General features: G+C 73.8%; 103 protein-coding genes, 1 other RNA gene and 1 riboswitch (2 of these 105 running past the window's edge). Of the genes, 52 read left to right on the forward strand and 52 right to left on the reverse strand.

The window, feature by feature from the left end; all coding sequences use genetic code 11:
• The 6 genes from BOQ63_RS30460 to BOQ63_RS30485 all read left to right on the forward strand — a co-directional run.
• Nucleotides 1-282, forward strand: partial view of a TetR family transcriptional regulator gene (locus BOQ63_RS30460; RefSeq protein ID WP_030288724.1) — the final stretch only. 351 nt of this gene lie to the left of the window's left edge; only the last 282 of its 633 coding nucleotides appear in the window; its start codon lies beyond the left edge, outside the window; its stop codon occupies nt 280-282.
• Nucleotides 283-411: 129 nt separating this feature from the next.
• Nucleotides 412-1,299: a S1 family peptidase gene (locus BOQ63_RS30465; protein ID WP_030555535.1), complete on the forward strand. Its 888-nt coding sequence runs from the start codon at nt 412-414 to the stop codon at nt 1,297-1,299.
• A 327-nt stretch (nt 1,300-1,626) separates the two neighbouring features.
• A complete protein-coding gene (locus tag BOQ63_RS30470; protein WP_046386698.1) occupies nt 1,627-3,129 on the forward strand; it encodes a S28 family serine protease in 1,503 nt (500 codons plus the stop codon).
• A 129-nt stretch (nt 3,130-3,258) separates the two neighbouring features.
• Nucleotides 3,259-3,945, forward strand: coding sequence for a TetR/AcrR family transcriptional regulator (locus tag BOQ63_RS30475; RefSeq protein WP_150476176.1), 687 nt, complete (start codon nt 3,259-3,261; stop codon nt 3,943-3,945).
• Nucleotides 3,929-5,563: an acyl-CoA dehydrogenase family protein gene (locus BOQ63_RS30480; protein ID WP_030288716.1), complete on the forward strand. Its 1,635-nt coding sequence runs from the start codon at nt 3,929-3,931 to the stop codon at nt 5,561-5,563. Before BOQ63_RS30475 ends, BOQ63_RS30480 begins: the two co-directional genes overlap by 17 nt.
• Before the next feature lie 68 nt (nt 5,564-5,631).
• Nucleotides 5,632-6,513, forward strand: a complete 882-nt coding sequence (locus BOQ63_RS30485; RefSeq protein ID WP_197697998.1) for an amidohydrolase family protein — start codon at nt 5,632-5,634, stop codon at nt 6,511-6,513.
• Here the strand turns inward: BOQ63_RS30485 and BOQ63_RS30490 are convergent.
• Nucleotides 6,506-7,354: an inositol monophosphatase family protein gene (locus BOQ63_RS30490; RefSeq protein WP_223886079.1), complete on the reverse strand. Its 849-nt coding sequence runs from the start codon at nt 7,352-7,354 to the stop codon at nt 6,506-6,508. The two genes, BOQ63_RS30485 and BOQ63_RS30490, sit on opposite strands and share 8 nt — an antisense overlap.
• A gap of 132 nt (nt 7,355-7,486) precedes the next feature.
• On the opposite strand from BOQ63_RS30490, the gene BOQ63_RS30495 reads away from it, so the two are divergent.
• Complete coding sequence (locus tag BOQ63_RS30495; protein ID WP_030288709.1) at nt 7,487-8,476, forward strand: Lrp/AsnC family transcriptional regulator; 990 nt, start codon at nt 7,487-7,489, stop codon at nt 8,474-8,476.
• A 100-nt stretch (nt 8,477-8,576) separates the two neighbouring features.
• On the opposite strand, the gene BOQ63_RS30500 is transcribed toward BOQ63_RS30495, so the two are convergent.
• The 4 genes from BOQ63_RS30500 to BOQ63_RS30515 form a co-directional block, all read right to left on the reverse strand.
• Nucleotides 8,577-9,401, reverse strand: coding sequence for a helix-turn-helix domain-containing protein (locus BOQ63_RS30500; RefSeq protein WP_072655275.1), 825 nt, complete (start codon nt 9,399-9,401; stop codon nt 8,577-8,579).
• A gap of 64 nt (nt 9,402-9,465) precedes the next feature.
• Nucleotides 9,466-9,948, reverse strand: coding sequence for a DUF2269 family protein (locus BOQ63_RS30505; protein WP_030288699.1), 483 nt, complete (start codon nt 9,946-9,948; stop codon nt 9,466-9,468).
• A 202-nt stretch (nt 9,949-10,150) separates the two neighbouring features.
• Entirely contained in the window at nt 10,151-10,858 is a 708-nt protein-coding gene (locus BOQ63_RS30510; protein WP_030555551.1) for a 4'-phosphopantetheinyl transferase family protein, read from the reverse strand.
• 70 nt (nt 10,859-10,928) lie between these two features.
• Nucleotides 10,929-11,558: a TetR/AcrR family transcriptional regulator gene (locus tag BOQ63_RS30515; RefSeq protein WP_030555553.1), complete on the reverse strand. Its 630-nt coding sequence runs from the start codon at nt 11,556-11,558 to the stop codon at nt 10,929-10,931.
• 76 nt (nt 11,559-11,634) lie between these two features.
• Here BOQ63_RS30515 and BOQ63_RS30520 point away from each other — a divergent pair, with 76 nt between their 5' ends.
• Nucleotides 11,635-12,585: a hypothetical protein gene (locus tag BOQ63_RS30520; protein WP_030288694.1), complete on the forward strand. Its 951-nt coding sequence runs from the start codon at nt 11,635-11,637 to the stop codon at nt 12,583-12,585.
• Here the strand turns inward: BOQ63_RS30520 and BOQ63_RS30525 are convergent.
• From BOQ63_RS30525 to BOQ63_RS30535, 3 genes are all read right to left on the reverse strand, one after another.
• On the reverse strand, nt 12,582-13,085 hold the full coding sequence (locus BOQ63_RS30525) for a F0F1 ATP synthase subunit B (RefSeq protein WP_223886080.1): 504 nt from the start codon (nt 13,083-13,085) through the stop codon (nt 12,582-12,584). The two genes, BOQ63_RS30520 and BOQ63_RS30525, sit on opposite strands and share 4 nt — an antisense overlap.
• A 183-nt stretch (nt 13,086-13,268) precedes the next feature.
• A complete protein-coding gene (gene kynU, locus BOQ63_RS30530; RefSeq protein ID WP_030288691.1) occupies nt 13,269-14,495 on the reverse strand; it encodes a kynureninase in 1,227 nt (408 codons plus the stop codon).
• Between the two features lie 29 nt (nt 14,496-14,524).
• The gene (locus tag BOQ63_RS30535) at nt 14,525-15,355 is read right to left on the reverse strand and encodes a tryptophan 2,3-dioxygenase (RefSeq protein ID WP_030288690.1); all 831 of its coding nucleotides are present in this window, start codon (nt 15,353-15,355) and stop codon (nt 14,525-14,527) included.
• 220 nt (nt 15,356-15,575) lie between these two features.
• On the opposite strand from BOQ63_RS30535, the gene BOQ63_RS30540 reads away from it, so the two are divergent.
• Nucleotides 15,576-16,010, forward strand: coding sequence for an Lrp/AsnC family transcriptional regulator (locus BOQ63_RS30540; protein ID WP_030288688.1), 435 nt, complete (start codon nt 15,576-15,578; stop codon nt 16,008-16,010).
• A gap of 74 nt (nt 16,011-16,084) precedes the next feature.
• A complete protein-coding gene (locus BOQ63_RS30545) occupies nt 16,085-16,624 on the forward strand; it encodes an NADPH-dependent FMN reductase (RefSeq protein ID WP_030288685.1) in 540 nt (179 codons plus the stop codon).
• Nucleotides 16,625-16,680: 56 nt separating this feature from the next.
• On the opposite strand, the gene BOQ63_RS30550 is transcribed toward BOQ63_RS30545, so the two are convergent.
• Nucleotides 16,681-17,313, reverse strand: a complete 633-nt coding sequence (locus tag BOQ63_RS30550) for a MarC family protein (protein ID WP_030288683.1) — start codon at nt 17,311-17,313, stop codon at nt 16,681-16,683.
• 217 nt (nt 17,314-17,530) lie between these two features.
• On the opposite strand from BOQ63_RS30550, the gene BOQ63_RS30555 reads away from it, so the two are divergent.
• From BOQ63_RS30555 to BOQ63_RS30565, 3 genes are all read left to right on the forward strand, one after another.
• Complete coding sequence (locus tag BOQ63_RS30555) at nt 17,531-18,091, forward strand: DoxX family protein (RefSeq protein ID WP_030288681.1); 561 nt, start codon at nt 17,531-17,533, stop codon at nt 18,089-18,091.
• 120 nt (nt 18,092-18,211) lie between these two features.
• A complete protein-coding gene (locus tag BOQ63_RS30560) occupies nt 18,212-18,808 on the forward strand; it encodes an FxLYD domain-containing protein (protein WP_050366808.1) in 597 nt (198 codons plus the stop codon).
• Nucleotides 18,809-19,132: 324 nt separating this feature from the next.
• Nucleotides 19,133-20,926, forward strand: coding sequence for a glycosyl hydrolase family 18 protein (locus BOQ63_RS30565; protein WP_078867573.1), 1,794 nt, complete (start codon nt 19,133-19,135; stop codon nt 20,924-20,926).
• A 132-nt stretch (nt 20,927-21,058) separates the two neighbouring features.
• On the opposite strand, the gene BOQ63_RS30570 is transcribed toward BOQ63_RS30565, so the two are convergent.
• Nucleotides 21,059-21,643 (reverse strand): MarR family winged helix-turn-helix transcriptional regulator, encoded by a 585-nt coding sequence (locus tag BOQ63_RS30570; protein WP_078867576.1) that lies wholly within the window; start codon nt 21,641-21,643, stop codon nt 21,059-21,061.
• A 143-nt stretch (nt 21,644-21,786) separates the two neighbouring features.
• On the opposite strand from BOQ63_RS30570, the gene BOQ63_RS30575 reads away from it, so the two are divergent.
• The 3 genes from BOQ63_RS30575 (at nt 21,787) to BOQ63_RS30585 (ending at nt 25,758) form a co-directional block, all read left to right on the forward strand.
• Nucleotides 21,787-23,094 (forward strand): MFS transporter, encoded by a 1,308-nt coding sequence (locus tag BOQ63_RS30575; RefSeq protein WP_223886081.1) that lies wholly within the window; start codon nt 21,787-21,789, stop codon nt 23,092-23,094.
• 186 nt (nt 23,095-23,280) lie between these two features.
• The gene (locus BOQ63_RS30580) at nt 23,281-24,909 is read left to right on the forward strand and encodes a dolichyl-phosphate-mannose--protein mannosyltransferase (protein WP_079183816.1); all 1,629 of its coding nucleotides are present in this window, start codon (nt 23,281-23,283) and stop codon (nt 24,907-24,909) included.
• 264 nt (nt 24,910-25,173) lie between these two features.
• Complete coding sequence (locus tag BOQ63_RS30585) at nt 25,174-25,758, forward strand: TMEM165/GDT1 family protein (protein WP_030288669.1); 585 nt, start codon at nt 25,174-25,176, stop codon at nt 25,756-25,758.
• 30 nt (nt 25,759-25,788) lie between these two features.
• Here BOQ63_RS30585 and BOQ63_RS30590 read toward each other — a convergent pair whose 3' ends face one another.
• Nucleotides 25,789-26,901 carry a peptidoglycan-binding protein gene (locus tag BOQ63_RS30590; RefSeq protein WP_150476178.1) on the reverse strand — a complete coding sequence of 371 codons (1,113 nt, stop codon included), beginning with the start codon at nt 26,899-26,901 and terminating at the stop codon, nt 25,789-25,791.
• A 298-nt stretch (nt 26,902-27,199) separates the two neighbouring features.
• On the opposite strand from BOQ63_RS30590, the gene BOQ63_RS30595 reads away from it, so the two are divergent.
• Nucleotides 27,200-29,302: an MDR family MFS transporter gene (locus BOQ63_RS30595; RefSeq protein ID WP_046387168.1), complete on the forward strand. Its 2,103-nt coding sequence runs from the start codon at nt 27,200-27,202 to the stop codon at nt 29,300-29,302.
• A 19-nt stretch (nt 29,303-29,321) separates the two neighbouring features.
• Here BOQ63_RS30595 and BOQ63_RS30600 read toward each other — a convergent pair whose 3' ends face one another.
• Nucleotides 29,322-29,798: a MarR family winged helix-turn-helix transcriptional regulator gene (locus BOQ63_RS30600; RefSeq protein ID WP_030282309.1), complete on the reverse strand. Its 477-nt coding sequence runs from the start codon at nt 29,796-29,798 to the stop codon at nt 29,322-29,324.
• Nucleotides 29,799-29,860: 62 nt separating this feature from the next.
• Between BOQ63_RS30600 and BOQ63_RS30605 the strand changes: the two genes are divergently transcribed.
• Nucleotides 29,861-30,271: a cupin domain-containing protein gene (locus tag BOQ63_RS30605; protein ID WP_030549892.1), complete on the forward strand. Its 411-nt coding sequence runs from the start codon at nt 29,861-29,863 to the stop codon at nt 30,269-30,271.
• A gap of 99 nt (nt 30,272-30,370) precedes the next feature.
• Nucleotides 30,371-30,697 carry an antibiotic biosynthesis monooxygenase family protein gene (locus tag BOQ63_RS30610; protein ID WP_030282314.1) on the forward strand — a complete coding sequence of 109 codons (327 nt, stop codon included), beginning with the start codon at nt 30,371-30,373 and terminating at the stop codon, nt 30,695-30,697.
• A 67-nt stretch (nt 30,698-30,764) separates the two neighbouring features.
• Here the strand turns inward: BOQ63_RS30610 and BOQ63_RS30615 are convergent, their stop codons facing one another.
• The 8 genes from BOQ63_RS30615 to BOQ63_RS30650 all read right to left on the reverse strand — a co-directional run bounded on the left by BOQ63_RS30615 (nt 30,765) and on the right by BOQ63_RS30650 (nt 41,530).
• Nucleotides 30,765-31,634 (reverse strand): LysR family transcriptional regulator, encoded by an 870-nt coding sequence (locus tag BOQ63_RS30615; RefSeq protein ID WP_072655277.1) that lies wholly within the window; start codon nt 31,632-31,634, stop codon nt 30,765-30,767.
• 269 nt (nt 31,635-31,903) lie between these two features.
• Nucleotides 31,904-34,774 (reverse strand): glycoside hydrolase family 3 C-terminal domain-containing protein, encoded by a 2,871-nt coding sequence (locus BOQ63_RS30620; protein WP_150476179.1) that lies wholly within the window; start codon nt 34,772-34,774, stop codon nt 31,904-31,906.
• Nucleotides 34,775-35,014: 240 nt separating this feature from the next.
• Nucleotides 35,015-35,854 (reverse strand): ECF transporter S component, encoded by an 840-nt coding sequence (locus tag BOQ63_RS30625; protein ID WP_030282320.1) that lies wholly within the window; start codon nt 35,852-35,854, stop codon nt 35,015-35,017.
• A 73-nt stretch (nt 35,855-35,927) separates the two neighbouring features.
• Complete coding sequence (locus BOQ63_RS30630) at nt 35,928-37,529, reverse strand: ABC transporter ATP-binding protein (RefSeq protein ID WP_150476180.1); 1,602 nt, start codon at nt 37,527-37,529, stop codon at nt 35,928-35,930.
• On the reverse strand, nt 37,526-38,662 hold the full coding sequence (locus BOQ63_RS30635; protein WP_150476181.1) for an energy-coupling factor transporter transmembrane component T: 1,137 nt from the start codon (nt 38,660-38,662) through the stop codon (nt 37,526-37,528). The genes BOQ63_RS30630 and BOQ63_RS30635 overlap by 4 nt, the downstream gene beginning before the upstream one ends.
• Before the next feature lie 13 nt (nt 38,663-38,675).
• The gene (locus tag BOQ63_RS30640) at nt 38,676-39,368 is read right to left on the reverse strand and encodes an SCO2322 family protein (RefSeq protein WP_030282326.1); all 693 of its coding nucleotides are present in this window, start codon (nt 39,366-39,368) and stop codon (nt 38,676-38,678) included.
• Nucleotides 39,368-40,627 (reverse strand): SCO2321 family membrane protein, encoded by a 1,260-nt coding sequence (locus BOQ63_RS30645; RefSeq protein ID WP_030282329.1) that lies wholly within the window; start codon nt 40,625-40,627, stop codon nt 39,368-39,370. The genes BOQ63_RS30640 and BOQ63_RS30645 overlap by 1 nt, the downstream gene beginning before the upstream one ends.
• A 106-nt stretch (nt 40,628-40,733) precedes the next feature.
• Nucleotides 40,734-40,807, reverse strand: a riboswitch (cobalamin riboswitch).
• A gap of 102 nt (nt 40,808-40,909) precedes the next feature.
• Entirely contained in the window at nt 40,910-41,530 is a 621-nt protein-coding gene (locus BOQ63_RS30650) for a TetR family transcriptional regulator (RefSeq protein ID WP_191093601.1), read from the reverse strand.
• A 261-nt stretch (nt 41,531-41,791) separates the two neighbouring features.
• Between BOQ63_RS30650 and BOQ63_RS30655 the strand changes: the two genes are divergently transcribed.
• The 3 genes from BOQ63_RS30655 (at nt 41,792) to BOQ63_RS30665 (ending at nt 45,063) form a co-directional block, all read left to right on the forward strand.
• Entirely contained in the window at nt 41,792-43,102 is a 1,311-nt protein-coding gene (locus tag BOQ63_RS30655; protein WP_072655284.1) for a glycosyltransferase family 4 protein, read from the forward strand.
• Nucleotides 43,103-43,255: 153 nt separating this feature from the next.
• Nucleotides 43,256-44,005 carry a class I SAM-dependent methyltransferase gene (locus tag BOQ63_RS30660; RefSeq protein ID WP_030282337.1) on the forward strand — a complete coding sequence of 250 codons (750 nt, stop codon included), beginning with the start codon at nt 43,256-43,258 and terminating at the stop codon, nt 44,003-44,005.
• The gene (locus tag BOQ63_RS30665; RefSeq protein WP_072655285.1) at nt 44,002-45,063 is read left to right on the forward strand and encodes a prenyltransferase/squalene oxidase repeat-containing protein; all 1,062 of its coding nucleotides are present in this window, start codon (nt 44,002-44,004) and stop codon (nt 45,061-45,063) included. The genes BOQ63_RS30660 and BOQ63_RS30665 overlap by 4 nt, the downstream gene beginning before the upstream one ends.
• A gap of 83 nt (nt 45,064-45,146) precedes the next feature.
• On the opposite strand, the gene BOQ63_RS30670 is transcribed toward BOQ63_RS30665, so the two are convergent.
• The 4 genes from BOQ63_RS30670 to BOQ63_RS30685 form a co-directional block, all read right to left on the reverse strand.
• Nucleotides 45,147-46,055, reverse strand: a complete 909-nt coding sequence (locus BOQ63_RS30670) for a hypothetical protein (protein WP_030282342.1) — start codon at nt 46,053-46,055, stop codon at nt 45,147-45,149.
• A gap of 209 nt (nt 46,056-46,264) precedes the next feature.
• Nucleotides 46,265-47,263 carry an N-acetylmuramoyl-L-alanine amidase gene (locus BOQ63_RS30675; protein WP_030282344.1) on the reverse strand — a complete coding sequence of 333 codons (999 nt, stop codon included), beginning with the start codon at nt 47,261-47,263 and terminating at the stop codon, nt 46,265-46,267.
• Between the two features lie 7 nt (nt 47,264-47,270).
• Complete coding sequence (locus BOQ63_RS30680; RefSeq protein ID WP_150476182.1) at nt 47,271-48,542, reverse strand: hypothetical protein; 1,272 nt, start codon at nt 48,540-48,542, stop codon at nt 47,271-47,273.
• 225 nt (nt 48,543-48,767) lie between these two features.
• Complete coding sequence (locus tag BOQ63_RS30685; protein ID WP_030282348.1) at nt 48,768-49,421, reverse strand: class I SAM-dependent methyltransferase; 654 nt, start codon at nt 49,419-49,421, stop codon at nt 48,768-48,770.
• A 172-nt stretch (nt 49,422-49,593) separates the two neighbouring features.
• Here BOQ63_RS30685 and BOQ63_RS30690 point away from each other — a divergent pair, with 172 nt between their 5' ends.
• Nucleotides 49,594-50,676, forward strand: a complete 1,083-nt coding sequence (locus BOQ63_RS30690) for a Zn-dependent alcohol dehydrogenase (protein ID WP_030549916.1) — start codon at nt 49,594-49,596, stop codon at nt 50,674-50,676.
• 105 nt (nt 50,677-50,781) lie between these two features.
• On the opposite strand, the gene BOQ63_RS30695 is transcribed toward BOQ63_RS30690, so the two are convergent.
• Both BOQ63_RS30695 and BOQ63_RS30700 read right to left on the reverse strand, forming a co-directional pair.
• Complete coding sequence (locus BOQ63_RS30695) at nt 50,782-50,955, reverse strand: hypothetical protein (RefSeq protein ID WP_157846531.1); 174 nt, start codon at nt 50,953-50,955, stop codon at nt 50,782-50,784.
• Between the two features lie 204 nt (nt 50,956-51,159).
• A complete protein-coding gene (locus tag BOQ63_RS30700; RefSeq protein ID WP_050366812.1) occupies nt 51,160-53,151 on the reverse strand; it encodes an alpha/beta hydrolase family protein in 1,992 nt (663 codons plus the stop codon).
• Between the two features lie 436 nt (nt 53,152-53,587).
• On the opposite strand from BOQ63_RS30700, the gene BOQ63_RS30705 reads away from it, so the two are divergent.
• Genes BOQ63_RS30705 through BOQ63_RS30715 form a run of 3 tightly spaced genes read left to right on the forward strand, consistent with a single transcriptional unit; the run spans nt 53,588 to nt 56,347 of the window.
• Entirely contained in the window at nt 53,588-54,424 is an 837-nt protein-coding gene (locus BOQ63_RS30705; protein ID WP_030282356.1) for a Nif3-like dinuclear metal center hexameric protein, read from the forward strand.
• 23 nt (nt 54,425-54,447) lie between these two features.
• Nucleotides 54,448-55,191 carry a zinc ribbon domain-containing protein gene (locus BOQ63_RS30710; RefSeq protein ID WP_030282358.1) on the forward strand — a complete coding sequence of 248 codons (744 nt, stop codon included), beginning with the start codon at nt 54,448-54,450 and terminating at the stop codon, nt 55,189-55,191.
• 4 nt (nt 55,192-55,195) lie between these two features.
• Entirely contained in the window at nt 55,196-56,347 is a 1,152-nt protein-coding gene (locus tag BOQ63_RS30715) for a bifunctional RNase H/acid phosphatase (protein WP_072655291.1), read from the forward strand.
• A gap of 30 nt (nt 56,348-56,377) precedes the next feature.
• Here BOQ63_RS30715 and yaaA read toward each other — a convergent pair whose 3' ends face one another.
• A complete protein-coding gene (gene yaaA / locus BOQ63_RS30720; protein ID WP_030282362.1) occupies nt 56,378-57,163 on the reverse strand; it encodes a peroxide stress protein YaaA in 786 nt (261 codons plus the stop codon).
• A gap of 10 nt (nt 57,164-57,173) precedes the next feature.
• Nucleotides 57,174-57,626, reverse strand: a complete 453-nt coding sequence (locus tag BOQ63_RS30725) for a DUF3995 domain-containing protein (protein ID WP_150476183.1) — start codon at nt 57,624-57,626, stop codon at nt 57,174-57,176.
• Between the two features lie 259 nt (nt 57,627-57,885).
• Between BOQ63_RS30725 and BOQ63_RS30730 the strand changes: the two genes are divergently transcribed.
• The 3 genes from BOQ63_RS30730 (at nt 57,886) to rnpB (ending at nt 61,440) form a co-directional block, all read left to right on the forward strand.
• Nucleotides 57,886-59,364: an RNB domain-containing ribonuclease gene (locus BOQ63_RS30730; RefSeq protein ID WP_150476184.1), complete on the forward strand. Its 1,479-nt coding sequence runs from the start codon at nt 57,886-57,888 to the stop codon at nt 59,362-59,364.
• A gap of 150 nt (nt 59,365-59,514) precedes the next feature.
• The gene (locus BOQ63_RS30735; RefSeq protein ID WP_191093602.1) at nt 59,515-61,029 is read left to right on the forward strand and encodes an MFS transporter; all 1,515 of its coding nucleotides are present in this window, start codon (nt 59,515-59,517) and stop codon (nt 61,027-61,029) included.
• A gap of 13 nt (nt 61,030-61,042) precedes the next feature.
• An RNA gene (rnpB, locus tag BOQ63_RS30740) (RNase P RNA component class A) lies at nt 61,043-61,440 on the forward strand.
• Between the two features lie 109 nt (nt 61,441-61,549).
• Here the strand turns inward: rnpB and BOQ63_RS30745 are convergent.
• Together BOQ63_RS30745 and BOQ63_RS30750 are read right to left on the reverse strand one after the other, a co-directional pair.
• Entirely contained in the window at nt 61,550-61,807 is a 258-nt protein-coding gene (locus BOQ63_RS30745) for a metallothionein (protein WP_030282521.1), read from the reverse strand.
• A 137-nt stretch (nt 61,808-61,944) separates the two neighbouring features.
• Nucleotides 61,945-62,343 (reverse strand): ACT domain-containing protein, encoded by a 399-nt coding sequence (locus tag BOQ63_RS30750; protein ID WP_030282523.1) that lies wholly within the window; start codon nt 62,341-62,343, stop codon nt 61,945-61,947.
• 174 nt (nt 62,344-62,517) lie between these two features.
• Here BOQ63_RS30750 and BOQ63_RS30755 point away from each other — a divergent pair, with 174 nt between their 5' ends.
• Nucleotides 62,518-63,183, forward strand: coding sequence for a PadR family transcriptional regulator (locus BOQ63_RS30755; RefSeq protein ID WP_030282525.1), 666 nt, complete (start codon nt 62,518-62,520; stop codon nt 63,181-63,183).
• 56 nt (nt 63,184-63,239) lie between these two features.
• Here BOQ63_RS30755 and BOQ63_RS30760 read toward each other — a convergent pair whose 3' ends face one another.
• Both BOQ63_RS30760 and BOQ63_RS30765 read right to left on the reverse strand, forming a co-directional pair.
• Nucleotides 63,240-63,449 (reverse strand): hypothetical protein, encoded by a 210-nt coding sequence (locus BOQ63_RS30760; RefSeq protein WP_030282527.1) that lies wholly within the window; start codon nt 63,447-63,449, stop codon nt 63,240-63,242.
• A gap of 63 nt (nt 63,450-63,512) precedes the next feature.
• On the reverse strand, nt 63,513-63,731 hold the full coding sequence (locus BOQ63_RS30765; RefSeq protein WP_033348211.1) for a DUF8847 domain-containing protein: 219 nt from the start codon (nt 63,729-63,731) through the stop codon (nt 63,513-63,515).
• 429 nt (nt 63,732-64,160) lie between these two features.
• Here BOQ63_RS30765 and BOQ63_RS30770 point away from each other — a divergent pair, with 429 nt between their 5' ends.
• Entirely contained in the window at nt 64,161-64,859 is a 699-nt protein-coding gene (locus tag BOQ63_RS30770) for a bifunctional DNA primase/polymerase (protein ID WP_030282531.1), read from the forward strand.
• An 88-nt stretch (nt 64,860-64,947) separates the two neighbouring features.
• Here BOQ63_RS30770 and map read toward each other — a convergent pair whose 3' ends face one another.
• Complete coding sequence (gene map / locus BOQ63_RS30775) at nt 64,948-65,793, reverse strand: type I methionyl aminopeptidase (RefSeq protein WP_030282535.1); 846 nt, start codon at nt 65,791-65,793, stop codon at nt 64,948-64,950.
• Between the two features lie 105 nt (nt 65,794-65,898).
• Between map and BOQ63_RS30780 the strand changes: the two genes are divergently transcribed.
• Complete coding sequence (locus BOQ63_RS30780; RefSeq protein ID WP_030282538.1) at nt 65,899-66,129, forward strand: hypothetical protein; 231 nt, start codon at nt 65,899-65,901, stop codon at nt 66,127-66,129.
• Between the two features lie 43 nt (nt 66,130-66,172).
• Here the strand turns inward: BOQ63_RS30780 and BOQ63_RS30785 are convergent, their stop codons facing one another.
• Entirely contained in the window at nt 66,173-67,501 is a 1,329-nt protein-coding gene (locus tag BOQ63_RS30785; protein ID WP_046386432.1) for an MFS transporter, read from the reverse strand.
• A 46-nt stretch (nt 67,502-67,547) separates the two neighbouring features.
• Nucleotides 67,548-68,207: a hypothetical protein gene (locus BOQ63_RS30790; RefSeq protein WP_030549926.1), complete on the reverse strand. Its 660-nt coding sequence runs from the start codon at nt 68,205-68,207 to the stop codon at nt 67,548-67,550.
• Between the two features lie 47 nt (nt 68,208-68,254).
• Between BOQ63_RS30790 and npdG the strand changes: the two genes are divergently transcribed.
• Together npdG and BOQ63_RS30800 are read left to right on the forward strand one after the other, a co-directional pair.
• Nucleotides 68,255-68,947 (forward strand): NADPH-dependent F420 reductase, encoded by a 693-nt coding sequence (gene npdG / locus BOQ63_RS30795; RefSeq protein ID WP_030282546.1) that lies wholly within the window; start codon nt 68,255-68,257, stop codon nt 68,945-68,947.
• Between the two features lie 113 nt (nt 68,948-69,060).
• The gene (locus tag BOQ63_RS30800; RefSeq protein ID WP_072655296.1) at nt 69,061-69,243 is read left to right on the forward strand and encodes a hypothetical protein; all 183 of its coding nucleotides are present in this window, start codon (nt 69,061-69,063) and stop codon (nt 69,241-69,243) included.
• 7 nt (nt 69,244-69,250) lie between these two features.
• Here BOQ63_RS30800 and BOQ63_RS30805 read toward each other — a convergent pair whose 3' ends face one another.
• Nucleotides 69,251-70,066: a site-2 protease family protein gene (locus BOQ63_RS30805; protein ID WP_072655297.1), complete on the reverse strand. Its 816-nt coding sequence runs from the start codon at nt 70,064-70,066 to the stop codon at nt 69,251-69,253.
• 218 nt (nt 70,067-70,284) lie between these two features.
• Between BOQ63_RS30805 and BOQ63_RS30810 the strand changes: the two genes are divergently transcribed.
• On the forward strand, nt 70,285-73,686 hold the full coding sequence (locus tag BOQ63_RS30810) for an AfsR/SARP family transcriptional regulator (protein ID WP_072655298.1): 3,402 nt from the start codon (nt 70,285-70,287) through the stop codon (nt 73,684-73,686).
• A 189-nt stretch (nt 73,687-73,875) separates the two neighbouring features.
• On the opposite strand, the gene BOQ63_RS30815 is transcribed toward BOQ63_RS30810, so the two are convergent.
• From BOQ63_RS30815 to panB, 3 genes are all read right to left on the reverse strand, one after another.
• The gene (locus tag BOQ63_RS30815) at nt 73,876-74,700 is read right to left on the reverse strand and encodes an ABC transporter permease (protein ID WP_030282557.1); all 825 of its coding nucleotides are present in this window, start codon (nt 74,698-74,700) and stop codon (nt 73,876-73,878) included.
• Entirely contained in the window at nt 74,697-75,722 is a 1,026-nt protein-coding gene (locus BOQ63_RS30820; protein ID WP_046385708.1) for an ATP-binding cassette domain-containing protein, read from the reverse strand. Before BOQ63_RS30820 ends, BOQ63_RS30815 begins: the two co-directional genes overlap by 4 nt.
• Nucleotides 75,723-75,888: 166 nt before the next feature.
• The gene (panB, locus tag BOQ63_RS30825) at nt 75,889-76,758 is read right to left on the reverse strand and encodes a 3-methyl-2-oxobutanoate hydroxymethyltransferase (RefSeq protein ID WP_030282559.1); all 870 of its coding nucleotides are present in this window, start codon (nt 76,756-76,758) and stop codon (nt 75,889-75,891) included.
• A 278-nt stretch (nt 76,759-77,036) separates the two neighbouring features.
• Between panB and BOQ63_RS30830 the strand changes: the two genes are divergently transcribed.
• From BOQ63_RS30830 to BOQ63_RS30845, 4 genes are all read left to right on the forward strand, one after another.
• Nucleotides 77,037-78,656, forward strand: coding sequence for a DHA2 family efflux MFS transporter permease subunit (locus BOQ63_RS30830; protein WP_030282560.1), 1,620 nt, complete (start codon nt 77,037-77,039; stop codon nt 78,654-78,656).
• 222 nt (nt 78,657-78,878) lie between these two features.
• Nucleotides 78,879-79,508 (forward strand): TetR/AcrR family transcriptional regulator, encoded by a 630-nt coding sequence (locus tag BOQ63_RS30835; RefSeq protein WP_072655299.1) that lies wholly within the window; start codon nt 78,879-78,881, stop codon nt 79,506-79,508.
• Between the two features lie 225 nt (nt 79,509-79,733).
• Nucleotides 79,734-80,777: an endonuclease/exonuclease/phosphatase family protein gene (locus BOQ63_RS30840; RefSeq protein ID WP_030549933.1), complete on the forward strand. Its 1,044-nt coding sequence runs from the start codon at nt 79,734-79,736 to the stop codon at nt 80,775-80,777.
• A 203-nt stretch (nt 80,778-80,980) separates the two neighbouring features.
• Complete coding sequence (locus BOQ63_RS30845; protein ID WP_223886083.1) at nt 80,981-81,244, forward strand: DUF6059 family protein; 264 nt, start codon at nt 80,981-80,983, stop codon at nt 81,242-81,244.
• A gap of 36 nt (nt 81,245-81,280) precedes the next feature.
• On the opposite strand, the gene BOQ63_RS30850 is transcribed toward BOQ63_RS30845, so the two are convergent.
• Both BOQ63_RS30850 and BOQ63_RS30855 read right to left on the reverse strand, forming a co-directional pair.
• Nucleotides 81,281-82,603 (reverse strand): cation:proton antiporter, encoded by a 1,323-nt coding sequence (locus BOQ63_RS30850; RefSeq protein ID WP_030282566.1) that lies wholly within the window; start codon nt 82,601-82,603, stop codon nt 81,281-81,283.
• Nucleotides 82,600-83,844, reverse strand: coding sequence for an FAD-dependent monooxygenase (locus tag BOQ63_RS30855; RefSeq protein WP_150476185.1), 1,245 nt, complete (start codon nt 83,842-83,844; stop codon nt 82,600-82,602). Before BOQ63_RS30855 ends, BOQ63_RS30850 begins: the two co-directional genes overlap by 4 nt.
• A gap of 282 nt (nt 83,845-84,126) precedes the next feature.
• Between BOQ63_RS30855 and BOQ63_RS30860 the strand changes: the two genes are divergently transcribed.
• From BOQ63_RS30860 to asnB, 4 genes are all read left to right on the forward strand, one after another.
• On the forward strand, nt 84,127-85,407 hold the full coding sequence (locus tag BOQ63_RS30860; protein ID WP_078867236.1) for a beta-ketoacyl-[acyl-carrier-protein] synthase family protein: 1,281 nt from the start codon (nt 84,127-84,129) through the stop codon (nt 85,405-85,407).
• Complete coding sequence (locus BOQ63_RS30865; protein ID WP_150476186.1) at nt 85,404-86,609, forward strand: ketosynthase chain-length factor; 1,206 nt, start codon at nt 85,404-85,406, stop codon at nt 86,607-86,609. Before BOQ63_RS30860 ends, BOQ63_RS30865 begins: the two co-directional genes overlap by 4 nt.
• A 69-nt stretch (nt 86,610-86,678) precedes the next feature.
• Nucleotides 86,679-86,933, forward strand: coding sequence for an acyl carrier protein (locus BOQ63_RS30870; protein WP_072655301.1), 255 nt, complete (start codon nt 86,679-86,681; stop codon nt 86,931-86,933).
• Nucleotides 86,934-86,935: 2 nt separating this feature from the next.
• Nucleotides 86,936-88,765: an asparagine synthase (glutamine-hydrolyzing) gene (gene asnB / locus BOQ63_RS30875; RefSeq protein WP_030549942.1), complete on the forward strand. Its 1,830-nt coding sequence runs from the start codon at nt 86,936-86,938 to the stop codon at nt 88,763-88,765.
• Here asnB and BOQ63_RS30880 read toward each other — a convergent pair.
• Complete coding sequence (locus tag BOQ63_RS30880) at nt 88,749-89,246, reverse strand: MarR family winged helix-turn-helix transcriptional regulator (protein ID WP_046385709.1); 498 nt, start codon at nt 89,244-89,246, stop codon at nt 88,749-88,751. The two genes, asnB and BOQ63_RS30880, sit on opposite strands and share 17 nt — an antisense overlap.
• A gap of 141 nt (nt 89,247-89,387) precedes the next feature.
• Here BOQ63_RS30880 and tcr3 point away from each other — a divergent pair, with 141 nt between their 5' ends.
• On the forward strand, nt 89,388-90,920 hold the full coding sequence (gene tcr3, locus BOQ63_RS30885; protein ID WP_030282584.1) for a tetracycline efflux MFS transporter Tcr3: 1,533 nt from the start codon (nt 89,388-89,390) through the stop codon (nt 90,918-90,920).
• Nucleotides 90,921-91,125: 205 nt separating this feature from the next.
• Nucleotides 91,126-91,701, forward strand: coding sequence for a flavin reductase CtcQ (ctcQ, locus tag BOQ63_RS30890; RefSeq protein WP_030282588.1), 576 nt, complete (start codon nt 91,126-91,128; stop codon nt 91,699-91,701).
• 80 nt (nt 91,702-91,781) lie between these two features.
• Here the strand turns inward: ctcQ and BOQ63_RS30895 are convergent, their stop codons facing one another.
• The 3 genes from BOQ63_RS30895 to BOQ63_RS30905 are packed head-to-tail and all read right to left on the reverse strand — an operon-like array spanning nt 91,782 to nt 96,002.
• Entirely contained in the window at nt 91,782-93,449 is a 1,668-nt protein-coding gene (locus BOQ63_RS30895) for an NAD(P)/FAD-dependent oxidoreductase (RefSeq protein WP_030282590.1), read from the reverse strand.
• Between the two features lie 17 nt (nt 93,450-93,466).
• Complete coding sequence (locus tag BOQ63_RS30900; protein WP_046385710.1) at nt 93,467-94,501, reverse strand: methyltransferase; 1,035 nt, start codon at nt 94,499-94,501, stop codon at nt 93,467-93,469.
• Between the two features lie 28 nt (nt 94,502-94,529).
• The gene (locus tag BOQ63_RS30905) at nt 94,530-96,002 is read right to left on the reverse strand and encodes an FAD-dependent monooxygenase (protein WP_037829093.1); all 1,473 of its coding nucleotides are present in this window, start codon (nt 96,000-96,002) and stop codon (nt 94,530-94,532) included.
• Nucleotides 96,003-96,166: 164 nt separating this feature from the next.
• Between BOQ63_RS30905 and BOQ63_RS30910 the strand changes: the two genes are divergently transcribed.
• Together BOQ63_RS30910 and dapC are read left to right on the forward strand one after the other, a co-directional pair.
• Complete coding sequence (locus BOQ63_RS30910; RefSeq protein WP_030597156.1) at nt 96,167-96,589, forward strand: PPOX class F420-dependent oxidoreductase; 423 nt, start codon at nt 96,167-96,169, stop codon at nt 96,587-96,589.
• Nucleotides 96,586-97,677, forward strand: coding sequence for a succinyldiaminopimelate transaminase (gene dapC, locus BOQ63_RS30915; protein ID WP_318299383.1), 1,092 nt, complete (start codon nt 96,586-96,588; stop codon nt 97,675-97,677). The genes BOQ63_RS30910 and dapC overlap by 4 nt, the downstream gene beginning before the upstream one ends.
• A 149-nt stretch (nt 97,678-97,826) precedes the next feature.
• On the opposite strand, the gene BOQ63_RS30920 is transcribed toward dapC, so the two are convergent.
• Genes BOQ63_RS30920 through BOQ63_RS30935 form a run of 4 tightly spaced genes read right to left on the reverse strand, consistent with a single transcriptional unit; the run spans nt 97,827 to nt 101,194 of the window.
• Nucleotides 97,827-98,864 carry a methyltransferase gene (locus tag BOQ63_RS30920; protein WP_030282601.1) on the reverse strand — a complete coding sequence of 346 codons (1,038 nt, stop codon included), beginning with the start codon at nt 98,862-98,864 and terminating at the stop codon, nt 97,827-97,829.
• A gap of 13 nt (nt 98,865-98,877) precedes the next feature.
• Nucleotides 98,878-99,168 (reverse strand): antibiotic biosynthesis monooxygenase family protein, encoded by a 291-nt coding sequence (locus tag BOQ63_RS30925; RefSeq protein WP_030282603.1) that lies wholly within the window; start codon nt 99,166-99,168, stop codon nt 98,878-98,880.
• Nucleotides 99,169-99,211: 43 nt separating this feature from the next.
• Complete coding sequence (locus BOQ63_RS30930) at nt 99,212-100,765, reverse strand: class I adenylate-forming enzyme family protein (protein ID WP_079183827.1); 1,554 nt, start codon at nt 100,763-100,765, stop codon at nt 99,212-99,214.
• 12 nt (nt 100,766-100,777) lie between these two features.
• Nucleotides 100,778-101,194: a nuclear transport factor 2 family protein gene (locus BOQ63_RS30935; protein WP_030282608.1), complete on the reverse strand. Its 417-nt coding sequence runs from the start codon at nt 101,192-101,194 to the stop codon at nt 100,778-100,780.
• A 234-nt stretch (nt 101,195-101,428) separates the two neighbouring features.
• Between BOQ63_RS30935 and BOQ63_RS30940 the strand changes: the two genes are divergently transcribed.
• From BOQ63_RS30940 to BOQ63_RS30955, 4 genes are read left to right on the forward strand one after another with little or no spacing between them, the layout of a single operon-like run.
• A complete protein-coding gene (locus tag BOQ63_RS30940) occupies nt 101,429-102,217 on the forward strand; it encodes an SDR family NAD(P)-dependent oxidoreductase (protein WP_072655303.1) in 789 nt (262 codons plus the stop codon).
• A 60-nt stretch (nt 102,218-102,277) separates the two neighbouring features.
• Nucleotides 102,278-103,216, forward strand: a complete 939-nt coding sequence (locus BOQ63_RS30945) for an aromatase/cyclase (protein ID WP_030282611.1) — start codon at nt 102,278-102,280, stop codon at nt 103,214-103,216.
• Complete coding sequence (locus BOQ63_RS30950) at nt 103,209-104,834, forward strand: FAD-dependent oxidoreductase (RefSeq protein ID WP_072655304.1); 1,626 nt, start codon at nt 103,209-103,211, stop codon at nt 104,832-104,834. The genes BOQ63_RS30945 and BOQ63_RS30950 overlap by 8 nt, the downstream gene beginning before the upstream one ends.
• The gene (locus BOQ63_RS30955; protein WP_030282616.1) at nt 104,821-105,591 is read left to right on the forward strand and encodes a cyclase family protein; all 771 of its coding nucleotides are present in this window, start codon (nt 104,821-104,823) and stop codon (nt 105,589-105,591) included. The genes BOQ63_RS30950 and BOQ63_RS30955 overlap by 14 nt, the downstream gene beginning before the upstream one ends.
• 73 nt (nt 105,592-105,664) lie before the next feature.
• Here BOQ63_RS30955 and BOQ63_RS30960 read toward each other — a convergent pair whose 3' ends face one another.
• Nucleotides 105,665-107,647, reverse strand: a complete 1,983-nt coding sequence (locus BOQ63_RS30960) for an elongation factor G (RefSeq protein WP_072655305.1) — start codon at nt 107,645-107,647, stop codon at nt 105,665-105,667.
• Between the two features lie 348 nt (nt 107,648-107,995).
• On the opposite strand from BOQ63_RS30960, the gene BOQ63_RS30965 reads away from it, so the two are divergent.
• Entirely contained in the window at nt 107,996-108,808 is an 813-nt protein-coding gene (locus tag BOQ63_RS30965) for an AfsR/SARP family transcriptional regulator (RefSeq protein ID WP_046385711.1), read from the forward strand.
• A 112-nt stretch (nt 108,809-108,920) separates the two neighbouring features.
• Here the strand turns inward: BOQ63_RS30965 and BOQ63_RS30970 are convergent, their stop codons facing one another.
• Both BOQ63_RS30970 and BOQ63_RS30975 read right to left on the reverse strand, forming a co-directional pair.
• Nucleotides 108,921-109,568 (reverse strand): response regulator transcription factor, encoded by a 648-nt coding sequence (locus tag BOQ63_RS30970; protein WP_033348105.1) that lies wholly within the window; start codon nt 109,566-109,568, stop codon nt 108,921-108,923.
• A gap of 957 nt (nt 109,569-110,525) precedes the next feature.
• A protein-coding gene (locus tag BOQ63_RS30975) for an NAD+ synthase (protein WP_072655306.1) crosses the window boundary here: on the reverse strand, nt 110,526-110,860 show its end. 1,420 nt of this gene lie beyond the right edge of the window; only the last 335 of its 1,755 coding nucleotides appear in the window; its start codon lies off the right edge, out of view; the stop codon is at nt 110,526-110,528.

Consider the following 110,860-nt stretch of genomic DNA (forward strand, 5'->3'; position numbering starts at 1 on the left):
GGCGGGGTCCGGCGGGTGCGTGAGGCGATCGACGCCGAGCTGGGCCGCTTCGCCGCCGAGGTCGGCTCCGCCCTGGCGCTCCAGCCGGTCTCGCAGGGCTGGAGCGAGCAGGACCTGCGGATGCTCGCCGAGTTGTACGTGGACCACATGGTGTCGACGGCCTCCGCCTTCCTGGAGGCCCAGGAGGAGGTGGATCCGGCCCGCGAGCGGCGGATCGCCGCCACTGCCCGACTGCAGCTGCGCCTGATCAGCCTCGGTCGGCGTCACTGGCAGGGGAGTTGAGCGCCCCGGGCCACTGAGGGGCTTCCCGGTCCGCGCGGTCGGGGGGTGCTTTCTTGTTCTGGTTTTGACCCTTGACAGTAAGTCATGTCCGCGACAGCTTTGGGGGACCCCCACACCGAGAGGTCTCTCATGAAGAAGCCGCTCATAGGCATGCTCGCCACGCTCCTGGCCGCCGGCACCTCCGCCCTCGTCGGTGCCGCGCCGGCCCAGGCCGCCGCGCCGGCCCAGGTCTCCGCCCCGGCCCAGGCTTCCGCTCAGGCCGCCACCCCGGCGGCCAAGGCGGTCACCGTCAACTTCGCCGGGACGGTCGCGCTCAGCAACTGCTCCGGCTCGCTGGTGCGGATGCCGAACTCGGCCGCGACCGACCCGGCCCTGGTGCTCTCCAACGGCCACTGCCTGGAGTCCGGCATGCCCGGCCCCGGCGAAGTGGTGCTCGACCAGCCCTCCAGCCGGACCTTCACCCTGCTCAACCCCACCGGTGGCCGCCTCGCGACCCTCCGGGCGACCAAGGTGGTCTACGGCGCCATGACCGACACCGACGTGTCGATCTACCAGCTGAACACCAACTACGCCTCGATCAAGTCGAAGTACGGGATCTCGCCGCTGACCATCGCCGACACCCACCCCACCCAGGGTGCGGACATCCGGGTCGTCTCCGGCTACTGGAAGAAGATCTACTCCTGCTCGATCGACGGCTTCGCCTACCAGTTGAACGAGGCCGACTGGACCTTCAAGGACTCGGTCCGCTACACCTCCGGCTGCAACGTGATCGGCGGCACCTCCGGCTCGCCGGTGGTCGACACCTCGACCGGTCGGCTCGTCGCGGTGAACAACACGATCAACGAGAACGGCGAGTCCTGCACTCTCGACAACCCGTGCGAGGTCGACGAGAACGGCGGGGTCACGGTCCACCAGGGCATCGGCTACGCCCAGGAGACCTACGGCATCCCCGCCTGCTTCGGCCCCGGCAACCGCCTCGACCTCACCCTCGCGGGCTGCACCCTGCCCCGCCCGTAAGGCCGCGGACCGTAAGGCCGCGGACCGTAGGACCGTCGCCCGTGAGGCCACCGACGTCCGCGCCGGATTCGGACGCCACGATCGACCCGGTCCGACCCGACCCGACCCGCCCCACCCGACCGCCCGCGCCGCACCCCTTCAGCGGGCGGTCACCCAGCAGCCGACGGAACCGAGGCAAACCCCCCTGACCAGCACCTTCCCCCGATGGGCCACCCGCCACCAGGCGGGTGGCCCATTCGGCCGTCCCCGGGCGGCCGGCGCACCACCCGCACCGCAGTGTGATGCCGACGAGGCAGCTGTCATGTCCTTTGATCAGATGGAGAGTTGATGACGACCAAGCTGAAGAGGCTGTTGGTCTCCGTCCTGCTGATACCGATGTTCGCGATCACCGGCCTGGCCACCCCGGCCGCGGCCGCGACCGCAGGCCAGGGGAGCGAGGCGGCCGCGGCCGCGCACGGCCGGAGCCCCGCCGACGACCCGAACGCCGACATCAAGGACCGGCTGGCGGCGATCCCCGGGGTGACCATCACCGGGGAGCAGCCCACCACCACCGGCCACCGCTACTTCCTGGCCACCTACACCCAGCCGATCGACCACTTCCGCCCCTGGCTGGGCACCTTCCAGCAGCGCTTCAGCGTGCTGCACCGCGGTTACGACCGCCCGACCGTCTTCTACACCAACGGCTACACGTTGGGCACCACCCCGTCCCGCACCGAGCCGACCCGGCTGGTGGACGGCAACCAGGTCTCCATCGAGTACCGCTTCTTCACGCCCTCGCGCCCCGATCCGGCCGACTGGTCCAAGGCTGGCATCCGCCAGCAGGCCGCCGACTCGCACAAGCTGGTGACCGCGCTCAAGCGGATCTACCAGCAGGAGTGGCTCTCCACCGGGGCCAGCAAGGGCGGCATGTCCTCCACCTTCTACCGCCGGTTCTACCCGGACGACGTGGCGGGCACGATCGCCTACGTCGCGCCGAACAACACCGACGTCAACGACTACTCGGCCTACACCGACTTCTTCCGCAACGTCGGCACCCCCGAGTGCCGCGCCAAGCTGAACGCCGCCCAGCGCGAGCTGCTGGTGCGCCGCGACCGCCTGGAGCCCCGCTACATCGCCGACAACAAGGCGGCGGGCTCGACCTTCAACACCCTCGGCACTCCGGACCGCGCCTACGAGGCCGGCGTGCTCGACGTGGTCTGGGCGTTCTGGCAGTACAGCCTGGAGGCGGACTGCGCGAAGGTCCCGGTGGCCGCCACCGCGACCGACGACGAGCTGTACGCCTGGTACGACGCGCAGTCGGGCATCACCGGCAACAGCGACCAGTCGCTGGCGAAGTACACCGCGTACTACTACCAGGCCGCGACCGAGCTGGGTGCGCCGTTCTTCGACGTCTCGTACCTGAAGGACCAGTTGCACTACGACTACAAGGAGCTCTACTCGGCCCGCTCCTACGTGCCGAAGGAGATCCCGACCGTCTTCAACCCGTACGCGATGCCCGACATCGACCGCTGGGTGAAGCGCGAGGGCGAGCGGATCATGTTCGTCTACGGCGGCAACGACCCCTGGGGTGCCAAGCCGTTCCGCCTCGGCCGGGGCAGCGACGACAGCTACGTCTACGTCGTGCCCGGCGGCAACCACGGCTCCAACATCGGCAAGCTGCCGGCCGAGCAGTCGGCGGAGGCGACCGCCAAGGTGCTGGAGTGGGCCGGTCTGGACGACCAGGCCGCCGCGGCTGCCCGCTCGCTCGCCAAGTCGCCGCAGGTGGGAGCGCCGTTCGGTCCGCTCGACGTCGAGGGCCAGCGGCTGGAGCAGGAGCGCCGCCCGCTGTAACCCCGGTAGCAGTTCCGCAGCACCGGGAGGCCGCCCCGCCACGGGGCGGCCTCCCGCCGTTCGGGTGGGGCGACGGCCACTCGCATCCACCCTCTCCCCGAAGCAGTGAATCAGTGCTTCAATGCTTCCATGGCCTACCGACGCACCCCCGCCGTCCAAGCCCGCCTGGACGCCCAGCGCGAGGCGGTACTGCAGTCGGCGGTCGGCCTGCTCGCCGAGCGCGGCTACGGCGGCTGCACCATGGCCGCCGTGGCGGACCGTGCCGGGATCGCCACCGGCAGCCTCTACCAGCACTTCGCCAACAAGGCCGAGCTGTCGGTGGAGCTGTTCCGCCGGGTGGTCACCGGCGAGATCGCCGCCGTGAACGCCGCCGTCGCCCGCCGGGACGCCCCGCAGCAGCGGATCGCCGCCGTGGTCGAGACCTTCGCCGCCCGCGCCCTGCGCGCCCCCCGGCTGGCCTACGCTCTGCTGGTCGAGCCCGCCGACGCGGTGGTGGACGGTGAGCGCCTGGTCTTCCGGCGGGCGTTCCGGGACGTGATCGCCACCGAGATCGCCGCCGCCGTGGCGGCCGGCGAACTCCCCGAGCAGGATCCGGTGCTGACCGCCGCCGCCCTGGTCGGCGCGGTCGGCGAGGCACTGGCCGGTCCGCTCGCGGCCGAGCCCGCGCCCGCTCACGAGCCCGCGCCCGCGCCCACGCCCGCTCACGAGCCCGCGCCCGCGCCCGCGCCCGAGCACAGCGACAACACCACGGTGGTCCCCGCCCTGGTCTCCTTCACCCTGCGTGCCCTGGGAGGACGCGATGACAGCGACGCATGAGGTCACCAACCAGGTGCCCCTGCCGTACGGCCACGACACCGCCGCCGACCCCACCCTGCTCGCCGCCCTGCACCGGGCGGGCGCCGGCTGGGCGGAGCCCGAACTGCGCGGACTCGGCCGCCTGGCGGGCTCCGAGCAGGCCGCCGACTGGGGTCGGCTGGCCAACGAGAACCCGCCGGTGCTGCGCACCCACGACCGCTTCGGCCACCGGATCGACGAGGTCGAGTTCCACCCGTACTGGCACGAGCTGATGCGCACCGCAGTCTCGTACGGCCTGCACGCCGCGCCCTGGCGGGACGAGCGCCCCGGCGCCCACTCCGCCCGCGCCGCCAAGTTCTTCGTCTGGAGCCAGGTCGAGGCCGGCCACACCTGCCCGATCTCGATGACCTACGCCGCCGTCCCGGCCCTGCGCCAGAGCCCCTCCCTGGCCGCCGAGTTGGAGCCGCTGCTGGCCGCCACCGAGTACGACTTCGGCCTGCGCGAGCCGCACACCAAGCGCGGGCTGATCGCCGGCATGTCGATGACCGAGAAACAGGGCGGCTCGGACGTTCGCACCAACACCACCACCGCCGCCCCGCACGCCGACGGCACCTACCGGCTCACCGGGCACAAGTGGTTCACCTCGGCGCCGATGTCCGACCTCTTCCTGACGCTCGCCCAGGCCCCCGGCGGTCTCAGCTGCTTCGTGCTGCCGCGCGTCCTCCCGGACGGCAGCCGCAACCGCCTGCACCTGATGCGGCTCAAGGACAAGCTGGGCAACAAGTCCAACGCCTCCGCCGAGCTGGAGTACGACGGCGCGGTCGGCTGGCTGGTCGGCGAGGAGGGCCGGGGCGTGCCGACCATCATCGAGATGGTCAACATGACCCGCCTGGACTGCACCATCGGTGCCGCCTCCGGCATGCGCTACGGCGCCACCAGGGCCGTCCACCACGCCCTGCACCGGCGGGCGTTCGGCAAGGCGCTGGTCGACCAGCCGCTGATGCGCAACGTGCTGGCCGACCTGGTGGTGGAGTCCGAGGCGGCCACGACCGTCGCGATGCGGCTCGCCCGGGCCACCGACCTCGCCCTCGCCGGGGACGAGACCGAGGCGCTGGTACGGCGGTTGGGCCTTGCGGTGGCCAAGTACTGGGTGTGCAAGCGCGGTCCGGCGCACGCCGCCGAGGCGCTGGAGTGCCTGGGCGGCAACGGCTACGTCGAGGAGTCCGGGATGCCCCGGCTCTACCGGGAGGCGCCGCTGGTGTCGATCTGGGAGGGCTCCGGCAACGTCGCCGCCCTGGACGCCCTGCGCGCCATGGCCAAGCGCCCGGAGACGGTCGAGGCCTTCCTCGGTGAACTCGACGCGGCGGCCGGCGCGGACCGCCGACTGGACGCCGCAGTCGCCGAACTGCGCAAGCAGCTCAGCGACCTGTCCGACCTGGAGTACCGCACGCGGCGGCTGGTCGAGTCGATGGCACTGGCCTTCCAGGGTTCGTTGCTGGTCCGGTACGGCAGCCCGGCGGTGGCCGACGCCTTCTGCGCCGGTCGGCTCGGCGGCGACCGCGGCGCCGCCTTCGGCACCCTGCCGGCCGGCGTCGACACCGGGGAGATCATCGACCGCGCCCGCCCGGTGCCCGCGTGAGCATCGAACCCGGTGCCCGCGTGAGCATCGAACCCGGTGCCCGTGTGAGTAGCGAACCCGGCGCCCGCGTGAGCAGCGAAGAGGCCGCGGCCGTGAGGGAGTTCTGGCAGTCCCTGGGACTGCCCGGGCTGGTCGACGTGCACACCCACTTCATGCCGAAGAACGTCCTCGACAAGGTCTGGGCGTACTTCGACGCGGCCGGCCCGCTGGTGAACCGCCCCTGGCCGATCACCTACCGCGAAGCCGAGGAGCAACGCGTCCAGCGGCTGCGGGACTTCGGTGTCCGGGCCTTCACGTCCATGCTCTACCCGCACAAGCCGGGCATGGCGAACTGGCTGAACGCCTGGGCCGCCGACTTCGCCGCCCGCACCCCGGACTGCCTGCACACCGCGACCTTCTTCCCCGAACCCGGGGCGGCCGGCTACGTGGCGCGGGCGGTCGAGGAGGGCGCCCGAGTGTTCAAGGCCCACCTCCAGGTCGGCGGTTACGACCCGACGGACGCCCGGCTGGACGAGGTCTGGGGCCTGCTCGCCGACACCGGCACCCCGGTGGTCACCCACTGTGGATCCGGGCCGGTGCCGGGCAAGTTCACCGGCCCCGGGCCGATCGGCGCGGTGCTGGACCGGCACCCCGGCCTGGTCCTGGTGGTCGCCCACCTCGGCATGTCCGAGTACCGCGACTTCCTCGACCTGGCCGAGCGCCACCCGGCCGTCCGGCTGGACACCACCATGGCGTTCACGGACTTCGCGGAGGCCGACGACCCGTTCCCGCGCGACGAACTGCCGCGTCTGCGCGGGCTGCGCGAGCGCGTCCTGCTGGGCAGCGACTTCCCCAACATCCCTTACCGGTACGTCCACCAGCTGGAGGCGCTGGCCGGGCTGGGGCTGGGGGAGGAGTGGCTGCGGGCGGTCTGCCACGACAACGCGGCCGCCCTCTTCCAGCTCAGCTGACCGCCCGCAGCACTCCCACCGCGTCCGCGTGCAGGCCGGGCGCGGCGACCAGGACGCTGTCCGAGTCGGCCGTCCAGGCCGCCCCGGTGGCGTCCGTCACCGCCGCGCCCGCCTCGCTCGCGATCAGCGCCCCGGGCAGCAGGTTGCCCGCGTCCCGCCCGTACTGCCAGAACAGTGCCAGGTGCCCGGAGCCGACCTGGGCCACCTGGAGGGCGGTCGGGCCGAGGTTGCGCACCGCCAGCACCGCTCCGACCATTGCGGACAGCGACTCCCCGGCCCGGCGCACCGCCACCGGGTCGACGGCCACCAGCGGCGGCTGGCTGGTGGCGGCCACCGTGGCCGCCAACTCCCGCTCCAGCGGCGCGATCGGCCGACCGTCCAGCTGTGCCCCGCCGCCCAGCACCGCCCGGTAGGTCCGGCCCGCACCGAACAGCTCCGGGGCGTGCACCACGGCCAGCACCGCCGCGCCGTCGCGTACCAGCGTCGCCGTCACCGCCCAGTGCGGCTGCCCCAGCAGGTACTGCACCGCGCCGTCGGTCGCGTCGCAGACCCACCACTCGCCCTCGGCGGGCACCGAGCCGTCCAGTTCCTCCGGCACCCAACCGGCCTGCGGGCGCAGTGCGCCCAGCCGCTCGCGCAGTTCGGCGGCGGCCGGGCCGTCCAGCGCCGCGAACCGCGCCATCGCCTCCTCGGCCGTCCGCTCCGGGGCCGGATCGGTCGGCCGACCGGCCGCCAGCCCGGCGCCGACCACGCGCACCGCCGCCTCCACGCCCTCCGCCAGCGCCCACAGCTCCACGTCGTGCCCCGCCATGTCCTGCCCCGCCACGTCGTACCCCACCATGTCGTACTCCTCGACTCGAACGATCGATCACGTCCGCGGGCCGGTCCGTCCCGGCCGAACAGGACAAGGAGTACCGTCAGGGCTGCCGAAGAGGACGCTCAACGGCTCATCAGCGACGGAGATCGGACATCCATGGACCTCGCCACGACCGATCCGGACAGCGTGCTGGACGCACTCGACCGCCGCCTCGTCTGCGCCCTCCAGGTGGACGGACGGGCCGAGCCCGGCCGGATCGCCGAGGTGCTGGGGGTCTCCGCCAGGACGGTCACCCGGCGGCTCGGCCGTATGCGCCGGGCCGGGGTGCTGCGGGTGGTCCGGATGCCCGACATCGAGGACGCCGCCGTGGGCGCGCTGCTGCTGCGGGTCCGGGTGCTGCGCGGCCGGGTGGACACCATCGCCCAGGCGCTGGCCGACCGTTCCGACATCCCCTTCGTCGACGTGATGCTCGGTGGCCACGAGGTCGGCGCCGTGATGATGAGCGACGCCGGGGCCCGCGACCGCCTGCTGTACGGTCAGCTGCCCGCGACCGGTGCCGTCACCGAGACCACCACCCACGCCGTGCTGCACGCCTTCGCGGACGCCGGTCAGTGGCAGGCCGGCTGGCTGACCGGCCAGGAGGCCGCCGCGCTCGCCCGGCCGCCGGTCCCGCGCCCCGCCACGCCCCCGCCGCTGGACGACCTGGACCGAGCCCTGCTGGAAAGCCTGGGCGAGGACGCCCGGCAGTCGCACGCCGTGCTGGCCGGTGCGGTCGACGCACCCGAGTCGACCGTCCGCAGGCGCCTGCACCGGCTGGACCGGCTCGGGCTGCTGCGCACCCACGCCACCGTGGACCCCCGGCTGCTCGGCATGGCCGTGGACGCCAACCTCTGGCTGGACGTGCCGCCCGGCCGGCTCGCCGAGGTCGGCGCCGAACTGGCCCGCCACCCCCAGGTGCACGGCGTCTTCGCCACCAGCGGCCCGACCAACCTGCTGGCCACGCTGTTCTGCCCGGACCACGGCGGCCTCTACCGCTTCCTCTCCGACACCCTCGGGCCGCTCGGTGTCACCCGTGCCGAGACCACGATCACCGCCCGCGCCGTGAAGCGGGCGGGCGTGCTGCTGCACCGGCCGCGCCGCCCGTGAGCGGGCCGCCGTACGGCTCGGGGCGGCCCTTGGGCGGCTCAGGGCAGGAAGGAGCGGGGCGGGAAGGACCGGGGTGGGTGTCGTCGTGCCGGGGCGGCCGTCAGTGTTCCGGGCCCACCGCGGACCGCAGGAAGCGGTCCGTCTCCGCGTCCGCCGGCAGGAAGGTCTCCAGGGCCAGTTCGGAGACGGTCAGGTCCAGCGGCGTGCCGAAGGTCGTGACCGTGGAGAGGAAGGACAGCACCCGGCCGTCGTGCCGGAGCCGCAGCGGCAGCGCGACGGGACGGCCGGTCTCCGTGACGTCCTCCTCCGGATCCCCGGCCGGCTCGGGGTAGCCGCCGACCTCCGCGCGCAGCCGCCGCAGCGACTCGGTGCCGACCAGTTCCAGTTGCCGGTCCAGCCGTTCCAGCAGGTGCCCGCGCCACTGCCGGTGGTTGACGATCCTCGGTGCCAGCCCGTCGGGGTGGAGGGCGGTCCGGACCGCGTTGAACGGCGGCCGCAGCAGGTGCGGGGCGACGCCGTCGAGCAGCAGGGAGAGCGCACCGTTGGCCCCCAGCACCCGGAACTCCCCGTCCACGACCAGCGCCGGGTACGGCTCGTGGGCGGCGAGCAGCCGCTCGACGCCGCCGCGCAGCGCGGTCATCGACGGGTCGTCCAACGGCGTCTCGGGGTAGTGCGGGGCGTACCCGGCCGCGAGCAGCAGGGTGTTGCGCTCGCGCACCGGGACGTCCAGCTGTTCGGCCAGCCGGAGCACCAGCTCCCGGCTCGGGTGGGAGCGGCCGTTCTCGACGAAGCTGAGGTGCCGGGTCGAGCAGTCCGCGCGCAGTGCCAGGTGCTGTTGGCTGAGCTGCCGCCGTTCCCGCCAGCCGCGCAGCAGCGGGCCGACGCCGGTCCCCGTCGGGCTGCCCATGCCCGCCATGATCGTCATGGTCGAGGACGCTACTGGAACGGTCCGGCCTGCGGGAGGGGGCGGTGCGGATCGGTTGCGGCCGTCAGGCGCCGGTGGACGAGCCCGGGCGGACGACCATCAGCACCACGACCACGGCCCACAGCAGGTTGAACACCCCGGCGGTCATCGGCAGCATCCGCAGGCCGCTGACGGCCTTGGTGTGCTGCTCGTCCTCCGGGGCGAGGCCGAGCGCGTCCACGGCGGCCTGCTGGCCGGGCAGGACGAAGAGCAGCAGCGAGAGCGCGGCGACGGCGGTGATGATCATCGAGGCGATCAGCCAGGACTGGCCGAGCACGTTCATCACCTGGGCGAGGCCGATGCCCAGCACCGGCACCGCGACGCCGAGCAGGGCGTAGACCTGGGTGATCCGGTGCAGGACGCGCAGCACGCCCGCGTCCGAGGCCTGGTCCGGTCCGCCGGCCAGGGCGGCCTTCGCCCGGCGCGGGAACATGCTGACGGCGACCGCGACGGGGCCTATGAACAGGACCGACGCGAGGACGTGCAGGCTCAGCAGGAACTTGGCCATGGCGGGGGCACCCTTTGGTCCGGTGGGCAGCTTGGGGTCGGCGGGCGTGCGCGGTCGGCGCGTCCACGACCAGGCACGCTAACACCGCTTATTCACCGGCCCCACGCTCGGGTGCCCCACCCGTCCCGGCTCGGCCTCCGCAACGGGCTCCCGGCTCGGCCCGCGGCAACCGGCTCTGCCCGGCCTCCGCAACCGGCTCCGCTCAGCCCGCCGGGACCAGCTCCACGATGCGGGGCCGGGCGGTGCTGACGGCCGCGACTGCGGCGCCGTGCTCGGGGGCGGTCCAGTCGAGCAGGTGGAGGTCCTCGAACCGGCTGCGCAGCGGGGCCCCGGCCGGGACGTCCAGCGGCAGAGCGGACATGTCGATCCGCCCGAGGGTGTCCAGGGTGGCCCGTCCGATCTTGATCAGCGACTCCTTGCGCACCCACTGCCGCAGGAACGCCCGGTCGGGCTCCGCGGCGGCCTCGACCAGGGCCAGTTCGGCCGGGGCGAGCACCCGGCGGGCGACCGCGCCCAGCGAGCCGCCCCGGGCGGCCAGTTCGACGTCCACGCCGACGGGCTGGTGACCCGCACCGGCCGCGACCACGCCCCGGGTGTGCGACAGGCTCACCTGCACCCCGGGGTGGTCCGGAAGGTAGGGCCGGCCGTGGTCGGCCAGGCCGCAGTCCGGGCACTCCTGGGCGAGGACCAGAGCGGCCGCCGGTACGCCGAGCAGCCGGGCCGCGCAGAGCCGGACCAGGACGTGCCCGGCGACGAAGTCGGTCCGTCCGGACTCCTGCCGGAAGCGCGCGGCGCGCCCCCGCTCGATCTCGGTGAGCAGGTGCTCGCCCGCCTCGGGGTGTCGCAGTACGGCGTCGGCGGACGCGACGACGACGAGCGGTGCGCCCTGCTCCTGGGCCTCGGTGGTCATGCCGTCCAACCTAGCCCGCCCGCTCGGCGGCCGACGTTCCGGCCGCCCTCCGGTTCGCTCCCCCGCCCGTTCAGCGCCCCGCCGGGTACCCCGCGAGCCCCGAGCCGAGCAGTCCGAAGGCCCGTTCCACCGCCGCCTCGATCCGCTCCCGCACCGCCTCGGCGGGCTCCCCGGCGACCATCGCCCGCCGGATCTCGACGAGCACCGCCCGGTGGGCCCCGGCGACGGCACCTGCGACGATCCGGGGGAGCGGGTCCTCCGGGCCGGCCCCCGACTCCTCGGCGAGGGCGGTCGCCAGTGCCGCCTCGGCGCGCTCGCCGAGTTCCAGCAGTCGGGCCCGCAGCGCCGGGCTGTCCGCGATGATCCGCCAGAACGCGCTGATCCCGGGGTTCAGCCCGACCGTCGGGTCCCCGTCGGCGACGCCTGTCAGCAGGTCGGCCCGGACGGCGTCCACGGCGGAGCTGCCGGCCGGCCGCCGCCGGACCACCTCGGCAAGATGGGCGACCACCTCGTCCTGCCGGTCGAAGAACAGGTCCTCCTTGGTCGGGAAGTAGTTGAAGACCGTGTTGGGCGAGACCCCGGCGGCCCGGGCCACCTCGACCACCGTGACCTGCTCGAAGCCGCGCTCGGCGAACAGGCCCATGGCGGTGTCGGCCAGGAGCTCCCGGGTCTGCTGCTTCTTGAGTTCGCGAAGTCCCATGGCGGAATCCTATCGCCAGATCGTGGTGTCACTTAAAACTTGGAGTGACACCAATAAAATCGGCTACGGTGTCCGCATGACCTTCACCTTCGGCATCTACCCCGGCGGGTCCCTCGGCGACGAGACCGGCCTGATCGAGCCCGTCCGCCCCGACGACCCCGAGCGGATCACCGCCGCGCTGCGCGAACTCCAGGGCGACGCGGAGGAGTTCCTGGTCCGCGCCTACCGCTCGTACGCAGCCGACGAGCACCGCACCCCCGAGCGGCCCGAGCGGTACGCGACGGACGGTCGCAAGCTCGACCTGGTGCTGCAGTTCGGTGTCCGCAGCGGGGAGCTGGACGGCTGGACGGACTACGTCCGGCAGGTCGTCCGGACCGAGGGCCCCCGGCTCGCCGTCGTGCAGATCTGCGAGGAGCCCAACCTGGACCTCCCCATCCTGGACGGCAGCATCCCGAACGTCCTCCGGGCGCTGGTCGAGGGCGTCATCGCGGCCAAGGAGGAGGCGCTGACCTGCGGCTATGGCCACCTTGCGGTCGGCTTCAACGCGGTGCCGTCCTTCGATCCGGCCGACACCTTCTGGCCGGAGCTCGGCGAGCTCGCCGACGAGTGCTTCCACCGCTCCCTGGACTACGTCGGGCTGGACTTCTTCCCGGACGTCTTCCGCGCCGTCCCGGAGGGGCGACTCGTCGACTCGGTGGGGGCGGTGCTCACCGGGTTCCGCGAGAATGCGCTGCCCCGGGCCGGGATCGGGCCGGCCGTTCCGCTGCGGGTCTGCGAGAACGGCTGGCCCACCGGGCCGGGGCGCAGTGAGGAGCGGCAGGCCGAGGTGGTGGAGCAGGTGGTCCGGACGGTGGTGGGACTGGCCGGGCGGCTCGGGGTCCGGAGCTACTCGTTCTTCGGCCTCCGGGACGCGGACAGTGCCGGCCCGGGGTTGTTCCACCACTTCGGCCTGCTGCGGGACGACTGGACGCCCAAGCCCGCCTTCGACGTGTACCGGAAGCTGGTTGGCGAACTGACGGTCGTTTAGTCGAGCGGCCGCGCGAGGAAGCGCTCCACCGTGCGGCGCTCGGCGGCGACGGCGTGCACCGGTTCGCCGACCACCCGGCCGGCCAGGGCGACGGCCAGGTCGCCGACGTCCTGGCGCAGCCGGTCGGCGGCGGCGCTCCGGCCGGCGGCGATCCGGGCGCGGCCGGTGGTGAGGAGGCGGTCGCGGTCGCGGGTGCCCTCGGCGCGGGCCGCCGCGATCGCCGCCGCGCCCCGTTCCGCGTACTCCTGGCGGATCCGGGCCGCCTCGTGCCGGGCCCCGGCGATCTCGTCCAGGGCGGCGTCCCTGGTCGCCTCGGCCTCGGCACGGACGGCTTCGGTGCGTTCCGTGCGGCCCTCGGTCGCGTCCCACCGCTGGGCCCGCATCCGTTCGATGCGCGGGAGCAGGACGACGCCGAGTGCGAACATCAACAGGAAGAGCTGGGCCAGGCCGAGGACCAGCATGCCGGGATCGGGCCTGAGCGGGCCGAGTTCGAAGTGCACGTCAACCTCCCCGTGGTCTGACGAACAGTCAAGAAGGAGGTTTCCCGGCGGCTGTGGCGGTGGAACTCGGCCGGTCCATGACCTGCGTCACGTCACGCTCCGGGCGGCGTCACCGGTCCATGACGTCACCGGCCCTCGCTGCGGTCCAGAAGGACCGCTGCGCCCCGGCCCCCGTCTCCCCGGTCAGGTCACCTCGCCCCGACGGGAGAAGCGCTCCTCCCGCCACTCGCCGCTCGCCAGCACCTCGGCCAGCTGCCGGGCCGCGTCCCACACCTCGGTGTACGAGAGGTAGAGCGGCGTGAAGCCGAACCGCATCAGGTCCGGCGCGCGGAAGTCCCCGATCACCCCGCGCGCGATCAGCGCCTGCACCACCGGGTAGCCGTCCGCGTGCCGCAGCGCGACCTGGCTGCCCCGTCGGGCGTGCTCGCGCGGGGTCACCACCTCGACCCCGTCCAGGCCCTCGACCAGCGAGACGAACAGGTCGGTCAGCGCCAGGCTCTTCGTCCGTACGGCGGCCAGATCGGCGCGCTCCCAGACGTCCAGCGAGGCGCCCAGGGCGGCCTGGCCGAGCAGCGAGGGCGAGCTGGTCAGGAAGCGCCCGATGCCCGGCTTGGGGTCGTACCCGGGCTCGAAGGCGAACGGGCGGGCGTGCCCGAACCAGCCGCTCAGCGGCTGCCGCGGACCGGCCGCCAGGTGCCGCTCGGCGACGTACAGGAAGGCCGGGGCGCCGGGGCCCGAGTTCAGGTACTTGTACGTGCAGCCGACCGCGAAGTCCGCTTTGGCGGCGCCGAGTTCGACCGGCAGCGCACCCACCGAGTGGCACACGTCCCAGATCATCAGGGCGCCCGCGGCCTGCACCCGGGCGGTGATACCGGGCATGTCCAGCAGCTCGCCGGTGCGGTAGTCCACGTGCGACAGCACCACCGCGGCGACGTCGCCGTCCAGGTGCCGGTCCAGCTCCTCGGGGTGCACCAGCACGCTGCGCCCGCCCTCGACCTGACCGGTCACGCCCTCGGCGATGTACAGGTCGGTGGGGAAGGCCTCGGCGTCGCCCAGCACCGTGCGCCGCCCCGGGCGCAGCTCCAGCGCCGCCGAGAGCACCTTGAACAGGTTCACCGAGGTGGTGTCGCAGACGACCACCTCCGCCGGATCGGCGCCGATCAGCGGCGCGATCCGGCGCCCCAGGCGGTACGGCTGCTCGAACCAGCCGGCGTCGTTCCAGCTGCGGATCAGCTCCCGGCCCCACTCCTGCTCGACCACCTGCGCCACCCGCTCGGGCGTGCGCACCGGCAGCGCGCCCAGCGAGTTGCCGTCCAGGTAGATCACCCCGTCCGGCAGGGTGAACTCCTTGCGGAACGCCGCCAGCGGGTCGGCGGCGTCCAGCGCCGCGCACTCCTCGCGCGTGATCATGCCCGTCCTCTCGTTCGTCACCGGCTCGGTCACAGCTCGTCCCGGATCGTCCACAGCTCCGGGAACACGTCCTGCTCGGCCGCCTTGCGCAGCCAGGTCAGCCCGCTGGAGCCGCCCGAGCCGGGCTTGGCGCCCATGGTCCGCTTGACCGAGCTCAGATGGCGCTGGCGCCAGCGGGTGACCCGCTCGGCCACGTCCAGCAGTGCCTCGCCGAGCGGCTGCAGGGCCGCGAACTCCGGCTCGGTGTACACCCGGCGCCAGGCCGCCGCGACCTCCTCGGTGGGCCGGTAGCGCTGCTCGGAGGGCTCCGCGTGCACGGCCAGGCCGCGCCGGGCCAGCAGGCCGAGCACCTCGTCGTACAGGCCGGGGGAGCGCAGCGCCTCGGTCAGCTCGGCCCGGACCTCCGGCATCCCGTCGTACATGTTCAGCAGCGCGGCGTTCTTGTTGCCGATCAGGAACTCCAGGTGCAGGAAGGCCGAGGACTGGAAGCCGGAGGCCTCGCCGAACAGCGGGCGGAAGGAGTTGAACTCCTGCGGCGTCATGGTGGCCAGCAGGTCCCAGGACTCCACCAGCACGTCCTGCACGTGGGTGCCGCGGCGCAGCGCGGCCAGCGCGGCGGTCAGGTCGTCCTCGCGCAACGACTGCCCGGCGATCGTCCACTCGTGCCGCAGCAGGTCGAAGAGCAGCTCCATCACCTGGGTGGTGACGATGAACGACAGCTCGGCCGGCTCCTTGCTGCGCGGGTGCTGGAGGCTGTGCAACTGCTCCAGGCGCACGTACTGCGCGTACGGGGTGCCCCGACCCGGCTGGCCGCCCCGACCGAACGAAAGGTTGGGTGTCTCCACCGTGTCGTGCCCCATCCCGATCCCTCCTGATCCGTCCGGGCGTCGTCGCCCGGGGCCGGCGGAGCGGACGGACGTCCTGGTTCCACCGGGATGCCCATTGTGCGGCGGTTGTGCCCCCCGGTTGAATGGTCGACGGGCACCGCAACCGCGTTCCGAGCTGTCGTTCGCGAGGCGTTCGGTCGATCCGCTTTACGAACGAAAAACCGCTGATCACAACCGCTCGTGGGGAGCCGTCATGGACGCCGTCGACCGCCGACTGCTGGCCGAGCTGCAGGCCGACGCCAGGCTCTCGTACAACGAACTCTCCCGCCGGGTGAGCCTGTCCGCACCCGCGGTGGCCGAACGGGTCCGTCGGCTGGAGGCGGACGGGGTGATCAGCGGCTACCACGCCCACGTCGACCCCACCCGGGCCGGGCTGCCGATCACCGCCCTGGTCCAGGTCCAGTGCTACGGTCCGCGCTGCGTGCTGCGCGACCCCGAGGTGGCGACCTGGCCGGAGGTGCTCCAGCTGCACCGGGTCACCGGAGGGGCCTGCTGCGTGCTGCTGGTCGCGGTGGCCACGATGGCCGAGTTCGAGGCGCTCTGCGACCGGCTCGGCGGGTACGGGCCGCCGGCCAGCTCGATGATCCTCTCCAGCCCGGTGCCCTGGCGTCCGCTGCTGCCGAGCTGAGGACCGGCGGTCGGCAGTCGGTGGCCGGTGCCCGGCTGGCCTTGACGCGGACGTCAGGGAGTAGGTTCCCCCGCATGCCGAACGAGCGCCACATCCTGCTGCTGCCCGGGAGCCTGCGGGCCGGATCCGTCAACGAGGCCGTGCTGCACACCGCCGCCGCGGTGGCCGACGAACTGCCGGGCGTCCGGACCACCTACTACACCGGGCTGGCCGGGCTCCCGCACTTCAACCCGGACCACGACACCGACCCGCTGCCGCAGCCGGTGGCTGCGCTGCGGGCGGCGATCGAGGCGGCCGACGCGCTGCTGTTCTGTACCCCCGAGTACGCCGGGACGCTGCCGGGCGCGTTCAAGAACCTGCTGGACTGGACGGTCGGCGGGGTCGAGATCTCGGACAGGCCCGCCGCCTGGATCAACTGCGCCGCCCCGGGCCGGGGGCAGGGCGCGGAGGCCACCCTGGGCACCGTCCTCGGCTACACCGGCGCGGCGGTGCTGGCGGACGCCTGTGCCCGGATCCCCCTGGAGCGCGGCGCGGTCGGCCCGGACGGACTGGTCGCCGACCCGCTGGTGCGCGGGCGGATCGGCGAGGTGCTGGCCCGCCTGGCGGCCGCCTGATCCCTCCGTGGCCGCCTGACGGCCGCTTGGTCCCTCCGCGGCCGAGCGGCCGGAACTCAGTGCGCCACGGGCAGGTGGGCTCCGAGTCCGGCCAGGCCCTCCAGGAAGAGTTCCACGCCGACGGCCGCCAGCAGCAGCCCGAGCAGCCGGGACAGCACCTCCAGCGAGGTTCTGTGAGTGCGCCGCATCAGAGGCGCCAGCACGGCCACGCAGAGGTAGTTGAGCACCACCACGCCCACGTAGGCGCCGGAGACCGCGGCCTTCCAGGCCCAGTCGTCGCGGTTGAGCGAGACGACCATGACGGCGCTGATCGCGAGGGGGCTGGCGATGTAGGGCAGCAGCAGTTCGCGGATGCCGTCGGCCAGCGGGTTCGTCAGGTGCTCGGCGTCGTCGCCGTCGGCACCGAGGTGGATGCCGAAGACCAGCGCGACCGCGTAGAAGAAGAAGATCGTCCCGCCCGCGAGCCGCAGCGACTGGTCGCTGATGTGGAAGAGGGTGGTGACCTCGTCCGCCCCGAAGCCGAGCACCAGGCCGATCAGCGCCGAGATCACCGTGGCCCACGCCGCCAGCCGCCGTAGCTCCCGGTCGCTGCGGGTGCGGGACAGCCGGGCGAAGGCCAGCAGGGTCTTCGGCGGCCCGACCACGGCGAAGAAGGTGATGAAGGCGCTGCTCAGGTTGAAGACGAACATGGGCCCAGCATGGCCGTGGCGCCCAGGGACGGCCGGTCCGCCACGCCCCGCGGCCGCGGCTCTGATCTCCCGGTCCGCCCGTTCATTCCCGGCTGCGGGCGAATTCGCCCGGATGGCGGTCCCGGCTCGAACGGGCGGGCGCTCTCGGGTGCCATGGAGGTACGTCCGTCCACACCTTGGCGGTACGTCCACTCCGTGGCGGAAACGAGGATGCGACATGTGCCTGAACCGTAAGGACCTGGGTCTGCTGGCCCTGCGCAGCGCGGTCGGCGGGGTGCTGATCGCGCACGGCACCCAGAAGCTGTTCGGCTGGTTCGGCGGTGGCGGCCTGGAGGGCACCACCCAGGCGATGGACCACATGGGCTTCCACCCGGCCCGGGAGAGCGCCATCGCGGCGGGTGTCGGCGAGGCGGGCGGCGGCGCGCTGCTGGTGGCCGGGCTGGCCACCCCGGCGGCCGGCGCGGTGGTGGCCGGGACGATGGCGGGGGCGGTGGCGGTGCACGCCCCGGCGGGTTTCTTCGCGATGTCCGGCGGCTACGAGTACCCGGCCTTCCTCGGCGCGACCGGCCTGGCCATCGGCCTGGCAGGCCCGGGGCGGTACTCGTTGGACCACCTGACCGGCCACGTCTTCGACCGCTCGTGGGTGGGTCTGCTGGCCTTCGTGGGGAGCGCGGCGGGCGCGTACGGCGTGGTGGCGCGGCGCCGTCACCTGGTGCGGCTGCGCGAGGAGCGGGCAGCGGTGGAGGCGGAACAGCAGGAGGGCTCAGGGTTGTCCTGACCGACGTCCCACGGTCGGGTCACCCGGAGGCAGCACCCCTGCTGGCGGCGGCTCCCGAGCCTTCGGAGGGTGGGCAGAAAACGCGTCGGGCAGCCCGGCGCCGGCCAGAATCGAGGACGCATGGACCGCCAGCCGCTCACCCGCGCCACCCCCGCCCCACGCGTCACCGCGCGGCGCCAGGACCCACCGGAGAGCCGCCGGCCGTCCCTGGTCGCCGGGGCACTGGTGGCGGCCGTCGTCGGCGCGTCGGTGCTGGTGGGCTGCTCGTCGTCGGGCAAGAGTGCGAGCGGTACGGCCTCCTCGGCGCTGAGTGTCGCCGCCTCCGCCGGCTCCGCGCTGGCCTCGGCGGCGAGCCAGGCGGGCTCGGCGCTCGCCTCGGCGGAGGCCCGGGCCTCGGAGGCGGTCTCCGCCGCCTCCTCGGCGATCTCCGGGATCAAGGGCGGGCTGGACGCGAAGGGGGACGTGACGGTCGGGGCGGTGACGACCGGGACGGACGGCAAGTCGCTGGCGCAACTGACCGTCACCAACCACGGCGAGCAGTCCTACCAGTACGTGATCCAGGTGAACTTCACCGACGGGAACGGCAAGGTGCTGGACGCGACCGCGACGACCGTCCAGGACCTGGCCGCGGGCCAGAGCGTCCAGGCCACCGCGCGAAGCCACCTGACCCTCTCGGGCACGGTCAAGGCGGAGGTCGCCAACGCCGTCCGCTACTGAAGCCGTGCAGCTCGGGCCGGTTGCCGGGCGGTGCGGCGGCGGGCGCGCAACCTTAAGCGCGTCTCAAGGGCCAACAGCACCCCTTGACGGGGGAGTTGGTCTAGTCCATTTTTGTTGCCCAGGTGCAGGGAGCCCCTGAACCGGCGTCACCGGCCTCGTGCCGGGGGCGCCGGTTCGGCGCATCCCGGTGTCCGTCAGTGTCCGTCAACGCCTCCTCGCTCGATCCCCCGCCCCTGATCTGTCATGTCCCGGTCGTCCGGCCCCACCCCGGACGTGCAACCCCACCGGGCGACGGAACCCCCCACACCCAGGAGTCACGCACCCATGCTGCGCTCACGTATCGAAAGGGCCGGGACCCCGGCGCCGGCCGGGCCCCGCCGGCGCCGCCCGAAGGGCCTGGCCGCCGTCGCGGCCGGCACCACCGCCTCCCTGCTGCTCGGCGCGGGCCTCGCGCTGTCCGGCGGCGGCGCGGCCAACGCCGCGACCACCAACTCCACCGGCGCGGCCGCCACCAGCGGCGGCATCAAGGTCGCCTACTACGACCAGTGGTCGGTCTACGCCAACGCGTACTACCCGAAGACGGTCCAGGACACCGGCGTGGCCGGGAAGCTGGACTACCTGATCTACGACTTCGCCAACATCTCCCCGACGGACCTGGGCTGTTTCGAGGCGACCAAGGCCGCCGACACCAACGACAACAACCCCAACGCCGGTGACGGCGCGGCCGACGCGTTCGCCGACTACCAGAAGAGCTTCGGCGCGGACATCTCGGTGGACGGCGTCGGCGACGTCTGGAACCAGCCGATCGCGGGCAACTTCAACCAGCTGAAGAAGCTGAAGGCGAAGAACCCCAACCTCAAGATCCTGCTGTCGCTGGGTGGTTGGACCTACTCCAAGTACTTCTCGTCGGCGGCCGCCACGGACGCCTCGCGCAAGCACCTGGTGTCGTCCTGCATCGACATGTTCATCAAGGGCAACCTCCCGTCCGACGCGGGCTACGGCGGTCCGGGCACTGGTGCCGGCATCTTCGACGGCATCGACATCGACTGGGAGTACCCGGGCGGCGGCGGCCACGCCGGCAACATCTCCAGCCCGGCCGACAAGCAGAACTTCACCCTGCTGCTGAAGGAGTTCCGCAGCCAGCTGGACGCCCAGGGCAAGGCCGACAACAAGACCTACGCCCTCTCGGCGGCGGTCGGCGCCGGCCAGGACAAGATCATGAACGTCGAGACCGACAAGATCGGTCAGTACCTGACGTTCATGGACGTCATGACCTACGACATGCACGGCGGTTGGGACCCGCAGGGCCCGACCAACCACCAGGCCCCGCTGTACTCCGGCCCGAACGACCCGTCGACCCCGGCCAAGCCGGGCAACGGCAAGTACTCGATCGACAACGCCATCAAGGCGTGGACGGTCGGCGACCCGCAGTACGGCATCCCCGGCGGCTTTCCGGCCAACAAGATCAACATGGGCGTGCCGTTCTACTACCGCGGCTGGACCGGCGTCCAGAACAACGGCAGGAACGGCCTCTTCCAGCCCGCCGCCGCCCCGGCGACCGGCGCCGCGATGTCCGGCAACGTCGCGGGCATCCAGATGTACAAGGAGCTGGCCGGCTTCGTCGACAACCCGTCCAAGACCTTCTGGGACGACGACGCCAAGGCGACCTACTTCTACGACGGCAACACCTTCTGGAGCGGTGAGGACGTCCGGTCCATCCAGGCCAAGCTCGACTACGCGCACTGCAACGGCCTCGGCGGCTCGTTCGCCTTCTCGCTGTACGACCTGGGCACCAACACCACCCTGTTCGACAAGATGGTGAGCGCCACCAGCGGCTCCGCCGCCGGCTGCCCGGCCCCGCCGACCGGCACCCCGACGCCGACCCAGACCCCGACCGGCACACCGACGGGCACCCCCACCGGCACCCCGACCGGCACCCCGACCTCGCCGGCCGGCTGCCCGGCCGCCCCGAGCTGGGACCCGAACACCACCTACGCGGCCGGTGGCACCAAGGTCTCGTGGAAGGGCCACTACTACACCAACAAGTGGTGGACCAAGGGTGAGGACCCGTCCCAGAGCGGCCAGTGGGGCGTCTGGACCGACAACGGTCCCTGCTGAGCGGCTGAGCGACCGGGCGGTCGACCGCCCGGGGCCTGACGGGCCCCGCAGCACCTGAACGAGCACGGGTCCGGCCCGCCGGGGGAGCATCCCCCCGGCGGGCCGGACCCGTGCGTTTCGCGCTCCCGGGCGCTACGGCGCCAGGTCGGCCGTGCGCCCGAGCGCGTCCGGCTGGCTCTCCTCGATCCGCCGCAGCATCCGGGCCAGCAGGCCGGACAGCGCGGCGCGCTCCTCGCTCGAAATGTCCTGGAGCAGCTCCTCCTCGAACACCGCCGCCATCCGCATCGACTCCAGCCACTTGTCGCGGCCGTTCTCGGTCAGCTCGATGATCACCCGCACCCGGTTGGACTCGTCGCGCTCCCGGGTGACCAGGTCCTCGGTCACCATCCGGTCGATCCGGTGGGTCATCGCGGCCGGGGTGAGCCCCAGCCGCTTGGCCAGGTCGCCCGGCCCCAGCCGGTACGGACTGCCGCTCACCACCAGCGCCTTGAGCACCTCCCACTCGGCGGAGGTGATTCCGAGCACAGTCAACTGCCGGTCGTACGCCACGCCCATCCGCCGGGAGACCCGGTTGAGGGTCTGCACGATCGTCTCGACCTGAGGGTCGACGGTCGGGAACTCCCGCTGGTACAGGGCCACTTGCTCGGCGATGCCGAACTCCAGCGGAGTGGCCCGCGGGGGCTTTTCGGCAGCCGGAGACGGCTTGTCCGTAGTCATGCGGACCAGTGTCGCACGGGCGCGCACCCCTTAAGCCTTTGACTCCACAGTCTTGCCCTGCTAAGACTTTATCTCGTCAAACTTTAGCTCTGAAATCTTCTGGACTTAAGAGTTCCAGTCGAAACCAGGAAGGGATGTGCACGGTGACCGGCACGGTGAAGCAGCAGAGGCAGCAGCGGCGTGGAGCGGGCGGCCCGCTGCGCCGCGTCCAGATCGGCAACGCGCTCAGTGCGTTCGGCAGCGGGTTCACGATGCCGTACATGTTCGTGTACGTGGACCAGGTGCGCGGGCTGGGTTCGCTGGCGGCCGGGATGGTGTTCACCGTCTTCGCGCTGGCGGCGCTCGCCGTCCTCCCGTTCACCGGGCGCGGCATCGACCGGTACGGTCCCCGTCCGGTGCTGCTGGCGGGCGCGGGCCTGGCCGGCACCGGCGCCTTCGCCTTCGGCCACGCCACCGGCACGCCGACCCTGCTGGTCTCCTCGTTCCTGTTCGGCGCGGGTGTCACCACCTGCCAGCCGGCGCTCGCCACGATGATCGTCCGCTGCTCGACGGCGGCGACCCGTTCGCACGCCTTCGCGCTGCAGTTCACCCTGGTCAACCTGGGCATGGGCATCGGCGCGCTGGTCGGCGGGCAGATCGTGAACGTCGCCGACCCGGCCAGCCTCACCCGGCTGTTCACCATCGAGGCGGCCACCTTCCTCGGCCTGGCCCTGGTCACCGGCACCGCACGGATACCGACGGCGCAGCTGAGCGTCGTCCAGGGGAAGAACGACGGCCCGACCGGCCTGCGTGCCCTGTTCGCCGACAAGGCGATGGTGCGGCTCAGCATCCTCGCCGGGCTGATCTTCTTCACCTGCTACGGCCAGTTCGAGTCCGGCGTCGCGGCCTTCGCCACCGACACCGTCGGCACCGCGCCGTCCACCCTGGGCTTCGCGATCGGCGCCAACGCGGTGACCATCGTGGTGCTGCAGATGTTCATGGTGCGGATCACCGCGCGCCGCCGCCGCACCACGGCGATGGCCGCGGCCGGCCTGGTCTGGCTCGGTGCCTGGGCGATGGCCCTGGTGGCCGGCCTGATCCGGACCGAGGCCATGGCCGCCACGGTCGCGATCGTCTCGATCTACGCCCTGTTCGGCGTCGGCGAGTCGCTGCTGGCGCCGACCATGGGCCCGATCGTCGCGGACCTCGCTCCGGCCCGGCTGCTCGGCACCTACAACGCCGGGTACGCCCTGGTGAAGCAGATCGCGATCGCGATCGGCCCGGCCGTCGGCGTGCTGCTGGTCGGCTCCGGCACCTGGCCGCTCTACCTCGCGGCCATGGCGGGCTCGACCCTGCTGATCGTCCTGCTGGCGCTGCGGCTGCGCCCGTACCTCACGGCGGAGCAGGACAACGCCGCCCCGGCCGTGGTCCGCACCCCGGCCCCGGTCCGGGAGCTGCAGACCGCCGCCTGACGGCACTCGCAAAGCTGTTCGCGACGGGCGCGGGCCAGGTCACCTGGTCGGCGCCCGTCCCGCTTGGCTTCCCGGGCACCGCCACATAGTGTCAGTGGCTGTTGACCGCCCGGCCCCGGCTCGGGCAGCGGACCAGGGCCCGGCGCAGCACCCGCGGCCCCGCAGACAGGCGAATCTGGCGAGGCAATGACGCAAGCGGCGCTCACGCACCCCCCGGCGGCCCGGGCCACCGCCGACCCGGACCCGGCCCCGGCCCGGCGCGGGCTGCTGCGCTGGGCCGCCGACCGCTCCGGCTGGCTCGGCCCGATCGGCATCGCGATCTTCGCCGGCCTGCTGCGGTTCTGGCACCTCGGCTACCCCAACGCCTTCGTCTTCGACGAGACGTACTACCCCAAGGACGCCTGGTCCCTGCTCCAGCAGGGCTACGAGGGCACCTGGCCCGACCACGCCAACACCGACATCCTGGCCGTCCCGCAGGCCGTCCCGCTCGGCTCCGCGCCCGAGTTCATCGCCCACCCGCCGCTCGGCAAATGGGTGATGACCATCGGCGAGCAGCTGTTCGGGCTGCACCCCTTCGGCTGGCGGTTCATGACCGCCCTGCTCGGCACCGTCACCGTCCTGATGCTGGCCCGGATCGGCCGCCGGCTCTTCGGCTCCACTCTGGTCGGCTGCACCGCCGCCCTGCTGATGTCCGTCGACGGCCTCCAGCTGGTGATGAGCCGGGTCGGCCTGCTCGACGGCATCCAGATGTTCTTCGTGCTCGCCTCCTTCGGCGCCCTGCTGATCGACCGCGACCACGTCCGCGCCCGGCTGGCCCTCGCCGTCGAGGCCGGCGAGGACGGCGACACCGTACGGCTCGGGCTGCGCCCCTGGCGGATCGCCGCCGGGGTGCTCATCGGCGCCGCCTGCGCGGTCAAGTGGAACGGCGCCCCGATCCTCGCCGCCTTCGGTGTCCTGACCGTGCTGTGGGACCAGGCCGGCCGCCGTGGCACCGGCGCCCGCCACCCCTGGCGGTCGATGCTGCGCCGGGACGCCGTACCCGCCTTCCTCGCCATGGTCGGCTCCGCCCTGGTGGTGTACGTCGGCGCCTGGAGCGGCTGGCTGGCCAGCGGCGCGAACGGCGGGGGCGGCTACGACCGGCACTGGGCGGACGGCCGCGCCGGGCTCTCCCCGGACCACGTCCTCGGTCTCCCGCTGCCCCAGGTTCCGATGAGCTGGGTCCCGGCGGCGCTGCGCAGCCTGTGGCACTACCACTCGCAGATGTACGACTTCAACACCGGCCTGAGCACCCCGCACACCTACCAGTCGAACCCCTTCGCCTGGCTGGTCGACGGCCGCCCGGTCTCGATGTACTGGGAGCAGGTCCCGGCCGGGACGCGCGGCTGCACCTCCTCCGGCGGCTGCGCGGCGCAGATCCTGGGCCTGGGCACCCCGTTCCTGTGGTGGGCGGCCTGCTTCGCGCTGGTCTACCTGCTGTGGCGCTGGTTCTTCCGCCGGGACTGGCGCTCGGGCGCCGTGCTGTGCGCGGTGGCCGGGATCTACCTGCCCTGGTTCCAGTACCAGGAGCGGACGATCTTCTCCTTCTACATGGTCGTGCTGGTGCCGTTCCTGTGCCTGGCCGTCGCCCAGATGCTCGGCGCGATCCTCGGCCCGGCGGGCTGCAGCCCCGAGCGCCGCCGGTACGGGGCGATCGGGGCCGGGCTGATCGTGCTCGCGATCGTCGGCTGCTTCGCCTTCTTCTACCCGCTGTACACGGCGGAGGTCATCCCGATGTCGTCCTGGCAGGACCGGATGTGGTTCACCAGCTGGATCTGAGGCCGGTGCCCCGGGGCCGTGAGTTCTCGACGACCGGGGCGGTCGGCGGGGTCGGGTACCCTTGAGCACGTTGAAGGGGAGTAGCCCTCCACCGGACCGTCGACATACTGGCCCCCACGGGCCCGGCGCCCGGGGCACCGCTCGGTTGGCGGTTGCCGGCGAGACCTTCGGCCGCAGTGCTGTGACCGTTTCCAGTGCTGCCGGGCCGAAGCGTCCCTGACGGACCTGCGGAGGCCGGGCAGCCCGACCGAGGGATCTCCTCCGATGAATCCGACCATTGCCGCGTTGACGTTCGGCATCATCTTCCTGGCGGAGCTGCCGGACAAGACCGCGCTGGCCAGCCTGGTGCTCGGCACCAAGTACAGGGCGGGCTACGTCTTCGCGGGCGTGGCCGCCGCCATGCTGGTCCAGGTGGTGCTGGCGCTGGTCGCCGGACACCTGCTCTCGCTGCTGCCGCACCGCTGGGTGGAGGGAGTCACCGGCACGCTGTTCCTGGTCGGCGCGGCGATGCTGCTGTTCCACGGCGGCGAGGACGAGGACGAGCACGCGGCCAGGGAGCCGTCCTCGAACAGCTTCTGGAAGGTGGCGGGGACCAGCTTCGCGGTCGTCGCGGTCGCCGAGTTCGGTGACCTGACCCAGATCATGACCGCCAACCTGGCCGCCAAGTACGCCGATCCGCTGGCCGTCGGCCTCGGCTCCTGGCTGGCGCTGTGCGCGGTCGGCGGGATCGCCATCGTGGGCGGACAGAAGCTGCTCAAGTACGTGCCGATGAAGCTGATCATCCGGGTGGCGGCGGCGATCATGGTGGTGCTGGCCGGGGTCAGCATCTTCGGGGCGATCACCGGCTGACGGCGGCGGCCCTGCCCTGCAGCCCGGCGCTCAGCAGCCCGGGTCGGCGGTGAGGACGGCCTGGGTCTTGGGACCGTAGACGCCGTTCTCGCCCTTGATGCGGTTCTCGCGCTGGTACTGCTGCAGCGCCGTCCGGGTCCAGTCGTCGAAGGTACCGGTGACGATCGACTTGTCGACGAATCCGCATTCGGCGTTGACCAACTGCTGCTGCATCGCCCGGACGTCGGGTCCGCTCATCCCGAGCTGGAGCAACCGCGGGGTCTGGGTCGGGGTCGGCGTCGGCGTGGGGGTGGGCGTCGGGGTCGGCGTGGGTGTCGGGGTGGGGGTCGGCGCCGCCGAGTGGGTCGGGGTGGGGGTCGGCGTCCTGGTCGGTGTGGGTCTGGCCGTCCGGGTCGGGGTGGGGCTCGGCGCCTCGGTGGTCGGCGCCGGGGCGCCGGTCGTCGGTGCGGCCAGGGTCGGCGGGTCCACCGGGGCGGGCGCGAGTGTGGTGACGGGCACCGGCTCCGCCTGGCGGGTCGGCCCGGAGGAGGGCGTCACGGCGTACGCGAGGCCCACGGTCAGTGCCAGCAGGCCGGCACCGACGCCTGCGATCAGCCCCTTGCGCCCGGCGAACGGACTCCGCTCCGCCTGCTCGGCGGCCCGCCGCGCGGCCCGTCCACCGGCGGCCGAGTCGGGCTCGGGGGCTCCGTTGCCGAACGGGAAGTAGCCGAGGTCGTTCCCGCCGCCGGGCTGGACGGGCGGCTGCGGCTGGACCGCCGGAAGCACGGTGGTGGCACCGGCGGCGTACGCGTCCGGCGCGGGGCCCGGAACGGGCGGCAGTACGGTCGTCGCGTAGGCGTCCGCGTCCGGCCCGAGCGGGGGTGCGCTCGGCCCGCCCTGGGGGCCCGGTCGGCCGTGGTGGCTCTGCTGGCCCGGCTGGACCGGCGGCAGGACGGTGGTCGCGAACGGGTCGGCGGTCGGCGGTGCCTCGTCCACGACCTGGTCGGGCGCCTGCGGCACGTACGGGCGGACCAGCGGCGGCCCCTCCAGATGGGGGAGGACGGCGGTCTCGTCGAGGCTCCGGTCGTCGAGGCTCCGGTCGGGGAGGCAGCCGCACCCGGTGGAGCGGGCGGTGCCGCACGTCGGGCAGTGCTGGTCCGGCATCGGCCGGTCCTCCTCGGTTCTCGGGTCTCGCGATCGGGCCTGATTATGCAGGACGCCCCGGAGGGTTGACAGGGGCGTCCGGCCCCCGACGGGGGTGTTGTGCCGGTTGGTGGTGGTTGGGCCCGGGGGAAACCGCCGGAAGGCGCCGGGACGGGGCCCGACCGGGCCCGGTGCTTACGTTCGGCTCAACCAGGCGGCGCAAACCAGGACATGTCTGCCAGCATGGGGAACCGGGAGTGATCATCCGCCGGGCGTCCGGTCGTCCGGCACCGCAACCCCGCGACCCTACGGAGACGCCATGACGGACCCTCCCCCAACCCCCGGCCGGGGGGACCCTGGTCCCGCGTCCGACCGGGCCCCGGCGCCCGAGCCCGGCCCGCCGGAGGTCACCGTTCCCAACCTCTGGGTGCCGATCGGCGCCCTGCTGCTGGCGATGCTGCTCGCAGCCCTCGACCAGACCATCGTCTCCACCGCGCTGCCCACGATCGTCAGCGACCTCGGCGGCCTGGACCACCTGTCCTGGGTGGTCACCGCCTACCTGCTGGCCTCCACCGCCGCCACCCCGCTCTGGGGCAAGCTCGGCGACATGTACGGCCGGAAGCGGTTCTTCCAGGCCTCCATCGTGATCTTCCTGATCGGCTCGGTGCTCTGCGGACTCGCCCAGAACATGGGCGAGTTGATCGCCTTCCGGGCCCTCCAGGGCCTCGGGGGCGGCGGCCTGATGGTGCTCTCCCAGGCGATCGTCGGCGACCTCGTCGCGCCTCGGGACCGCGGCAAGTACCAGGGCGTCTTCGGTGCCGTCTTCGGGGTGACCAGCGTGCTCGGACCGCTGCTCGGCGGCCTGTTCGTCGACCACCTCAGCTGGCGCTGGGTCTTCTACGTCAACCTGCCGATCGGCGTGGTCGCCCTGGTGGTGATCGCCGCCGTGCTGCACGGCCTGGAGGTCCGGCGCGAGCACCGGATCGACTACCTGGGCACCGCGCTGATCGCCGCCGTCGCCACCTGCCTGGTGCTGATGACCTCGCTCGGCGGCACCACCTGGGCGTGGGACTCCTGGCAGATCGCCGGCCTGGGCGTGCTCGGGGTGGCGCTGCTGCTCGCCTTCGTCCAGGTGGAACGGACGGCCGTCGAACCCGTCCTGCCGCTGCGGCTGTTCCGCTCGCAGACCTTCAGCCTGGTCGCGGTGATCTCCTTCGTGGTCGGCTTCGCGATGTTCGGCGCACTCACCTACCTGCCGACCTTCCTCCAGGTCGTCCAGCAGGTCTCGCCCACCATGTCGGGCATCCACATGCTGCCGATGGTGCTCGGAATGCTGCTCACCTCGATCGGCTCCGGCCAGATCGTCGCCCGCACCGGTCACTACCGGATCTTCCCGATCGCCGGGACGGCCGTCACCACGATCGGACTGGTGCTGCTCTCCCGGCTGGACGAGCACAGCAGCACCGCCGAGATGAGCCTCTACTTCGTGGTCTTCGGCCTCGGGCTGGGCCTGGTGATGCAGGTGCTGGTACTGATCGTGCAGAACTCGGTCGGCTACCAGGACCTCGGCGTCGCCACCGCCGGCGCCACCTTCTTCCGCTCCATCGGCGCCTCCTTCGGCGTCTCCATCTTCGGCACGGTCTTCGCCAGTGGTCTGCGCTCCCGGCTCGCCGACGCCCTGGCCGGGCAGCCGCTGCCGCCGGGTTTCCGGGCGGACCAGATCGGCGCGGACCCCCGGCTGATCACCCGGCTGCCGGCCGCCGCCCAGGCCGGGGTCCACCACGCCTACGCCGAGTCGATCACCCGGGTCTTCCTGTACGCGGTGCCCGTCACGCTGGTCGCCTTCGTGCTGTCGCTGTTCCTGCGGGAGCAGAAGCTGCGCTCCACGGTGACCGCGCCCGACCTGAGCGAGTCCATCGGGATCAACCCGGTCGAGCGGTCCTCCCTGGACGAGATCGCCCGCGCGCTGTCCGTGCTGAGCACCCGCGAGGCCCGGCACGACCTGTTCCGGCGGATCACCGCCACCGCCGGACTCGACCTGCTGCCCGCCTCCAGCTGGCTGCTCCTCCAGATTCACCACCACGGCTCGGTCGAGCCCGCCGAACTCGCCGAGCGGAGGATCGTCCCGATCTCGGTCGTCGAGGAGGCCGTCCGCGAAGTGGAGAGCCGGGGCCTCGCCGCCCGCACCGGCGGCCTGCCGCTGCGCCTCACCGAGCCCGGCCAGGAGGCCGCGCTGCGCCTGGTCGACGCCCGGCGCACCCAGCTGGCGGAACTGCTGGGTGACTGGGACGAGCAGCAGTACGACGACCTCGCCGAACTCCTCACCCGGCTCAGCTCCGCCCTCTGCGCCGACCGGCGCGACCGCCCGGACCCACCCCTCGGCCTCCAGCCGCCCTACCACGGCGAGGGGCGGTCGTTCTAGGGTCTTGGCGCCGCACGGGTCACGGAGCGCCGAACCAGCGCGGGGTGTCGAGCCGGAACGGGTCTCCGGGGGCGAGCTGCCGCAGGCCGTCCTCGATCCGGCGGAGCTGCTCCTCGCCGAGGGCTTCGGACCATTCCGCGCGCAGTTCGTCGAAGATCCGCGCCGAGCGGACCAGGCAGTCCACGCCCCGGTCGGTGAGCCGGACGACCTTGCGGCGGGCGTCGGCCGGGTCGCTGCCGCGCTCGACGTAGCCGAGCTGCTCCAGGTTCTCGACGGTTTTGCCCGCCGCCTGCTTGGAGACGCCGAGCCGGCGGCCGAGCTCGACGGCGGTGGTGCCCTGCGGGCCGATCGCCTGGAAGACGAAGCCGTGCATCGGCCGCAGGTCGGGGTGCCCTTCGTGGGCGATGCGCTCGTGCAGCTCGTCGATGATCGTCCGGAAGGCCAGCAGCAGGCGCAGTGGAAGCTCGAAGCCGGGCGGGGCGGGTTCGCTTGACACGATAGACAACCTCATTGACCATATAGACAACTTCATTGTCCATTCTAGGGGGTCCCTTCGCCATGCCCGTGATCCGTTCCGCCGACGCCCGCCGCACCGAGACTCCGAACGCCGTCATGACCACCCACGCCTCGCCCACCCAGGGCTCGACCGCCCTCGCCCAGTGGAAGGTCGAGATGCCCGCCGACCGACAGGGCCCGCTGCACGCCATGGACACCGAGCAGATCTGGACCTTCCTGACCGGCTCGGCGGAAGTGGACCTGGCCGGGGAGAGCATCGCGGTCGCCGCCGGCGACACCCTCGTCCTCCCCGCCGACGCCCCGCGCCGGATCGCCACCGCCGAAGGCTTCACCGCCGTCGTCGCCTCCCCCTCCCCGTCCCACGCCTACAACCCCGACGCCCGCACCCCCGACGGCGCCTGCGCCCTCGCCCCGCGCGACGCCGAACGCCTGCTCCCGGCGTGGATCGCCTGAGCCGCGGCGCGTGAGGTGTAGGAGACTGCTGACCCTAGGCAGCAACCGGGCCGGCGGCCGCGCCGTACGCGGGGCCCCGGCGTATCAGTGAGGAGCGGCATGTCCGTCGTCAAGATCAACGTACTGACGGTGCCCGCCGAGCAGCGCGAGGTGCTGGAGCAGCGCTTCGCCTCGCGGGCCGGCGCGGTGGAGAACTCCGACGGCTTCGAGTGGTTCGAGCTGCTGCGCCCGGTCGAGGGGACCGACCAGTACCTCGTCTACACCCGGTGGCGCAGCGAGGAGGACTTCAAGGCCTGGATGGAGGGCCCGATGAAGGCGGCCCACCAGGGTGGCGGTGAGGGCGGCGAGGCGCCGAAGCGGCCGGCCGCCTCGGGGTCGACGCTGTGGTCCTTCGAGGTCGTCCAGTCGGCGGGCCCGAAGGCCTGACGGCCCGTACGTCCGGTACGTCGAACGGCGCGCCCCGGGGCTCCGCGAGCCCGGGGCGCGCGGCGTTTCAGGCCGCGGCGGCCTCGCGCAGACCGGGGACGGTCTCGCGGTCGGCGCGCCAGACCAGGCGGAGGCGGAGGGGCGGGGGGACGAGGGGGAGGCGGACGAGGGCGCCGGAGGCCAGCGGGTCCTGGACGGCGAACTCGGGGAGGAGGGCGATGCCGAGGCCCTGCTCGGCGCAGGCGCGGGTGACGGCGACCCCGCCGGTGCGGACGCGTTCGACGTCGTGGCCGAGCAGGCGTTCGCCGGCGAGCCGGAAGGAGCAGGTGGGGGCGCTCACCAGGAGGCGCTGGCCGTGCAGGTCCGCGCGGGTGAGGGCGGTGGCGCCGCTGAGCGGGTGGACCGGGGCGGCGACCAGGGCGAGCGGGACCTCGTTGAGGTCGAGGTGGTCGAGCGGGGCGGGCGGCAGGTAGAAGCCGAGGTCGCCGAGCGGGCCGGCGGTGTCCAGGATCAGCGCGGCCTCCAGGGCCCCGGCCGCGACGCCGCCGAGCAGGCCGTCCCGGGCGGTGTCGGTGTGCAGGGAGACGTCGAGGTCGGGCCGGCGTTCGGCGAGCCGGGCCAGGACGGCCGGGACGTGGGTCGTCGCTATGGTCTCCAGGGCGCCGAGCCGGAGCCGGGCGCGGTCGGCGACCACCTCCCGGCGGGCCTGTTCGGCCTGGTCGAGCAGCTTGCGGGACCAGGGCAGCAGCCGTTCACCGGCGGCGGTGAGGGCCATGCCGTGCGGGGCCCGGTCGAACAGCTCGGTGCCCAGGCCGAGTTCGAGGGTGCGGATCTGCTCGGAGACCGAGGACGGCGCGAGGCCGAGCGCCACGGCCGCGGCGCTGACGGTGCGGTGGGTGACCACGGCCTCGAAGACGCGCAACTGACGAAGTTCCACTGGTTTCTCCGGTTCCCCCGAGCGCCCGCGCGTGCTCGCACGACTGCCTGGTGCTCGCCGCGTGGTGCGTGCCGCGTGGTGCTCGCTGGCTGGTGCTCGCTGCGTGGTGCACGTGCTGCGGGACAGCGTACGGCCGTGCGGCGGGCCGAGCGGCGAACCGGGCCCCGGAGCAGCGGCATCGCCGCCGCCGGACCGCCGACGCCCCGCCCGGATGGTCAGCGGCGGTCGGCGCCATGAGCCGGGCCGCCGGGCTGATCGGATGAACCGGCTCAACCGGGCAGTTTCCAGAGCTGGTTGGGGCTGGCCTGGCAGTCCCAGATCTGGAGTCTGGTCCAGTCGGCGCTGCTGCCGTCGCGGGCGTCCAGGCAGCGGTTGGAGACCGGGTTGAGGAGGGTTCCGTCGGCGCGGGGCAGCCACTTCTGGGCGCCGGTGCCGTTGCAGTCGTAGAGCTGGGCGGCGGTGCCGGCGGCGGTCCAGCCGTTGGTGACGTCCAGGCACTTGCCGAGGGCCCGTAGCGAGCCGTCCTGTTGGACGGACCAGTCCTGGGCGCCGGTGGAGTTGCAGTGGTAGAGCTGGACGGCGCTGCCGTTGGCCGTCGCGGCCCGGGCAATGTCCACGCACTGTCCGGCGACGCCGGTCAGCGGTCCGCTCGGACGGGGGGTGGCCCAGTGCTGCCCGGGGGCCCCCGAGCAGTCGCGCAGCAGCAGGCGGCCGTCGGCGGCGGTGAGGCAGCGGTCGGAGGCCGGGTTCTGGAGCGAGTTGTCCGGGCTCGGCCGCCAGACCTGTTCGGTGCCCCGAACGTCCGGGTGGCAGTCCCGCAGTAGGACGGCGGCGCCGTCGTCGGAGCCGGCCGGGGTGAGGCAGCCCCCCAGGACGCCGAGGCTGCCGTCCGAGCCGACCGTGGCGTCCTGGGCCGCCGTCCCCGCGCAACTCGTGGTCCTCAGCGGCTGGTTGGGGTCGGCGGCGGCGGCCTCGGCGTCCAGGCAGGACCCGTCGGAGCCGGTGATCCGCCCGGACCAGGTGGAGACGGCGGGGGAGCCCGGCGCGTCCACCGTGCCCCGCAGCCGGGGCGCGCGGGAGGAGGCGCCGACGGTGAGGCCGTACCGGCCGCCGGGGACGCCCCAGCCGTGGACGCCCTGGTCCCAGACGGCGAAGGCGGAGCGGTCCAGCGGCAGTTCCACGTGGGTCGAGGCGCCGGGCGCCAGCGTGACCTTGTCGAAGGCCTTGAGCTGCTGCGGCGGCTCACCGGCCGCCGACGGGAAGGTCAGGTACAGCTGCGGCACCTCGGTGCCGGTCCGGTTGCCCCGGTTGGTGAGGTCGAAGCCGACCCGCACCCGGCCGGCCGGGTCAGGGCCGGTCACGGTGAGGCCGGCGTAGTCGAAGGCGGTGTAGGACAGGCCGTGGCCGAAGGGGAACAGCGGGGCGGTGCCGCTGGCGTCGTACCAGCGGTAGCCGGTGCCGAGCCGCTCGGTGTAGTGGTAGGCGCCGCCCGTGCCCGGGTACTGGGCGGGGTCCTGGAGCGGGGTCGCGCCGGCCGAGGTCGGGAAGGTGACGGGCAGCCGCCCGCCCGGGTCGGCGTCCCCGAACAGCACGTCGGCGAGCGCGGCGCCGCTCTGCTCGCCCGGGTACCAGGCCTCGACCACCGCGGGCACCGCGTCCAGCCACGGCATGGTGACCGGCCCGCCGGTGTTCAGCACCACGACGGTGTGCGGGTTGGCCTTGGAGACGGCTCGGATCAGGGCGTCGTCCGCCGGGGCGAGGTCCAGCGAGCCGCGGTCCGCGCCCTCGGTCTCCTGGTCGCCGACCACCACCACGGCGGCGTCGGCCCCGGCGGCCACCGCGGCCGCCGCGTTCGGGTCGTCGCCCAGGTGGTAGCGCACCTCGGTGGCCGAACCGGCCCGCGCCGCGATGCCCTGGCGGGGTGTCACCATCCGGTCCGGGTAAGGGGTGACGTGCGAGGAGCCGCCCCCGCCGGTGTAGGCGCGGTCCGCCCACGGGCCGATCACCGCGACGGACTTCAGCCGGGTGGCGTCGAGCGGCAGGGTGGAGTTCTCGTTGCGCAGCAGAACCGTTCCGGCAACGGCGGCCCTACGGGCGTCGCGCGCGCCGGCGGCCGGGTCGGAGGCGGGCGGCTGGCCGCCGTCGAGCGCTCCCGTGCGTTCCATCAGCCGCAGCACCCGCCGGACCTGGTCGTCCAGCACGGCCGGGGCGAGCCGCCCGTCGGCCACCGCGGCGGGAAGGTCGGCGAAGTACGTCGAACCCCCGAACTCCTGGTCCAGGCCCGCCGCCGCGGCGTTGACCGAGGAGTGGGTGGCCGGGTAGTCGGAGCCGACCACCCCGTCGAAGCCCCAGCGGCCCTTCAGCACGTCCCGCAGCAGCGGGAAGTTCTCGCACGCCCAGATGCCGTTGACGGGGTTGTAGCCGCACATCGCCGACCAGGCCCGGCCGTCCCGGACGGCCGCGCGGAAGGCGGGCAGCTCGATCTCGGCGAGGGTGCGCTCGTCCACCTCCGAGCTGTACGACTCGCGGTTGTCCTCCTGGTTGTTGGCGGCGTAGTGCTTGACCTGCGCGGCGACGCGCTGGGCCTGGATGCCGCGGACCTCGGCGGCGGCGAGCCGCCCGGCCAGGTACGGGTCCTCGCCCAGCGTCTCGAAGTCCCGGCCGCCCTGCGGGACCCGGACGACGTTCACCATCGGCGCGTACAGCACCTGGTAGCCGCGCGCCCGCGCCTCCCGGCCCAGCACGTCGCCGTAGGTGGTGGCCAGCGCCGGGTCGAAGGCGGCGGCCAGCGAGACGGGCGCGGGCAGGGCGGTGGCCGGCCGGCCGTCCCGCACGCCGGCCGGGCCGTCGGACAGCAGCAGCGGCGGGATGCCGAGGCGGGGCACGCCCGCGACGTAGCCGACGGAGCTCACGCCGCCCGGGGCGTCCAGACCGCGCAGCAGGGTGACCTTCTCGGCGGTGGTGAGCTGCGCCAACAGGCTCTCGACGCGCTGCTCCGATGCGCTCGGACCTCTCCCCGGCGCGGCCGGTGCCGCCGGGGCCGCCGACGCCGCCGTGGCGTTGCCGGTCGTGGCCGCGGCCAGCAGGCAGCCGCCGAGCCCGAGCCGGAGGATCCGCATCCGCAGGGGGAGACGTCGCATGGCAACCACCACCGATCGACGGGAGTCGTACCTGGCCGGGCGGGCCTGAAGAAATGACGGTCCGTCAAAGTTACGGTGTACCCGGGATGGCAGGTGGTGTACCGGCGCGTGTCGGGCGCGTTCGGGTCACGCCCGGGCCGTCCGGCGACGGGCCCCGGCCGCCGAACGGCTTCTTCACGTGCGAGGCCCGGCGTGTCGTCGGGGTGCGGGGAGGTTCCCGATCACGAAGACGCGAGGAGCTCAGCCGGCCGGCGGCGGGCGGAAGTCGACGGGCCCGTCGAAGGCGGCCCGGCGGGTGGTGCGGCGCAGGGCGCGCAGCACGGGGGTGCCGAGGCCGAGGCACAGCACGACGGTCAGCGCGGCGCGCGGCAGGTCCCAGCCCAGGGACGTCGTGAGGCAGTAGGCGGCGAAGCGGACCAGGTTCGCGGGCAGCGGGTCGCCCGGGACGAAGGAGACGGAGCCGGCCATCCCGCCGATGTACGGCCAGCCCTGGAGGTTCATGATCGTGCCGTAGAGGACGGCGGACACCGCCCCGTACCCCGCCAGCAGCAGCAGTTCGCGGCGGCCGCGCAGCGTGGCGGCACCCGGCAGCAGGCCGGCGCCGAGGCAGACCCAGCCCATGGCGAGCATCTGGAACGGCAGCCACGGCCCGACCCCGCCGGTGAGCAGCGCGGAGGCGAACATCGACAGCGAGCCGAGGACGAACCCGAAGCCCGGTCCGAGCACCCGCCCCGACAGCACCATCAGGAAGAACATCGGCTCCAGGCCCGCCGTCCCCGCCCCGAGCGGCCGTAGCGCCGCACCGGCCGCCGCCAGCACACCCAGCAGGGCGACGGACTTGGCGTCCAGCCCCGGCGCACCGCCGCCCGACGAGCGGCCCTCGGAGATCTGCGCGATGACGACCGCGAGGAGCAGCGGGAGCAGCAGGGCGAACAGCCAGGGGGCGTCGGCGGAGTGGCCGACCAGGGCGGACCTGGTGGAGGCGAGCAGCGGCCAGCCGAAGGCCGTCACGCCCACCAGGGAGACCAGGGACAGCGCCGCGACGGACCGGCGGCCGAGCGGGACGGGACGGGCGCTCATGCCCCCACCTCGCTGCGCTCGGCGGGGGCCTTCGCCCACGGGCACCTGTCGATGATGAGCTCACTGCGCTCGCTCATGCGCCCAGCGCCTTCGCGACCTGCTGGACGGTGAGCCACGGCCCCGGTGCCAGCACCTTGGCGACCTGCGGCGCGAAGGCCGGGGAGGAGACCACCACCTCCGCCGTCGGTCCGTCCGCGACGATCTCGCCCTCGGCCAGGATCAGCGTGCGGTGCGCCAGCTCGGCGGCCAGCTCGACGTCATGGGTCGCGAGCAGCACAGCGTGCCCCTCGGCGGCCAGCGAGCGCAGGATCTGCACCAGCCGGGCCTTGGCGGCGTAGTCCAGGCCGCGGGTCGGCTCGTCGAGGAGCAGCAGCGGGGGCCGGGCGGTGAGGACGACGGCGAGGGCGAGGGTGAGCCGCTGGCCCTCGGAGAGGTCGCGGGGGTGGGTGGCGTCGGCGACGCCGGGCAGCAGGCGCTCGACCAGGGCGCGGCAGCTGCCCGGGGCGGCGCCCGCGTCGGTGTCCGCGGCGGCGCACTCGGCGGCGACGGTCTCGCCGTACAGCAGATCGCGCGGGTCCTGGGGGACGAGGCCGACGTGCCGGATCAGTTCGGTGGGGCGGGTGCGGTGCGGGGTGCGGCCGCCGACGGTGACGCTGCCGGAGGTGGGGGCGTGCAGGCCGACCAGGCTGCCGAGCAGGGTGGACTTGCCGGCGCCGTTGCGGCCCATCAGGGCGGTGATCTCGCCGGGGCGCAGTGCGAGGTCGACCCCGCGCAGGGCCTGGACCGGGCCGCGCCGTACGGCCAGGCGGTCGGTGGCGGCGATCGGCGCACCGTCCGGGGTGCCGGCGGCGGCGGGCGCGCGGCCGTCCAGCTCGGCCCGCAGCGGAGCGGCCTTGCGGCGTGCGTCGCGGACGGACAGCGGCAGCGGCCGCCAGCCCGCGAGCCGGCCGAGAGCGACCACCGGCGGGTGCACGGGGGAGTGCGCCATCACCTCGGCGGGTTCGCCCAGCACCGGTTCCGCGCCCGGGTTCAGCAGCAGCACCCGGTCGGCGTACTGGACGACCCGCTCCAGCCGGTGCTCGGCCATCAGCACGGTGGTACCGAGGTCGTGCACCAGCCGCTGCAGCACGGCGAGCACCTCCTCGGCCGCGCCCGGGTCGAGCGCCGAGGTGGGCTCGTCCAGGACCAGCACGCGCGGGTGAACGGTGAGCACCGAGCCGATCGCGACGCGCTGCTGCTGGCCGCCGGACAGGGCGCCGAGGGCGCGGTCGCGCAGGTCGGCGAGGCCGAGCAGGTCGAGGGTCTCCTCCACCCGGCGCCGCATGACGTCGCCCGGCAGGCCCAGGGACTCCATGCCGTAGGCGAGTTCGTCCTCGACGGTGTCGGTGACGAACTGCGCCAACGGGTCCTGGCCCACCGTGCCGACCAGGTCGGCGAGTTCGCGCGGCCGGTGCTCGCGGGTGTCCCGGCCGCCGACGGTGACCCGGCCGTGCAGCACGCCGCCGGTGAAGTGCGGCACCAGGCCGCTGACCGTGCCGAGCAGGGTGGACTTGCCGGAACCCGACGGGCCCACCAGCAGGCAGAGTTCGCCCTCGGGGACGGTGAGGTCGACGTTCCGCAGGACCGGCTCGGCCGAGTCCGCGTACCGGACGGAGACCTGCTCGAAGGTGATCACGAAGCCCTCCGGGGCGGGGTCGGGGCGGCGAACGCCGGTACCAGGCCGAGGAGTACGGCCGGCACGACGGCCAGCGGCAGCACGGGGACGGTCGGCGGGACGACGGTGGGGGCGAAGGCGGCCGGATCCCGTGACGCGAGCCAGGTGACCAGGGCGGCCACGGCGGCGCCCGAGCCGGCGGTCAGCCACTCGGGCAGCGCCCAGGGATCGGGCCGGTGGCGGGTCCTGACGGATCGCCGGCTGCCCAGCAGCAGCCCGGCGAAGGCGGCGGCCAGGCCGAGCAGGAGCACCGGCAGTGCCCAGCCGGCGCCGCCCGCGGTCAGCAGCCCGTACGCGGCCAGGCAGACCCCGAGCAGCCCGGCCAGGGTCAGCGCGGCGGTCACCCGGGCGAGGCGGCGCGGGACGTCCGCGGTCCGGCCGAAGCCGCGGGTGTCCATCGCCGCCGCCAGGGCGATCGACCGCTCCAACGCGCCCTCCAGGACGGGGAGTCCGACGCTCAGCACCGCCGCGACGCCCCGGTCGTTGCGGCCCCGCAGCCGCCGGGCGGCGCGCAGCCGGCGGACGTCGGCGACCAGGTTCGGCGCGAAGGTCATCGCCACCACCACGGCCACGCCCGCCTCGTAGAGCGCGCCGGGCAGGGCGCGCAGCAGCCGGGCCGGGCTGGCCAGCGAGTTGGCGGCGCCGACGCAGACCAGCAGGGTGGCCAGGCGCAGCCCGTCGTACAGCGCCGAGAGCAGGCCTTCGAGGGTGACCCGCCCGCCGATCCGCACCCCCTGCGCCCAGGCGGGCAGCGGGAGTTCGGGCAGGGTGAACAGCACGTGGGTGCCGGGGACCGGCGAGCCGAGCAGCACCGCGAAGACCAGCCGGATGCCGAGCACCAGCAGCCCGAGCCGCAGGAACGCCCCGTAGGAACGCGACCAGGGAGCATCGCCGCGGCGCGCCGCCACCACGTAGCCGGCGGTCGCGGCGAGCAGCAGCAGGATCACCGGATTGGTGGTGCGGGTCGCCGCCGCGCCGAGCCCGAGCGCCCACAACCACCAGGCCGCTGGGTGCAGTTGACGCGGGCCGGTGGGCGGTCGGGTGCTACGGGCGGGGCTGCTCACGGATCTGTCCTGGGAAAGGGGTCGGGGCATGTCGCGGCACGCCCTAGGAGTGCCGGCGGCGGGCCTGCCAGACGGCGCCACCGGCGAGGACGGCGACCAGCGCACCACCGGCGACCAGACCGAGGTCCGGGCCGCTGCCGTGGCCGGCGGCGGATCCGGTGGCCCCGGCGCCGCCGGCCGCGCCCACCTGGTCGCCGCACCCCGCCTGCGGGTAGCCGGCGATGGCGCACAGCAGGCCGTTGGAGTCGTAGCGCAGCGGCGGGGCGACGGCGGCCAGCACCTCGGCCGAGCTGGCCCGCGGCGCGACGCTGGCGCAGGCCGTCCGCTGTCCGGGCGGCTGCGCGGCGGACGCCCCGGCGTCCTCGGCCGTGCCGAAGTCCAGCACCACGGCCACCCGCTTGCGGCCGTCCTGGGCGGGCGTCGCCGCGCAGACCTGGTCGAACGGGGCCGCCGTGCGCGGCTTCGCGGCGTCCCGCGCGCCGTCCGGGCTGACGGCGAACCGCCAGCCGTCCACCGAGCCGTCCGGCGGTACGGCCACCGCGGGCCCCTGCTGCTGGTACGCCCAGGCCTCGCCGTCGCCCGCGCGCCAGAACGACCAGTACCGGTACCCGGCCGCCTGCGCGGGCGCGGCGCAGACGAGCAGCACCAGCGCCCCGAGGAGCGGCAGGAGCGCGGCGGCCAGGGCCGCCCGCGCTCGGGGGGTCCGGCCCGTCCGGGCGTCAGGGGCGGAACGCATCAGAGGTTCGGGTTGCGCTTGCGCTGGAGGCTGAGCAGGAGGCCGCCGCCGATGCCGATGAGCAGGCCGACGACGATCAGCCAGAACTGGCCCATGCCGTCGCCCTTCTTCTTCACCGGCGTGGCCTCCGCGGCGGCGGCGCCGCCCTTGGGGACTGGGCCGAGGGCGGTGAGCTTGCCGGTGAGGTCGGCGGTGGAGCGGTGGGCGGCCTGGGAGACCATCAGCAGGCTGGCGGTGGCGGCGGCGTCGGTGCCGTTCTTGGTCCAGGTGTCGCCCTGCCCCTCCAGCCAGTCCACGGCGTCGGTGGCCTGCTCGGGGTGACCGCTCTGGATCAGGGCGAGGGCGGCCCAGGCGGTCGCGGTGTAGTCGGGCTTGGGGTCGGCGCCCGGGGTGGTGAGGGTGAGGTGCTCGTCGCCGGCGGCGAGTTGGGCGCCGAGGTAGGCGCCGACGGCCTCGCCGGACTCGGCGTGCGGGATGGTGGCGGGCGCGGAGCCGTCGGCGCAGGCGAGGGCCTTGGGGCTCGCGTCGGCGTGCACCGAGGTGGCGACCGGCAGGTGCCCGCCGGCGGCGGCGAGGGCGGCCTGGGCGCTGGCCAGGGTGTTGGGGGCGAGAGCGCCGGTCGGGTCCGGCTGGTAGGCGAAGGCGCCGCGCTGGTCGGCGGGGGCGGTGCAGCCGAGCTGGAAGCGGGCGAGGCCCTCGAAGGCGTTCTTGCCGGCCGCGCCGCCGGTGCCCGGCCGGGCGACGCCGGCCGGGTCGGTACGGGCGGCGAACAGCGCGTTGACGGCGAGCCCGGTGGAGTTGGCGTCGCCCGGGTTGCCGGGGTTGTAGGGCCAGCTGCCGTCGGCGTTCTGGTTGGCCCTGAGCCACTGCACGCCCTTGTCGACGGCCGGCTGGTGTCCGCCGAGGGCGACCAGGGCCTGGATGGCGACGGCGGTGGCGTTGCTGTCCTCGGTCTTGGCGTCGCAGGCCGCGCCGGCGGCCCGGTAGGAGGGCCAGCCGCCGTCCTCGCACTGCTGCCCGGTGAGCCAGCCCACCGCGGAGTCGGCCGGGGTGACCTTGGCCGCCGTCAGCGCGGTGAGCGCGAGGGACTGCCGCCAGACGCCGTCGTACGTCGGGTCGCCCTTGCCGTACAGGCCGTCCGGGACGGCGGCGGTGGTGGCGCCGGGCGACGGGCTGTCGGCGAGGGCCGGTCCGGCGGCGACGCCGGCGAGCAGCGCGGCGGACAGGGCGGCGGCGCCCAGGCGGGCGGCGGTCAGCATGGTGCGGGTGTGCCTTTCGGTGAGCGGTGGGGGCCCGGGCGGGGCCGTTCCGTAGTCCTCGACGGGTGCCGGGCGCGGGTGTCCGGCTCGCCGCTCGTCCCTCCCCGGGTGCTCCGGCTCGCCCGGCGCACGGTCGGGTCCACGGTTGCGGGTCAGCGCCGGATTCGCACCGGCTTCCCCCGGAGGAGGAGCGGGATGGAGTTGTGCTGCCCGTCGACTCTAACCGCCGGGCCGTGGCGTGCGGGCCGCCGGGAGCTGGAACAGGTTCCAGTGATCAGTCCGTCACGGCAGGGTCAGCAGCCGCGCCGCGGTGTGCAGGTCGGCCCGGACCTCGGCGATCGAGGCGCGGCCGGAGAGCCAGGCGACCAGGGCCGAGTGCCAGGTGTGCTCGATCACCCGGACGGCCGCGCGCTGGCTGTCGCTGGGCGGGCCGGACTGGCCGATCGCGTCCAGGATGAGCTGTCCGGTGGCGGCGCTGACCAGGTCCACCTCGGCGCCGATCGAGCGGTCCGCGAAGCACATCGCGCGGACCATCGCCTCGGCCAGCAGCGGTTCGCGCTGGAGCGCGTGGAAGGCCCGGGTGAGCGTGTCGGCGACCCTGGGCGCCGGCTCCCGGTCGGTCGGCGGGTGCCGCCGGATGTGCTCCTGGAGCTCCTGCAACTGCTCCAGCATGACCGCGACCAGCAGGTGGACCTTGGACGGGAAGTAGCGGTACAGCGTTCCGAGGGCGACCTGCGCGCTCTCCGCGACCTCCCGCATCTGCACCGCCTCGTACCCGCCGCGGGCGGCCAGCGCGGTGGCGGCCCGCAGGATCCGGCGGCGCCGCTCGGCCTGGCGCGCGGACAGCGGCGGCTCCGCCGGGGGCGCGGCGGAGGGGCTCACGGACGTGGTCGGCGACGGCAAGGGTGCTCCCGGGGGCGCGTGGGTGGCGGCGTGCTCCAGAAAGGTCGGCCCGAAGGCGACCCGTTGTCGGTGGGGCCGGGCGTGGCGGGAATCACCAGCCCTGGCTCCTGAGCGAAAGCTACGGGCCGGTATCTTCGAGGTCTCTCATTGTTCACACGGTCGACGACGAGTTCCACAGCCGCTGAAACCTGATCTACTTTAGCGACCGGCGGCACCGATGGGGCCGCTCGCACCGATAGCAGCCAGAGATGAGGGCCGAGGATGACCGCGCAGCCGCTGCGGATTGCCCTGCTGTCATACCGCGGGGACCCGTTCTGCGGCGGTCAGGGCGTGTACGTACGCCACCTCTCGCGTGAGCTGGCCAGGCTCGGCCACCACGTGGACGTGATCGGCGCCCAGCCCTACCCCGTCCTGGACGAGGTCGAGGGCCCCGGGACGGTGCGCCTGGTCGAGCTGCCCAGTCTGGACCTCTACCGCGCCGAGGACCCCTTCCGCACGCCCGCCCGCGGCGAGTTCCGCGGGCTGGTGGACGTGCTGGAGTTCGCCACCATGCGCACCGGCGGCTTCCCCGAGCCGCTCACCTTCTCGCTGCGCGCCCGTCAGTACCTGGCCCGCCACAAGGGCCGCTACGACGTGGTGCACGACAACCAGACCCTCGGCTACGGCCTGCTCGGCCTGGCCCGGCACGGCTTCCCGCTGGTCACCACCATCCATCACCCGATCACCGTGGACCGGCAGTTGGAGCTGGACGCGGCCACCACGAGGGTGAAGCGGCTGTCGCTGCGCCGCTGGTACGCCTTCACCCGGATGCAGCGCCGGGTCGCGGCCCGGCTGGACCACGTGATCACCGTCTCCGGCACCTCGCAGCGCGAGATCGCCGAGCACCTGGGCGCGGCCCCCGGCCGGATCTCGGTGGTGCCGATCGGCGCCGACACCCGGCTCTGGTCGCCCTCCGGAGGGATCGAGCGGGTCCCCGGCCGGATCGTCACCACCTCCAGCGCGGACGTGCCGCTCAAGGGGCTGGTCTTCCTGGTCGAGGCGCTGGCCAAGGTCCGCACCGAGCGGGACGCCCACCTGGTGGTGGTCGGCAAGCCGCAGAAGGACGACGGGCCGGTGGCCGAAGCGGTGCGCCGCTTCGGGCTGGCGGAGCACGTCGAGTTCCGCACCGGCCTGACCGACCAGGAGCTGGTCGACCTGTACCGCTCGGCCGAGGTGGCCTGCGTCCCGTCGCTGTACGAGGGCTTCTCGCTGCCCGCCGCCGAGGCGATGGCCACCGGCACCCCACTGGTCGCGACCACCGGCGGGGCGATCCCCGAGGTGGCCGGGCCGGACGGCGAGACCTGCCTGGCCGTGCCGCCGGGGGAGGCGGACTCGCTGGCCGCCGCACTCGGCCGGCTGCTGGACGACCCGCGGCTGCGCGCCGAGCTCGGCGCGGCCGGCCGGGAGCGGGTGCTGGCCCGGTTCACCTGGGAGCGGGCCGCCGAGCTGACCGCGGACGCGTACCGTGCGGCGATCGCCACCGGCGTCGGCGCCCGGGCCCGCTCCGGGCCGGGCTGGCGGTACGTGCCCTGAGCGGTACGTGCCCTGGGCGGTACGTGCCCTGGGCGGTGCGCTCGCGAGCGACGCGCTCCGGGGATCGGGCGCGCGACCTGACGAAGCTTTCTGGCGAAGTGTTCTGACGAAGCGTCAGGAACGCTTGGTTGCAATAGGAATGGGAGCCCTGCAGTGCTGACCGTCGATTTCTCGCGCTTCCCGCTCGCCCCCGGCGACCGGGTGCTCGACCTGGGCTGCGGCGGGGGCCGGCACGCGTTCGAGTGCTACCGCCGCGGCGCCAACGTGATCGCCCTCGACCAGAACGCCGAGGAGATCGCCGAGGTCAAGAAGTGGTTCGCCGCGATGGAGCTGGCCGGCGAGGCCCCCGAGGGCGCGTCGGCGGTCGCGATGGAGGGCAACGCGCTGGCGCTGCCGTTCGAGGACGACTACTTCGACAAGATCATCATCTCCGAGGTGATGGAGCACATACCCGATGACAAGGGCGTGCTCAACGAGATGTTCCGGGTCCTCAAGCCGGGCGGCCTGCTCGCCGTCACCGTGCCGCGCTGGCTGCCGGAGAAGATCTGCTGGGCGCTGTCCGACGAGTACCACGAGGTCGAGGGCGGCCACATCCGGATCTACCGGGGCGACGAGCTGCTCGGCAAGCTCAAGGACGCCGGTCTGGAGCCGTACGGCACCCACCACGCCCACGCGCTGCACTCGCCGTACTGGTGGATCAAGTGCGCCGTCGGCGTGGACAACGACAAGGCGCTGCCGGTCAAGGCCTACCACCAGCTGCTGGTCTGGGACATCGTCGGCACCCCGGTGATCAGCTCCCTCACCAGGGCCGCAGAGAAGGCACTCAACCCGGTCATCGGCAAGAGCTTCGTCGCCTACGCGTCCAAGCCGAACCGCTCGGAGCCCCGGCGGGCGGGCGCATGACCGCCGCCGTCCCCGAGGTGCTGCTGCTCGACGGGGTGCTGGACGCCGTGCAGGCGGCCGACACCGTCCGCAGCATCCTGGCCGAGCAGCGCCCCGACGGCGCCATCCCGTGGTTCACCGGCCACCACCTCGACCCCTGGGACCACACCGAGGCCGCGATGGCCCTCGACACCGCCGGCGAGCACGCCGCCGCCGAGGCCGCCTACCGCTGGCTCGCCGCGCAGCAGAACCCGGACGGCTCCTGGTACGCCGCGTACACCGACGGCGTGGTCACCGACCGGGCCAAGGAGAGCAACTTCTGCGCGTACATCGCGGTCGGCGTCTGGCACCACCACCTCAGCGCCGGCGACGACGCCTTCCTGGAGTGGATCTGGCCGGTGGTCCGGCGGGCGCTGGACTTCATCGTCCGGCTGCGGCTGCCCGGCGGCCCGATCGCCTGGCGGGTCGACGAGGACGGCACCGCCACCGAGGAGGCGCTGCTCACCGGCTCGTCCAGCGTCCTGCACGCGCTGCGCTGCGGCCTGGCCATCGCCGACTACCTGGAGGAGCCGCAGCCCGACTGGGAGCTCGCGGCCGGCCGGCTGCGGCACGCCATCTCCCACCACCCCGAGCGGTTCCTCGACAAGGGCCGCTACTCGATGGACTGGTACTACCCGGTGCTCGGCACCGGCCTGCGCGGCGAGGCGGCGCTGGCCCGGATCGAGCGGGACTGGGAGCGCTTCGTCGTCCCCGGTCTCGGCGTGCGCTGCGTCAGCGACCGCCCGTGGGTGACCGGCGGCGAGAGCGCCGAACTGGCCCTGGCGCTCTGGGCGATCGGCGAGTCCGACCGCGCGGTGGACATCCTGCGCTGGATCCAGCGGCACCTGCGCCACGAGGACGGCTCGTACTGGACCGGGTACGTCTTCGAGGACGACGCGATCTGGCCCGAGGAGCGCACCACCTGGACGGCCGGGGCGCTGCTGCTCGCGGTGGCCGCGCTCGGCGGGGACCCGGCGACCGTCGCGGTCTTCGGCGGGGACCAGCTGCCCGCCGGTCTGGTGGTCCAGGACTGCTGCTGAGGCGGCTCCACGACGGCGAAGGGGTGGGACCGGTGATCCGGTCCCACCCCTTCCGCGTGCCGTGAGGCAGGCCGCGGCCGGCGTCAGCCGCGCTGGATGCCCGTGGTGTCGGCCAGCACGCCCTGGTTGCCGTCCGGCAGCTGGGCGACCAGGGCCGCGCCGCGCTGCTCGACGGCCAGGTACCAGGTGCCCGGCACGACCTCGCCGACCGGGGCACCGGCCGGGTTGTCCTTCGGGGCCAGCGGGCGTGGCGCCGGGACGGCGAACCAGAACGGCTGGAAGTCCGCCACCGGGGCGGCCGGAGTCGGCTGCGGGGCCGGAGCGCCCGCGTCCTGCGGCTGCACCGGCTGGCCGGGCTGCGGCTGGCCGGCGGCCGGGTAGCCGTAGCCGCCGGCGACCGGCTGGGCGCCGAAGGCCGGGTCGTGGCCCTGGACCGGGTAGCCGTACTGGCCGGGCTGGCCCGAGACACCCGGGTGACCGGGCTGACCGGGCTGACCGGGCGTCGGGTAGCCGCCCTGGTAGGGGACGGCCGGGCGGTCGGAGACCAGCGGGGCCTTCAGCGCGGGCACCAGCGGAGCGGCCGCGGCCGCACCGGCCAGCACGATCAGCGAGATGAGACCGAGCCAGGCGCCGAAGCCGTGGCCGAAGCTGGTGGCCGACGGGCCGCCGCCCAGTGACCAGATCGAGGTCCACAGCGCCGCGACGGCGAACGCGATGCCCCACTGGTCCAGCCGCAGGCCGAGCACCTGGCGGTTGGCGGCGGCGGGGCCCTGGAAGCGCTGCACCAGGATCAGGACGGCGGCGGCGATGCCCAGCAGGAAGACCGAGGGCAGGATGGGGAACAGCTCGGTGCTCCACGCGTTCTGCGAGGTGTCCCCGCAGTACCGGCTGCTGCAGTCCACGGTCCAGTAAGGCAGGAAGGAGGCGATGAACAGCAGGACGGCCGCGCCTGCGACGGCGGCGTCTCCCCTGGTGAGAGCGCGCAGATTCACTTACGTTCCCCTCGTTGACGTGTCGTGGACGGTGCTTCGCGCGGTCGGGCCGACCGGCCGAAACTCCCGAACGGACCAGAAGCCTAGGCCCAACCGTCCTGCCGGTGCACGGCGGGACCGGGAACGGGTCGAAGTCGTTGCAAACCGTGCGGACGCGCCGACGCGGCGTCCGCCGGGCACACTCGTCCCAACTCCCTTGCCGGGCCCGCTCAGTGCGTGGTCAGGAAGGCGGTCAGCGCGTCGGCGATCCCCTGGGCGGCCTGTTGCCGCCACTGAGGGTCCGTCATCCGTCGGGCGTCCGCGGAGTTGCGCATGTTACCGCACTCGATGAACACCTTGGGAACGGCGGAGAGGTTGAGGCCGCCCAGGTCGGAGCGGGTGTCCAGGCCGTCGTGGGCGATGTAGTCGGCGTACGGCTCGCCGGTCGCGGCGTGGAAGCCGTCGCGCAGCAGCAGGCCGAGGCGGTGCGAGGGTTCGACGATCGCGGAGTTGTCAGCCTTACCGGCGACGACCTTGGCGGGCAGGATGACGTGGAAGCCGCTGCCGCTCGCCGGGCCGCCGTCGCCGTGCACCGAGAGCGCGACGTCGGCGTGCGCGTCGGCGCCCGCGCGGGCACGCTCGTCCACGCACGGGCCCCAGGGGCGGTCGCCGTCCTGGGTGAACACCACCTTGGCGCCGCGGGCGGTGAGCAGGGCGCGGGCCCGGCGGGTGACGTCCAGGGTGTAGTCGGCCTCGGTGTAGCCGGCGTCGGTCTCGGTGCCGGTGGTGTCGCACTCCTTGTGGCCGTTGCCGACGTCCACCTGGCGGTTGATCTCGGTGGGGTGCGCGAAGTTGCCGGGGTTGTGGCCGGGGTCGAGCACGATGGTGCGGCCGGTGAGGTCGGCGGCCGCGCTGGGGGCCGGTGTGTCGCCGGGAGCCGCGGCCGTCCCGGTGGGCGTGCCGGTCGGGGCGCCGCCGGTCGGCGTGCTGCCGCTCGGAGCGCTGCTGGTCGGCGGCGACTGCGGGGTGTCCGGCGCCTGGCTGCCGGACTGCACGGCGCCGGACTGGACGGCGCTGGGCGGCGCGGCCGTGGCGGCCGCCGGGTCGGAGTGGTCCAGGGCCCGCCAGCCGAACCAGCCCGCCGTGCAGAGCGGGACGACCGCGGCCACCACGGTGGTGGCGCGCAGCAGGGCGGAACGGCGGGGCGGTCGGGAGGTCGGGCCGGTCACGGGCGGTTCAGATCCTGTCCGAAGTGGGCGCGGTGAGGCCGTAGGCGTTTGCGATCGGCTTCCACTTGGTCAGGAAGTCGTTCTTCGCCTGGGTGGCCTGCGGGTTGAGTTCGTCCGCCTTCTTCTTGTCGGCCGTGGTCGGCGCGGTGCCGGAGCAGCCCTGGGCGGCCACCGCGCGGGCCCAGCTCGCGTACGCCTTGTCGATGTCGGAGGACAACTGCCAGGCGGACTTCAGCGAGTTCACCGCGTCCGCGCCGCCCGGCAGGTCGGTGACGCTCAGCCTGCCGAGCTTGGCCAGCAGGCCGTCGCGCTGCTTGGCGCCGCTGTCGAAGACCTGCGCCGCGCTGTCGATGTCGGCCTTCGAGGGGCAGCTGGTCACCTTGGCCACCGCGTTGCCGATCTGGGTCCGGGCGTTGCCGCCCTCGGTGAGCAGGGCGTCCAGCGACTGGGCCTCGGCCTGGGCCTTGGGGCCGGCGCCGGACGCGGTCGGGGAGGGCGTGTCGGAGGGCGCGGCCGTGGTGCCAGGCGCGGCGTCGGTACCGGTGGGTGCCGGGGCGGGCTGCGGGTTGCCGGAGCCGGTCGCGCCGGCGGCCGAAGGGGCGGGCGCGGCCCGGTCGTTCTCGCCGCCGCTCTTGGCCGCGTACAGCAGGCCGCCGCCGACCGCCACCACCAGCAGCAGCGCGAAGCCGATCAGCAGCGGCGCCCTGCGGTTGGCCGGGCGTTCCCGGTCGTCCTCGTCCTCGAGCGGCCGGTCGGTCGGATGATCCGGCTGGGTCGGGTAGGACTGGGCGCCGTACCCGGGCTGCTGGTGCGGGGCCTGTGCGTACGGGCCCTGCTGGTACGGGCCGACCGTGGGCGGCGGCGGGTAGACGTAGCCGGGGCCGGGCAGCGGCCCGCCCTGCGGGCCGCGGTCCTGCGGGGTCGCGGGGGAGGGGAACGGCGGGGCGCCGGGGGGCGGCGCGGTGACCCGGGGCAGCGCGGTGGTGGGGGCCCCGGGGCCCGGCTCCGGGGCAGCAGCCGTCGGGGCGGGGGCCGGCGCCGGGGCCGGTGCGGGTGCCGACATGTCCGGCGGCGGGCCGAAGCCGGGGGCGGTGGACAGGTACGGGCGGGCGCCCAGCGGCGGGCCCTGGTCGCCGACCGCGCCCGCGGTGGGGGCCTCCTGCGGTGCGGCGGGGGCGGACTCGGCGTCCGGGCGCTGCGGATTGCGGACCCAGCCGCCCGCGCCGCCGCGCGCGGTCGGGTCCCAGACCGCCGGAGCGGTGTTGTGCTGGTCCGTCATGTGCCGCTAGCCCCCACCGTCCGCCGATGCCGTGCCTGGTGCTGCCGCCCGTGCCGCAGCTGCCTGGTGCTGCGCGGACACCGTACCGTTCGAGCACCCGTCGGACAGCCCCGGCACGACGTTAGAGCATCGGGACGGGGCTGTGGGGTCGATCTCGTGTGGCGGTCGGGGCGGTCGGGGGCGGGTGCGGCGCTCAGGAGGTATCGGAAGGCAGGGGAGCGGCGGCTAGGCGGCGGTCCGGCGCAGGACGCGCAGCGAGCCGGTCACCGAGACCTCCTCGAAGCCCTCGGCCAGCGCCCGCAGGTACACCCGGTACGGGGCCTGGCCGCCGTCCGCCGGGTCCGGGAACACGTCGTGCACCACCAGCAGGCCCTCCGGCGCCAGGTGCGGCGCCCAGCCCTCGTAGTCGCCGGTGGCGTGCTCGTCGGTGTGCCCGCCGTCGATGAAGACCAGGGCCAGCGGCCGTCCCCACAGTGCGGCGATCTGCGGCGAGCGGCCGACCAGCGCGACCACGTGGTCCTCCAGCCCGGCGGCGTGCAGGGTGCGGCGGAACCGGGGCAGGGTGTCCATCCGCCCGACCTCCGGGTCCACCAGCGTCGGATCGTGGTACTCCCAGCCGGGCTGCTGCTCCTCCGAGCCGCGGTGGTGGTCCACGGTCAGCGCGACCGTCCCGGTCTCCCGGGCCGCGGCCGCCAGCAGGACCGCCGAGCGGCCGCAGTAGGTGCCGATCTCCAGCACCGGCAGGCCGGTCCGGCGGGCCGCCGCCACCGCCGCCGCGTACAGCGCGAGGCCCTCGTCCACCGGCATGAACCCGGTGGCCGCCTCGAACGCCGCCAGCACCTCCGGCGCCGGGCGGGCGCCCTCCAGCAGGTCGGACATGCGGTGCTCCTCGGGTTCGGGCGGCGGACGGACGTGCTCGGACCCTACTCGAAGGTAGGGAGGGCGGCCGTGGCGGGTGGCCGGGCCGGTTCTGGAACGCGTTCCAGTGGGATCGCGGCGGCCGTGCCAGAATCGGCAGACCCTTGACCCGAGGCACACCGGGAGCAGCCCCATGCGCGCAGCCGTCCTGCACGAGACCGGCCAGGACACCCTCGACGTCCGCGAGGACGTCACGGCGGTCGGCTTCGGACCGGGCACCGTACGGGTCCGGATGCGCGCCGCCGGCCTCTGCCACTCCGACCTCTCCGCGATGAGCGGCGTCCTGCCGCAGCCCGCGCCGTTCGTCCCCGGGCACGAGGGCGCCGGAGACGTCGTCGAGGTCGGCGAGGGCGTGACCGGCGTCGCCCCCGGGGACCGGGTGGTGCTCTGCTGGATGGCCCCCTGCGGCCGCTGCGCCCACTGCGAACGGGGCCGCGGGCACCTGTGCGTCGCCAGTCTGCGGCGCCTCGGCGCGCCCGGCTTCCGGCTGGCCGAGGGCGACACCGAGGCCTCCGGGTTCTACGGCACCGGCGCCTTCGCCGAGGAGGTGGTGGTCGCCGCCGACGCCGTCATCAAGGTGCCCGCCGACCTCCCCTACGAGGCCGCGGCCCTCATCGGCTGCGGGGTGACCACCGGTATCGGCGCCGCCGTCAACACCGCCCGGGTCGAGCCCGGCGCCACGGTCGCGGTGATCGGCGCGGGCGGCGTCGGCATGGCCACCGTCCAGGGCGCCCGGGTCTGCGGCGCGGCCCGGATCACCGTCGTCGACCCGGTGGCCTCGCGCCGCGAGCGGGCGCCGGGCTTCGGCGCCACCGAGGCGATCGCCCCCGAGGAGCTGAAGGCGGCGGCCAAGGGCCTGCCCGGCGGCGGCTTCGACTACGTCTTCGAGGCGGTCGGCCGGGCGGCGACCGTCCGGGCCGGCTACGACGCGGCCCGGCGCGGCGGCGCGGTCGTGGTGATCGGCGCGGGCGCGCAGGACGACCTCGCGCAGTTCACCATGGGGGAGCTGTTCTTCAACGAGAAGCGGCTGCTGCCCTCGCTGTACGGCGGGGCGCCGGTGGCCCGCACCATCGCCATGGTGGTGGACCTGTGGCGGGCCGGGCGGATCGACCTCGACGGGATGATCACCCACCGGGTCGGGCTGGCGGACGTGAACCGGGCGATCGAGCAGATGCGCAGCGGCGAGGCGCTGCGGACGGTGGTCACGCTCGGATAGCAGCGCTCCCCCGGGGCCGGGGAACGCGCGAGGGCCCGCCGGGATGTCCTCGGCGGGCCCTCGCGGGGTTCTGCGGTTCGCTCCCCCGGATCGGTCCTGGCCGGGTCAGCCCCGGGCGCCGGCCGCGCGGTGACGGCCGTGCGGGTCCGCCCCGGGGGTGTCGTCGGACGCGGAGCCACCGCGGTGGCGACCGTGCGACGCGGTGTCCTCGGCCGTCTTCTCGTCGGCGTCGGTCCCGGTCATCGCGGGTCCGGTGGTGTCGGTGAGGGTGTCGGACATGAGAAATCGTCTTCCGTGCGGAGGGTGCGGGTCATCGGCGCCCGTCCGGCGCCTGCGGCACACGGTCGGGTCCCCGATCGGGCGCTCGGTACGCGCCCACAGCCGGTGATCGCGGCCCGTGCCCCGGCCACCATAACGGCCGGGACTGACGAGATCCTATCGACCTCATGGGGCGAGTCCCGCCCCACCCGAGGGCCGCCGGGATCAGCCCGGCCGGCCGGTCCGCAGGAACGCGGCGAGCAGCTCGTGCAGCACGGCGGCGCCCTCCTCGGTGAGCACCTCGTGCCCCGAGCCGGCCGCCTCCACATACCGGAAGTCCGCGCCCTCGACCCGCCCGATCCGCAGCAACTCGTGCCGCAGCGAACGGGACTGGCTCACCGGCACCACCTCGTCCCGGTTGCCGTGCACCACCAGCAGCGGTGCGCTCAGCCGGTGCGCCAGCTGGAGCACGTCGCGCGGGCCGCGGGCGTCCAGGACCGGCTCGCCGCCGCCGAGCCGGGCGGTCAACGCCCGTACGGGCGGCGCCGCTTCGGCGAGCAGCCGGGCGCCGGACAGGAAGGGGGCGACCACCGCGCAGCGGGCGACCTGCTCGGCCGGGGCGTGGGCGGCCGCCAGCAGCGCCAGGAACGCGCCGTAGCTGACCCCGAACAGGGCGGGCGGTTCCAGGCCGAGCGCCGCGCGCTGGCCGGCGATGCCCTCCAGCAGGTACAGCACGTCGTCCAGGTCGGGCCCGCCCCAGGCGCCCCGGATGGCCAGTGCGTGCGGCACCCCGTAGCCGGTGGAGCCGCGCTGGTTGGGCGCGACCACCGCCAGGCCCTCGGCTGCCATCCGCTGCAGCGCCGGGTCGAACTCCAGCCGCCAGGCGTCCGCCGGCCCGCCGTGCAGGGCCAGCACCAGGTGCGGGCTGCTCAGCCAGGCGTCACCGCCGTACACCACTGCCTCCAACGGACCGGCCGGGCCCGCGAGTTCGAGGCTCTGTGCAGGCTGCCAGCGGCCGCCGTCGCCGGGCGGGGTGCTGCCGTCCAGGCGCCAACCGGCGGGCGGGGCGACGGCGCCGCGCGGCCCGCCGGGCTGCCAGGGCGGCACGGTGTCCCGCCACGGGCCGTGCGATCCCGCGCCCAGCGGGGCGAGTTGGAGCGGTAGGGGCATCGGGACGGTTCCGGCCGGGGCCGGTCCGTGGGCCAGCAGGGCGTCCACGTCCAGGGTGGCCAGCGCGGTCGGCTGGTCGGGGGAGGAGTACGGGATCCGCAGGCCGGCCCCGCCCCAGTGGCCGACCGTCCCCAGCCGCCCGGGCGGTACCGGCAGCGGGTCCAGCCGTCCGAGGGCGGGCCGCCACAGGGCGAGCGCCGAGCCGGCGCCGTGGTCGATCTGCACCGCCACCCGGGGGCCGTCCGCGCTCTGCCGCAGCGCGACCGGCCGCAGGGTGGTGCCCGAGACGTGCAGGCACTCCGGGAACCGCAGCGGCTCCCCGCCGCCCAGCACGCCCCAGCCGATCCGGTCGATGCCGGGCGCGTCGCTGCGCACCATGGCGAAGCCGCTGTCCGGGTCGAACAGCACCAGCCGGTCGTTGCTGTGCTCGCCGATCTCCAGCAGCGGGGTGGCGGTGCCGCTGCGCAGGTCCAGCACCACGCTGCGGACCAGCCCGCCGGCCACCCGGTCCAGCGCGAGCAGCGCTCCCGTGCGGTCCAGCCAGGTGCCGCCGCCGTGCAGGCCGGGGATCTCGGCGACCCGCACGGGCTCGCTGCCGTCCGCCCGGACCAGCCAGGCGGTGGTCGCCGGGCGGGTGTCCGTGCCGAGGGCGACCGCCACCGGGGTGCGCGGGCCGGCGCCGGGTGGCACCGGGAGCGGCAGCAGCCGCAGTCCGGGCATCCGCAGCGAGGCCACCGGCTGCTCCACGGTGCCGCCCTCCCCGTAGGAGAGGCGGACCAGGTCGTGCCGCTCGCCGTCGTGCCGGCAGACCAGCACCGAGCCGTCGGGCAGTGCGACCAGCTGCGAGCGCTGGTCCTCCGACCGGTTGCCGGGCAGTGGCAGTGCGGCCGGCGTGGCCGGTGAACCGTCCGGCGGGAGCTGCCAACCCTCCACGTACCAGCCGCTGTCGGCGGCCGCGGCCAGGCAGGCCGCGTGGCTGCCGTCGGCGGCGAAGGCGAAGCCCAGCCGGCGCAGTGCCCGGGTGGTGGTGCGGGTGGCCACGTTCACGCCCCGCTCACCCTCATGTGCCACCACATCCCTTTCGTCCGTTGCCGGGGCAACTCCCGTTCGCAGGACTGAAGTTAGTTTCGACAAAACCGGAGGCCCAGCGCAGAGCCGGTCGCTTCACTCGTAAGGGTGAGCCTGGGGTGGTTTCGAATTCGTGCGAGGGCCCCACTGTGCGCCCGCGCGCCGGGCGTGCGGGCGCACCCGGTCCGCGCGGGCCGGTGCGGACGCTCCTGCTGCGAGGTTGACGCCGGTCCGCAGCGGGTTGACGCGCATCCGTGCGCCCGCGGCACCGGCGTCCGAACGGTCACCGCGCCGGGGCCCGTACGGTCACCGCGCCGGGCCCGTACGGCGGCCGCGCGGGGTCCGGAGGCGCGCCGGGCCCGTCCCCCGATCGGCCGAGGCCCGACCGCCCCCGCGCGCACGGTAGTCTCGACAGGTGCCGAAACTGTCCGACGTCATCACCGCCCTCGAAGAGGTCTACCCCCCGCAGTGGGCGGAGTCCTGGGACGCCGTCGGCCTGGTCTGCGGGGACCCTCAGGCCGAGGTCGGCCGCGTGCTGTTCGCCGTCGACCCCGTCCAGGCCGTCGTCGACGAGGCCGTGGAGTGGGGCGCCGACCTGGTGGTCACCCACCACCCCCTCTATCTGCGCGGCACCACCAGCGTCGCCGCCACCACCTTCAAGGGCCGGGTGGTGCACACGCTGATCACCAACGGCATCGCGCTGCACGTCGCCCACACCAACGCCGACCACGCCGACCCCGGCGTCTCGGACGCGCTGGCCGAGGCGGTCGGCCTGCGGGTCACCGGCCCGCTGGTGCCGGACCCGACGGACCCGCTGGGCCGCCGCGGCACCGGCCGGATCGGCCTGCTGGAGCCCCCGCTGACGCTGTCCGCCTTCGCCGCCCGGGTCGCCGAGGGCCTGCCCGCGACGGCCGCGGGCGTGCGCGTCTCCGGCGACCCCGACCGGCTGATCAGCCGGGTGGCGGTGTGCGGCGGCTCCGGCGACAGCTTCTTCGCCGACGTACGGGCGGCCGGCGTGGACGCCTACGTGACCGCCGACCTGCGCCACCACCCGGCCTCCGAGGCCACCGAGGCCGCGCCGGTCGCACTGGTCGACGCCGCCCACTGGGCCACCGAGTGGCCCTGGCTCGGCCTGGCCGAGCGCGCCCTGCTGGCCGCCGCCGACCAGCGCGGCTGGGCCGTGGAGACCAAGGTCTCCCACCGGGTCACCGACCCGTGGACCGCGCACGCCCCCATGTCCTTCACCGCCTGACCCGATTCACAGGAGCTTTCCCCTTGAACGCCGCGCCCGCCGACCAGATCCGCCTGCTCGACCTCCAGGCCATCGACTCGAAGCTCGACCAGCTGGCCCACCGGCGCCGGGGCCTGCCCGAGCACGCCGAGATCGACAAGGCCACCGCCGACCACACCGCGCTCAAGGACCTCGTCATCGCCGCCGAGGCCCAGAAGGGCGACACCGCCCGCGAGCTGGCCAAGGCCGAGCAGGACGTCGAGCAGGTCCGCGCCCGCGCCGCCCGCAACCAGCAGCGCCTGGACTCCGGTGCGATCACCTCCCCGAAGGACCTGGAGAACCTCCAGCACGAGATCGGCTCGCTCGCCAAGCGCCAGGGCGACCTGGAGGACGTCGTGCTGGAGATCATGGAGCGCCAGGAGAGCGCCCGCACCCGGGTCGAGGAGCTGAGCGCCCGCCTGGAGCACTCCACCGTGGTCCTCAAGGAGGCCGAGGCCCGTCGCGACGCCGCCTTCGCCGAGATCGACGGCGAGGCCGACAAGGTCAGGCGCGACCGCGAGACCGTCGCCGCCGTCATCCCGGCCGACCTGCTGAAGCTGTACGCCAAGCTGCGCGAGACCCAGGGCGGCGTCGGCGCGGCCCGCCTCTACCAGCGCCGCTGCGAGGGCTGCCGCACCGAGTTCTCGATCACCGAGCTGAACGCCATCAAGGCCGAGCCGGCCGACAAGGTCGTCCGCTGCGAGAACTGCTCGCGGATCCTGGTCCGCACGGCCGACTCGGGCGTCTGACCCGGTGGCGGCGCGCTTCATCGTCGAGGCGGACGGCGGGTCCCGGGGCAACCCGGGGCCGGCCGGCTACGGCGCGGTGGTCCGGGACGGCGACACCGGGCAGCTCGTCGCGGAGGCCGCCGAGTTCATCGGCCACGCCACCAACAATGTGGCCGAGTACCGGGGTCTGATCGCCGGACTCAGGGCGGCCCGGGAGCTCGACCCGGACGCCTCGGTGGACGTCCGGATGGACTCCAAGCTGGTCGTCGAGCAGATGTCCGGGCGCTGGAAGATCAAGCACCCCGACATGCAGCCGCTCGCCGCCGAGGCGCGCACGCTCTTCCCGCGCGGCCGGGTCACGTACACCTGGATCCCGCGCGAGCGGAACAAAGACGCCGACCGGCTGGCCAACGAGGCGATGGACGCCGGCCGCGACGGGCGCCAGTGGGAGCCCCGCAAGCCCGCCGCGCCCGTCGACGCCGCCGCGGCCCTCACGGCCGAGCCGCTGGGGAAGAGTGTCTCCAAGGTCGGCTGGGCCGCCCCCGCCGACCTCGGCACCCCGACCACCTTCGTCCTGCTGCGCCACGGCGAGACCCCGCTGACCCCGGAGAAGCGCTTCTCCGGCAGCGGCGGCTCCGACCCGGAGCTGTCCGACAAGGGCCGCTGGCAGGCCGAGCGGGCCGCCGAGGCGCTGGCCGCGCGCGGCAGCATCCAGGCGGTCGTCGCCTCCCCGATGCGCCGCACCCGGCAGACCGCCGAGATCGTCGCCGCCCGGCTCGGCCTGGAGGTCCGGTACGAGGAGGGGCTGCGCGAGGTCGACTTCGGCGCCTGGGAGGGCCTGACCTTCGCCGAGGTGCGGGAACGCTACCCGGACGACCTGACGGCCTGGCTCGGCTCCGCCAAGGCCAGGCCGACCGGCAGCAGCGAGAGCTTCACCACCCTCACCCACCGGGTCGGCGTCGCCCGGGACAAGGTCCTCGCCCGGTACCCGGGCAGGACCGTGCTGGTGGTCTCGCACGTCAGCCCGATCAAGACGCTGGTCCGGCTCGCCCTCGGCGCCCCGCCGGACTCGATGTACCGGATGGAGCTGGCCGCCGCCTCGATCTGCGCCGTCCAGTACTACGCGGACGGCAACGCCTCGCTGCGGCTGCTCAACGACGCCTCGCACCTGCGCTGAACCCGCTCCGGCGGGGCCAGCGCACGGCGCTCAGTGCACCTCGGTGACCACCACGTCCAGCTGCCACGGCCGGCGCGCCGTGCCCTCCGCGGCCAGCTCGACGTGGTGGCCCAGTGCCAGCAGCGCGTCCATCAGCTCGTCGGGCGTCTTCGGCTCGGCCCCGGCGACCAGCAGGTCCCGGACGATCCGCCCCTTGGTCGCCTTGTTGAAGTGGCTGACCACCGTCCGCTTGCCGTCCCGCTCCTGCAGCACCCGGACGGTCGCGGTGCGGGAGGCCACCTCGCCGGCCGGCTTCCAGGCCGCCGCGTACGCCGAGCTGCGCAGGTCCAGCACCAGCCCGTCCGCCACCTCGGGGAGCACGGTGGCCGTCGCGCTCCGCCAGTACGCGCCGAGCGCCCCCAGCGGAGGGAGCTTCACGCCCATCGAGCAGCGGTAGGACGGGATCCGGTCGGAGATCCGCACCGCGCCCCACAGGCCGGAGAACACCAGCAGTGAGCGCTCGGCGCGGTCGTACGCGGCGGCGTCCAGGGTGGCCAGGCCCAGGTTGTCGAACAGCACCCCGGTGTACACCTCGGCGGCCGGGCGGGCCCCGGCGGCGGGCAGGCCCGCGTTCTTGGCGATCTCGCCGCGCAGCCCGGGGGTGAGGCCCAGCACCTCGGCGGCGGTGTCCTCGTCGCCCCGGCACAGCCCGACCAGCGCGTCCAGCACCGCGCCGCGCGCCGCCGTCAGCCCCGGCAGCGACAGCCGGTCGAGCGCGACCGGCTCGCCGTCCCCTGACGCGGCCTTGCCCTCCGAGGGCGGCAACAGCACCAGCACAGCGGACTCCTCAACAGTTCGTGGCGGACGGACCCCGCCACCCTACTGCGGCCGCCCCGACCCCCAGCGCCACGCAGAGGGGCGAGTAGTACCGCACGTTCAGCCGCCGGAACCGCTCCGTGCGCTCACCCACCCGCCCGAACACCACCGGCCCGGCCACCCCGCGCGCCAGCAGCACCCCGGCCGCCGCCCGCACCCCGGACCGCCGGAGCCCCGGCGACCCGACCGCCGGCAGCACCCCCGCCTCCGCCCCCACCAGGTACGAGGCCGCCCCCAGCGCCCCCGCGACCGCCAGGCACGCCCCCGCCGGCGGCACCCCGCGCCCCGTCCCCACCACGGCGTCAGCGAACTCCTCCGGCGTCCGCAACGGCCAGGGCGTCACCGCCCACACCGCGTGCAGCGCCCCGGTCACCGCCAACGCCGCCGACACCGCACCCCCGACGACCCGCACCGCACCAGCCATCGCCCGAACCCCCTCCGCAGCCGTTCACCCCACGCTACGAGCACTTACACCCGGAGCCGCCGGGCGGCGGCAATTCGATGGGCCGGCCGGACCGAGCCGTACACCGACCCGCGTCCGGACGAGGCCGTGGCCTTCGTGCTGCGGCTGGCCACCGGCGGCTACGACGACGCGGTCGCTCTCGCCGCCAAGGACCTCAAGTCCCTCCTGGGGCGCTGAGCCTCCGTCCGGAATCGCCTGATTCCACCCTATTCTGGCGTCCATGCCTCGCCGAAAACTGCGCGTCAAGGCCGCCGACTCCGCCCGGATCAACAGCGAGCTCACCGAACTCCGCACCAGCCTGGAGATCCACACCGAGTGGCCCGAAGCGGTGCTCGCCGAGGCGGAGGAGGCGGCGGAGCGCCCCCGGCTGCCGGAGTACGACGCCACCGACCTGCCGCTGTTCACCGTCGACCCGCCCGACTCCCGCGACCTCGACCAGGCCATGCACCTCAGCCACCGCCCCGGGGGCGGCTACCGGGTGCACTACGCGATCGCCGACGTCGCCGCCTTCGTCCGCCCCGGTGGCGCCATCGACGCCGAGGCCCGCCGCCGGGGCGAGACCCTCTACTTCCCCGACCACCGCGTCCCGCTGCACCCCACCCGGATCTCCGAGGACGCCGCCAGCCTGCTGCCCGGCGAGAGCCGTCCCGCCCTGCTCTGGCAGCTGGACCTGGACGCGGACGGCGCCGTCGTACTGGCGGACCTCCGCCGTGCCCTGGTGCGCTCCCACCGCCGCCTGGACTACGCCGACGTCCAGCGCGCCGTGGACCTCGGCGGCGCCGACGAGCAGCTCGCCCTGCTCGCCACCGTCGGCCGGCTGCGCGAGGAGCAGGAACGCGCCCGGGGCGGGGTCAGCCTGCCGGTGCCCGAGCAGGAGGTCGAGGAGACCCTGCACGGCTACGTCCTCGGCTACCGCGCGCCCGGCCCCGCCGACGGCTGGAACGCCCAGATCTCGCTGCTCACCGGCATGGCCGCGGCCGAGCTGATGCTGGACGCGGGCGTCGGCCTGCTGCGCACCCTGCCCGCCGCACCCGCCGCCGCGTACGAGCGGCTGCGCCGGATCGCCGCCGCGCTGGACGTCGACTGGCCGCAGGCCGTCCCGTACCCGGAGCTGATCCGCTCGCTGGACCCGGAGGTGCCGCTGAACGCCGCCTTCCTCAACGCCTGCACCGGACTGCTCCGCGGCGCCGGCTACCACGCCTTCGACGAGTCCCGCGGCCTGCCCGCCCCCGCCGAGCCGGGGCACGCCGCGCTGGCCGCCCCCTACGCGCACTGCACCGCGCCGCTGCGCCGGCTCGGCGACCGCTTCGCCCAGGAGGTGTGCGCGGCGGTGGCGGCGGGGGAGGAGGTGCCGGACTGGGCCCGCGAGGCGCTGCCGGCCGTGCCGGCGCTGATGGCGAGCGGGGACCGGCGGGCGGGCGAGGTCGAACGGGCCTGCGTGGACCTGGTGGAGGCGGAGCTGCTGGTCGGCCGGGAGGGCGAGGACTTCTCCGCGGTGGTCGTCGAGGTGGACGAGGGGCGCCCCGGTTCGGGCACCGTCCAGCTGCGCGAGCCCGCGGTCCGGGCACGCTGCGACGCCGCGAGCGCGGACGGCTCGCCCGGGGCGGCCCCCGCCCGGCTGCCGCTCGGCCGGGTGATCGACGTCCGGCTGACCAGGGCGGACCCGGCCACCCGGACGGTCCGCTTCGCCACCGTCTGAGGGGCCGTCCGAGGGGCCGTCCGCGGGGCCGTCCGCGGGCCGTCGGAAGGTCAGCTCTTCGACGGCCACCGCCCGAAAGGCCGCCGACCGGCCACCCGTCCGGGCCGCCGTTCCGCACCCCGGCCACCCCGGGAGTGGGAGGATCGGTCCGTGCCCGATCCTCAGCCCCCCGCCCCCGTACCCGCCGCCGCCGGCGTCCCCGACCCCGGGCGGCGCCGCCGACTGCTCGTCCTCGCGATCTGCTGCCTGAGCCTGTTCATCGTCGGCCTGGACAACACCGTGGTGAACATCGCGCTGCCGGTGATCCAGAAGGACCTGGACGCCCCGGCCTCCGGCCTGCAGTGGATCATCGACGCCTACACCCTGGTGCTGGCCTCGCTGCTGATGCTGTTCGGCTCGGTGGCCGACCGCTTCGGCCGCCGCCGGGTGTTCCAGATCGGGCTGACCTGCTTCGCGCTCGGCTCCCTGCTGTGCAGCCTGGCGCCGAGCCTGGAGTGGCTGGTGGCCTTCCGGGCGCTGCAGGCGGTGGGCGGCTCGATGCTCAACCCGGTGGCGATGTCGATCATCACCAACACCTTCACCGACCCGAGGGAGCGGGCCCGGGCGATCGGTGTCTGGGGCGGCGTGGTCGGCATCTCGATGGCGCTCGGCCCGCTGCTCGGCGGCTTCCTGGTGGACGGCGCCGGCTGGCCGTCGATCTTCCTGATCAACGTCCCGGTGGCCCTGTTCGCCATACTGCTGACCGTCCGTTACGTCCCCGAGTCGCGCGCGCCGCGGCCGCGCCGGCTCGATCCGGTGGGGCAGCTGCTCATGATCGTGCTGCTCGGCTGCGGCACCGCCGCGATCATCGAGGGCCCGGGCAACGGCTGGACCTCCCCGCTGATCCTCGCCCTCGCCGCGGCCGCCGTGGCCGCGCTGATCGCCTTCCCGCTCTGGGAGTGGCGGGTCGCCGAGCCGCTGGTGGATCCGCGGTTCTTCGCCAGCGCGCCGTTCACCGGGGCCACCGTCACCGCGGTCTGCGCCTTCGCCGGGCTCGGCGGCTTCCTCTTCCTCAACACCCTCTACCTCCAGGACGTCCGGCACTACGGCCCGGTCGAGGCGGGCCTGTGGACGCTGCCGATGGCCGGGTTGATGCTGGTCTGCGCGCCGCTGTCCGGACGGATCGTCGGCAGCCGGGGCCCGCGTCTGCCACTGGTGGTGGCCGGGCTCGGCATGGCCGCGAGCGGCCTGCTGCTCACCCGGCTGACCGCGGACTCCCCGGCCGCGCTGCTGCTGGTCGCGTACGCGCTGTTCGGCTTCGGCTTCGGCCTGGTCAACGCGCCGATCACCAACGCGGCCGTCTCCGGCATGCCGCGTTCCCAGGCGGGCGTGGCCGCCGCCGTCGCCTCGACCAGCCGCCAGGTCGGCCAGTCCCTGGGCGTCGCGGTGATCGGTACGGTCGTCACCTCGGCCGTGGCCGGCCCGATGGCCACCGGCTTCGCCCCGGCCAGCCACGCCGGCTGGTGGATCCTGGTCGGCCTCGGCGGTGCCGTCCTCGTCCTCGGCCTGCTGACCACCGGCGCCTGGGCCACCGGCACCGCCGCCCGGGTGGCCGCCCGCCTCGGAGCGGAGCCCCCGGTGGCCCGGTCCGGTGTTCGGGAGGCCCCGCCCGAGCGGCTACCATGACCACTACGGCGGAAGAGCCGGCCGGGCGGTCGCGACGGGTCCCTGACCCGCCGAGGAACGTCCGGGCTCCACAGAGCAGGGTGGTGGGTAACGCCCACCCGGGGTGACCCGCGGGACAGTGCCACAGAAAACAGACCGCCCACCGCTTCGGCGCGTGGGTAAGGGTGAAACGGTGGTGTAAGAGACCACCAGCGACCGGGGTGACCCGGCCGGCTAGGTAAACCCCACCTGGAGCAAGGTCAAGATCGGTGCCTCCGGGCGCCGTGCGCGAGTGTTCGAGGGCTGCTCGCCCGAGCTCGCGGGTAGACCGCACGAGGCTGTCGGCAACGGCAGCCCTAGATGGATGGCCGTCTCTCCGGGCCGCGCGAGCAACCCGGATGACAGAACCCGGCGTACAGGCCGACTCTTCCGCCCCCTGATCGTCCGAAGGCCCTCCGACCCGTTTCTGCGGGTCGGAGGGCCTTCGTGCGTCGAGGGGCCTTCGGGTGCCGATGTGCGTCGAGGGCGCCGACGGCCCGGTTCAGGCCGGGCGGGAGCCGACGGCGTCGCGGATCTGTTCGCCGAGGCCGCCGTTGACGCGGGCGCAGTTGGCGCAGCAGAAGAACATGCCGGCCACCTCGACGCCGTGGCCGACGATGCGGACGTGGCACTGTTCGCAGCGGGGGGCGAGCTTCTCCATCGCGCACTCGAAGCTGTCGAAGGTGTAGGTGTCGCCGGTGACCGTCTTGATCTCGAAGGCGAGCCAGTAGTCGTTGCCGCAGGTGACGCAGGTGGCCATGGCAGCCGTCTCCTTCCGGTGGGGGCCGCCGGTGGGTGGGCGGCTGACATTCCCAGTGTCGAAGCGGAGGTCGAGAGCGGCCACCCGGCGCGACCGTCGGACGGATCGGGGGGCGGGACCAGGCGGATCGGGCGGGGTCAGGCGGATCGGGCGGAGAGCTCCTCCAGGGCCCGGACGGCGCGTTCGGCGTCGTCGGCGGCGACGAACAGGTGGTCGTGGTGGAAGCCGGCCACCACGTTGCAGCTGATCCCCTCCTCGGCGAGCCGCCCGGCCACGGCCGCGGTCAGCCCGACGGCCTCCAGCGCGGAGTGGATCTGCAGGGTGATCCAGGCCGCCACGTACTCGTAGCGCAGTCCGAGGGCGTCCGCCTCCTCCTGGGTGACCACCATCGTCACCCCTTCGGGTTCGGCGACGGTCACCACCGGCCGCATCCCGGCGGGCACCTTCGCGGGGAGGGTGCAGTAGACGTACCGCCCCGGGTTGAGCTGCGGGCGCATCCCGCGCAGCAGGGTTGCAAGGTCTCGTTCACCGGCCATGCCCGTCACCGTATCCGCTCCGCTCCCCCCGTGGTCGCGCGCTGCGCCGGAGCCGTGTCGGGATCCGTTGGCGAGCGACAGTCACCGATATATCGTCGAACTATCGAGACAGTGACTCGACTGTTTCGGAGAACCGGATGGAACCTCAAGGAGGTGGGCGCGGTGCGCTCAGGAATGCGATTTCGAGGAGAGGGCCCGCGCGGGGGCGGACGACGCCGCGGACCGGGGCCCGAGTTCCGGGGGATGCCCGGGGAGGACTTCGGGGGGCGGACGGCCTTCGGCGGCTTCGGCCCGCCGTTCGGCGGCGGCGGCCCCGGCCGGCCGATGGGCGGCCCGTTCGGGCACGGCTTCGGCGGGCACGGCGCCCGGCGCGGCGGCCCGCACGGTCGGCGCGGCGGCCGGGCCCGGCGAGGTGACGTCCGGGCCTCGCTGCTGGCGCTGCTGAAGGAGCGGCCGATGCACGGCTACGAGATGATCGCCGAGATCACCGAGCGGACCAACGGGGCCTGGCGGCCCAGCCCGGGCTCGATCTACCCCAACCTCCAGCTGCTGGAGGAGGAGGGGCTGATCACCGCCGAGGAGGTCGGCGGCAAGCGGCTGGTCTCGCTCACCGAGGCGGGCCGGGCCGTGGCCGAGTCCGGGCCCGCGGAGCCGTGGGCCGAGGCCGGCCGGGAGGTCGACTGGGAGGCCGTCCAGGAGGTCGGCCAGGCGCTCGCCGCCGTCGACCAGGCGGTCCAGCAGGTGATGCGGACGGGCACCGAGGCACAGCGCGCCAAGGGCCTGGCGGTGCTGACCGAGGCCCGCAAGAAGCTGTACCTCATCCTCGCCGAGGATGACTGACCGGCCCGGGGGGACCGGTCCCGCCGATGAGCCGGCGGAGAGGGCGGTGCGGCTGCTCAGGGGCGGACCGCGAACAGGGCCGCGCAGGCGAGCAGCAGCACCGCCCAGGCGAACCAGAGCCAGCCGTCCGGGCCGATCGTCACGGAGTAGAGGGACACCACGAGCAGCAGCACCCCGGTAACCCCGGCGACCTGCCGGTTGTGGTGGGCGGCCGCCTGCGCGCGGCTCCTGCGGTGCCGCACCGGGTGCCGAACCGTCCTGGCCATGCCGACCTCCGGGGGAGGCGAAGGGGAACCGGGGAGGCGGAGGGGGAACGGGCGGGCGGACCGTCAGCCGGAGGCCGCCTCGTCGTACTCGTACCGCCAGAACCAGCTGAGCCCGCGCACCTGCTTGCTCCGGACGTACACCAGTGTGCGCGCGGGCGAGTCGTCGTGCGCGGGGACCGGGACCTTGTACTTCTTGGGCACGCCGAGCATCGGCCCCAGCGGGATCGGGAGGACCTTCCCGTCCAGGGGGCCGCCGACGAATTCGGTGTCCGCGCTCTTCACCCCTCAAGGGTCTCACCTCCACGCGGTGGCCACGCCGGGAGCACCCGGCGGGGGAGGCCCGGTGAGGGCGGGGTGCCCGGGGTGTGACCGGAGAGGCACCGCCCCCGGTCATCGGGAGGCCTCGCGCACCCTTATCCTTCCTGTTACGCCCTCGGGGTCCACCCCGGGTCAGCGGGCCCCGTACGGGCCGGGCGAGGCGCGAGTCTGCGTGCCCTCCGGCCGTCACCGGCGCGGACAGCGTGCTGCCGCGACATGCGTACCGAGACCCGGGCGTCGGCCGTCCGGTGACCCCGGGACGCGGCCGGCAGGGCGCGGACAGCAGGGCCGAGCACCGCCCCGGGAAGCAGCGGGGGGCGCTGTGCGTTGCGTCGGAGTGGTACGTCGAACGCTGTGTCGCACCAGGCACGGCAGTTGCGCGGAAGGGGCCCGATGGAAGCCGGCAGCAGGTGGACGACCTGGTGGCAGAAGCGTGACCGACAGCGGGCCCGGCCCGACGGCGCGGACCCGGCCGCCAGACTGGACCAGCTGCTCGGCGCCGTGCGCGCCGGATTCCCCCTCGCACCCGCCGCCCATCCGGCCGGCTACCGGTGCTCCTGCGACCGGGTGGCCTGCCCCGCCCCCGCCCAGCACCCGGTCTCCTTCGCCTGGCAGACCCAGGCCACCACCGACCCCGAACAGCTCTCCCGCTGGCTCTCCCGCGACCCCCAGGCCAACTTCGTCACCGCCACCGGGCGGGTGCACGACGTGCTGGACGTCCCGGCCGAGGCCGGGCGGCTGGCACTGGAGCGGCTGACCGCGCAGGGCGTCGAGGGGCCGGTCGCCGCCGTCGGCGAGGACCGCTACCTGTTCTTCACCGCCACCCGCGGCACCCCGCAGGACGAGGACGAGTGGTGGGACAGCGCGCTCGACTCGACCCCGGACACCATGTCCGAGCACCCCGGCCTGCGTTGGCACTGCCGGGGCTCGTACACCCTGCTCCCGCCGGCCGCGCTGCCGGACGGCTCCCAGGTGCGGTGGCTGCGCGGGCCCGACCTGCCGCTGCCGGACCCGCTGCGGGTGCTGGACGTGCTCACCGACGCCTGTACCGAGGTGGGCGCCGTCGCCGAGGAGCAGTGGCTGATCGGCTGACTGCGACTCGCCCGGTGCCGACGGTCGTCGCTCCCTCGCTCCTGCCTTTCGGCACCGGCGCCCCTTCGGCTCGGGGCGGCCGCAGAGGTCACGGCAGGGTGAGGATCTCCGCGCCGTCCGCCGTGACCACCAGGGTGTGCTCGAACTGGGCGGTGCGCTTGCGGTCCTTGGTGACGACCGTCCAGCCGTCCGGCCAGATCTCGTAGTCGTAGGTGCCCAGGGTGAGCATCGGCTCGATGGTGAAGGTCATGCCGGGCTTGATCACCTCGGTGGCCCGCTCGCTGTCGTAGTGCGGGACGATCAGGCCGGAGTGGAACGACGTGTTGATGCCGTGTCCGGTGAAGTCCCGCACGACGCCGTAGTCGAAGCGCTTGGCGTAGGACTCGATGACCCGTCCGATGACGTTGATCTGACGGCCCGGCTTGACCGCCTTGATCGCCCGGTTGAGGGACTCCCGGGTGCGCTCGACCAGCAGCCGGGACTCCTCGTCCACGTCGCCGACCAGGTAGGTGGCGTTGAGGTCGCCGTGCACGCCGTGGATGTACGCGGTCGCGTCGATGTTGACGATGTCGCCGTCCTGAAGCACCGTCGAGTCCGGGATGCCGTGGCAGATCACCTCGTTGATGGAGGTGCAGACGGACTTGGGGAAGCCGCGGTAGCCCAGGTCGGAGGGGTAGGCGCCGTGGTCGCACATGTACGCGTGGGCGACGGCGTCCAGCGCGTCCGTGGTGACGCCGGGGGCGATCAGCTTCGCCGCCTCCTCCATCGCCCGGGCGGCGATCCGGCCCGCGATCCGCATCTTCTCGATCGTCTCGGCGGTCTGCACCTCGGGCCCGGTGTACGGCGTCGGCGCGGGCTTGCCGACGTACTCGGGGCGCGCGATGTGCGCCGGGACCTTGCGGGTGGGGGACTGGATGCCGGGTACGAGAGCCATGGCGGCGAGTCTAGCCGCCGGTTCCCGTCGTCCCCGGGTGGTGTGCGGATCGGCCCTGCCCGGGGAATGATCGGTACCGACCCCAACTCTGGACGGGAGAGCGCCATGCCCCTCGGATTCCACCGCAAGCCGACCGGCCGGCCCGGTGAGTGGTTCTACTGCATCAAGCACGGCAAGGTCGAGGAGGGCCCGGAGTGCCCCGCCAAGGACCGCCTCGGCCCCTACGCCACCCCCGACGAGGCCGCCCACGCCCTCGAGACCGCGGACGAACGCAACCGCGAGTGGCAGAACGACCCCCGCTGGACCGACCAGCCGAAGGACGAGGGGGACGAGTAGCGCCATGACCGTGCGCCGCAGTGAGTGAGACCGCTCGGTCCGGTCACGCCGCGGCGGGTGCCTCCTGTTGGGCGCGTTCGTGGGCGGCGCGGACGGCTGCGGTGTGGGGGTCGGTGCGGTCGTCGTGGGCGAGGAGTCTGGGGAGGGCGGCGGCGACGGTGAGGACGGCGGCGACGCAGGCCAGCCCGCCGGTCCAGACGGCGGCGCGGACTCCGATCAGGCCGGCCATGGTGCCGGCCCGGACCTGGCCGAGCTGGGGGCCGACGGAGTAGCTGAGCAGCTCGACCCCGGCCATCCGGCCGCGGACCTCGTCCGGGATGGACTGGTTCCACATGGTGGAGCGGGCGATCCCGCTGACCTGGTCCGCGCCGCCGGCCAGGGCGAGGCCGAGCAGCACCACCCAGACGTTCCCGGCCAGCCCGGCCAGCGTCATGGCCGCGCCCCAGCCGACCGCGGCCACCACCAGCAGCCGGCCGTGCCGGTGGACCCGGGACGTCCAGCCGCTGGTCGCGCCGACCAGCAGGCCGCCGACCGCGGAGGCCGCGTACATCGGGCCGAGCGCCCAGTTCGCGCCCAACTCCGAGGCCAGGAACGGGAAGACGGCCACCGGGAAGGCGAACAGCATGGCGCAGGTGTCGATCGCGTAGGTGCCGAGCAGGTCCTTGCGGCTCCACGCGTACCGTACGCCGGTGAGCACCGCCCGTACGGACGGGCGCTCGGCGCCGGTGGGCGGCGGCACGGCCCTGATCCGGGCCAGCAGCAGCAGCGAGACGACGAAGGTCAGCACGTCCAGCGCGTACGCGGTCTGCACCCCGGAGAAGGCCACCACGACACCGGCCAGCGCCGGCCCGGCCACCGAAGCGACGTTGTGGTAGAGGGACTTGAGGGCGAAGGCGGCCGTCAGGTGCTGGTGCGCGACGATCCGCGGCAGCAGTGAGTCCAGGGCCGGGCGCTGGAGGCCGTCGCAGGCCGCGACCAGCGCGGCCACCAGGTAGAGCGGCCAGAGCACCGGGCGCGGCAGCAGGGCGTTGAGCAGCAGCAGCCCGGCGAGCAGGCCGAGCGCGGCCTCGGAGCGCAGCACCAGCTTGCGGCGGTCCAGGGCGTCGGCGAGGGCGCCGCCCCAGAGGCCGAAGACGATCAGGGGAACGAGTTCGACGGCGCCGATCAGGCCGACCGCGAAGGAGGAGTCGGTGAGCTCCTTGATCTGCATCGGCAGGGCGACGTACGTCAGGAAGCTGCCGAAGCTGGTGACGCAGCCGCTGGTCCACAGGTAGCGGAAGTCGCGGGAGGCGCGCCAGGGGGCAAGGTCGGGCGCCAGCGAGCGCAGCAGCGCGCGTGGTCGACCGGTATGCGCTGGTTCGTCGTCGTTCACGGAGCACCATCCTGGGACGGCTGCTCGACTCCCCGCAAAGGGTTTTTCACCAGCGGCTGAGCGAGGGCGCCGAGGCGAGCCGGCCGGCGAGCTCGGCCAGCCGGCCCAGGGCCGAGCGGCGGCCGACCGGCTGCCCTGCGGCGGCGCTGACCAGGTGCTGGGCGAGGTCGAAGGGCTCCTCGGCGGCGGTGCCGACGGTGAGGCGCTCGTGCGCGAGGCCGGCGAGATCCGCGAGGCCGGCGAGATCGGCGGGGTCGGTGGGGCCGGCGAGGTCACCGTCGGTCGAGGGGGCGACGGGGCCGGCGCCGTCCAGGGCGAGCACGGTCGCGCCGTGCCGGCGGGCGTCCTGCACCCGCTCCAGCAGCGGGGCACCCACCGCCGCCGGGGCCACCACCAGCACGGTGGCGCCGCGCCCGGCCTCGGTGAGCCGTCGCAGGTCGTGCGCCAGATGGGTCGGGGCGGTGGCGGGCGGGCGGTGCCGCAGCAGGGTGGGGGCCAGCCGGGGGACGGCCGACCAGGCGGCCTCGTCCTCCAGGTGGGCGGCCAGGTGCCAGGGCTCGTACGCCTCGGTGCCGACCAGCAGCAGCTCGCCCGCCCCGCGCCGTTCCACCGAGCGCCGCAGCGAACCGGCGAAGCCGCCGACCGCCTCCAGCCAGCCGGTGCCCGCGAGGCGCTCCCGGAGTGCCGAAACTCTCACAGCGTCCATGCGGGCCAGGATGTCGCGCACGGCCTTCGGTTTGGGAAGATCGGCCCATGACTTCCCTCGATTCAGCGACAAACCCGGCCCATGAGCTGCCGGACGTCTCGCAGTTGGTGGTCGGCGTCCTCGGCGGCACCGGCGACCAGGGGCGCGGACTGGCCCTGCGGCTGGCCAAGGCCGGCCAGCAGGTGATCATCGGCTCCCGCGACGGCGCCCGGGCCGAGGCCTCGGCCGCCGAGCTGGGCGTCGGCGTGCGCGGTGCCGACAACGCCACCGTCGCCCGGGAGAGCGACGTGGTGATCGTCGCGGTGCCGTGGGAGGGCCACGCCGCCACCCTGACCGCGCTGCGCGAGGAACTGGCCGGAAAGATCGTCGTCGACTGCGTCAACCCGCTCGGCTTCGACAAGCAGGGCGCGTACGCGCTGAAGCCGGAGGAGGGCAGCGCCGCCCAGCAGGCCGCCGCCCTGCTGCCGGACTCCCGGGTCACCGCCGCCTTCCACCACCTCTCGGCGGTGCTGCTCCAGGACGAGTCGGTGGAGCGGATCGACACCGACGTCATGGTGCTGGGCGACGACCGGGCCGCCACCGACGTGGTGCGGGCGCTGGCCGGCCTGATCCCCGGCATGCGCGGCATCTACTCCGGCCGGCTCCGCAACGCCCACCAGGTGGAGGCCCTGGTGGCCAACCTGATCTCGGTCAACCGCCGTTACAAGGCCCACGCGGGCCTGCGGATCACCGACGTGTGACCCGGGAGCGCCGCGCCGACCTCACCCCTGGAACCCCTCCCGAGGTGAGGTCGGCGACAATGGGGGGCGGCCGTCACCCGGCCGTCCGTACCCGGTCCTAGGAGCCCCGCGCCATGCCTCGCACGTCCCTCTTCGCCCTGCTCGTCGTCGCCCTCGCGCTGGCGGCCGCCGTGGTCTCGGTGGTCCAGGGCTTCTGGCTCGGGCTGATCTGGCTGCCGCTGGCCGGGGTGGCCAGCAACGTGCTGTGGATGAACCGGCGCCGGGCGAAGCTGGCGGAGGCGGCCGAGCGGGCCTAGTTCCTGCCTAGTTCTTCCAGAAGCTGAACAGGTACCGGCCGACCGTCGCGTAGTCGGTGTCCACGCCGAACAGGCCCATCAGGTCGTGGACGATCCCGAAGAAGAACGAGTTCACCTCGGGCTGCCACAGCAGCGCGAACACCGCGAGCATGCCGTACGGCGCGAACGGCTCGACCGAGCGCCGGGTCTTGGCGGAGAGCCAGGGCTCGATGATCCCGTAGCCGTCCAGGCCGGGCACCGGCAGCAGGTTCAGCAGGGCCGCGCTGAGCTGGAGCAGGCCGAGGAAGCCGAGGGCGCAGGCGAACGGCGAGACGTTCAGCTCGTAGCCGTACCAGGTGGCGTGCACGTCGGAGCCGTCCAGCCAGCCGGCGCCGACCGGGATCAGCAGCGCCGCGGCGAACACCAGGTTCACCAGGGGCCCGGCCGCCGAGATCAGGCTGTGCTTGAGCCGGCCCTGGATCCGGTGGCGCTCGATCCACACCGAGCCGCCGGGCAGGCCGATGCCGCCGAGGATCACGAAGACGATCGGCAGTACGAAGCTGAGCAGCACGTTGGTGTACTTCAGCGGGTTGAGCGTGAGGTACCCCTTGGCGCCGACGGTGATGTCACCGCCGTGCAGCGCGGTGCGCGCATGGGCGTACTCGTGCAGGCAGAGGGAGACCATCCAGCCCGACACCACGAACAAAAACACCCCGAACCGGGCGTTGCCGTAGCCCGAGTACACCGCCCAGGCGGAGGTGCCGAGGGTGGCGAGGAGCACCCAGAACACCGGGCTGATCCGGCGGTCCTCGCTGCGGGAGCGCGGCGTGGCGGCGAAGGTCATCTGTGGGTGCTCCGGGTGCAGAGGGAGGTGGCGGGTACGGGCTGGGGTCGATCATGCCGGGCGGGCCGGTGACCGGACAAGCCGCTCAGGGTGAACGTCCGAGGGGCGCCGCCCGGTTCCGTCGGGCGCGCGGGCGGGGTGCCCGCCGGAACAGCGGGCGAAGTGGCCGCCGGAACAATTGTGCGCCCGGACTCCGGGCGATCGACCAGAATGGACCGGTGCACTACGGCATCCTCGGCACCACCACGGCCCACCACGACGACGGCACGCCGGTCCCGCTCGGCGGTGCCCGGCTGCGGGCGCTGCTCACCGCGCTCGCCCTGCGGCAGGGCCGGCCCGTCCCAGCCGACCTGCTGGTGGACGAGGTGTGGGAGGCCGAGCCGCCGCAGGACTCCTCCGCCGCGCTGCAGACCCTGGTCGGCCGGTTGCGCCGCACCATCGGCCGGGAGCGTATCGGCTCCGGACCGGCCGGGTACTGGCTGACCGGCCCGGCCACCGACCTCGCCGACTTCCAGCGGCTGAGCACCGAGGGCCGCCGTGCCCTCGACACCGGCGACCACGCGCTGGCCGCCGAACGGCTGCGCGCCGCGCTGGCGCTGTGGCGCGGTCCCGCCCTGGCGGACCTGCCCGACCGGGCGGGCCCGGCCGCCCGGCTGGAGGCTCAGCGGGACGAGGTGCGCCGCCACCGGATCACCGCCGATCTCGGACTCGGCCGGGCCGCCGAACTGGTAGCCGAACTCGCCGAGTTGTGCGAACGGCAGCCGCTGGACGAGCCCTTGCAGCTGCTGATGCTGCGGGCCCTGCACGAGAGCGGCCGCACCGCCGAGGCGCTGCGCCACTACGAGCGCACCAGGCGCGCCCTGGCGGACGAGCTCGGCACCGACCCCGGCCGCCAACTCCAGGTGTTCCACGCCGAGTTGCTCAAGTCCACGGAACCGGAACCGGGACCGGGACCGGGACCGGAACCGAAACCCGGGCCGCAGCCGCAGCGCAAGCCCGAGCCACCGGCGCTCCCGGCCGCCCCCGCGCCCCAGCTCCCGCGCGCCGCGGGCAACCTGCGCGGCCGGCTGACCAGCTTCGTCGGCCGGGAGGGCGACCTCGCCGCCCTGCGCCGCCTCCTGACGGCGGATCGCCGACTGGTCACCCTGACCGGCCCGGGCGGCTCCGGCAAGACCCGGCTGTCGGTCGAGGCCGGCCGCGCCGAGCAGTCCGCCGGGCACTGGCCGGACGGCGTCTGGGTGGCCGAACTCGCCCCACTGGAGAGCCCGGAGGCCGTCCCCGCCGCGGTGGTCTCCGCCCTGGGCCTGCGCGAGATCGTGCTGCACAGCAGCAGCGTGGTCGCCGAGGTGATCGAGAAGCGCGCCGAGGATCCGGTGCGCCGACTGGTCGAGTACTGCGGCCACCGCCGGATGCTGCTCGTCCTGGACAACTGCGAGCACCTGATCCAGGCCGCCGCCGACCTCGTCGACACCCTGCTCGCCGAGTGCCCCGGACTGACCGTGCTCGCCACCAGCCGCGAACCGCTCGGCGTGCCCGGCGAGACGGTGTTGCCGGTCGAGCCGCTGCCCGACCCGGTGGCCCTGCGGCTGTTCACCGAGCGCGCCGCCGCCGCCCGTCCCGGCTTCGACCCGCGGAGCGACCCGCAGGCCTGTGCCGAGATCTGCCGCCGCCTGGACGGCCTGCCGCTGGCCATCGAACTGGCCGCCGCCCGGCTGCGGGTGATGACGGCCCGCCAGATCGCCGACCGCCTGGACGGCCGGTTCGCGCTGCTCACCGCCGGCAGCCGCACCCTGCTGCCGCGCCAGCAGACCCTGCGCGCGGTGGTCGACTGGAGCTGGGACCTGCTGGGCAAGCGGGAGCGGGCGGTGCTGCGCCGGCTCTCGGTGTTCGCGGGCGGCTGGCAGCTGGAGGACGCCGAGGCGGTCTGCGCCGACGGCACCGAGGTGGTCGGCCGGGAGGTCGCCGACCTGCTGCTCTCCCTGGTCGACAAGTCCCTGCTGGTGGCCGACCTGGCCGACGACGGCGGCCAGCCGCGCTACCGGATGCTGGAGACCATCCACGAGTACGCCACCGAGCGCCTCGCCGAGTCCGCCGCCGAGCGCGACGCCACCGGGGCCCGCCACCTGGCGCACTTCCGCGCGTTGGTCGCCACCGCCGACCTGAACATCCACGGCCCGCAGCAACTGCACTGGCTGGCCGTGCTGGAGCGGGAGCAGGACAACATCCGGGCCGCGCTGCGCCGCGCGATCGACCTCGCCGACGAGGAACAGGCGCTGGTCCTCGGCCTCGGGATGGGCTGGTACTGGTCGCTGCGCGGCTACAGCATGGAGGCCCGCGGCTGGTACAGCGCGATCGCCGGGCTCGGCCCGGACCCGTTCCGCCCGGACGCCCCGCCGCCGGTGCCGCTGGAGCGCAACGTGCTGGCGTACGGCGTGCCGATGCCCGAGGGGGTGGTCGAGGAGGCCCGCCGGCTGCTCGCGGTATTCGGGCTGATCGGGCTGTTCGAGGGGAACCTGGACGTGCTCGGCAACCCTGAGGCGGTCGAGACCGCCGGGCGGCTGCTGGACGTCTACACCGGGGACCTGCCGCAGTCCTACCGGTTCCCTGCGCTGATGCGGGTGTTCAGCGCCTTCCTGGCCGGCCGCCTGGAGCTGATGAAGGACCTGATGGACGATGCCGTCCGCGGCTGCGAGCGGTACGGCGACGCGAACGACCTGGCGTTCGCCCTGCAGGTCCGGGCCAGGATGCTGAACGACTGGCCGGAGGGCGAGGAGCAGAGCCTGCGGGACGGCCGGCGCTCCCTGGAGCTGTTCGAGCAGGCCGGCGACCTCTGGGGGGCGTCCCAGGCGCTGTCGGCCTGGGGCGAGTCGCTGGCCAACCGGGGCGACACCGAGGGCGCCGCCGCCGCGTACGAGCGGGCGATCGGACTGGCCGAGGAACTGGGCGCGCCGCACGAGGTGCCGATGCTGAAGGTGAACCTGGGCAGCGTCCTGCTGGAGCGGGACATGGAACGCGGTGAGCGGATCGTCCGGGAGGCGCTGGCGGGCATCGACTCCCCGGCGCTGAACCAGTCCACCACCGGCGCCGTGCTGATCGGCTACCTGACGCTCGCCGGCCTCCAGGCCCACCGCGGCGAGTACCAGGAGGCCCTGGCCGCGCTGGACGAGCTCGACCTGATCACCGATGGCGGGTTCGTACCGGGCATCGTGAGCGGGCTGCTGCTCAGCACCCGCGGCTGGGTGACGGCCCGGTCCGGTGAGCCCGAGCTGGGCCTCGCCCAGATGCGGGAGGGCCGACGCCGGCTGCTGGAGATGACGGCCGCGAGCGGTTTCGCCGAGCAGATGACGGTCATGGTGGTGCCCGCCGCGGTCGGGGTGCTGCGCGCCTTCGCGGAGCGGTACGGCGACCTGGAGCGCGCCCGGCAGGCGGTGGTGCTGCTCGGGGCGCACAAGGGGCTGAACGGCCCGAAGGGCGGCTACCTGGAACGGGTGGAGCGCGAGCGGTCGGCCGCCGCGCTGCGGGAGCTGCTGGGGGAGGAGGCCTTCGAGGCGGCCCACGCGGTGGGCGCGGAGATGACCCAGGAGCAGACCCAGGCGGCGCTGTCGGAGTTGCTCGACTGACTACCGGGTACGGCTGCGCCCGCCGGTACGCCCGCGCCCGCGAGCAGGGCTGTTCCCGCCGGTACGGCCGCGCCCGCGGCTACGGCTGCGGGCCGGTCGGCCGGTGCCCGTCCCCTGGTCACCGCCCGCCCGGCCCGCCCACCGGCCGACGTCCTGTCCCTGGCCGTCGGCCCCCCAACCCCGGCTCGCTCAGGTCCGCTTGCGGAAGCGGGCCACCGCGAGCGGGGCGAAGATCGCGGTCGAGACGGCGGACCAGATCAGCACGACCATCACCGGATGGGCCACCGCGCCCTCGCCGTTGAGCAGCGCGCGGGAGGCGTCGGCCAGCTGGGACAGCGGGTTCACCTCGGTGAAGGTCTGCAGCCAGCCGGGCATGGTGTCGGTCGGCGCGAAGATCGAGCTGCCGAACTGCATCGGCATCAGGACCAGCATGGAGACGCCCTGGACCGCCTGGGGGCTGCGCAGCGCCATGCCCAGCAGCATCGAGATCCAGACGATCGACATGCCGAACACCAGTGACAGGCCGACCGTGGCCAGCACTTCCAGTACGCCGGTCTTCACCTCGAAGCCGAGGACGAACGCGAAGCCCAGCAGGATCGCGGAGGAGAGCAGCGCCCGCAGGGACTCCGCCGCGAGCTTGGACAGCAGCACGGAGGCGCGTCCGATCGGCAGGGTGCGGAAACGGTCCATCACCCCGGTCTGGAAGTCGCTGTTCAGGCCGGTGCCGACGGCCAGCGCCAGCGTCATGCCGGTCTGTCCGAGCAGGCCGGGGATCAGCCGCTGGATGTAACTGTCCTGGCCGCCCGCGATCGCGCCGCCGAAGACGTAGACGAACAGCAGGGTGAAGACGATCGGCATCAGCACGGCGTCGAACATCGACTCCGGGTCGGCCTTGATCCGCATCAGGTTGCGGCGGGTCAGCGCGCCGATGTGGCGCAGGGTTCCGGCCGCGCCGATCCGGGTGTCGTCGGCCCCGGTGCCGGCGCGGGCGGGGGTGAGCGTGGCGGTGGTCATGCGACGGGCTCCTTGACGAGGGCGGCGGCGGGCGCGGTGGCCGGGCCGGCGGTGGGCTTGCCGGTGATGGCGAGGAAGACCTCGTCCAGGCTGGGCACCTTGGTGTCGATGCCGGCGATGGCGAAGCCGCGTCCGCCGAGCACCCCGATCACGGCGGTGAGCTGCTCCTCGCCGGCGAGCGGCACCGCGAGCAGGCCGTCGTCGGGGGAGACGGTGGCGGAGGTGATCCCGCTCTCGTGCAGGCAGCGGGCCATCTCCGGCAGTTCGGCCGGGTGGGCCGGGCGGACCTGGAGGATCTGGCCGCCGACCCTGGCCTTGAGCTCGGCGACGCCGCCGTTGGCGATGACCTTGCCCCGGTCGATGACGGTCAGCTCGTCGGCGAGCTGCTCGGCCTCCTCCATGTACTGGGTGGTCAGCAGCACGGTGCTGCCCTCGGAGACCATCCGCTGCACCTCGTCCCAGACCTCGTTGCGGGTGCGCGGGTCCAGGCCGGTGGTGGGCTCGTCCAGGTAGAGCACCCGGGGGCGGCCCATCATGCTGGCGGCCAGGTCGAGGCGGCGGCGCATGCCGCCGGAGTAGGTCTTGGCGGTCCGCTTGGCGGCCTCGGTGAGCGAGAAGCGCTCCAGCAGCTCGGCGGCGCGGGCCTTGGAGTCGCGGCTGGAGAGGTCGAGCAGCCGGCCGATCAGGTAGAGGTTCTCGTAGCCGGACAGCAGCTCGTCCACGGACGCGTACTGGCCGGTCAGGCCGATGGTGCGGCGCAGCTGCTTGGGCTGGCGCACGACGTCGTAGCCGCCGACGAACGCGCTGCCGGCGTCCGGCTTGATCAGCGTGGAGAGGACGCGGACCAGCGTGGTCTTGCCGGCGCCGTTGGGGCCGAGCAGGGCGAGGACGGTTCCTTCGCGGACGGTGAGGTCGACGCCGTCGAGGGCCTTGGTCGAGCCGAAGTGCTTGACGATGCCGTGCACCTCGACGGCGTTCCCGGCTGTTCCCCGCGTGTTCGGGGCGGTGGCGATTCCTGTCATGCCTCCAGGTTGTCCGCCCCGCCTGTCACCCCCCTGTCGCGCGCCCGCCACCGCTGTCAGGCCGCTGTCACCGACCGTCCGGGCATGACAGCGGCCCCACTCCGACCAGGGAGCGGGGCCGTTGTTCGCGCACTCGCCGCCGGGTGTTGACCCGGCGCGGGGTCCGTCAGTGGAAGCTGTGCTCCTCGGCCGGGAAGGCGCCGGTGCGGACGTCGGCGGCGAACTCGCGGGCGGCTTCGCCGAGGACGCCGCGCAGGTCGGCGTACTTCTTGACGAACTTGGGCACCCGGCCCGCCGTCATGCCGGCCATGTCGGTCCAGACCAGCACCTGGGCGTCGGTCTCCGGGCCGCCGCCGATGCCGACGGTCGGGATCGCCAGCTGCTTGGTGACCTGGGCGGCCAGCTCGGCCGGGACGGCCTCCAGCACCACCGAGAAGGCGCCGGCCTGCTGCACGGCCTTGGCGTCGCGCAGCAGCTGGTGGGCCGCCTCGTCGCCGCGGCCCTGGACCGGGTAGCCGCCGAAGGCGTGCACCGACTGCGGGGTGAGGCCGATGTGGGCCATCACCGGGATGCCGGCCTCGACCAGCAGCTCGATCGAACGGGCGCTGCGCTCCCCGCCCTCCAGCTTGACCGCGCCGACCCCGGCCTCCTTCATCAGCCGGGCCGCGTTGTGCATGGCCTGCGCGGGCGACTCCTGGTAGGAGCCGAAGGGCAGGTCGGCGACGATCATGGCGCGCTGGGTGCCGCGGACGACGGCGGCGGAGAGCATCACCATCTGATCCATGGTCACCGGCACGGTGGTCTCGTAGCCGAGGTGGCAGTTGCCGGCCGAGTCGCCGACCAGCAGGACGGGGATCCCGGCCTCGTCGAACACCCCTGCGGTGAGGGCGTCGTAGGCGGTGAGCATGGCCCACTTCTCACCGCGCTGCTTGGCGGCGGCGAGGTCGCGGACGGTGACGCGGCGGTTGGTGACCCCGCCGTAGAGGGTGGCGTTCGCCGGCTGGTTCTGGGCAGGCGAAGGCGAAGAAGCGTTCATCGAACGGACTCCTGAAGGGTTGTCGTCTCGTGGCGCCGTACGGCGTCCCCGGATCACCTCCATGCTTGCACGCCCCGGCGTGAGCGCAAAGAGGGGTGCCGTCGGCGCAGTGCGATCCACGCCACACCGGCCCCTGTGCGCCACCGGGGCTTTGCCGCTTTTTTATGAAACGGACTCGTCTCGTATCGTATTGCGCGCTACTCTGTTCCGGGGGGTTACGAGACGTCCGCGACTCGCAAATGCCCGCCAGTGCCACGCCAACACGGACGGGAAGACCAATGACCACCGCAGCCGCGCCACGCCGTGTGCCGGAAGCCATCCACCGCCGACGCTGGGCGATCCTGTGCACCCTGGTGCTCGCCCTGCTCGTCGTCGTGCTCGACAACTCGATCCTCAACGTCGCGATGAAGACCATCGCGACCCCCGCCCCGGTCGGACTGGGCGCCACCCAGAGCGACCTGGAGTGGTCGATCAACTCCTACACCCTGGTGTTCGCCGGGCTGCTCTTCACCTCGGGCCTGCTCGGCGACCGCTTCGGCCGCAAGCTCGCCCTGCTGACCGGCATGGTGGTCTTCGGCGTAGCCTCGCTGCTGTCCTCGATGTCCGGCTCGCCCGGTGAACTCATCGGTTACCGCGGGCTGATGGGCGTCGGCGCCGCGCTCGCGATGCCCGCCACCCTGGCGATCATCATGAACGTCTTCGAGCGCGAGGAGCAGCCCAAGGCGATCGGCATCTGGGCCGGCGCGGTCGGCCTGGCCATCGCCATCGGCCCGATCACCGGCGGCGTGCTGATCGAGCACTTCTGGTGGGGCTCGGTCTTCCTGATCAACGTCCCGATCGTGATCGTCGCGGTGATCGCGATGGCGATCCTGGTGCCCGAGTCCAAGGACCCCGACCCGGGCGCACTCGACCCGGTCGGCGTGCTGCTGTCGATCGTCGGCCTGGTCGCGCTGATCTACGGCATCATCAAGGGCGGCGAGCTGGCCGACTTCACCGCGTTCGCGGCCTGGGGGCCGACCCTGCTCGGCGTGGTCGCGCTGGCCGCGTTCGTCCTCTACGAGCGCCGCATCCCGTTCCCCGCCCTGGACGTCACCTGGTTCCGCAACAAGGTGTTCAGCGCCTCGGTGGTCGTGGTCGGCGTGATCTTCTTCGCGCTGATGGGCGTCTCCTTCTTCGGCGTCTTCTACATCCAGAGCGTGCGCGGCTACAGCGCGCTCCAGGCCGGTCTGCTGATGCTGCCGCTGGCCGTCGCCCAGCTGCTGTTCGCCCCGCGGGCCCGGCTGGTGGTCGAGCGCCTCGGCGTCGCCGCCACCGCCGCCGGCGGCATGGTCCTGGTCGCGCTCGGCTTCGTCGGCTACACCGTGCTGACCGCGACCACGCCGATCTGGGTGCTGATCGTGCTCGGCCTGGTGATGGGTACGGGCATGGCGCACGTCATGCCGCCGGTCACCGTCGCGATCATGGGCTCGCTGCCCCGCGAGAAGGCGGGCGCAGGCTCGGCCGTCAACAACACCTTCCGCCAGGTCGGCGGCTCGCTCGGGGTCGCGGTGCTCGGCGCGGTGCTCTCCACCGTCTACCGCGACGGGATGTCCGACACCCTCACCCACCTGCCCGAGGGGCTGCGCGACAAGGCGGGCGAGTCGCTTGAGGCCACCCTGGCCATCGCCGACCGGCTCCCGAACGGCGCGGGCAAGGCGCTGATCGCCCCGGCGAACGACGCCTTCATCCACGCCATGCACGTGGTGGCCGCGCTCTCGGTCGGCATCTCGCTGGTCGGCGCGCTGGTCGCCTGGTTCCTGCTGCCGCGCCGCGCCGCGGCTCCGGCCGCCGGCCCGGGCGGCCCCGGTGCCCCCGAGCAGCAGGACCGGGCCCGGGAGGCCGCGGCCGCGGAGGCCTGACCCGCACAGAGGTCCGACCCGCACGAGGTCTGACCCGCGCGGAGCCCCGACCCGCGGATCGACCGACCTGCGAGTCGACTGAGCGACAATGGCCCTGCCGACCGGTGCATCCGGTCGGCAGGGCCTCGGCCCGGGGTGGGGGCGACCCCGCCCGTGGACCCGATCGACCGACACACCACGGCGCCCGCGGGCCCGGGACCCAGCGAGGGAGAGACAGCCGGGATGAGGACGGACACGCCGAGCGCCGACACCGGGCAGCCCTGCGCGGCGGTACGCCGCGGCCGGCCCCGCAGCGAGGCCGCCGAGCAGGCCATCTTCACCGCCGTCGAGGACCTCATGGCGGACGGCAACACGCTGTCCGAACTCACCATCGAGGGCATCGCCACCGCCGCCGGCGTCGGCAAGGCCACCATCTACCGGCGCTGGCCCAACAAGGAGGCCCTGCTGGTCGACGTCGTCAGCCGGCTGGAGGAGCCGATCCCGGCCCCCACCGGCGGTGGCGCCCGCGAGGACCTGATCGCGATGGTCGACTACATCCGCCGCCGCGGCCTCGCCAAGCGCACCCGCTGGGTGCTCAAGGCGGCGCTCGGGCAGATGCAGACCCTGCCCGAGCTCTACACCGCCTACCGGGAGCGGGTGATCAGGCCGCGCCGCGAGGTCGGGCTGCACCTGATCCGGCAAGCCGTCGCCGAGGGCGTGATCCGCGACGACCTCGACGTGGAACTGCTCGGCGACCTGCTGATGGGGCCGATCCTCTACCGCAGCATCCTGTCGGAGGACTCCGACCTGGAGGACCCGGAGCTGTCCCGCAAACTGGTCGACTCCGTCCTCGACGGCGTCGCCCCCCGCTAGAAACGGGTCCTCCGAACCCCCGTCGCGCGTCGGAGCGCATGCTTCGTGCCCGACGTGGCCTGGCTCACCAAACCGGGCCACGCCGGAACCCGGTCCCGTAAGCGCGCGTCTGTCCCGGCATAGGCTGAGCCGGGTATCCGATCAAACCGGCACCAGTCCGGCGCCGCGCCCGTACCCACGGACCGGCAGCCGGACCGGCGACGGCACGAGCGACGGGAGCCACGCATGGCGCAGGCGGACAGCACCGAGCGGACCACCGTCCCCGAGGACGCGGGCACGCCCGCCGACCGGACCGGTGGCTTCCTCGGCCTGCGGCACTGGGGCCCGGACGCCCGGGGCGGCAACACCTGGCGGCGCGGACTGGTGATCGCCCTGCTGGCCCTGCTCACCGCGGTGCTGCTGGCCTTCCACGCCGAGATGCCGAACAGCGTCGGCAACCTCGGCAGCCTGCTGGAGACCTTCCTGCCCTGGGTCGGCCTGGCCGTCCCGGTGCTGCTGGTGCCCGCGCTGCTGCGCCGCTCCGCCACCGCGCTGCTCGCCCTGCTGGTTCCCGCCGTGCTGTGGGCCAACCTGTTCGGCGGGCTGGTGTCCGACAAGAGCGGCGGCACCGGCGACTGGACGGTGGTCACCCACAACGTCGAGGCCGGGAACACCGACGTGCCGGGCACCATCCGCGGCCTGGTCGCCTCGGACGCCCAGATCGTCGCGCTCCAGGAACTGGCCGGCAACCAGCTGCGGTCGTACGAGACCGGGCTCGCCGGGGCGTACCCGCACCACACGGTGGAGGGGACGGTCGGACTCTGGTCGAAGTACCCGATCGGCGAGGTCTCCCCGGTGGACCTGAAGATCGGTTGGACCAGGGCCTTCCGGGCCCGGGTCACCACCCCCCAGGGCCCGGTCGCGGTGTACGTCGCGCACCTGCCGTCCGTCCGGCTCAAGGCCGAGAGCGGCTTCACCGCCCACCAGCGGGACGTCAGCGCCCAGGCGCTCGGCGACGCGATCCAGGCCGAGCCGGTGAAGAAGGTCCTGCTGCTCGGCGACCTCAACGGCACCATGAACGACCGCAGCCTGGCACCGGTCACCTCGCAGATGCGCTCGGCCCAGGGCGCGGCCGGGGACGGCTTCGGCTTCAGCTGGCCCGCGGCGTTCCCGATGGCGCGGATCGACCAGATCATGAGCAAGGGCGGGCTGAAGCCGGTGGACTCCCGCACCCTGCCCCGGGACGGCAGCGACCACCTCGCGGTGGCCGCCACCTACCGGTACCAGTGAGGCTCGGGGCCGGTCCGGCGGGAACCCTCGGACACGCCCGACCCTCCTGCGGCGGATCGTCAGCGTGACGGGCACCCGCAGCTCCGACGGCGCCGTGGTCATGCTCCAGCGGTTCCGAGGGTGCCGGGCTGTCCTTCGCCGTGCCCGGCGCCCCTCCCGTACCGCTCGAACCGCGCTTCAGGACCGGTCGCCATGCTCGGCGGATGTGCGAACCGAACGAACGGCTCCTCGATCTGCTGGCCGTGCTCCTGCGCGGACTGGCGGCGCTGGGGCAGATGGCCGGCTACGTGGCCCCGCCGCCGCAGCCCGGGCCGGTCCGGCGGCCCGGCGAGCCGGGCGGCCCTGTCGGGGGCGGGCCACCGTCGGGGCACCCGGAGCGGCTGCGCCCCGACGTTCCGCTCAGCCCGGTCGAGCGGCGGCTGAGTCGGCGGCTGCGCCGGGTCTCCGGGTGGACGGAGCCGCCGTGAGGGGCACGCCCCCCGGAGGTCGTGGCCGGCCCGCCATCAGGAGGTTGTCCGCGAGGCCTGTGCGGCCTCGGGCGCCGGGTCCGGGAGCGTGGCGGATCCGGCGGAGCCCGCCGTGTGGCGCTCCAGGAGCGGCCCCGTCATCAGCGTCGTGACCAGGGCCATCACCACCATGGCGGTGAACATCCGGGTGTCGATCACCCCGAGCCGGTGGCCCACGTTGAGGATGACCAGCTCGGTCAGGCCCCGGGCGTTGAGCAGGATGCCGAGCACCCGCGCCTCGCGCCGGCTCGAGCCGGTGGCCCGGGCGGCGGCGACCGCACCGACGAACTTGCCGGCGCAGGCCGCCACCAGCACCGCCGCCACGACGGCCAGGCCGCGCAGCCCGAGGCCGGTGAGGTCGACGGCGAGGCCGGTCACCGCGAAGAAGGCCGGCAGCAGCAGGAGACCCGCCCGCTCGATCTGCTCCGGGACGTCGGGCGCGATCGCCTCGATCCGGTCCCGGGGCACCGCCGCACCGAACATGAACGCCCCGAACACCGCGTCCAGGCCGATTTCGGCCGTGACCCAGGCGGTGACCAGGGTGCCGGTGACGAGCACCGCGTGGATCCACGGCCGGGGGAGGGGACGGCGCCGGCCGGGGGCGAGCAGCCGGGAGAGGAGCGGGCGGACGACGCCGACCAGCACCAGGACCACCACCGCCGTGTCGAGCGCCAGCCGTCCCAGCGACCAGAGGCCCTTGGCCTCCACCACCGCCACCACCACCGCCAGCGCGCACCAGGCGAGGAAGTCCTGGAAGGCCGCGCAGGCCAATGACAGGCTGCCGAGCGGGTCGTGCTGCATCCGTCGCTCGGCGATGATCCGGGCGAGGACGGGAAAGGCCGTGATGGACATCGCCGCGCCCAGGAACAGGGCCGGGCCGAGCCTCCCGTCGGTGCTCAACTGGGCCTTGTCGAACCAGGGGTAGAGCAGCACCGCGAGCCCCACGCCGAGCGCGAACGGCAGGGCCACCGAGCTGAGCGACACCGCTGTCACCCGGCGCCCGGCGCCGCGCAGGTGGCCGACGTCGAAGCGCAGGCCGACGGTGAACATGAAGAGCACCAGGCCCAGTTGGGACAGCACCCGCAGGTAGGACTGGACCTCCGCCGGGAACAGTGAGGCGTCCAGGTGCCCCGGCAGCAGCCCGAGCAGGCTGGGGCCGAGGGCCACCCCGCCGACGATCTCCCCCATGACGACGGGCTGGCGCACCCGGGCGGCGAGCCGGCCGCAGACGAACGCGCTGGCGAGGACGACGGCGAGGGCGAGGAGCACCCCGCTCGCCGTCGCCGAGTCGCCGGCGGCGATCGCTGCCCCGCCGCTCACCGCCCCGCCCCGGCGAGCAGATCGGCGCGCAGCCGGACGGGCGCGGTGCCGAAGGCGATCCGGCGCAGCACGGCCCCGTACAGCGGGGTCCTGGACACCAGCGCCGCGGCCCGGGGGCGCACCGTGGAGGAGATGCGCCCGGTGGAGAGCATCATGCGGCTCTGGACCTGCTGGATCCGGGTGATCCGTTCCACTTCGGGGCGGCGTTGCCGTTCGTACGGGGCGAGCCGGGCCGCGCCGGCGTCGCCGCCGCGGACGGCCTCGACCAGCACCGGGTGGGCCGCGACGGCGTCGCGGACGGCCAGGTTGATCCCCTGGGCGCCGATCGGGCTGTGGGTGTGGGCGGCATCGCCGATCAGGAGCAGGCCGTCGCGCACCCAGTGCTCGGCGCTGCCGGAGAAGACGTCCAGCAGGGAGACGTCGCCGAAGCCGGTGATCTCCTGGCGGATCAGGTCGGCGTACTCCGGTGCGGCGTCGACGAGTTGGTCGACGATGTGGCCGATGCCGCGGTCGGCCAGCTTGCGGAAGCCGCCGTGCGGGAGGGTCCAGCCGAGCTGGAGCGCCTCGGGCACCGAGCGGTAGCTGAGTACCGGATTGCCGCCGGCCCGGAAGACCCGGACGTCGCACGGGCGTCGGGTGTCCGTGCGCGGCGGTGCGCTCAGCCGGAACCACAGGACGTCCTGGCTGAACAGCTCCTGGCGCCGGTAGCCGATCCCGGCGAGCGAGCGGACCTTGGAGAAGCGGCCGTCCGCGGCGACGACGCAGCGGGCCCGCACCACCCGGTCGGGGGAGTCGCCCGCGCCGCCCGCGACCACACCGCGGACGAAGCCGCCCTCCTCGATCAGGGCGGTGGCCTTGGCGCCCGCGAACTGGCGGAATCCTTCGTGGCGTTCGCAGGCCGCGAGCAGTTCGGTCAGCAGGTGCCGCTGGGGCAGGCTCAGCAGGCAGTTGTACGGCCCGGGCAGGCGCCGGTAGTCGCCGTCGATGAGGACGCGTCCGTGCTCCTCGAGCAGGAAGCGGTCGTGCTCGACGGCGCCGTGCGCCCGGGCCGGGCCGAGCACGCCCAGCTCGTCCAGCAAGGCCTGGCCGCCGGGTTGGAGGATCTCGCCGCGGTAGGCCCGGTCCAGGGAGCGGCTGCGTTCCAGCACGGTGACGCGCAGGCCCGAGCGGACCAGCAGCAGGGCGAGGGTCAGCCCGGCCGGGCCGCCGCCGACCACGCAGATGTCGGTGTCGATGTCCATGCGGCCAGACGCTAGGGGGCGCCCTTCGACGCCGGTTCGCGTCGTCTTCCCGCCGCCGTGGGTGCGGCGCCGCCGCCGTCGTGCGTGCGGCCCTTCCCGCCGCGGCGGGAGGGCGGGGGCCGGAGGCGCGTGGACGGCGGCTCGAAGCCGCCGCGAACGCCTGCCAGGACGATCTGATCCGGCTCAAGTCCCCGCCCGCCCGAGCCCGCGGACGGGGCGCACGGACAGGAGGTCAGGGCATGACGCCGGACACGCACGGGGAGATCGACAGGGGGAGCAGTGGTGGGAGTTGACGACGGCCGCCGGCGCGTGGTGGTCACCGGGATCGGCGTGGTGGCACCGGGCGAGGTGGGCACCAAGGCGTTCTGGGAGCTGCTGACGGCCGGCCGGACCGCGACCCGGACGATCTCGACCTTCGACCCCTCGCCGTTCCGGTCCAGGGTCGCCGCCGAGTGCGACTTCGACCCGCAGGCCGCAGGGTTGACGCAGCGTCAGATCCGTCAATGGGACCGCACCGCGCAGTTCGCGGTGGTCGCCGCGCGCGAGGCGCTGGACGACTCGGGGGTGTCGGGCGTCAACGACCCGATCCGCACCGGGGTGATGGCCGGCACCGCCTGTGGGATGACGATCAGTCTGGACCGCGAGTTCGCCGTGGTGAGCGACGAGGGCCGCAAGCGGCTGGTCGACGACGCGCACGGCGTCCCGTACCTCTACGACTACTTCGTCCCGTCCTCGATGGCCACCGAACTGGCCTGGCTGGTCGAGGCGGAGGGTCCGGTGGGCGTGGTGTCGACCGGATGCACCTCGGGGATCGACGTGATCGCGCACGCCTGCGACCTGATCCGCGACGACGCGGCCGACGTGATGCTGGCCGGCGCCTCGGACGCGGCGATCTCCCCGATCACGGTGGCCTGCTTCGACGCGATCAAGGCGACCACCCCGCGCAACGACGAACCCGAGAGCGCCTCGCGCCCCTTCGACCTGACCCGCAACGGCTTCGCCCTCGGCGAGGGCGCGGCGATGTTCGTGCTGGAGGAGCGGGAGCACGCGATCCGGCGCGGCGCGCACATCTACGCCGAGGTCACCGGCTACGCCGGGCGCTGCAACTCCTACAGCATGACCGGGCTGCGGGTCGACGGGAACGAGATGGCCGAGGCTATCCGGGTCGCGCTCGACCGCAGCCGGATGAACCCCGAGGACGTCGGCTACGTCAACGCGCACGGCTCGGCGACCAAGCAGAACGACCGGCACGAGACCGCCGCGTTCAAGAAGAGCCTGGGCGACCACGCCTACCGGGTGCCGGTCAGCTCGATCAAGTCGATGATCGGACACTCGCTGGGCGCGGTCTGCGCCCTGGAGTTCGCCGCCAGCGCGCTGGCGATCGAGCACTCGGTGGTGCCGCCCACGGCCAACCTGCACGTGCCCGATCCCGAGTGCGACCTCGACTACGTGCCGCTGGTGGCGCGGGAACAGCGGGTGCGCACGGTGCTCAGCGTGGCGAGCGGCTTCGGCGGCTTCCAGAGCGCGATCGTGCTCGCCGAGCCGGAGTGGAGCCGGGGATGACCGACGTCGTGGTGACCGGGATCGGCGTGGTGGCACCGAACGGCTGGGGCGTTGCGGAGTACTGGGACGCCACACTGGCGGGCCGGTCCGGTCTCGGGCCGCTGACCCGCTTCGACTCCACCGGGTACCGGGCGCACGTGGCCGGCGAGGTGAACTTCACGCCGGAGGAACACCTGCCGGGCCGACTGCTGCCGCAGACCGACCACATGACGCGGCTGGCCCTGGTCGCGGCCGAGGAGGCGCTCGCCGACGCGGGGGCGGACCCGACGACGATGCCGGACTTCTCCGCCGGCGTCGTGACGGCCGCCTCGGCCGGCGGCTTCGAGTTCGGCCAGAAGGAACTCCAGGCGCTGTGGAGCAAGGGCCCGGCCTACGTCAGCGCCTACCAGTCCTTCGCGTGGTTCTACCCGGTCAACACCGGGCAGATCTCGATCCGGCACGGCATGCGCGGCCCCGGTTCGGCCCTGGTGGCCGAGCAGGCGGGCGGCCTGGACGCGCTGGCCAAGGCCCGCCGGCACGTGCGCGAGGGCACCGCGCTGATGCTGGCCGGCGCGGTGGACGGCTCGCTCTGCCCCTGGTCGTGGCTCTGCCTCAGCCGCAGCGGCACGGTCAGCCCCCGGCGGGACCCGCAGCGGGCCTTCCTGCCCTTCGACGCCGACGCCTCCGGCGGGGTGCCGGGCGAGGGCGGCGCACTGCTCGTGCTGGAGACCCCGGACGGCGCCGCCGAGCGCGGGCAGCACCGCCACTACGGGCGGATCGCCGGCTACGCGGCCACCTTCGACCCCCGACCCGGCTCCGGGCGCCCGCCCGGGCTGCGCCGGGCGATCGACACGGCGCTCGCCGACGCCGGGATCGGCCCCTCCGACGTCGACGTGGTCTTCGCCGACGCCAGCGGCGTGGCCGAGCAGGACCGCGCCGAGGCCGAGGTGCTGGGCGCGGTGTTCGGCCCGCGCGGGGTGCCGGTGACGGCGCCCAAGACGATGACCGGCCGGCTGCTGGCCGGTGGCGCCCCGCTGGACGTCGCGGCCGCGCTGCTCTCCCTGCGGGACGGGGTGATCCCGCCGTCCGTGCACATCGGCCAGCCGGCCCACCCGGACCTCGACCTGGTGCGGGACCGGCCGAGGCCGGCCCGGCTGGGCAGCGCGCTGGTCCTCGCCCGCGGCCACGGCGGCTTCAACAGCGCTCTCGTACTGACCAGTTGACCGGGCCGGCCGCCCGCCCGCCTGACCTTCCGGATTCGACAGACCGACCCACCGATGTGAGGAACAGCCATGGCAGAGTTCACCCTTGACGACCTGATCGCCGTGCTGAAGGAGGCTGCCGGAGCCGACGAGGGCGTCGCCCTCGACGACATCCTGGACGTCCCCTTCGCCGACCTCGGCTACGACTCGCTCGCCCTGTTCAACACCCTCAACACCATCGAGCGCGAGCGCGGCATCACCCTGCCCGACGAGACCGTGGTGGAGGCCACCACGCCGCGGATGCTCCTGGACGCGGTCAACCTCGGTCTCGCCACGGCCGGCTGAGCATGTGCGGAATCGTGGGGGTGGTCGACTACGACGCCCCGGCCGAACACCGCCGGGACCTGCTCCAGGCGATGACCGACACCATGGCCTGCCGGGGGCCGGACGCCGAGGGCCTCTGGTTCGGCCGCGCGGCCGGGCTCGGTCACCGGCGCCTGTCGGTGATCGACCCCGAGCACGGCCGGCAGCCGATGACCGCGGAACACGAGGGCCGCGGCGCGGCGATCACCTTCAGCGGCGAGATCTACAACTTCCGTGAGCTGCGCGCCGAACTCACCTCGCACGGCCACCGGTTCAGGACGTCCTGCGATACCGAGGTCGTCCTGCGCGGCTACCTCCAGTGGGGCGCCGCGCTGGTCGAGAGGCTCAACGGGATGTTCGCCTTCGCCGTCTGGGACGAGCACAGCGAGGAACTCCTGCTGGTCCGCGACCGGATGGGCGTCAAGCCGCTCTACTACTGGCCGACCGCCGCCGGCGTGCGCTTCGGCTCGGAGCCCAAGGCCGTCCTGGCGGACCGGACCCTGTCCCGCCGGGTCGGCCCGGACGGGCTGTGCGAGGTGCTGGACATGGTGAAGACGCCCGAGGCGGCCGTCTTCTCCGGGCTCGTCGAGGTCCGTCCGGGTCAGCTCGTCCGGGTGGGGCGCGGCGGGGTGCGCCGGCAGACGTACTGGCGGCTGGAGGCCCGCGAGCACACCGACGACCTGCCGACGACCATCGGCACCGTCCGTGACCTGCTCGCCGACACCGTCACCCGTCAGCTGGTCTCGGACGTCCCGCTGGGCACGCTGCTCTCCGGCGGCCTGGACTCGTCGGCCGTGACGGCGCTGGCCGCCCGCAGCGGGCCGGTGCGCTCCTTCTCGGTGGACTTCCGGGGCGCCGCCGACGCCTTCGCCTCCGACGCCGTCCGGCGGGAGGCGGACGCGCCGTACGTGCGCGAGCTGGCGGGGCACGTCGGAGCGGACCACCTGGAGGTGCTGCTGGACAGCCCCGGCCTGTCGGACCCGGCGGTGCGTTCCGCGGTGCTGCGCGCCACCGACCTGCCGCCCGCGTACTGGGGCGACATGTGGCCCTCGCTCTACCTGTTCTTCCGCGCGGTGCGGGAGAACGTCACGGTGGCGCTGTCCGGCGAGGCCGCGGACGAACTCTTCGGCGGCTACCGGTGGTTCCGCAACCCGTTGGCCCTGCGGGCGGCCACCTTCCCGTGGCTCACCCCGGGTTCGGCGCGCTACTTCGGCGGCAGCTCGCTGTTCCAGGCGGGTCTGCTGGACAAGCTCGACCTGGACGGCTACCGGGCGGCCCGGTACGCCGAGGCGCTCGCCGAAGTGCCGGTGCTGCCGGGTGAGTCGGCGCCCGAGAGGCGGATGCGCGAGATCGGTCACCTGAACCTGACCCGCTTCGTGCAGACCCTGCTCGACCGCAAGGACCGGATGAGCATGGCGGTCGGCCTCGAGGTGCGGGTGCCGTTCTGCGACCACCGGCTCGTGGAGTACGTCTTCAACGTGCCCTGGGAGATGAAGAGTTTCGACGGCCGGGAGAAGAGCCTGCTGCGGGCGGCGGTGGCCGACCTGCTGCCGCGCTCGGTGGTCGAGCGGGTGAAGACCCCGTACCCGGCGACCCAGGATCCGGGCTACGAGGGCGCCCTGCGGGCCGAACTGGCCGGGGTGCTCGCCGATCCGGACGCTCCGGTGCTGCCGCTGCTGGACCGCGAGCGGGCCCTGGCCGCGGCTGCCCGTCCGACCGGGGCGGTGAGCCGGCCCTACGACCGGGGCAGTCTGGAGCTGGTGCTGTGGCTCAACTCCTGGCTCGCCGAGTACGAGGTCACGCTGGACCTGTGACGTCGGCGGCGTCCGCGCCGCCGACCGCCGTCGGGGGCAGCCCCTCGGCCAGGACCGCCCGAAGGCCACGCAGCAGCCGCAGCGTGGCCTTCAGGTCGTCCGGATCCAGGCCGCCCGCGAGGTGCTCCATCCACAGGCGTTCGGCGGGTTCGATCCGGGCGAGGGCGTCGGTGCCCTTGGCGGTCAGCGAGACCAACGGGGCCCGCCGGTCGGCCGGGTTGGGGGAGGTGCTGACCAGGCCCTCCTCGACCAGCTTCACCACGGTCTGCTGGACGGCCTGGCGGCGCAGCCCGCGCTCGCGCGCCAGGTGGGCGGCGCTCTGCGGCCCCTCGGCCAGCAGCCCGAGGACCTGCCAGCGCGCGGAGGTGAGCCCGAAGCGGGCGGACAGCGCGTCGCCCGCGCGCAGCAGGGCTCCGTTGACGGCGAACAGTTCGGTGGTGATGTCACTCAAGGTCTCGGCCGCGGGGGAGAGATCGGTCATGGGGGCAGCCTAATCGCAGGCTCTCCACGGCCAGCCTAGCCTCGTCCGGGCCGGGATTTCGGCAAGAACTTGTCATTCCGCCACGGTAGCCACTACGCTCAGTTCGACAAGACCTTGTCGAATTCGGTGGGAGAAATGGGAATGGCGAACGCCACCTCGCAGACCGGCGAGGCCGTCGCGGACGAGGCCGGCGGCCCCGCCGGCTTCACTCACCGCCAGATCATCACCGCGCTGTCCGGGCTCCTGTTGGCCGTGCTGCTCGCCGCACTCGACCAGACGATCGTCTCCACCGCGCTGCGTACGATCGGCGACCAACTGCACGGCCAGACCGTCCAGGCCTGGGTGATCACCGGCTACCTGGTCAGCTCCACGATCGCGATGCCGTTCTACGGCAAGCTGTCCGACATCTACGGCCGCAAGCCGCTCTATCTGGCGGCGATCGCGGTCTTCATCGTCGGCTCGGCGGCCTGCGCGATGGCGAACTCGATGGAGACGCTGGCGATCGCCCGCGTCCTCCAGGGCTTCGGCGGCGCCGGGCTGATGTCGCTGCCGACGGCCGTCATCGCCGACCTCGCCCCGGTGCGCGAGCGCGGGCGCTACTTCTCGTACCTGATGATGGCCTGGGTGGCGGCCAGTGTGCTCGGCCCGCTCGTCGGGGGCCTGTTCGCGGGCGCCGGCGAGATCCTCGGGGTGACCGGCTGGCGCTGGGCCTTCCTGATCAACGTGCCGCTCGGTCTCGTGGCGCTGCTCAGCGTGCGCAAGGCGCTCAACCTGCCGCACCGCAGGGTGGACCACCCGATCGACTTCCGGGGGGCGCTCACCCTGGCGCTCTGCCTGGTGCCGCTGCTGATCGTGGCGGAGGAGGGCCTCGACTGGGGCTGGGGATCGGCGCGTTCGCTGACGCTGTTCGCCGTCTCGCTGATCGGCCTGGTGCTGTTCGTGCTCGCCGAGCGGGCCCGCGGGCTGGAGGCGATGGTCCCGCTGCGGCTGTTCCGGCGCGGTGGCATCACGATGGCCACGGCCGTCAACTTCACCATCGGCGTCGGCATCTTCGGTACGGTCTCCACCCTGCCGCTGTTCCTGCAGCTGGTGCAGGGGCGCAGTGCCACCGTCGCCGGACTGGTGATCATCCCGGTGATGACCGGGGCGATCGTCTCCCAGACGATCTGCGCCAAGATCATCAAGAAGTGGAACCGCTACAAGAAGCCCGCGATCGTGGGCCTCGGCTCGATGGCCGGAGCATTGCTGTCGCTCTCCGCCGCGGGCGCGGACACCCCGCTCGCGGTGATCGTGGTGATCGCGGCCTGGCTGGGCTTCGGCATCGGGCTCTCCCAGACCGTCATCACCCTGGCGATCCAGAGCTCGGCGCCCAAGTCCGAGCTGGGCGTGGCCAACGCCGCCTCCGGTCTGTTCCGCCAGCTCGGCGGCACGAGCGGCGCCGCCGTCTTCATGTCGGTGCTGTTCGGCGTCGCCGCCGGCAGGCTCGACGGGGCCGACCCGGACGAGGCCGTGCGCCGTGCGCTCTCCGACCCGGACTCCACCGGCGGCCTGAGCGCCTCGGCGGTCGACGCCTTCACCTCGGGCTTCGACACGATGTTCCTGGTCGGCGGCCTGATCCTTGCGGTGGGCTTCCTGCTCACCTTCCCGCTGCGGGAACTGCGCGACGAGGAGTGAGCGCGCGCACGCGCACCCCCTGAACCCGCGTACCCCCGGTCACCCCCGTGCCGGGGGTACGCGCTTTTCCGCTCCGGCTCCGTCCGCGTCCGCGCGCCCTCGCGCGCGCCCGTTCGCGTGCGCGGAGGGCCCGACGACGGCCCGGCGCCGGCTCGAAGGCGCCCCGCGAGCATGGGGGCACCGACCCGCCGAGAGTGGAGGACCGATGCCCCCCGAACCCCTGTCCCTGCCGCTGGACCTGGCCCCCGGCCTGGTGGACGGCGACACCTTCCTGTCGATCATGGGCGCCCTGCCGACCGGGGTCACCGTGGTGACGACCCTGGGACCGGACGGGGAGCCGTACGGGTTGACCTGTTCGGCCGCCTGCAGCGTCTCCAAGGCCCCGCCCCTGCTGCTGGTCTGCATCAACCGCGACAGCCGGGTGCTGAAGGCCCTCCTGGAGCGCGGCGAGTTCGCCGTCAACGTGCTGCGCGGCGGAGGGGAGTCCACGTCCGCGCGCTTCGCCGCGCCCGTGGACGACCGCTTCCGGGACGTCCGGTGGGAGCCGGGCAGCGCCGGTGGCGTGCCGGTCATGTCGGCCGACGTCGTCGCGCACGCCGAGTGCCGGGTCGCCGCGGCCCTCGACGCGGGCGACCACACCATCGTGATCGGCGCGGTGGTGGCCGGCGGGCCCCGGCCCGAGGTGCCCAGCCCGCTGATGTACTGGCGCCGCTCCTACGCCCGCTGGCCGGTGGAGGAGGATCCGCGGACGGCCGCCCTGACCCTGGCGGCCGAGGGCTGAGCCCGCCCGCGTGCGGCGAACGGCGAGGGCCGCGTCCGGGAGCACCTCCCCGGACGCGGCCCTCGCCGTTGCCCCTCGTGTTACGGCTTGACCCGCATCGCCGCCCTGACCTCCTCGGCGCTGGCGGCCAGCAGCTCACGGATCTCCGGGCGGTGGTGACCGGTGGCCCACTCCGCGATCCGGATCATCTTGTCCGCCGTCGGGTTGATGTGGTGGGTGTCGGGGTCGTTGAAGCCCAGGGCCGGCAGCATCCAGTCCGACTCGCGGACCCGCTGCTCCAGCACCCGCGCGGCCTCCTCGGCCGTGGTGTGCCCGGCGTCCACGGCCTCGCACAGCTCGGTGAGCTCGTCGAAGGCCTCCTTGTAGAAGTCCAGCGGACACCACAGGCCCGGGTACGGGTTGTCGTCCAGCGCCTGGCAGTGGCTGTCGTCGCCGGTCTCCTTGGTCCTGGTCAGTGCGTTGAGGATGCGCTTGCCGCCGATCACGCTGGCCGAGGCCCAGATCCGGAAGACCGAGTTCCACAGCGGGTAGTGCGAGAAGGAGATGAAGGAGTTGTTGACCAGCTTGTCGTTCCAGTCCAGCAGGCCCTGCTCCAGTTCCTCCACGTAGGCGAAGCGCTCGACCGCGAAGTCGTCCTCGCGCAGCGCGGCCATCAGCCGCCAGGACAGCGCGTTGATGATCTCGCAGGTGTTGGACAGGCCGCGGGAGAAGAGCGGGTCGATGAAGCCGGCCGCGTGCGACATCAGGCACCAGCGCTCGCCGACCGTCCGGCTCGAGGAGTACTGCATGCGGTCCGTTCGCACCCACTCGCGCACGCTGCGGGCGCCCTTCAACTGCCGCTGCACCGCCGGGAAGCGGTCCACGTGGGACCAGAACTCCTCCTCGGGCGTCAGGTCCGGCCGGGCGGGGTAGCGGCGCTCGTCGAGCTGGATGCCGACGCTGCACAGCGGGTTGGTGGCCCCGGGGTGGTTGTTGAACGGGATGATCCACATCCAGCCGCGCTCGAAGATGTGGTGCATCGTCCCGTCGTTCCACGGCACCGGCGGGCGAAGCTCGGCCGGCGTGTCCACGTGGTCGTCGATCGCGTCCACTCCGACCATGTGGGTGAAGATCGAGCGGGCGTGGTGCTTGAGCCGGCTCGGCTCCTCCCGCAGCCCCAACTGCCGTGCCAGCGGCGAGCGGAAGCCGCTGGCGTCGACCAGGTAGCGGGCCCGGACGGTGCTGCCGTCCGCGCCGGAGACGGTCACCCCGCCGTCGTCGAACTCGATGTTCTCCACCCGGTAGTACTGCCGGGCGTCGCAGCCGTAGCGCACCGCGGCGTGGAACATGTAGGAGTCGGTGTCCTGGCGGAAGAAGTGGGCCGCGTTGCCGACGATCGAGGGGATGCGGAACTGGCTGGTCTCGTTCGGGTCCGGCTCCTCGCCGTCCCGGTGGAACATGAAGCCGAAGTTGCTCTTCTGCCCGTGCGAACTGCTGACATTGGCGAGGACGTCCTGGAAGCTCGCCAGGTTGGCGATCTCCGGCACCCCGTACCGGTCCGAGATCAGCCGCAGCACCACCAGCGTCTGCCCGATGGTGGACTCGCCGACGGCGAAGCGGGGGTGGTGGGCACCGTCCAGCAGCATGATCCGGAAGCCGTGCTTGGCGAGGATCGAGCCGAGCATGGTGCCCGACAGCCCGCTGCCGATGATGACGACGTCGTACGGCCGGTCGCCGTGCCGCGTCTGATCCGCGGTTGTGTCGGTCATGTCGAACTCCTTTTCCTTCAGACCGACTTGACGCCGATGGCGAAGTGGTCGCGGGTGATGGTGTCGGAGGCGGCGATCCGGTCGACGGTGAAGCCGGCCTCCTCCAGGTAGGCGCGGGCCTCCTGCAGCGAGTACGCCCCGGCCTCGTCCCGGATCATGGTGTGGTTGATCCGCTGCAGCAGGACCTCCGGGTCGCGCTCCTCCGGGTCGATCATGGCGTCGTACAGCACCACCAGGCCGCCCGGGCGCACCGCCTTGTGGGCGCGGCGCAGCAGCTCCCTGCGGTCCCCGACCGGCCAGTCCGGCAGGACGTGACCGAAGATCACCACGTCCGCCTCCGGCAGGTCGGTGGCGAAGAAGTCACCGCCGTGGAAGTCCACCCGGTCGGCGGTTCCGGCCGAGGCCACCAGCTCCTCGAAGAGCGGGCGCAGCGCCGGCAGGTCGAAGACCCCGCCGCGCAGGTGCGGGTGGGCGGTGACGATCCGGGAGGCGACGTTGCCGCGCCCGCCGCCGACGTCCACGAAGGAGGTGTACCGGCTCCAGTCGATCGCGCGCGCCAACTCGTCGGCCGTGAAACCGTTGTGGGCGTCCATGTGCAGCATGATCTGCCGGGCGCGGTCCAGGTCCTCGTACTGCTTGGGGTAGGCCAGCTGGCCCTGCGCGGCCACGGCCGACTTGGCCTTGCCGTCGCGCAGCGCGTCGGTCAGCTGCGCCCAGGCGTGGTAGTGCAGCCGAGCGTGCTGGCGGGCGGTGCCGCCGAGGTACGTGGGGCCGGGGAGCAGGAACTCCCGGGCGAGCTCGGAGGCCCGGTAGCCGCCGTCCTGCTCGTCCAGCAGGCCGAGGCCGACCAGGGCGTTCAGGAAGTCCTTGAACAGCCGGTGCCGGACGCCCAGTTCGGCGCGGATCTGGTCGAGCCCGGCGGAGCGCTCGGCGAGCAGCTCGAAGAGGCCGAGCTCGACCGCGCTCTGCAGCGCCTTCGCCTGGAAGTAGGCGGTGTTGAGGGCGACGATCCGGCGCGCGCGGGCGGCGGCGCTGTCGGTGGACGAGGTCATCGTGCGTCCTTTCTCAGGGGGAGGGGGATCAGGCCGCCGCGCCGAACCAGGTGGTCGCGGCGTGGTGCAGTTCCTCGGTGCGGGCCGCTTCGCCGGCCCAGGCCACGTAGCCGTCCGGGCGGACGAGGTGGGCGGTGTCCGGGTCCGGGCCGCCCGACTTGACGGTCAGGGTGTCCACGCGGTCCGCCCAGGCGGCCAGCGGCGAGGCGGTCGGGCCCTGTCCGGGGAGCAGCAGCAGACCGCGGGCCCCGGCGAAGCAATCGCTGATCCTCCGCGGCCCGTCCGCGGTGATCAGCTCGGCGTCCGGCATCCGGCGGCCGACCAGAGGGTGGTCGCCGCCGCCGTAGGCGACGTCGAAGCCGGAGAGCATGCCGGCGATGTGGCGGTTGGTGTCGGGCAGCGCCATCAGGTCGCGGAAGGTCTGGCGCAGTGCCTCGTACCGCGGGTCCGGGTCGATCAGGACGGCCTGGGTGCGGGTGTTGCGCACCACGCCGTCGGCGATCGGGCGACGCTCGCGGCCGTAGCTGTCCAGCAGCTCCTCGGTGCCGTGGCCGCGGACCACGGCGGCCAGCTTCCAGCCGAGGTTGACGGCGTCCTGGAAGCCCAGGTTGAGCCCCTGGCCGCCGGCCGGCAGGTGGATGTGCGCGGCGTCGCCGGCCAGCAGCACCCGGCCCAGCCGGTAGGAGTCGGCCAGCCGGGAGACGTCGGTGAGGCGGGACAGCCAGGTGACGTCGTGCATCCCGTGGTCACTGCCGGTGTGCTCGACCAGTGCGGCGCGCATCTCCTCCTCGGTGACCGGGGCGCGGCGGTCGGCGAAGGGCCGGTCGAACCAGGCGACGGTGGCCCGGTAGACGCCCGGCTGGTGCTGGAAGGCGCCGAACCAGGACCGCTTGGCGGGGTTGACCAGGCCCACCGGCCGCATTGGGCCGAGGCCCTCGCCGCGCGGCAGGTCGCCGCTGAAGCGCATGTCGCCGATGAGGGCGTACATGTGCGGGTCCTGTCCGGTGAAGCCGATGCCGGCGGCCTTGCGGACGGTGCTGCCGCCGCCGTCGCAGCCGACCAGGTACCGTGCCCGAAGCAGGCCCGTGTCCGTCTCGACGGTGACCCCGTCGGCGTCCTGGGCGAAGCCGGTGACGCCCGAGCCGCGCACGATCCGCACGCCCAGTTCGCGGGCCCGTTCGGCGAGCAGCTCCTCGGTGCGCAGTTGGGGCACCAGCAGCACGTACGGGTGGCGGGTGTCGAACTCCTCGAAGCGCATCGGCACGCCCAGGCTGGCGAAGTTGCCGCCCTGCAGCACGCCCGCGCCCTCCTTGAAGCGGTCGAGCAGCCCGCGCAGTTCGAGCAGTTCCACGGTGCGGCCCTGCATGCCCATGGCCTTGGAGTGCTTCTCCGGCTCGCGGCGCCGTTCCACCACCACCGCCCGGGCTCCGCCCAGGGCCAGTTCGCAGGCGAGCATCAGGCCCGTCGGCCCCGCTCCCGCCACCACCACATCGCAGTCCAACGCGACCTCCCGTCTCGGTCCGGTACGACGGCCTCACCGTGTCAGCCGGACTTCGAGCCGGAGTCCAGCGCGGGTACGCGAGCAGGCCGAACGGCACCAAGGCCGCTCGAAGCAGGCTGCCTAGCGTGGGCGCCGACCCTGACCCGCAGACACCGAGGACAGCCATGCCATTCACCGCGAAAGAGGCCGCCTACCTGGCCTCGCAGCCGCTCGCCCGCCTGGCCACCGTGGACGGCCGGGGACAGCCGCACGTCGTCCCGCTGGGCTTCCACTACAACGCCGAGCTCGGCACCGTCGACGTGACCGGGCGCGGCATGGCCCGCAGCCTCAAGTACCGCCACGTGCAGGGGCATCCGCGGGTGTCGCTGGTGGTGGACGACATCGTGGACGCGCAGCGCTGGGTCGTCCGCGGGATCGAGATCCGGGGCACCGCCGTCGCGCTGGCGACCGGCGGCAAGGAGATCCTGCCGCACGTCGACGACGAGCTGATCCGGATCACGCCGGAGCGGATCGTCTCCTGGGGCATCGACTCCGACTGCCAGGCTCCGCCGCTGGCCCGCAACGTCGGGGCGGGGGCGCAGGCATGATCGAGCGGCTGCCGAAGTTCCCCTGGGACGTTCTGTTCCCGTACCGCAGGCGCGCGGCCGCCCACCCCGACGGGTTGGTCAACCTGGCGCTCGGTGACCCGGTCGACCCGACCCCGGAGGCCGTGCGCGCGGCCCTGGCCGCCGCGGCCGACGCCCCGGGCTACCCGTCCACCGAGGGCACGCCCGCGCTGCGGGCCGCCGCCGCGGCCTGGCTGCTGCGCCGCGAGGGCGTGAGCGTCGAGCCGGAGGCCGTGATCCCGGCGGTCGGCACCAAGGAGCTGATCGCCTGGCTGCCCACCATGCTGGGCCTGGGCCCGGGGGACGTCGTCCTCGCCCCCCAACTGTCCTTCCCCACCTACGAGGTGAGCGCTCGACTGGCCGGTGCCACCTTCGTCCGGACGGACGACCCGCTGAGCTACGACGGCCCCGCGCCGCGCCTGCTGTGGCTGAACTCCCCGTCCAACCCGGAGGGCCGGGTGCTCGACGCCGCCGAACTGCGCGCGGTCGTCGAGTGGGCGCGCGAGCGCGGCACCCTGGTGGTCAACGACGAGTGCTACCTGGACCACGTGTGGGAGCGCTCGACCCGCTCGGTGCTCCACGCCGAGGTCACCGGCGGCGACCACCACGGCGTACTGGCGGTGCACTCGCTGTCCAAGCGCTTCAACCTGGCCGGCTACCGGGCGGGCTTCGCCGCCGGCGACCCGGCCGTCATCGCGACGCTGCTGGAGGTGCGCAAGCACGCCGGCCACATGGTCCCCGCCCCGGTGCAGGCCGCCATGGTCGCCGCGCTCGGTGACGACGCGCACCTGGCGGCCCAGCGCCAGCGCTACGCCCGGCGGCGCGAGCTGCTGCGCGGGGCGCTGGTGGACGCCGGCTTCCGGATCGAGCACTCGGCCGGTGCGCTGTTCCTCTGGGCGACCAGGGACGAGCCGTGCTGGACGACCGTCGGTGCGCTGGCCGACCGCGGCATCCTGGTGGCGCCCGGTGAGTTCTACGGCGCTGCGGCCGCCCGGCACGTGCGGGTGGCCGTCACCGAGACCGACGAGCGGGTCGAGCAGGCGGTGAAGCGGCTCGCCGAGGGCATCTGACCCCGCTCCCCTTCCCGTTCCGCCCCCGAGCCCCGTCGGCCGTGCCGACGGGGCTCACCGCCGCCCCGGACAGTGCGAGGGCCGCCGCCCCGGACAGCACGGCCGCCGCCCCCGGACGGGTCCGGGGGCGGCGGCCGTGGGCGGGCGGGTCAGCCCCGTTCGGGCACCACGCTCTCCACCAGGTGCAGGTAGGAGTTGACCGGACGGACCTCGGCCCGGGTCAGGCCCGCCTCCTCGATCAGCGAGACCAGGCCGGCCCTGGTGTGCTTGCGGCCGCCGACGTTGAGCAGCAGCAGGAGGTCCATCGCCGTGGTGAACCGCAGCTCGGGGCTGCCGTCCACCAGGTTCTCGACCACGATCACCCGGCTGCCCGGAGCAGCCGCCCGGACGACGTTGCGCAGCGTCAGGACGGTGCTCTCGTCGTCCCACTCCAGGATGTTCTTCAGCAGGTAGACGTCGGCCTGCACCGGGATCTCCCGCCGGCAGTCGCCGCCGAGCAGCGTGGCGCGCCCGGCCAGCGCACCGCCCGGCCGCAGCCGGGCGTCGGCCCCGGAGACGACCTCGGGCAGGTCCAGCAGGGTGCCGCGCAGACCGGGGTTGCGCTCCAGCAGGGTGGCCAGCACGTGCCCCTGGCCACCGGCGATGTCCACCACCGTGCCGACCCCGCCGAGGTCCAGCCGGTCGGCCAACGCGAGCGCGGAGAGCCGGCTGGACTGGGTCATCGCCCGGTCGAACACGGCCGCCGACTCGGGGGAGTGGGCGTGCAGGTGGTCGAAGAAGTCCATGCCGTGCAGCTCGGGGAAGACGGCCTTGCCGGTGCGCACCGCCTCGTCGAGGTGGCCCCACAGCTCCCAGGTCCACGGCTCGGTGCCCCAGAGCACCATGTCCTTCAGGCTGCGCGGGGTGTCCTCGCGCAGCAGCCGGGAGGCGCCGGTGTGCACGTACCGACCGTCCGGCTGCTCGGCGAACACGCCGTAGCAGGCCAGGGCGCGCAGCAGCCGCTGCAGGGTGTCCGGGTCCGCGTTCACGGCCCGGGCCAGCTCGGCCGCGCCGGCGGGCTCCTCGCCCAGGGCGTCAGCCAGGCCCAGCCGGGCCGCGGCCCGCACGGCGGCGGCGCCGGCCGCCGCCAGCCCCAGCTCGCGCAGCTGGATCACCGGCTGCGCAATGATCTCGCCGTTGTCCGTCATGGTGCTCCCCCTCTCAGGCGCCGTGCTGCGCGAGCAGGTCGAACGGGGCCGGCTCGGCCTTGGCCAGGCTCATCACCTTGCCGACCCGGGCGCGGAACTCCGGCGAGCCGGTCGCCGCCCGGTGCGAGGCCGCGTCGTCCCACTCGGCGGTCTCCACGTACACCGAGGCGTCCGTGGCGCAGCGGTACAGCCGGTGCGAGCGGAAGCCGGGCCGGCCGCTCATGAACTCGCTGATCTCGCCGACGAGCGTCTCGAACTCGGCGACGTCCCCGGTGACGGTGAAACGGTTGATGAAGGTGTACACGGTGTTCCTCCTGTGGTGGGTCGGACGGGTGGGGTGGTGCGGGTCAGAGGGAGCCGAACAGCCGGTCACGGAGCTCGCGCCGCTGGACCTTGCCCGTGGCGGAGCGCGGGATGCCCTCCACCAGGCGCAGCTGCTTCAGGTGCTCGTAGTAGGGGAGCCGGGCGTTCGCGAACGCGGCCAGGGCGGCCGGGTCGACGCCCTCGCCGCGCGGCACGACGAGGCCGACGGCGACGGCGCCGCTCAGCTCGTCGGGCTGGTCGAAGACCACACAGTCGGCGACGGCCGGGTGCCGCATCAGCACCCGCTCGATCTCGGTCGGCGACACCAGCCAGTTGTCGCACTTGAAGACGTCCTTGATCCGGTCGACGACGAACAGGCGGCCGGCCTCGTCGATCCGGCCGACGTCACCGGTGCGGAACCAGCCGTCCGCGTCGACGGCGTCGGTGGGCCCGTCGCCCAGGTAGCCCAGCATCAACTGCGGGCCCCGGACCTGGATCTCACCGCGCTCGCCCACCGGCAGCACCGCGCCGGTGCGCACGTCCACGATCCGGCAGGCCGTCCCGGCGACCGGGGGCCCACTGGAGCCGAGGGTGGGCCCCTCGGGCAGGTCGAAGTGCGTCGACGGGGACGTCTCGGCGAGGCCGTAGCCCTGGACGACCGGCACCCCGAAGTGCTCCTGCAGGGCGGTCGTCGTCCGGGGCGGCAGCGCCGATCCACCGGACAGCACCGCCCGTAGCGAGGGGATGCGGAAGCCGGGCAGCCGCTCGTCCCCGGCGAGCCGGGACAACCGCACCGGCAGGCTGTACAGGTGCGAGGCCCGCCAGGTACGGGCCAGTCCCACCAGCGCCGCGCGGTCCTCCTCCGGGCAGAGCACGTGCGTCGCGCCGACCGCGAGCGCGGTGTTCAGGTGCATCAGGTGGAAGGAGGGCAGGTTGTTGAGCGAGACGGCGTCGGCCGTCAGCCGGTGGGCGTGCGCCGACTGCGCCGCGTTCACCAGCAGGTTGCGGTGGCTGAGCCGGACGGTCTTCGGCGCGCCGGTGGTGCCGCTGGTGAACTGCAGGCAGGCGGTCTCCACCACCTCGCCGGCCGGGACGGCGGTGCGCTCCAGGGCGTCCAGGACGGGCGTGCCGTCGAGCGCGTCGGCGGTCACCACCAGTTGCCGCAGCAGCGGCAGCCGGTCCCGCAGGGCCAGGACACGGCGGTGCATCCGGGGCGACAGCACGGCCGCCCGGGCGCCGCAGGAGTTCAGGACGTGCACCAGGGTGTCGTCCGGGACGAGCGGGTTGAACATGGCGCTGGTGTTCCCGGAGCGGGAGATGCCCAGGAAGGTGACGGCGAAGTCGACGGTCAGTTCGGCGGCGATCGCGATGACCGTGCCGGGACCGCCGAACGCGGCGCGCAGCGCCTCGGCGCAGTCGCTCACCCGGGCCTCCAGCGCGGCGTGGTCGAGCACCAGGTCACCGTGCACCAGAGCTACATGACGAGGCGTCAGCTCAGCCGCGCGACGGACGAGGTCGTCGATCCGGGGCCCGCCGATCAGCTCCGCCACCACGTCCAGCGGCGGACCGAAGGTCGTACTGTCCCGTGGGAGGTCCACGGTGGCCTCCTCTCAGGCGGGCAGGTCGTCCCGGTGCACCCGGCGGTGCCGGACCTTCAACTCGCCGTCGACGCGCACCAGCTGGTCCTCACAGCTGCAGCTCAGGTGCACGGCGGCCGGCCCGCCCTTGGGCGTCGCGACGATCAGCGCGTAGGTCTTGGCGAGCACCAGGCCGTCCGGCTGCGCGGCGACCTCCAGCATCCCCAGCCAGTGCCGGTGCCGGATTCCGGCATCGGCCAGGCGCTGCGCGGCTTCCCGGGCGCCCTGCTCGATCGCCGCGCGCCCCTCCTGCGGGTGCGGGCGGGCGTTGGCGGCGAACACGCCGTCCTCGGTGAAGGTCGCGGCCCACTCGGTGACCTCACCCTCGTCCAGGTGGCGCATCTGCCGCCCGTAGAAGTGCTGGACCTCCTCGTAGAGCGAACCGGTCATGCTCCGGGCCTCCTCGTTGCGTCGGTGGTTGGGCAGCGCCGACGCTCCCACCCGCGCTTCGAATCCCGTTGGAGCGGTCGGCGTGTGCGGCGCGCTCGAACCGCAGTCGAAGCCGTCCGGGCAGGGTCGGCCCGGGGCCTGTCCCCCCGGGTTCCCGACGGGGCGCGGGGGCGGGCCCCGACCGGCGGGCCCGCCCGGGCCCGCGATCCGTGAGCGAGACAGGAGATCGATGCGATGAGCACCGTGACGACCGGCGACGTCGCCCTGGTGACCGGGGCGACCAGCGGCATCGGACTGGCCAGCGCCGAGCGGCTGGCCCGGCGCGGGCTGAGCGTCTTCATCTGCGCCCGCACCGCGCAGGGCGTCGCCGAGACGGTCGCCCGCCTGCGCGGCGAGGGCCTGGAGGTGGACGGCCTCGCGGCCGACGTCCGCTCCGCGCCGGACGTGAGCAGGCTCGTCCGGGCGGCGGTGGACCGCTTCGGCGCGATCGGCGTGCTGGTCAACAACGCCGGACGCAACGGCGGTGGCGTCACCTCCACCCTCACCGACGAGCTGTGGCAGGACGTGATCGACACCAACCTCACCAGCGTCTTCCGCGTCACCCGCGAGGTCCTCACCACCGGCGGCATGGAGGCGGCCGGGCACGGGCGGATCATCAGCGTCGCCTCCACCGGCGGCAAGCAGGGTGTCCCGCTGGGCGCCCCCTACTCGGCCTCCAAGGCCGGCGTCATCGGCTTCACCAAGGCGCTGGCCAAGGAACTCGCCCACACCGGCACCACGGTCAACGCCGTCTGCCCCGGCTACGTCGAGACGCCGATGGCCGTGCGGGTCCGCCAGGCGTACGCCGCGACCTGGGCGACCACCGAGGAGGACGTGCTCTCGCGCTTCGAGCAGAAGATCCCGCTCGGCCGCTACTCCACCGCGGAGGAGGTCGCCGGCATGGTCGACTACCTGACCACCCCCGACGCCGCGTCGGTCACCGCGCAGGCGATCAACGTCTGCGGTGGCCTCGGCATCTACTGAGCCGCACCCCACGCACCCCGCCGAACTTCACCCCGCCGACGGAAAGGGCCGGTCCCACCCATGAGCACCATCCAGCACACCACCCACTCGATCGACGTCGACGCCCCCGCCGAGGTCGTCTACACCGTCATCGCCGACGCCCTGGCCTGGCCGCGGCGCTTCGCCCCCACCCTCCACGTCGAGCGCGAGGAGCTGGGGCCGGGCGCCGAGCGCCTGCGGATCTGGGCCCGGGCCAACGGCGAGGTCAAGCACTGGACGTCCCGCCGAGACCTGGACGCCGACCTGCGCCGGATCCGCTTCCGCCAGGAGGCCTCCTCGGCCCCGGTCGCCTCGATGGCGGGGGAGTGGCAGGTCGCCGAGCGCCCCGGCGGCACCACCCTCACCCTCACCCACGAGTTCAGCGCGCTCGACGACGACCCGCAGGGCCTGCGCTGGATCAGCGAGGCGACGGACCGCAACAGCCGCAGCGAGCTCGCCGGCATCAAGGACCTCGCCGAACGCTGGAACCGGCTCGCCGAGTTCGAGTTCGAGTTCGAGGACTCGGTGCTGGTCGACGCCGCCCCGGAGGCCGTCTACGACTTCCTGCGGGACGCCGCCGCCTGGCCCGCCCGGCTGCCCCACGTCGCCCGCCTCGACCTGCGCGAGGAGGCCGGCGGCATCCAGCACATGTCCATGGACACCCGCACCGCCGACGGCTCCGAACACACCACCGAGTCCATCCGGATCTGCTTCCCGGAGTCCGGCATCGCCTACAAGCAGCTGCGCACCCCCTCCATGATGGCCGCCCACACCGGCCGTTGGACCGTCGAGTCGACCGACCGCGGAGTGCGGGTCACCTCCTGGCACGCCGTCGTCCTCAACCCCGAGGCGGTCCCCACCGTCCTCGGCCCGGACGCCACCGCCGCCACCGCCCGCCGCTTCATCCGCGAGGCCGCCGGCGGCAACAGCCGCGCCACGCTCGGCCTGGCCAAGCGCTTCGCCGAGGAACGCCGTGGCTGACCCCGCTCCGGCCGTCCTGATCGCGGGGGCCGGCCCGGTCGGCCTCACCGCGGCCCACGAACTCGCCAGGCGCGGCGTTCCCGTCCGGCTGGTCGACGCCGCGCCCGGCCCGGCCACCAGCAGCCGGGCCCTGGCGGTGCACGCCCGGACCATGGAGGTGCTCGAGCAGATGGGCGCCCTCGACCGGCTGCTGCCGCTCGGCCGGCGGGTCACCCACTTCACCATGCACCGCCGGGGCCGCACCCTCATCCGCTTCGACACCAACTACCGCTCACTGCCGACCCGTTACCCGTTCAGCCTGATGGTCGACCAGGTGGTCACCGAGCAGGTGCTGCGCGAGCGCACCGCCGAACTCGGCGTCCCCGTGGAATGGGGCGTCGAACTCGCCGCGCTGCAGCCCGGGCCCGACTCCGTGCTCGTCACCCTCCGCCACGCCGACGGGCGCACCGAGGAGACCCGGGTGCCCTGGCTGGTCGGCGCCGACGGCGGCCGCAGCACCGTGCGCAAGCAGCTCGGGATGCGCCTGATCGGCGACTCCACCGAGGTCTGGCTCAACGCCGACGTCACCCTCGACGCCGACCTCCCGCCGGACAGCAACCACCTGCTGCACACCGAGCCCGGCACCCTGCTGCTCGTCCCGTTCCCCGAGCCCGGCAAGTGGCGCGTGGTGGACACGGTGGACACCGACGGCGCCGAGGACCGCGAGCTGGTCCGCCGCCGCCTGGCCGACAAGATCGGCCGGGCGCTCGGGCGCCCCGTCCAGGTCGGCACCCCGACCTGGCTCTCCGTCTTCACCGTCCAGCAACGCCAGATCACCCGGATGCGCGAGGGCCGCTGCTTCCTCGCCGGGGATGCCGCCCACGTCCACAGCCCGGCCTCCGGGCAGGGCATGAACAGCGGTATCCAGGACGCCTACAACCTCGCCTGGAAGCTCGCCGACGTGATCCGCGGCCACGCCGGGCCCGCCCTGCTGGACAGCTACGACGCCGAGCGCGTCCCGACCGGGGCCGTGCTGCTGCGCTCCACCCGCACGGCCACCGCCCTGGTGTCGCTGCGCACCGCGCTGGCCCCGGCCCTGCTGACCGTGGGCACCGCGGCGCTGCGCCGGATCACGCCGCTGCGGCGCAAGGTCGAGGGCCGGATGATCCGGGGCTTCTGCGGACTGGCCCTCGGCTACCCGGACAGCCCGCTCACCCGCCCGGCCGGCTCGCGCGCCGGGCGGCCCTCCCCCGGGGACCGGGTGGGCTGCGACGCCCGGACGGCCGCCGGGCACCCCGGCTGGTCCGCGCTCTGCGCCGAACTCGCCGACCCCCGCTGGACCCTGCTCGCCACCCCGGCCGAGGGCGGGAGCACCGGGCACCGGGAGGCGCTCGCCCGGGTGGAGCGGCTGTTCGGCTCCGCCGTCTCCGTCCGTACCGTCGCCGACCCCGGAGCCCCGGGCGAGCTGCCCGACCCCGGGGGTATTCTGCGCCGCGAACTCGGCCTGGCACCAGGGGAGTTCCTGCTGATCCGGCCGGACGGCCACCTCGCCGCGCGGGATCGGGGGCCGGAGCGCTGCCTCGACGTCCTGCGGGACTGCGCCCTGCTGCCGGAAGGAGCCGCGCATGCGCCTCATTGACCTCTCCTCGACGATCGACGCCAACGCCTGGGAGGTGGACGGCATCCGCCACGAGGTGCTGACGCCGGCCGACGGCGCGCGCCACATGGCCGAGGGCATGCTCCGTGACCACGGCCTCGAGTTCGACGTCGCGGACCTGCCGGACGGGGAACTGCTCTCGCTGGACACCCTGACCCTGACCACCCACACCGGCACGCACGTCGACGCACCCTCCCACTACGGCAGCAGGGCCGCCTACGGAGTGCCGCGCCACATCGACGAGTTGCCGCTGGAATGGTTCATCGGGCCGGGCGTCCGGCTGGACCTCACCGACTGCGGGGTCGGGACGGTCGGCGTGGACCGGCTGCGGCGCGCCTTCGACGAGATCGACCACCGGCCGAGCGCCGGGGAGATCGTGCTGCTGCACACCGGTGCCGAACGACTCGCCGGGACTCCCGAGTACTTCACCCGGTTCGCGGGCCTGGACGGGGCGGCGACGAACCTTCTGCTCGACCTCGGCGTGCGGCTCATCGGGACGGACGCCTTCGGGCTGGACGCTCCGTTCACGCACATGCTCGCCGAGTTCCAGCGCACCCGCGACCGTTCCGTGCTGTGGCCCGCGCATTTCGCGGGCCGGCAGCGGGAGTACTGCCAGATCGAGCGTCTGAGCAATCTGGGCGCACTGCCCGCGCCGACCGGGTTCACCGTGCAGGCGTTCCCGGTCAAGATCGCCGGGGCGGGGGCGGGTTGGACGCGAGCGGTGGCACTGCTCGACTGAGGACGGAGTGCGCCACGGCTGAGGGCCCGACCACCGTCACGGTGGTCGGGCCCTCAGCTTTCGCGACGTCCCGTCAGATCCGGCCGAAGGCCCGCAGCATGTACTCCGAGCGGTCCACCGGGTTGAGGTCGGTCCGCCGCCGCCTCGGCGCCGCCCCGACCACCGGCTGGAAGCTGTGGAACCGGGTGACCAGCACGCCCTGGCCCTGGCTCAGGCCCGGCAGCCGCTGCTCGAACTCCTGCACCGTGCGGGCCGGGATCGTCCCCTCCACCAGGCAGCTGCTGCCCAGGCCCCGGGTGCTCTCCGGGGTGGCGCCGCACTCCACCAGGCTCAGCAGGGCGGCGCTGGCGTTCTCACCCGGCACCTCCAGCTCGAAGCGGTTGACCGGTTCGTACACCTGCGTGCCCGCCTGCTTGAGCGCGTTCATCAGCACGAGCGGCGTGAGCTTGCGGAAGTCGCCCGCCGCGCTCACCGGGCTGGCGAACCCGGAACGGGTGAGGGTCACCAGGATGTCCAGCACCTCCCAGCCGTTCAGCCCCTGCTGCAGGGTGGCCCGCACGGCCTCCTCGACGGCCTTGTGGAATGCGTGCGGCAGCGAGCCGAGCTCCACCGAGCGGCGGAACACGACCCCTGATCCCGGCTCCCCGGGTTCCACCCGCAGGCCGATCGTGGCCCAGAAGAAGGTCTTGCTCCGGTAGTCGATCTCCTCCACCGACTCGCCGACCCCGATCGGGCGCTCGACACAGATGATCCGGGTGCCCTCGAAGGCCACGTCCAGCTTGAACTCGTCGGCGAGCGTGGCCGCGATGACCTCCTTCTGCACCTCACCGTAGAGCGAGACGGCGATCTCCTGCTCCTCGTCGTCCTTGCGGACGTTGATGAACGGGTCCTGGTCGGCCAACTGCAGCAGCGCGTCGTACAGTTCGGGCATCGCGCTGGGCCGGGAGGGTCGGATCACGGTCTCCAGGCTCGGCGGCGCGAACAGGTGCTCCCCGTCCAGCCCCTCGGCCGAACCGAGCCGGTCGCCGATCCGGATGCCCTTGAGCCCCCAGACCTTGGCGATGTCCCCGGCCCGGGCCCGCGACTCGACGACGGCCGAGCCCCGGTCGAACACCTCGACCACCGTGGTGCGGCCGGGAATCTCGGTGACGGCTCCGTGCTGGTCGCGCCGGAACACGGACACCTTCTCCCGCGACCCGAGCTCGCCCCCGTGCAACCGGACGTAGGCGACCTTCTCGCCCGCCCACCCGCGCTCGATCTTGAACACGGTACCGCGGAGGGTGCCCCCGGAGCCGCCGTGATTGACCGGAAACAGCCTGGTGATCCCGTCGACCAGGGCATCGATGCCGGCGCCGGCCACGGCCGAGCCGAAGAGCACCGGGTAGAGCTGGGCCCGGGCCGCCTGGCGGGCGAGTTCCGCGCTGTAGTCCTGCGCGGTCAGGGAGGTCTCGTCCTCGAGGTAGCGGGCCAGGAAGTCGTCGCCGTGCTCGGCCAGGACGTCGGCCAGTTCGGCGGCGAAGTCGGGGTCGTCGGTCCCGACGGTCCGGGCGAACGCCCGTGCTCCGGGGGTGCCCGGCCCTTCGACCCGGGTCAGGGCGACGACGGCCGGGGTGAGCTCGGAGCGGATCTCGTCCAGGAGCTCGTGGTAGCGCGCGCCCATCCTGTCGATCTTGTTGACGAAGAGGATGACCGGCATGCGCAGTTTCACCAGCGTGCGCATCAGCAGCCGGGTCTGGGCCTGTACGCCCTCCACGGCGGAGATGACCAGCACCACGCCGTCGAGCACGCCGAGGGCCCGTTCCACCTCGGAGATGAAGTCCGGGTGGCCGGGGGTGTCGATGAGGTTGACCTTGACGTCGCCCACGGTGAAGGACACCACCGCGGACCGGATGGTGATGCCGCGCTGGCGCTCGAGTTCGTGCGAGTCGGTCTGGGTGTCGCCGCGGTCGACGCTGCCGACCCGGTCGATGACGCCGGCGGTGTGCAGCAGTCGCTCGGTCAGGCTGGTCTTACCGGCGTCGACATGGGCCAGGATTCCGATGTTCACGGTTGTCAAGACGTGTGTCCCCTAGTTCTGCGGTCTTCGTACGGATTACCGGAGCAACACGGATCTTTCGGGGCACGTCCTTCTCCTCGTGGCTCTGTCTCGCGGGTATCAGGTGACTGGTGCCGGCCCATGGGGCCAACCGCCCCCACCCTAACAGGACTTGTCGATCCGCCAGCCGATCGGCGGGGGTCGGTCGGCGGGGGTGTTTCCCTCGGGACAGGGAGCCGGACCGCTCTGGAAATGCGTCGGTGCCACCTTGGAATTGCGCGCCTGCCACCTTGTGCGGATTCCTCTTGAGACCCGTCCGCGGACCCGGATATACCTGGGGCCGAGGGAAATCCGAGCGACATCGGAGGCATGGTGAAGTTCAACATTCTGGGTCCGCTGGAAGTCCTCGACAAGGGAATTCCGTGTACCCCGAGCGCGCTGAAGGTCCGCTGGACGCTGGCGGTCCTGCTCATGAACGCGAACCGGATCGTGGACCTCGGCCTCATCATCGAGGAGATCTGGGGCAGCAGCCCGCCACGCACGGTGGTCACCACCGCGCAGACGTACATCTACCAACTGCGCAAGCTCTGCCGTCCGCTGGGCCGCGAGGTCATCCTCACCAAGGCCCCCGGCTACGTGCTGCTGCTGGGGGAGGAGGAGCTGGACGCCCAGGAGTTCGAGCGGCTGCACCACGAGGGGGACCGGCTGCTGGCCGCCGGCCACCCCGAGGCGGCCGCCCAGCGGCTGCGGCAGGCGCTGGACCTGTGGCGGGGCACCGCCCTGGCGGACATCCCGGTGGGTGCTCCGCTCGCCGGTCACGTCGCCGTCCTGGAGGAGATGCGCCTGCGCGCCCTGGAGCACCGCATCCTGGCCGACCGGCAGCTCGGGCGCCACCGGGAACTCATCCCCGAACTCAGACTGTTGACCCTGCACCAGCCGATGAACGAGTGGTACCACGAGCAGCTCATGCTCGCCCTGGACGCCGCCGGGCGGCGGAGCGAGGCCCTGCACGTCTACCGCGTGCTCTACCGCCGGCTCGACGAGGACCTCGGCATCGCCCCCTCCCGACCGCTGCAGGAGCTGCACAACGACCTGCTCAGCGGCACGTCGCCCACTCGGCAGGAGTTCCAGGCGCTTGCCGCGCGGGCGATGGAGCAGGGCCTGCGGGCCCGTTCGGCCTGAGGCCCGTCCCGGCCGAGCCCTGCTCCGCTCCCTGCCGGGCCGTCGTCCCCGCAGGGGTCCGCGCCGGACCGGTCCACCGCGGACGGATCCGCGCCGGACCGGTCCGCGGGGCTCAGGCCCGGCCGGCCGGGACCAGCATGGAAGCGGCCCGGGCCTTGTTCACGGCGTCGATCCGGGAGACGGCGTTGAGCTTGACGAACACGTTCCGGAGATGGCGCTTGACGGTGCCGGGCGAGATGCAGAGCCGGCCCGCGATGGCCGAGTTGCTCAGCCCGTTCGCGACCAGGCCCATGACCTCCCGCTCGCGTCCGGACAGGCGGTTGCCGCGCTGGCCGGCCATCCAGTCGAGGCCGGAGCGCGAGGCCATGATGTAGACCCGCTCCCGGTCCGAGGTCAGGCCCCGGATCACCGAGCCGAGGCACTCCCCGGCCGCGTCCTCTGCCAGGTAGGCGTGCACACCGCTGCTGAGGTACGTCTCCATCTCGCCGGGGTGGTCCCGCCGGCTCAGTACGACCACCCGGGTGCCCCGGTCGAGCAGGCGCTCGAGGCCCCGCTCGGTGTCGGCCACCGACTCGCCCGCTCCGTACACCACGACGTCCACGGGGTGCCCGGCCATGACGGCGAGTGCTTCGTCCACGCCGCCGACGGCGGCGCGGAGGACGAGGTCGGGCTCGGCCGACAGCAGGGCCTGCAGGCCCGTGCGCAGCAGGACGTTGTCCTCGACGACGAGAACCGACGGATGGTTGTTGCCGACTGACACGGTTGACCCCCGATGGCGACAGGCGCGAGTGACCGATGAGTGGAGCGATCCGGGCTGGCCGCGGCGGGCGGTGCGGTGGACGCCCCGGGCCCGGTGACGGGCCCAAGAGAACCGATTCTTCGGAGTGGGGCCCGGAAGGTGTGCGGGCCGGGAGCGGGCCGTGGAGCGGCCGGGCCGGGGTCGCTGCGGGGTGGGCCGTGCCGCGGGGGCCGGGACGGCCCGGGCTGTCCTGGAGCCGTCGGCCGATCGGGCGGCCGCGGCACGGGCCGGTGCGGCCACGCCCGTGAACTGGCGTGAGGCCTCTGGCCGGCCGGGGAAAGCAGCCATGCGAAGTCCTCCGGTGGGTGGCGGTCGGGTAGGTGTACGTGTTCGTTGTCGCGTGTGAGGAAGGCACGGCCGGGCGGCTTCCGGGCCGCCACACACGCGGCCGGCCGGGGTTCACGATCCGGGCCCGCCCGCGGCGGCCGCCGGTCACCCGCCCCGCCGCCCGGGTGGCTCGGTTCGTTCGCGACCCGGGCTGAGGAGAACCTAACCCGATTCTTACTTTCCGCCCAAGGGCGGTTTTTCGCCGCACGAACGACGCTAGATCACGGGACGATCTCGCTCTCCGCGCATGTGACCGGGGTAACGTCGGACAAATCCGGCCGCAGGTGATTGGCGACTTCGGAACCAGGGGAGGGGAGCCGGATGTCGGCCGGGGGTGTCCGGATCCCGCCGGTCGACGGCCGGCTGACCAAACCTGCGGGAATCACGTGAAGGACCGGGTGGTCGATCCCACATCCAGAAGTTCTTCGACACCGTCCGCCGTGACTCCTCGTCAAGATCCGGCGGGGCGACCGGGAATGTGGCGCCGAAGGCAGCCCGACGCGCCCGGGCACGGCGCTGCCGGAGGTGTGATGGTACGCACCACGGTGCGTGCGCCGGGGAACGTGAGCCGTCGTTCCGGCCGGACGACCCCTAGCCGCGCCGCCAGCGGTTGGTGATCGGCAGGCGGCGGTCCCGGCCGAAGTTCTTGACCGAGATCTTCGGGCCCGGCGGGTACTGGCGCCGCTTGTACTCGGCGGTGTCGACCAGCCGGACCACCCGGTCCACCACCGCCGGGTCGAAACCGGCCGCGACGATCGCGTCCCGGCCCTCGTCGCCCTCGATGTAGCGGTCCAGCACGCTGTCCAGCAGGTCGTAGTCCGGCAGCGAGTCGGTGTCCACCTGGTCCGGCCGCAGCTCGGCGGACGGCGGCTTGGTGATGGTGTTCTCCGGGATCGGCGGCACCTCGCCGCGCCGCTCGGCCTCCT

This window comes from Streptomyces viridifaciens, assembly GCF_001888885.2.
In the GTDB taxonomy this organism is placed as follows: domain Bacteria; phylum Actinomycetota; class Actinomycetes; order Streptomycetales; family Streptomycetaceae; genus Kitasatospora; species Kitasatospora aureofaciens.

What these genes read in the sequence shown, in the direction of transcription:
- BOQ63_RS30470 (WP_046386698.1), top strand. Translation starts at nt 1,627, where the DNA reads ATGACGACCAAGCTGAAGAGGCTGTTGGTCTCCGTCCTGCTGATACCG.
- BOQ63_RS30835 (WP_072655299.1), top strand. Translation starts at nt 78,879, where the DNA reads ATGAGGACGGACACGCCGAGCGCCGACACCGGGCAGCCCTGCGCGGCG.
- BOQ63_RS30545 (WP_030288685.1), top strand. Translation starts at nt 16,085, where the DNA reads ATGCCGAACGAGCGCCACATCCTGCTGCTGCCCGGGAGCCTGCGGGCC.
- BOQ63_RS30595 (WP_046387168.1), top strand. Translation starts at nt 27,200, where the DNA reads ATGACGGACCCTCCCCCAACCCCCGGCCGGGGGGACCCTGGTCCCGCG.
- BOQ63_RS30940 (WP_072655303.1), top strand. Translation starts at nt 101,429, where the DNA reads ATGAGCACCGTGACGACCGGCGACGTCGCCCTGGTGACCGGGGCGACC.
- BOQ63_RS30625 (WP_030282320.1), bottom strand. Translation starts at nt 35,854, where the DNA reads ATGAGCGCCCGTCCCGTCCCGCTCGGCCGCCGGTCCGTCGCGGCGCTG.
- BOQ63_RS30655 (WP_072655284.1), top strand. Translation starts at nt 41,792, where the DNA reads ATGACCGCGCAGCCGCTGCGGATTGCCCTGCTGTCATACCGCGGGGAC.
- BOQ63_RS30580 (WP_079183816.1), top strand. Translation starts at nt 23,281, where the DNA reads ATGACGCAAGCGGCGCTCACGCACCCCCCGGCGGCCCGGGCCACCGCC.
- BOQ63_RS30645 (WP_030282329.1), bottom strand. Translation starts at nt 40,627, where the DNA reads ATGCTGACCGCCGCCCGCCTGGGCGCCGCCGCCCTGTCCGCCGCGCTG.
- BOQ63_RS30880 (WP_046385709.1), bottom strand. Translation starts at nt 89,246, where the DNA reads ATGACCGATCTCTCCCCCGCGGCCGAGACCTTGAGTGACATCACCACC.
- BOQ63_RS30685 (WP_030282348.1), bottom strand. Translation starts at nt 49,421, where the DNA reads ATGTCCGACCTGCTGGAGGGCGCCCGCCCGGCGCCGGAGGTGCTGGCG.
- BOQ63_RS30920 (WP_030282601.1), bottom strand. Translation starts at nt 98,864, where the DNA reads ATGACGGACAACGGCGAGATCATTGCGCAGCCGGTGATCCAGCTGCGC.
- BOQ63_RS30635 (WP_150476181.1), bottom strand. Translation starts at nt 38,662, where the DNA reads ATGCCCCGACCCCTTTCCCAGGACAGATCCGTGAGCAGCCCCGCCCGT.
- ctcQ (WP_030282588.1), top strand. Translation starts at nt 91,126, where the DNA reads ATGCCCCCCGAACCCCTGTCCCTGCCGCTGGACCTGGCCCCCGGCCTG.
- panB (WP_030282559.1), bottom strand. Translation starts at nt 76,758, where the DNA reads ATGAACGCTTCTTCGCCTTCGCCTGCCCAGAACCAGCCGGCGAACGCC.
- BOQ63_RS30475 (WP_150476176.1), top strand. Translation starts at nt 3,259, where the DNA reads ATGGCCTACCGACGCACCCCCGCCGTCCAAGCCCGCCTGGACGCCCAG.
- BOQ63_RS30800 (WP_072655296.1), top strand. Translation starts at nt 69,061, where the DNA reads ATGCCTCGCACGTCCCTCTTCGCCCTGCTCGTCGTCGCCCTCGCGCTG.
- BOQ63_RS30730 (WP_150476184.1), top strand. Translation starts at nt 57,886, where the DNA reads ATGCCTCGCCGAAAACTGCGCGTCAAGGCCGCCGACTCCGCCCGGATC.
- BOQ63_RS30520 (WP_030288694.1), top strand. Translation starts at nt 11,635, where the DNA reads ATGACCTTCACCTTCGGCATCTACCCCGGCGGGTCCCTCGGCGACGAG.
- BOQ63_RS30820 (WP_046385708.1), bottom strand. Translation starts at nt 75,722, where the DNA reads ATGACAGGAATCGCCACCGCCCCGAACACGCGGGGAACAGCCGGGAAC.
- BOQ63_RS30815 (WP_030282557.1), bottom strand. Translation starts at nt 74,700, where the DNA reads ATGACCACCGCCACGCTCACCCCCGCCCGCGCCGGCACCGGGGCCGAC.
- BOQ63_RS30935 (WP_030282608.1), bottom strand. Translation starts at nt 101,194, where the DNA reads ATGACCGGTTCGCTCTACGAGGAGGTCCAGCACTTCTACGGGCGGCAG.
- BOQ63_RS30695 (WP_157846531.1), bottom strand. Translation starts at nt 50,955, where the DNA reads ATGTCCGACACCCTCACCGACACCACCGGACCCGCGATGACCGGGACC.
- BOQ63_RS30640 (WP_030282326.1), bottom strand. Translation starts at nt 39,368, where the DNA reads ATGCGTTCCGCCCCTGACGCCCGGACGGGCCGGACCCCCCGAGCGCGG.
- BOQ63_RS30620 (WP_150476179.1), bottom strand. Translation starts at nt 34,774, where the DNA reads ATGCGACGTCTCCCCCTGCGGATGCGGATCCTCCGGCTCGGGCTCGGC.
- BOQ63_RS30760 (WP_030282527.1), bottom strand. Translation starts at nt 63,449, where the DNA reads ATGGCCAGGACGGTTCGGCACCCGGTGCGGCACCGCAGGAGCCGCGCG.
- BOQ63_RS30910 (WP_030597156.1), top strand. Translation starts at nt 96,167, where the DNA reads ATGCCATTCACCGCGAAAGAGGCCGCCTACCTGGCCTCGCAGCCGCTC.
- BOQ63_RS30845 (WP_223886083.1), top strand. Translation starts at nt 80,981, where the DNA reads ATGTGCGAACCGAACGAACGGCTCCTCGATCTGCTGGCCGTGCTCCTG.
- BOQ63_RS30515 (WP_030555553.1), bottom strand. Translation starts at nt 11,558, where the DNA reads ATGGGACTTCGCGAACTCAAGAAGCAGCAGACCCGGGAGCTCCTGGCC.
- tcr3 (WP_030282584.1), top strand. Translation starts at nt 89,388, where the DNA reads ATGGCGAACGCCACCTCGCAGACCGGCGAGGCCGTCGCGGACGAGGCC.
- BOQ63_RS30840 (WP_030549933.1), top strand. Translation starts at nt 79,734, where the DNA reads ATGGCGCAGGCGGACAGCACCGAGCGGACCACCGTCCCCGAGGACGCG.
- BOQ63_RS30490 (WP_223886079.1), bottom strand. Translation starts at nt 7,354, where the DNA reads ATGGTGGGGTACGACGTGGCGGGGCAGGACATGGCGGGGCACGACGTG.
- BOQ63_RS30550 (WP_030288683.1), bottom strand. Translation starts at nt 17,313, where the DNA reads ATGTTCGTCTTCAACCTGAGCAGCGCCTTCATCACCTTCTTCGCCGTG.
- BOQ63_RS30480 (WP_030288716.1), top strand. Translation starts at nt 3,929, where the DNA reads ATGACAGCGACGCATGAGGTCACCAACCAGGTGCCCCTGCCGTACGGC.
- BOQ63_RS30865 (WP_150476186.1), top strand. Translation starts at nt 85,404, where the DNA reads ATGACCGACGTCGTGGTGACCGGGATCGGCGTGGTGGCACCGAACGGC.
- BOQ63_RS30805 (WP_072655297.1), bottom strand. Translation starts at nt 70,066, where the DNA reads ATGACCTTCGCCGCCACGCCGCGCTCCCGCAGCGAGGACCGCCGGATC.
- BOQ63_RS30665 (WP_072655285.1), top strand. Translation starts at nt 44,002, where the DNA reads ATGACCGCCGCCGTCCCCGAGGTGCTGCTGCTCGACGGGGTGCTGGAC.
- BOQ63_RS30745 (WP_030282521.1), bottom strand. Translation starts at nt 61,807, where the DNA reads ATGGCCACCTGCGTCACCTGCGGCAACGACTACTGGCTCGCCTTCGAG.
- BOQ63_RS30965 (WP_046385711.1), top strand. Translation starts at nt 107,996, where the DNA reads ATGGTGAAGTTCAACATTCTGGGTCCGCTGGAAGTCCTCGACAAGGGA.
- BOQ63_RS30510 (WP_030555551.1), bottom strand. Translation starts at nt 10,858, where the DNA reads ATGACCACCGAGGCCCAGGAGCAGGGCGCACCGCTCGTCGTCGTCGCG.
- BOQ63_RS30945 (WP_030282611.1), top strand. Translation starts at nt 102,278, where the DNA reads ATGAGCACCATCCAGCACACCACCCACTCGATCGACGTCGACGCCCCC.
- BOQ63_RS30560 (WP_050366808.1), top strand. Translation starts at nt 18,212, where the DNA reads ATGGACCGCCAGCCGCTCACCCGCGCCACCCCCGCCCCACGCGTCACC.
- BOQ63_RS30780 (WP_030282538.1), top strand. Translation starts at nt 65,899, where the DNA reads ATGCCCCTCGGATTCCACCGCAAGCCGACCGGCCGGCCCGGTGAGTGG.
- BOQ63_RS30750 (WP_030282523.1), bottom strand. Translation starts at nt 62,343, where the DNA reads ATGGCCGGTGAACGAGACCTTGCAACCCTGCTGCGCGGGATGCGCCCG.
- BOQ63_RS30465 (WP_030555535.1), top strand. Translation starts at nt 412, where the DNA reads ATGAAGAAGCCGCTCATAGGCATGCTCGCCACGCTCCTGGCCGCCGGC.
- BOQ63_RS30900 (WP_046385710.1), bottom strand. Translation starts at nt 94,501, where the DNA reads ATGACCTCGTCCACCGACAGCGCCGCCGCCCGCGCGCGCCGGATCGTC.
- kynU (WP_030288691.1), bottom strand. Translation starts at nt 14,495, where the DNA reads ATGATCACGCGCGAGGAGTGCGCGGCGCTGGACGCCGCCGACCCGCTG.
- BOQ63_RS30535 (WP_030288690.1), bottom strand. Translation starts at nt 15,355, where the DNA reads ATGGGGCACGACACGGTGGAGACACCCAACCTTTCGTTCGGTCGGGGC.
- BOQ63_RS30895 (WP_030282590.1), bottom strand. Translation starts at nt 93,449, where the DNA reads ATGACCGACACAACCGCGGATCAGACGCGGCACGGCGACCGGCCGTAC.
- BOQ63_RS30755 (WP_030282525.1), top strand. Translation starts at nt 62,518, where the DNA reads ATGCGATTTCGAGGAGAGGGCCCGCGCGGGGGCGGACGACGCCGCGGA.
- BOQ63_RS30540 (WP_030288688.1), top strand. Translation starts at nt 15,576, where the DNA reads ATGGACGCCGTCGACCGCCGACTGCTGGCCGAGCTGCAGGCCGACGCC.
- BOQ63_RS30955 (WP_030282616.1), top strand. Translation starts at nt 104,821, where the DNA reads ATGCGCCTCATTGACCTCTCCTCGACGATCGACGCCAACGCCTGGGAG.
- BOQ63_RS30610 (WP_030282314.1), top strand. Translation starts at nt 30,371, where the DNA reads ATGTCCGTCGTCAAGATCAACGTACTGACGGTGCCCGCCGAGCAGCGC.
- BOQ63_RS30830 (WP_030282560.1), top strand. Translation starts at nt 77,037, where the DNA reads ATGACCACCGCAGCCGCGCCACGCCGTGTGCCGGAAGCCATCCACCGC.
- BOQ63_RS30690 (WP_030549916.1), top strand. Translation starts at nt 49,594, where the DNA reads ATGCGCGCAGCCGTCCTGCACGAGACCGGCCAGGACACCCTCGACGTC.
- BOQ63_RS30505 (WP_030288699.1), bottom strand. Translation starts at nt 9,948, where the DNA reads ATGGCCAAGTTCCTGCTGAGCCTGCACGTCCTCGCGTCGGTCCTGTTC.
- map (WP_030282535.1), bottom strand. Translation starts at nt 65,793, where the DNA reads ATGGCTCTCGTACCCGGCATCCAGTCCCCCACCCGCAAGGTCCCGGCG.
- BOQ63_RS30725 (WP_150476183.1), bottom strand. Translation starts at nt 57,626, where the DNA reads ATGGCTGGTGCGGTGCGGGTCGTCGGGGGTGCGGTGTCGGCGGCGTTG.
- BOQ63_RS30570 (WP_078867576.1), bottom strand. Translation starts at nt 21,643, where the DNA reads ATGACTACGGACAAGCCGTCTCCGGCTGCCGAAAAGCCCCCGCGGGCC.
- BOQ63_RS30855 (WP_150476185.1), bottom strand. Translation starts at nt 83,844, where the DNA reads ATGGACATCGACACCGACATCTGCGTGGTCGGCGGCGGCCCGGCCGGG.
- BOQ63_RS30555 (WP_030288681.1), top strand. Translation starts at nt 17,531, where the DNA reads ATGTGCCTGAACCGTAAGGACCTGGGTCTGCTGGCCCTGCGCAGCGCG.
- BOQ63_RS30605 (WP_030549892.1), top strand. Translation starts at nt 29,861, where the DNA reads ATGCCCGTGATCCGTTCCGCCGACGCCCGCCGCACCGAGACTCCGAAC.
- dapC (WP_318299383.1), top strand. Translation starts at nt 96,586, where the DNA reads ATGATCGAGCGGCTGCCGAAGTTCCCCTGGGACGTTCTGTTCCCGTAC.
- BOQ63_RS30680 (WP_150476182.1), bottom strand. Translation starts at nt 48,542, where the DNA reads ATGACGGACCAGCACAACACCGCTCCGGCGGTCTGGGACCCGACCGCG.
- asnB (WP_030549942.1), top strand. Translation starts at nt 86,936, where the DNA reads ATGTGCGGAATCGTGGGGGTGGTCGACTACGACGCCCCGGCCGAACAC.
- BOQ63_RS30790 (WP_030549926.1), bottom strand. Translation starts at nt 68,207, where the DNA reads ATGGACGCTGTGAGAGTTTCGGCACTCCGGGAGCGCCTCGCGGGCACC.
- BOQ63_RS30585 (WP_030288669.1), top strand. Translation starts at nt 25,174, where the DNA reads ATGAATCCGACCATTGCCGCGTTGACGTTCGGCATCATCTTCCTGGCG.
- BOQ63_RS30590 (WP_150476178.1), bottom strand. Translation starts at nt 26,901, where the DNA reads ATGCCGGACCAGCACTGCCCGACGTGCGGCACCGCCCGCTCCACCGGG.
- BOQ63_RS30565 (WP_078867573.1), top strand. Translation starts at nt 19,133, where the DNA reads ATGCTGCGCTCACGTATCGAAAGGGCCGGGACCCCGGCGCCGGCCGGG.
- npdG (WP_030282546.1), top strand. Translation starts at nt 68,255, where the DNA reads ATGACTTCCCTCGATTCAGCGACAAACCCGGCCCATGAGCTGCCGGAC.
- BOQ63_RS30500 (WP_072655275.1), bottom strand. Translation starts at nt 9,401, where the DNA reads ATGACGATCATGGCGGGCATGGGCAGCCCGACGGGGACCGGCGTCGGC.
- BOQ63_RS30870 (WP_072655301.1), top strand. Translation starts at nt 86,679, where the DNA reads ATGGCAGAGTTCACCCTTGACGACCTGATCGCCGTGCTGAAGGAGGCT.
- BOQ63_RS30495 (WP_030288709.1), top strand. Translation starts at nt 7,487, where the DNA reads ATGGACCTCGCCACGACCGATCCGGACAGCGTGCTGGACGCACTCGAC.
- BOQ63_RS30770 (WP_030282531.1), top strand. Translation starts at nt 64,161, where the DNA reads ATGGAAGCCGGCAGCAGGTGGACGACCTGGTGGCAGAAGCGTGACCGA.